Origin of the sequence: Croceibacterium segetis, from assembly GCF_011320115.1 — a bacterium.
GTDB lineage: Bacteria > Pseudomonadota > Alphaproteobacteria > Sphingomonadales > Sphingomonadaceae > Croceibacterium_B > Croceibacterium_B segetis.
In genome coordinates, this window is sequence record NZ_JAANOZ010000006.1 from 52,639 (window position 1) to 165,445 (window position 112,807).

Here is a 112,807-nt window from a genome sequence, read left to right on the forward strand (position 1 = left end):
TGTGGGGCGACCAGGCGCTCTACGACGAGGCGAGCCGGCGGTTCTGGAGCGAGGTCGTGCCCGGCAGCGAGGCGCAATTCGTCAGCGAGAAGCTCGAAGAACGCAACCAGCGGCACAAACGGATGGGCGACAGCCGTTACGTCGTCGAGCCCAACGTCAAGGACGGCAAAGGCGGCCTGCGCGACCTGCAGACGCTCTACTGGATCGGCAAGTATATCCACCGGGTGAAGAGCGCCTCCGAGCTGGTCGACGTCGGGCTGTTCACCGCAACCGAGTACCGCACCTTTCGCCGCGCCGAGAATTTCCTGCTCGCGGTTCGCTGCCACCTGCATACGATTACCGGACGGGCCGAGGACCGGCTGACCTTCGACCTCCAGCGCGAAGTCGCCGCGCGGATGGAGTTCGCCGACCGGCCGGGCAAGAGCGCGGTCGAGCGTTTCATGCAGTACTACTTCCTGCAGGCGCGCCACGTCGGCCATCTCACCGGCGTGTTCCTCGCCCACATCGACGAGGAGATGGCCGGCAAGAAGAAGGCGCGCGGCCTGCTCGCGACGTTCCGGCCGCGCGCCCGCGAACTCAAGGGCTACAAGGTATTCGGCGGCAAGATCGCCGCGCCGGCCGACGACTGGTTCGAGAACGACCCGGTGCGGCTGATCGAGGTGTTCCAGCTCGCCGAAGAGCACGGCTACGAGATTCATCCCGAGACGCTGCGAATGATCGCCCGCGACGTGAAATGCATCGACGCCAGGGTGCGGAGCGATCCGCGCGCGAACGCCGCGTTCCTCGCCCTGCTTACCGGGCGGAGAGACCCCGAGACGGTGCTCCGGTGGATGAACGAGTCCGGCGTGTTCGGCCGCTTCGTGCCCGATTTCGGGCGTGTCGGCGCGCAGATGCAGTTCGACATGTATCACCACTATACGGTCGACGAGCACACCATCCGCGCGATCGGCCTGCTGGCAAAGATCGAACGCGGCGAACTCGCGCAGGATCATCCGCTTTCGGCCGAGATCATCCCCAAGCTCGCCAGCCGCCGTTCGCTTTACGTGGCCACGCTGCTGCACGATATCGCCAAGGGCAGAGGCGGAGATCATTCGGTGCTCGGCGCCGAAGTCGCCCTCGAGCTTTGCCCGCGGCTCGGGCTGACGCAGGACGAGACCGAGCTGGTCGCCTGGCTGGTGCGCCATCACCTGCTGATGAGCGCGACCGCCTTCAAGCGCGACGTGGCGGACCCGCAGACGATTCTCGACTTCGTCGCCCAGGTGCAAGGCCTCGAGCGGCTGCGCCAGTTGCTGGTGCTGACGGTTGTCGACATCCGTGCCGTCGGCCCGGGGATCTGGAACAGCTGGAAGCGCCAGCTGCTCACCGATCTCTATGAGCTGGCGGAAGAGCAATTGCGGCTGGGCCACAAGCGCCACGGCCGCGCCGAGCGGGTGGCCGCCAAGAAGGCCCGCGTCGCCGAGCTGCTCGGCGCGGACGCCCACGTGATCGACGATCTCGCCGACCGGTTCGACGATGCCTACTGGATCGCCGAGCCCGAGGACATCATCGCGCTCAACCTGCCGCACTACTGGGCGGCCATGCAGGTCGAGGACCGCCTTTCGATCCACGCGCATTACTACGCGGCGCGCGGCGCGACGCTGGTGACGGTGATCGGCGACGACCACCCGGGGCTGTTCTACCGCATCGCCGGGGCGATTCATCTCGCCGGCGGCAACATCATCGACGCCCGCATCCACACCAACCGCGTGGGCAAGGCGGTCGACAACTTCCTGGTGCAGGACCCGCTCGGCAAGCCGTTCCGCGAGGACGATCAGCTTGCTCGCCTCAAGACCGCGATCGAGGACGCGCTCGGCGGCAAGATCGAGCTCGTGCCGCAGCTCGCCAAGCGTCCGCTGTCGCGCGCCCGCGCGGAGAGCTTCGAGGTCCGCCCGCGAGTCCAGTTCGACAACAAGGCTTCGGGCCGGTTCACGGTAATCGAGGTCGGCGCGCGCGATCGCCCGGCGCTACTCAACCGGCTCGCCCGCGCGCTGTTCGAGAACAAGGTGATGATCAACTCGGCGCACATCACCAATTACGGCGAGCGCGCGGTCGACACCTTCTACGTGACCGACCTGATCGGCCACAAGATCGACAGCCCTGACCGGCTGCGGGCGATCGAGGCGGCGCTGCTCAACGCCGCCAGCGACCAGTTCGCCGCCGCCGCCGCCTGACCCACGACTCAACGCCGCTCTGCCACCCACCGTCGCTAAGCGGTCGCTAGCGGCGCTCGGTTAATCCACCAGAAAGCAATCCACCGCGATCGCAGCCGGGCGCATTCGCGCGGGGACAGGACGGATCAGCTACATGTCATTCATGGGATTTTTCCCTTTTCGGGCCGCGGACCTGGCCATCGATCTCGGCACCGCCAACACGGTGGTCTTCCTCAAGGGGCACGGCATCGTCCTCGCCGAGCCATCGGTGGTGACGATGGAGACGCTGAACGGCATCCGCCGGGTGCGCGCGGTGGGTGACGACGCCAAGCTGATGCTCGGCAAGACGCCCGACAACGTGGTCACCATCCGCCCCTTGCGCCACGGCGTCATCGCCGACCTCGAGATTGCCGAGGAGATGATCAAGCACTTCATTTCCAAGGCCAAGGCCAACGCCGGGGTGCGCTTGCGCGGCAGCCCCGAGATCGTGCTGTGCGTGCCCTCGGGCTCGACCGTGGTCGAACGCCGGGCGATCCGCGACGCGGCGACCAACGCCGGCGCGCGCAAGGTCTGGTTGATCGACGAGCCGATGGCCGCGGCGATCGGCGCCGACCTTCCCGTCACCCGCCCGGTCGGCTCGATGGTGGTCGACATCGGCGGCGGCTCGACCGAGGTCGGGGTGCTGTCGGTCGGCGGCCTTGCCGTGACCCTGTCGCTGCGCGTCGGCGGCGACCAGATGGACGACGCGATCGCCGCGCACGTGCGCCGCACGCACAACCTGGTCATCGGCGAAGCGACCGCCGAGCGGATCAAGTTCGAGATCGGCGCCGCCACGCTCACCGGCGACGAGCCGCGCCAGGCGAAAATCCGCGGGCGCGACGTCGTCCGCGGCGTGCCGACCGAACGGCAGATCGGCGAGGACGAGATCGTCGACGCGCTGGCGGAGACGGTCGGTCAGATTCTCGAGGCGGTGCGCAGCGCGCTCGAGATCACCCCGCCCGAGATCGCCGCCGACATCATCGAGGGCGGCATCGTCATGACCGGTGGCGGCTCGCTGCTCGCCGGCCTCGACGTCGTGCTCAGCGAAGCGACCGGCCTGCCGGTCGTGCGCGCCGACGATCCGCTCAACTGCGTCGCCCGCGGCGCCGGCCGGGCGCTCGAGGACCTCGAGTACCGCGGCGTGCTGCACACCGTCTGAGGCGCGGCGAAACCGCTATTCCTCGACGATGGTGCGCCTGACCACGGGCTCTTCGACCACCGGATCCCTGACCACCGTGGTGGTGTGATCCCCGGCCACGGCCGTCGCCCCTTCGACCTTGCCCTCGGCGCGGGCGGCGCGCAGCTCGGCATCGTGGACCTTGTCGCGCGCGCGCCAGTGGTCGTAGCTCCAGCGCATCTGGCCATAGGCGAAGACCATCAGCATGCCGCCCATGATCGCCAGGTTCTTGAGCGCGTTGACCTGTTGCGCCGGGTCGGCGAGCGCGTTGTGGAAGAACAGGATCGTCAGGCCGACGTAAACGAACAGCACGATCGAGACGAGGCGGGTCATCAATCCGATGGCGAGGAGCAGGCCGGCAACCAGCTCGAAGATCCCGACACCGAGTGCCATGTTGGCCGGCAATCCGACCGAAGCCAACATTCCCGCGGCCGGCGCGGGGTCGATTATCTTGCCGATTCCCGAGACGACGAAGATCACGGCAAGCAGGATGCGCCCGATAAGCGCGGCGATCAAAGACATGGCAACTCTCCCCAAAGCTCGCAGGCCCCAACGCTTGGGGCGCGCTTTGGTGCCGCTCAGAGCTTGGGCAGCGTCACGCCCTTCTGGCCCATGTACTTGCCCGCGCGCATCGCATAGCTCGTCTCGCACGGTTCGTTGCCTTGCAGGAAGAGGAACTGGCAGGCGCCCTCGTTGGCGTAGATCTTCGCCGGCAGCGGGGTGGTGTTGGAGAACTCGAGCGTCACGTGGCCTTCCCACTCGGGCTCGAGCGGGGTGACGTTGACGATGATTCCGCAGCGCGCATAAGTGCTCTTGCCGAGGCAGATCACCAGCACGTCGCGCGGGATGCGGAAGTATTCGACCGTCCGCGCCAGCGCGAAGCTGTTTGGCGGAATCACGCAGACGTCGGTCTTGCGGTCGACGAAGCTGTTCGAAGCGAAGTTCTTCGGATCGACGATCGCGCTGTCGACATTGGTGAAGATCTTGAACTCGTCGGCCACCCGCGCGTCGTAGCCGTAAGACGACAGGCCGTAGGAGATGCACCCCTCACGCCGCTGCGCCTCGACGAACGGCTCGATCATGCCGGTCGCCTGGGCCTTTTCGCGAATCCAGCGGTCGGAGAGAATCGTCATGCGAAAGGGATTCCGGAGCGGCGAGCTGCGAGCAAGGGACGACGGAACTTATCCCCCGGCGAGCAAGCTGGCGTTGCCTCCGGCCGCGGTGGTGTCCACCGTCACGACCCGCTCGATGGCGAAGCGCGGCAGGTAGTGCGGGCCACCGGCCTTGGGGCCGGTGCCGGACAGGCCCTCGCCGCCGAACGGCTGGCTGCCGACAACCGCGCCGATCTGGTTGCGGTTGACGTAGAGGTTGCCGACCTTCGCGTGCGCCTCGACGAAATGGCGGACCGAATCGATCCGGCTGTGCAGCCCGAGCGTGAGGCCGAAGCCGGTCGAGTTGATCTCGTCGATCACCCCCGCCAGGTTGCCCGCCTGCCAGCGGACGACGTGGAGCACGGGGCCGAAATTCTCCTGGGTAAGCTCGTGGATCGAGCCGATCTCGATGATCGTCGGGGCAACGAAAGTGCCGCCCCTGGCGCCCTTCGGCAGGTCGCGCCGCCACAGCGGGCAGCCGGCCTTCTTCATCGCCGCGACATGCCTGTCGAGCGCAGCCTTGGCTTCGGCGTCGATCACCGGGCCGACGTCGGTTTCGACCCGCTCGGGATCGCCGATCACCAGCGCCTCGAAGGCGCCGCGGATCATTTCCAGCGTGGCGTCGGCGATGTCTTCCTGCAGGTAGGCCAGGCGCAGGGCGGAGCAGCGCTGGCCGGCGCTCTGGAAGGCGCTCGCCATCACGTCGCGAGTGACCTGCTCGGGCAGGGCCGAACTATCGACGATCAGCGCGTTCTGTCCACCGGTCTCGGCGATCAGCGTGGCGAGCGGCCCGTTGCGGCCGGCGAGCGCGCGGTTGATCGCGTGCGCGGTCTCGGTCGATCCGGTGAAGGCGACTCCGGCGAGGCGCGGGTCGGAGGTCAGCGCGGCGCCGACCTTGCCGTCGCCCGGAACCAGCTGGAGCACGTCGTCGGGAATGCCGGCCTCGTGGCACAGCCGCACGGCCAAGGCCGCGATCAGCGGCGTTTGCTCGGCCGGCTTGGCAAGCACCGAATTGCCGGCGGCGAGCGCGGCGGCGGTCATGCCGGTGAAGATCGCCAGCGGGAAGTTCCATGGGCTGATCGTGGCGAAGACGCCGCGGCCGTGCAGGTGCAGCGTGTTGTCCTCGCCGGTCGGGCCCGGCATCGGGTGCGGCCCGGCGAACAGCCGCCGCGCCTCGGCGGCGTAGTAACGCAGGAAGTCGACCGCTTCGCGCACCTCCAGCACGGCATCGAGCAGGGTCTTGCCCGCCTCGCGCTGGCACAGCGAGATGAACTCGGCGGTATGCGCCTCGTAAAGTTCGGCCGCGCGGTCGAGAACCGCTGCGCGCGCCATGCCGCCGAGCGCGTCCCAGCCGAATTGCGCTTCGACGGCGCGCGAAAAGGCGAGGTCGATGTCCCTAGCGCTCGCGTAGAGCACCTGGCCGACGACTTGGCCGTTGTCCTGCGGCGAGCGAACCTCGTGCGTTTCGCCGCCCTTGCCCGCCAGCACCGTCGGAGCGGCGGCCCATTCGCGCCCGTCCAGCGCGCGCAGCTCCGCCAGCAGCGGCTCGCGCACGAGCGGATCGGCGAGGTCGACGCCTTTGCTGTTCCTGCGGTCGGGAAAAATGTCCGCCGGCAGCGGGATCGCCGGGTTGCGGCGCGGTTCGAGCGCCGCGAGATCGCGCACCGGATCGGTGGTCAGCTCGCCAACCGGCACCTCTGCGTCCGCCATGCGGTTGACGAAGCTCGAGTTGGCGCCGTTCTCGAGCAGGCGGCGTACGAGATAGGCGAGCAGGTCCTTGTGCCCCCCGACTGGTGCGTAGATGCGCACCGGCGTCTGGCGGTCGCCCTCCTCCTCGGCGAGCACTTCGTAGACATCCTCGCCCATCCCGTGGAGGCGCTGGAACTCGAATTCACGCCCAGCCGCGAGCGCCTTCACGGCACCGATCGTATAGGCGTTGTGAGTGGCGAACGCGGGATAGATCGCGTCCTCAGCCGTGAGCAGCCTGGCGGCGCAGGCGAGGTATGAGGCGTCGGTCGCGACCTTGCGGGTGAACACCGGGTAGTCGCGATAACCGCCGACCTGGCCGAGCTTGATCTCGCTGTCCCAGTAGGCGCCCTTGACCAGCCGCACCATCAACCGCCTGTTGTGCCGCCGGGCCAGCGCGACGACCCAGTCGACCAGCGGCACGGCGCGCTTCTGGTAGGCTTGCAGCGCCATGCCGAAGCCCTGCCAGCCGTTCGCGAACAGCGAGTCGTCGGCAACCAGCGCCTCGATGATATCGAGGCTCAATTCGAGCCGCTCGGCTTCCTCGGCGTCGATGGTGAAATGGATATCCGCCTTGCTGGCCGCCAGCGCCAGCTCGCGCACCATCGGCACCAGCGCCGCCTTGGCCGCCTCGGCGTGGTAGAAGTCGTATTTCGGATACAGCGCCGAGAGCTTGACCGAGATGCCCGGGCTGGCTTTGACACCGCCCTTCGCCTCCTTCGCCAGCCGCTTGATCGCCGCGGCGTAGCTGGCGCGGTAGCGCTCGGCGTCGGCATAAGTCATCGCCGCTTCACCGAGCATGTCGAAGCTGTGCGACAGGCCACGTTTGCGCTCGGGCGCGGCGCGCTTCAGGGCTTCGTCGATCGTCCTCCCAAAGACGAACTGCCCGCCGAGAATGCGCATCGCCTGCAGCGTCGCCTGGCGGATCACCGGCTCGCCGAGCCGCGCGGTCGCCCGGCGCAAGCTGCTCGCCATCCCGGCCTCGGCCTCGCGCCCGCGCAGCACCTGGCCGGTGAGCATCAGCGAGAAGGTCGCCGCGTTGACGAATGTCGAGCTGCTTTCGCCGAGGTGCTCGCCCCAGTCGATCCCGGCGAGCTTGTCGTGGATCAGCGCGTCGGCGGTCTCGGTGTCCGGCACCCGCAACAGCGCCTCGGCTAGGCACATCAGCGCGATGCCTTCCTCGGTCGCGAGGCCGTAGCTCTGCAGGAACGCGTCGAGGCCGGCCGCCTTGCGCCCGCGCGCACCCTCGATCAGCCTGGCGGCGAGCCTTGCCGCGCCGGCATGCACCGCCGAGGCAGGGGCCGCCTGCCGCAGCCGCTCGGCAACGCATGCCTCCTCATCCATTCGGAAAGTCTGGCGGAGCGCGCTGCGGTCGATCATCCGCGGCCCCCTGCACCCGGTTTCAGTTGCAATCAAGTAGGCCTCAGCCCTCGATCCACTCGTACCGGAAGGCATCCCCGTCGCGTTTGACGTGGCCCGCGCTGGTGCGGCGAAAGTGCGCGGGAAAGCACAGGAGCTCCTCGTCGGCGGCGCGCTGCATCGTCCGCACCCGGGTGGCGCTGGCCATCGCCCCGTCCATGTCGAAGGCAAACTTCAGGTCGTGGCGGATCAGCTGCACCGGGTGGTGGATCACGTCGCCCCAGAATAGCGCCGGCGGGCCATCGGCTTCGGCGGTGATCGTGCAGCAGCCGGGCGAATGGCCGAACGCGGGTTCGAGCCAGACGCCGTCGTGGATCTCGCGGTGGGCGACGTGGTTCTCGTCGACCAGCTCGGCCTGACCCGCTTCCATCACCGGCACGATGGAATCGAGGAGCGCCTCGTGGTGCAGCTCCTCGCCCTCGGGGTTGGCCTGGAAGTAGTCGAAGTCGCGCTTGCCGAAGAGATACTTCGCGTTGGCGAACGTCGGCAGCCATTTGCCGTTGTCGAGCCGGGTGTTCCAGCCGACATGGTCGAAGTGCAGGTGGGTGCACATCACCAGGTCGATGTCCTCCGGCGCGAAGCCCGCGCGCCGCAGGTTGCCGAGGTAATCGGTGTCGAGCTGGCTCACCTCGGGCAGCGAGCGGTTCTTGTGATTGCCGCAGCACGTGTCGATCAGGATCCGCCGCCCGTCGAGCTCGATCACCCAGCTGTGGACCGAGAAGGTCATGAAGCTGGTCTCGGGATCGGGATTGACCTCGTCGGGCTGGTCGTACCATTCGAGCAGGCGGCGCATGTCGGCCTCGGTGGTGCCCGGCAGCTGGCTCAGCAGCGGTACGGGCGAATCCATCTCGTGCACCTTGTGAATGCGCATGCGCCCGAGCTCGATCGGCTTCATTGCTCTCTCCCGCCGGCTCGGCTAGCCGGTCGCGCGCATCTTGGGAGAAACGATGAGACAGGGCAACGGCATCGTGGACCAGCAGGTCCATGCGAGCGGAACGGTGGCCGACGCGATCGCGGCCGTGCTCAAGCGCGAAGGCGTGACGATGGTCTTCGGTTATCCGCGCAACCAGATCCTCGAAGCCGCCGCGCGGATCGACATCCGCACGGTGATCGTGCGGCAGGAACGCACCGGCGTGCACATGGCCGATGCCGTCAGCCGGATGAGCAAGGGCGGCGACATGGGCGTGTTCGTGATGCAGCACGGCCCCGGCGCGGAAAACGCCATGGGCGGCGTGGCGCAGGCCTTCGCAGAGAGCGTGCCGGTGCTGGTCATGCCGCAAGGCTACGCGCTCAGCCAGATGTACGTGCCCTACAACTTCAACTCGGTGCGCTCGATGGCCACTTACGCCAAGCACGCCGAGCCGCTGACCAGCGGCGACCAGGTGGTGCCGGTGCTGCGCCGCGCTTTCGCGATGCTGCGCAACGGCCGCCCGCAGCCGGTGGTGCTCGAGCTGCCTTACGACGTGCTCGGCCAGCCCTACGAAGGCGCCTTCGACTATATCCCCGGCAAGGTCGTCCGCTCGCAGCCGGCGCAGGACGAGATCGAGGCGGCGGCCGAGCTGCTGATCGCCGCCGAAGACCCGGCGATCTACGCCGGACAGGGCATCCACTGGTCCGAAGCCTACGACGAGCTGCGCGCGCTCGCCGAGCACCTGGCGATCCCGGTGATGACCAGCCTTCCGGGCAAGAGCGCGTTCGACGAGACCCACCCGCTGGCGCTCGGTTCGGGCGGCAACGGGATCAACGCCTGCGTGCGCAAGTGGCTCGACGAGTGCGACCTGCTGTTCGGCGTCGGCTGCAGCTTCACCGCAACCTCGTTCGGGCTCGCCATCCCGCCGGGCAAGCGGGTGATCCACGCGACGCTCGACCCGCTCGACATCGACAAGTCGGTGCCGAGCGAGCTGGCGCTGGCCGGCGATGCCAAGCTGACGCTGGCGGCGCTGCTGGATGCGGTGAAGCGGCGGGTGCCGCAGGCGCGCGATTCCTCGAAAGTGGCGCAGGCGATCAAGGACACCGAGCGCGAATGGCTGGCGAAGTGGGAAGCCAAGCGCTCGTCCGACGCCGCGCCGCTCTCGCCCTACCGGGTGCTGCGCGACCTCTACGACACCCTCGATGTGCCGAACACCATCGTCACCCACGACGCCGGATCCCCGCGCGACCAGCTGGTCCCGTTCTGGAAGTGCGTCAGCCCGCACAGCTACATCGGCTGGGGCAAGTCGACCCAGCTCGGCTACGGCCTCGGCCTGGCGATGGGCGCGAAGCTCGCCTGCCCGGACAAGCTGTGCATCAACGTCTGGGGCGACGCGGCGATCGGCTTTACCGGCACCGACCTCGAGACCGCGGCGCGCGACCGGATCCCGATCCTCTCGATCCTGCTCAACAACGAGGCGATGGCGATCGAGCTGCCGATCATGCCGGTGGCGACCGAGAAATACCGCGCGACCGACATCACCGGCGACTACGCCGCGTTCGCGCGCTCGCTCGGCTGCCACGGCGAACGGGTGACCGAGGCGAGCGAGATCGTGCCGGCCATCAAGCGCGCGCTGGCGGCGATCGAAGCGGGCCAGCCGGCGCTGGTCGAGTTCATCACCGAGAAGGAAACCGAGATCTCGCGCGGCTGATGGGCCTCAGCCGAGGCACCAGTTGCCGCGGTAGCCTTTCCACGCCTCGGCCAGCCCTTCGCGCACCAGCGCCGCGCTCGCGCAGCCGGGATGGCTCACCTCGGGCGCGTTGATGTCGGCGATGCGGATCTTCTGGCCCCGGTACCAGAAGGTGTCGCCGTCGACGACGCAAGTCACCCGCCCGGGGCCCGAGCAGAGCCCGAAGCGTGCTGTTTCGCGGTCGGCGGACGCAGCGGAGACGGCTGAAGGCGGAGCCAGGCAGAGCAGCGCTGCCAGCCCCGCGACTGCAATTGAGAAGGATCGCCGAGCCACTGCGCCATCGTGCGCCGCTCGGGCCCGGCGAACGATTCAGGACCAGCCCCTAAGGGTCATTGCGCACACGAAGAGGGCGGCGGTTTCCCGCCGCCCTCCAGCGTGACCCGGCTGAGCTTAGTCGCTGTGCTTCTTGTGCTTCTTGTGCTTGGTGTCGGTGGTCGTCTGGGCATCGGCATCGGCCGTGCCGGCTCCGGTCGCGGCGCCCGCATCCGTGGTGGTGTCGGTCTTGGTCTGGCCGGGGGCGTTGCCGAGCGCGTCGACCGCCTTGGCCGTGGCATCCGGAACTGTGGTCTGGGCCTGGTCGCTGGCCTGCGGCGAGGTCGACTGCACGCGATCGGTCACGTCCGGCAAGTTGTTGCCGACGCCGTTCGCGCTGCCGTGCGCGGTCACGTCAGCGCCTGCTCCCGCCGCTGAGGGGACATTCGCTCCGGCGTTGGCGTTGGCATGCGCGTCTTGCGCCTGGGCGGCGCTTCCGGCGCCGAGCGCCAGCGCAAAGGGCAGTGCGAGAGTGGTGAAAGTCTTCATGTCGTTGTCTCCAAGGTTGACCCCCCGTTGGAACGACAGAGACTAATCGCCCGGCAAATGGCTCCCGCGGATGCGACCGAACGCGCCGTCCTTCGGGCGACCGGAGCCTTGCGGCCGGAACACCGTGCGGGGCGCGGGTCTCACCACCTCGGGGGAGCCGGTCGCCGACCTCGCGCGTTGTCTGGATATGCCTTCGACCGTCATCCGGCGTTTCGATTACGATCCGCGAGCGCAAGCGCTCGACGTCGAATTCGTCAGCGGGCGGCGTTATCGCTACGTCGGCGTGCCCGAAGACGTGGCGGCGGCGTTCCGCGAGGCATTTTCCAAAGGCCGGTTCTTCAACGCCCGCATCCGCGATCTCTTTCAATGCGAGGAATTGGCGCTTGAGGCGGCCGAGGACGCGTGGGACCTCTAAGGATACGGGACCTTAACCCGTAGGGGCCTACGGAAGATTCCATGTTCAGGAAGTATCAGGCCGTCTTCACCAGCCGCTGGAAGGCCGCGATATGGGCGGCCGGGGTGTGCCTGACCGCCTATTGCACGGTGCCGAGCCAGGACCAGAGCGAGGCGCGACAGGCCAAGCTGCAGCCCAAGCACGCCAGCCCGTGGGCTATTCAGAAGCAGTAAGAGCGACGCTCAGCCGCGCCGGTCGCTGCCGGCGCGCCGATCGGCGACACGGCGGTCGCTGCCGGTGATCGGCAGATCGGTCTTGCGTCGTTCGCCGGTACGGCGACTCTCGAGACGCCGCTCGGGGCTCTTCGTGATGCTGTTCATGGCTGTGTCTCCCTCCCGGCCGCGCAGTCTAGCCGCTGTCCCTTCCCAGACGGTTAATTCCGGAGCGGGCTTTTCTTAACCATAAACGAAGGGGCGGCAGTCGCCTGCCGCCCCTTGCGATCCTGAATGCCGGCCTGAGGGGGGAGGGATCGGAGGTCCGGCCGGCACGCAGGGTTATTGCAGCGTCGCCTCGCACGACCCGCGGCGGCGCCGTTGGCTCCCCGGTTTGCGACGGACGGCGCAGCGGCCGCGACAAGCCGAGCCGGCACGGCGCAGGCTAGGAATCGCGGGGTCGAGCGGCTACAGCGCGCGCGATCCAGTGACGGGAGCGCGGCGGTGAGCCTGAGTGAGGACAAGCAGATGCTCGCCAAGGCGGAGACGCTGATCGAGGCGCTCCCCTATTTCCAGCGCTACGCCGGTTGCACGTTCGTGGTGAAATACGGCGGCCACGCGATGGGCGATCCCGAGGCGGCAAAGGACTTCGCGCAGGACATCGTGCTGCTCAAGGCGGTCGGCATCAACCCGGTGGTGGTCCACGGCGGCGGCCCGCAGATCGGCGCGATGCTCAAGAAGCTCGGCGTCGAGAGCACCTTCGTCGACGGCCTGAGGGTCACCGACAAGGCGACCGCCGAGATCGCCGAGATGGTCCTTTCGGGGGCGATCAACAAGGAACTGGTCGGCTGGATCGCCGCTGCCGGCGGCAAGGCGCTCGGCATTTCGGGCAAGGACGGCGGCCTCGTCACCGCGCGCAAGGTCACCCGCACCACGAAGGATCCCGACAGCAATATCGAACAGGCGATCGACCTCGGCTTCGTCGGCGAACCGGCGCGGATCGACACCACGATCCTCGAAACCGCCAACAAGGCCGGTATCATCCCCATCGTCGCGCCCATTGCCGCGGGCGAGGACGGCCACACCTACAACATCAACGCCGATACGATGGCGGGGGCGATTGCCGCGGCCATCGGCGCGGCGCGGCTGTTCCTGCTGACCGACGTCACCGGCGTGCTCGACAAGCAGGGCAAGCTGCTGACCGACCTCACTCCGGCCGATATCGCGAAACTGAAAGCCGACGGAACCGTTGCCGGGGGTATGATCCCCAAACTCGATACGTGCGTCCAGGCCGTCGAAGCCGGCTGCGAAGCGGCGGTGGTGCTCGATGGCCGCGTCGGCCATGCGATGCTGCTCGAATTCTTCACCAGCCGCGGCGCAGGCACGCTGATCCGCAAGGGCGAGTGATGCGCGGAGGCGCGCTGTTCGCGCTGCTGGCGCTGGCGGGGTGCGGCTCGCCCGAACAACCCACCGCGCCGCAAGCGAGCGAGACGGCGACGCCGGAAGCGTCGGCCGCACCCATCGCTCCGCCAACGCTCACGCCAATCCCGCAACCGACGGAGGACCTCTCGGTGCTCGAGAGCCGCGATTGCCGAACCGTCGCGCAGGCCTATGTCGATGCCGTGGCACGCGCAGACTTCGCATTCGCCGCGCGGGTATGGAGCGATCCGGTGATCGACGACGCGCGGCTGGGGGCGCTCTTTGCCGGCTACAAGCAGCCGGCGATCGCGATTTCCGGCATCGGAGAGGAAGGCGCCGCGGGCTCGCTCTACTGCACCGTGAGCGGCACGCTGTCGGATGCCGGCGACAAGGCGAAGCCGGCTACCAAGGGCGAGATGGTCCTGAAACGCGTCAACGACGTGCCCGGCGCCACCCCCGAGCAGCTGCGCTGGACCCTCCGCTCGAGCACCTTCGTCGAAAACATGCAGCGCACAGGATAACACGCCAGCTTGATAGCCCCGGCCCTCGTCGGCTAGGCAGGGTTGGTACGGGAGGATTTTCGATTGAGCGCACTGATCCAGATCATCGGCCTGATCATGAACGTCATCGTCATGCTGGTGATCGTGCAGTTCGTCATCGGGCTGCTGTTCTCGTTCAACGTTGTCAATTCGAGCAACCAGTTCATGGTCCAGGTCTACCGCTCGATCAACGCGTTGCTCGAGCCGGTGCTGGGGCCGATCCGGCGGATCATGCCCGACACCGGGGCGATCGATTTCTCGCCGCTGGTGCTGATCGTGCTCCTGCAGATCCTGCTGATCATCCTCAGCAGCGTGCCTTATTGATGCGCGGCGAATGACCGCACGGGTCATCGACGGGAAGGCCTTTGCGGCCCGCCTGCGTGACCGAATCGCCGACCATGCCCACGCTTTCGAGGAACGGGCCGGCCGCAAGGCCGGGCTCGCGGTGGTGCTGGTGGGGGAGGACCCGGCGAGCGAGGTCTATGTTCGCTCCAAGGCCAGGGCGACCGTCGAGGCCGGCATGGCGAGCTTCGAGTTCAAGCTGCCCGCCGATGCGGCCGAGGCGGAACTGCTCGATCGCATCGCCAAACTCAACGCCGATCCCGCGGTCGACGGCATCCTCGTCCAGCTGCCGCTGCCGCGGCACATGAACGAGGACAAGGTGATCGCGGCGATCGACCCCAACAAGGATGTCGACGGCTTCCACGTGGTCAATGCCGGGCGCCTGGCGGTCGGGCAGCACGGCTTCGTGCCGTGCACGCCGCTCGGTTGCCTGATGCTGCTCAAGGACCAGCTCGGCAGCCTCGAGGGGCTCGACGCGGTGGTGATCGGCCGTTCGAACATCGTCGGCAAGCCGATGGCCGCGCTGCTCACCCGTGAGAACGCCACGGTGACGCTGGCCCACAGCCGGACGAAAGACCTGCCCGACGTCGTCCGCCGAGCCGATATCGTCGTCGCCGCCGTCGGCAGGCCCGGCATGGTCAGGGGCAGCTGGATAAAGCCCGGCGCCATCGTGCTCGATGTCGGCATCAACCGGGTCGAAGGCGAAGGCGGCAAGACCCGGCTGGTCGGCGACGTGGCCTACGATGAAGCCAAGGAAGTCGCCGGCGCGATCACCCCGGTGCCGGGCGGAGTCGGGCCGATGACGATCGCGGTGCTCCTTCGCAACACCGTGGTTTCGGCTTACCGCCGCGAGGGCCTGGACCTGCCGAAGGACGCGATATGAAGTTCATCCACGCCTTGACGCTGATCGCCGCGCTGGCAGCTTGCGCGGGCCCGATCGAGGCGCGCCGGGATCGCTTGGGGCCGACGGCCAATCCCAGCGCCGTCGTCGCGGCCGAGCTCGCGTTCGCCCGCGCGGCGCAGGAGAAGGGCCAATGGGCGGCGTTCCGCCAGTTCGCCGCCGACGGCGCGGTGATGTTCACGCCGCAGCCCACCCAGGCGAAAACCTGGCTCAAGGGCCGCGCCGAACCGTCGGTGGCGGTCAAGTGGCAACCCTATGAGGTGTGGATGAGCTGCGACGGCTCGCTGGCGGTGACCAAGGGCGCCTGGCAGCGGCCTAACGGCGTCGGCTATTTTACCACCGTATGGCAGAGGCAGAAGAACGGCGATTACAAGTGGGTGCTCGACCAGGGGGACGCCCTCGCCCAGCCGCTGCCCGAGCCGGAAATGATCGCCGGACAGGTCGCCGATTGCTCGAGGGCCTCGCCACCGGACATTCCCCCTGCGGCGGGGCGTACGGTCGGCTGGTCGAACGACAAGACGTTGCAGTGGATCGTCGAGGTCAAGCCGGACAACTCGCGCAGCTTCAAGGTCCATCGCTGGACCGGCAGCGGCTACGAGGAAGTGCTTCGCAGCGAAGTCGCCGCCGAGTAGCGATGCTCCACCAGTTCATCTCCGCCTTCATCACCCTGTTCGTCGTGCTCGATCCGCCGGGCTGCGCGCCGATCTACGCCGGCCTGACCGCCGGGGCGAGCGCGGCGCAGCGACGGGCGATGGCGGTCCGCGCCTGTTTTATCGCCGGCGTGATCCTGCTGGTGTTCGCGCTGTTCGGCGAGGACCTGCTCGGCGCGCTGCACATCGAACTCGACAGCTTTCGCATCGCCGGGGGACTCATGCTGTTCCTGATCGCGCTCGACATGGTGTTCGAGAAGCGCACCCAGCGCCGCGAGCAGCGCGCCGAGAAGGTCATGGCGACGCCCGAGGTCGAGGACGTCTCGGTGTTCCCGATGGCGATGCCGATGCTCGCCGGCCCGGGCGCGATCGCGTCGGTGATGCTGCTCGAGGGCGGTGCGAACGGGCTGCAAGGCTCGCTGGTGGTGCTCGCCGCACTGCTGGTGGTCCTGGTGCTGACGCTGCTCGCCCTGCTCGCCGCGGGGCCGCTCATGAAGCTCGTCGGCGCGCGGGTCGAGGCGGTGGTCACGCGGCTGCTCGGCGTGCTGCTGGCGGCCCTCGCGGCGCAGTACGTCATCGACGGGTTGCGCGGCAGCTTCAACGTCTGACTACTGCAGCGTCACCCGCCCTTCGTCGGGGTCGCTATGCCCGAAGAATTGCATGAGCTGAACGAGCAGCTCGCAGCGCGCAGCGATGTTCGGGGCCTCGAGCAGCGCCTGCTTGGCGGCGGCATCGAACGGGGCGATCTGACACACGCCGTTGATCAGCGACTGGTCGTCGAGATGCGACACCGCGTCCCAGTCGACGGCATAGCCGTGGCGATCGGCAAACTCGCGCGCTTCTTGCTCGAAGCCGGCGCGTTCGACCGCGCTGAGGGATTCGACCTCGGGATCGGCGATCAATTCACCCTCGACCTGGCGGAACGGCGTCGTCACCTCGAGCTCGCGCAGCACACGGAAGCGCGATTCGCCTTCGAGGACGATGTTGTAGCGCCCGTCATCGAGCGCCTCCACTTCGCCGATCCGGCCGACGCAGCCGATCTCGAACAGCGGCGCGTCCTCGTTCGCCGCCTGCGGCTGGATCATGGCGATCCTGCGGTCCTTGGCGAGCGCGCTGCCGACGAGCGCACGGTAGCGCGGCTCAAAAATGTGCAGCGGCAGTTGCAGCCCCGGGAACAGGATCGCTCCGCCGAGCGGAAAGATCGACAGGCGGACGGGCTCGGCCACGCCCTCAGCCGAACAGCAGCAGCGAGAGCCGCCGCCGCTGCGCCGCGACCCATGGGTCCTCGAGCCCGACTGCCTCGAAGATCTGCAGCAGCTTGGCCTTGGCCGCGCCGTCGTTCCACTCGGGCGCGGTTTCGACCAGCTTGAGCAGCGTGTCCGCGGCCTCGTCGCGCGCCCCGGCGGCGAACGCGGCCTGGGCGAAATCGAACTGCGCCTGCTCGTCGGTCGGGCGTTCGGCGGCGGCCTTGCGCAAGTCCGCCAGCTCGCCTTCGTCGACGCCGCTTTCGGCGAGCTCGAGCAATGTACCGGCCTGCGCGACCACCGGATCGTTCCTGAGCTCCTCGGGCAGGGCCTCGAACGCCGTCCGCGCCTCGTCGGAGCGGCCGGCCGCGATCAGCGCGCGCACGAGACCCGATTGCACCCTCACATCCTCGGGCGCGATCTCGGCGATTTGCTGGAAGATCGACGCCGCGCGCTCGCCGTCGCCCTCGGCCAGCACTTGCTCGCCCATTGCGACAAGGGCCCCGATGTCTTCCTGCGGATCACCGGCCGCGCCGCCCTGGACCGGCAGCTGCGCGAGCAACTTGTCGAGCACTTCCTTCAATTGCGATTCGGTCCGCGCGTTGGTCAGGTCGGCGATCGGCTGGCCCTGGAAGATCGCATAGACGGTCGGAATCGAGCGCACCTGGAACTGCGCGGCGATGAACGGTTCCTCGTCGACGTTGAGCTTGGCCAGCAGCACGCCCTTGTCGGCGTATTCGGCGGCGACTTTCTCCAGCGTCGGCCCGAGCGCCTTGCACGGGCCGCACCATTCGGCCCAGAAGTCGAGGATCACCAGCTTGTCGCGCGACGGGGCGACGACGGCCTGCTGGAAGCGTTCGACCGCCTTCTGTTCGTCGAGATTGAGGCCTAGGGTCGCCAAGAGATGCTCCTGTTGCTGGAAGGCGCCTATGTGGGCCTTCGCCGCCCAATGTGAAGCCCGCAGCGGCTGCCTGCAAGCGCTTGGGCAAACCCCGGGAAAATCCTCTTGCCGGGCCGCGGGGCGGCTGCTAACCGCCCGCCTCTCCACCGGCGCCAGCACGCGCCGGAACGCCGTGAGCGGGCGTAGCTCAGGGGTAGAGCACAACCTTGCCAAGGTTGGGGTCGAGGGTTCGAATCCCTTCGCCCGCTCCATCGTTTCCACTTAACATCGTTATCTCGACTTCGCCCTCTCGGCGCGATAGCTCTCGCGCCGAAAGGGAGCACGCATGGGGATTCTCGAAGGCCAGGTGGCGGTCGTCACCGGCGCGGGCCGCGGGTTCGGCCGCGCGATCGCCGAGCGGCTCGCGGCGGAGGGCGCCAACGTCGCGCTGCTGTCGCGTTCGCTGGTCCAGCTCGACGATGTCGCCGACGCGATCCGCGCGACCGGCGGCAAGGCGATCGGGGTGCGCTGCGACGTCACCGACCCCCATTCGATCGCGCACGCGATCGACAAGGTCGAGGAGCTGCTCGGACCGGTCGACCTCCTGGTCAACAACGCCGGCGTTCCGGGACCGTTCGGGCCGATCTGGGAAGTCGACCCCGACGAATGGTGGAAGGCCCAGGCGGTGCACATCCGCGCGCCGATGCTGTTCCTTGCCCGTGTGCTGCCGGGAATGATCGAGCGCGGGCGCGGCCATGTCATCTGCGTCTCGGCCATCGCCAGCCGGATGGTCGCGCCGAACCTTTCCGCCTATTGCACCGGCAAGATCGCCCAGAACCGCATCGTCGCCGAAGCCGCGGCGGAGGCCGCCGGCACCGGCGTGGCGGTGTTCGCGATCGATCCCGGCTTCGTGTTCACCGAGCTCGCCCGGCAGACGATGGAAAGCGCCGACGCGCAGAAATATCTCGGCGGCATGGTCGAACGGTTGCGCAAGGCCGAGAGCGATCCGGCGGCGCAAGACGACCTCGCCCGCTGCGCCCAGCGCGTGCTCGACCTCGCCTCGGGCAAGTACGACGCGCTCTCCGGCGGCTACTACGAGCTGCCGGACGATCTCGATGCGGAGCTGGCAAAAGCCGGCTGACCCTCAGGTTCGCGCCCCAAACAGCGCCGTGCCCACGCGCACGTGCGTCGCACCGAGCATGATCGCGGTCTCGAAATCGCCGCTCATGCCCATGCTGCGGCCGGCGAGGCCGTGGTCGCCGGCGAGCTTGTCGAGCAGGGCGAAGAACGGCGCCGGCTCGATGCCGAGCGGGGGGACGCACATCAGGCCGACGAGGGGAATTTGCGCGTCGCGCGCCTGGGCGAGCAACGCGGCCAGATCGCCGATCGCGCAACCGCCCTTCTGCGGCTCCTCGCCGATATCGACCTGGACGAAGCACGGCACGCGGCGCCCGGTCTTGTCCATCGCCCTGGCGAGCGCGGCGACCAGGCTCGGCCGGTCGAGCGAGTGGATGCAGTCGAACAGCGCTACCGCGTCCTCGGCCTTGTTCGATTGCAGTGTTCCGACGAGATGCAGCCCGACTTCCGGCCAGCGCTCGCGCAGCGTGGGCCATTTGCCTTGCGCTTCCTGCACCCGGTTCTCGCCGAACACGCGCTGGCCAGCCTGGAGCAGGGGTTCGATCGCTTCGGCGGGATGGGTCTTGCTGACCGCCACCAGCGTGACTTCGTCGACCTCGCGGCCCGCGACCGTGCAGGCATGAGCGATACGCTCGCGAACCTCATCGAGCCGGGTGGCTGCGCTTTCCATGGGCCGGCGCTATAGCGCAGCAATGCCGGCGCGCCAGACCTTCCCCCACCTGTGGCTGCTGTCCGACGAGCGCAACGATGCGGCGCTCGAAGGCGCGCTGCGGCGGCTGCCGCGCGGCTCGGGCTTCATCTACCGGCATTACCACTTGCCGGATGGCGAGCGGGCCGGGCGCTGGTTCGACCTTGCGCGCATCGCCCGCGCCCGCGGCCATGTCATGATCCTCGCCGACAGCTCGCTCACCGCGCGCGAATGGGGCGCCGACGGGATCTACGGCGCCCCGCGCGCGCTCTACCCGACGGCCAGCAACCTTCTGACCCTCGCCACCGCCCACAACCTCACGGACATCGGCCTTGCCAACCGCCTGCGCGCCGACGCGGTGCTGCTTTCGCCCGCATTTCCGACCCGCTCGCACCCGAACGCCCCCGCGCTCGGCCCACTGCGCTTCCGATTGCTCGCCGCCCATGCGCAAATGCCGGTCATCGCCCTCGGCGGTATGAACCCGCAAACCGCCCGCCGTCTCGACTGGCCGCGGTGGGCGGCGATCGACGGGCTGTCCGGATAATCCGACCGAAACAAAAGGTGATTCTTGACGCCGAGTCCGCCGGGGGCGACAATGGCGCGCGAAGGGATCACCGATGGCGACACGGGCACCGAGGGCAGAGCCGGCCGACTGGCGCGCGGCGTTTCGCCGTTCGGCGGCGCGCGCGTTGCAGCTCACCGGCGCGGTCATGCTCTATTTCGCCTGCGGATTCCTGTTCCTCGCGCTGGTTTCCTATCACCAGACCGACCCTTCGTTCTCGACCGCCGCGAGCGGGCCGCCGCTCAACTGGATGGGCTACCCGGGCGCGTGGGCGGCCGACATGGCGCTGCTCGGCTTCGGCGTCGGCGCGCTGCTGCTGCTGCCGCTGCTCTATGCCTTCGCGCGCAAGCTGTGGCGCGACGCCGAGGACGAGGAGACGCCGCACGGGCGCCGCTGGTGGCGCACGGTGGCGATGTTGCTGCTCGGCACGGCGCTGCTGTGCACGGTGCTAGGTCTCCTGTTCGACGCGCAAGGGGGCAGCTTGCCGGCGAGCTTCGGCGGCCTCGCCGGGCTGCTCGGTGCCAAGGCGATCACCGCGTTCGCGCACCGTTTGCCTGAAGCCGCCCAAGCGTGGACGATCGGCGGCCTCGGCCTGGTTTGCCTGGCGGGCGGCGCGGCACTGGTCGGGCGGGTGTTCGCGTTCGACTGGGCACAGCTCCTGACCCTGCCGCAAGCCCTTCGCCGCCTGCCTGCGCTGCCGCGGCAGGAAAACCCGTTCAAGCCCGCCCGCGAAAAGCGCGTGCGTGAGCCGCGGCCGGAGCCCGAGGTCGAGCTGGCCAACCGCAAGCCGCCCGAGATCACCGACCCGACGCGTCCACCTGCGCCCGCCAAGCTCACCGGCAAAGCCAAGCAGAAGGACCTGTTCGAGACCTATCAGTTGCCGAGCCTCGACCTGCTGGCCGACGTGCCGGTCGACAAGGGGCCCAAGCTCGACAAGCTCGCCCTCGAGCGCAACGCTCGCCTGCTCGAGACGGTGCTGGACGATTTTAACGTCAAAGGCGAGATCACCGCGGTGCGCACCGGCCCGGTGGTGACGATGTACGAGCTTGAGCCCGCGCCGGGCATCAAGGCCAGCCGGGTGATCGGCCTCGCCGAAGACATCGCCCGCAACATGAGCGCGATCAGCGCGCGCGTCTCTTCGATTCCGGGCAAGACGGTGATGGGCATCGAATTGCCCAACGCCCACCGCGTCACCGTCAGCTTCAAGGAGCTTGCCGCCAGCGAAGCGTTCCAGGACAGCAAGAGCACGCTGCCGATCATCCTCGGCAAGGATATCGCCGGCGAGCCGATCGTCGCCGACCTCGCGGCGATGCCGCACTTGCTCGTCGCCGGCACCACCGGCTCGGGCAAGTCGGTCGGCCTCAACGCCATCCTGCTCTCGCTGCTTTACCGCTTCACGCCCAACGAATGCCGGTTGATCCTCGTCGATCCCAAGATCCTCGAGCTCAAGAGCTACGACGACATCCCGCACCTGCTCTCGCCGGTGGTCACCGAGCCGCACAAGGCGGTCCGCGCGCTCAAGTGGGCGGTCGAGGAGATGGAGAAGCGCTACCGCATGATGAGCGATATCGGCGCGCGCAACATCGGCGGCTTCAACGAGCGCATCAAGGCGGCGATCGCCAAGGGCAAGCCCTTGGGCCGCCGGGTCCAGGCCGGGTTCGATCCCGAGAGCGGCGACGAGATCTACGAGGAAGAGCAGCTCGATTTCGAGCCGCTGCCGCAGATCGTCCTGATCGTCGACGAGCTGGCCGACCTGATGGTCACCGTCGGCAAGGAGATCGAGGTGCTGATCCAGCGCCTCAGCCAGAAGAGCCGCGCCGCCGGAATCCACCTGATCATGGCCACCCAGCGCCCCTCGGTCGACGTCATCACCGGGGTGATCAAGGCCAACCTGCCGACCCGCATCAGCTTCAACGTCACCAGCCGCATCGACAGCCGCACGATCCTCGGCGAGCAGGGCGCCGAGCAGCTGCTCGGCAAGGGCGACATGCTTTACAAGCCGAGCACCGGCGCGCTGGTCCGCGTCCACGGCCCGTTCGTCAGCGACGAGGAGGTCGAGCGCGTCGCCGAGCACTGGCGCGGCCAGGGCGCGCCCGACTACGTCGATTCGGTCACCGAGGAGCCCGAGGACGGCGGCTTCGGCTTCGACGACGAGTTCACCGCGAGCGACAACCCCGAGGAACGCAAGTACCGCCAGGCGATCCAGATCGTCATCGAGAACCAGAAGGCCAGCGGCTCGTGGCTCCAGCGCCAGATGGGCGTCGGCTACAACACCGCCGCCAAATGGATCGAGCGGATGGAGGAAGACGGGCTGGTCGGCCCGGCCAACCACGTCGGCCGGCGCGAGATCTACCGCGATCGCGACGGCAATCCGCTGTGATGGACACGGCGCCGCAGTTGGCGTTGAGCCTGCCCGTCGCGCTCCTGATGCTGGCTTCGGCAACGACTGCGAGCGCTGGCACGTGGAAAGATATGGGCACGACGGCGAGGCCCAGGACAATCCATCTGTACGAGGACGGCGTCAGCGTTGCCGTTGCCATGCCGAGCAAGTGGGACCTTGCTGACAGCGGGCCCACGAGCGCCGGGAAGGTAACGGTAAAGTTCGCTGGGATGCGTCCCTTCACCTTGCCCAACGGATTGCCCCGCGTTGCTCGAGACGGGCTCGGAGTTGGAATTGGCAAGCTGCGCCCAAGCGATGCGCGACCTACAGTCTTCATCGCAGGCTACACGGACGGCGCCCATTGCTGTCATACGGTGCAGATGGCCAGCGTCGTTCGAGGACGCGTAGTCGTGGACTCGTTGCCGCTGGCAGACGGCATAGCGATGACCGAGTTTCCAAAGGACATCGACGGGGACCGAGTCGCCGATATTCGTTGGATGGACGGGAGCCTGCTGTACGAGTTCGACGGTTATGCCGGCAGTTGGCACGTTCCGCGCTTCTATAACGTGCGCCACGGCCATCCGGTCGATGTTTCGCGTAAGCCTGGCTTTGCGAGAATCTACCGCAATTTTACGGATAAGGCACTCAGGTCCTGCCGCCACCCGCAAGATAACCCGATCCCCAACGGGGCATGCGCCGCCTATGCCTACGGCATGGCCATCCTCGGCAAGCCGGAGCAAGGCATCCGCACCGCCGTCGCCCTGGCGAAGCCGTCGGACTGGCTGCCGGAGGACTGCTCGGTCGAATACGACAAGAACGACAATTGCCCCAAGGGCAAGGAAATCACGTTCGGCAGCTTCGAGCCCTCATTGCGGTACCTGATGCGCAAGAACGGCTATCTCGGTCGCGGGCGGCTCGGCACCCCTCGCGGGCGCGCCGGGAATCCGTTGTGACCTTCCCGCCGGCCGTGCCAGAGATCCCGGTCGCCGAGCTCGGATCGGCGCTGGCTTATTATCGCGACTGCCTCGGCTTCGTCGTCGATTGGGGAGACGATGGGCTGGGCCTTGCGGGCTTGTCGCAAGGGGAGAGCCGAGTCTTCATGAGTTCGGCCGCTTACCGCGCCACCAACGGCCACGCCGATTCCGGGCCGGTCGTGGTGTGGCTCAACCTTTCGAGCCGCGCCGAAGTCGACGGCCTTCACGCGCGCTGGTCCGCCGCCGGCGCGACGATCGACGCACCGCCCGAAGCCAAGCCGTGGAAGCTTCACGAGTTCTCCGCCCGCGACCTCGACGGCAACGTGCTTCGCGTGTTTTACGACTTCGGCTCGGAAGAGCGCGAGGCCGCGAGCAAGACATAGTTGGCGGGACCCAACAGGGCACCCTGCGCATTCTGAGCGGCGATGGGCGGACATTCTGACAAGCAGCACCCGTGGTGGGAGCGCGGGGTCGTCTACCAGATATATCCGCGCTCGTTCCAGGATTCGAGCGGCGACGGCGTCGGCGATCTCGCGGGGATCGAGAGCCGGCTGGACTACATCGCCTCGCTCGGCGTGGACGCGATCTGGCTCTCGCCGATCTTCCCCTCGCCGATGGCCGACTTCGGTTACGACGTGGCCGATTACCGGGGCATCGAGCCTTTGTTCGGCACTCTGGAGGACTTCGACCGGCTGCTGGCAGCGGCACACGAACGGGGACTCAAGCTGCTGCTCGACTTCGTGCCCAACCACTCTTCGGACCGGCACCCGTGGTTCGTCGAAAGCCGCTCCTCTCGCGATAACCCGAAGCGCGACTGGTACATCTGGCGCGACCCTGCGCCAGACGGCGGGCCGCCGAACAACTGGATCAGCGATTTCGGCGGCTCGGCATGGGAGTGGGACGAGGCGACGGGGCAGTATTACCTCCACGCCTTCCTGCCGCAGCAGCCGGACCTCAACTGGCGCAACCCGCAGCTCAAGGCGGCGATGCTCGACGTCTTGCGCTTCTGGCTCGATCGCGGCGTCGACGGCTTTCGGATCGACGTGCTGTGGCACATCGTCAAAGCGGAGGGGCTGCCGGACAATCCGCTCAACCCGGAGTGGCACCCGGGGATGAACGAACGCGACCGCGTGCTGCAGGCCAACTCGACCGACCAGCCCGAAGCCCACGCCATCGCCGCCGAGATGCGCGCGATCGCCGATAGCTACGGCGCCATGTCCGAACGAGAGCGTGTGCTGATCGGTGAAATATTCCTGCCTTTCGACAGGCTCGCGCGGTGGTACGGCACCCCGGAGAGGCCGGAAGTGCATCTGCCGTTCAATTTCTCTCTCATCGAGAACCCGTGGGACGCACGCACGATCGCCGGCCTGATAGCCGACTACGAAGCCTCGCTGCCCGAGTGGGGCTGGCCCAACTGGGTGCTCGGCAGCCACGACGCGGCGCGGATCGCGGCGCGCGTCGGCGAGGCGCAGGCGCGGGTGGCGATGATGATGCTGCTGACCCTGCGCGGCACCCCGACGCTCTACCAGGGCGACGAGCTGGGAATCGGGCAGGTCGAGATTCCCGCCGACAAGGTGCAGGACCCGCGCGAGAAGCGCCAGCCGGGCATCGGCCTCGGCCGCGATCCGAGCCGGACGCCGATGGCGTGGGACTCCTCGCCCAATGCCGGCTTCAGCCGCGCCGAGCCGTGGCTGCCGCTGCACGGCGACTGGCCAGGTCGCAACGTCGCCATGGAGGAACAGGACGCCGGCTCGATGCTGAACCTGACGCGCGCTCTGCTGCGGCTGCGGCGGCAGGAACCGGCGTTGGCGGTCGGCGACTACGCGCCGGTAGCCGGCGACGGCACCCTGCTCGCCTACGAGCGCCGCGCGGGGGATTCGCGGCTGCTGGTCGCGCTCAATCTCGGCGACGCGGCGGTTGCGCTGCCCGAGCTCGCGCACGGCGCCGAGCGGCTTCTCTCGACCCTTCCCGGCGAGGCGAACGAGCTGCGCGGCAACGAGGGCCTGATCGTGAGGCTCGCCTGATGCGGGTCGCGATGCTCAGCTCGATCTCGTGGCGCACGCCGCCGCGCGCCTACGGCCCATGGGAGCTGGTCACCAGCCTGCTGGCCGAGGCGCTGGTCGCGCGCGGCGTCGATGTCACCCTCTTCGCTACCCTCGATTCGCTCACCGCGGGCAAGCTCGATGGCGTCGCCCCGCGCGCGTATTCCGAGGATCCGAGCCTCGACGCCAAAGTGTGGGAGGCGCTCCACGTCGCCCACTTCTTCGAGCGGGCGGGGGAGTTCGACCTCCTGCACAACCAGGCCGACTTCATCCCGCTCGTGTTCTCGCGCCTGGTCGAAACGCCGATGGTCACCACCATTCACGGGTTTTCCAGCCCGCGCATCCTGCCGGCTTTCGAGCGCTACAACGACCGCCAGCACTACGTCGCGATCAGCGACGCCGACCGCGCGCCGTCACTCAGCTATGCGGCGACAATCCATCACGGTATCGAGGTTGAGACGTTTCCGTTCGACGCCGAGGGCAGCGACGACCTGCTGTTCTTCGGCCGCATCCATCCGGACAAGGGCGCGGGCGAAGCCATCCGCGCGGCGCAGGCCACCGGGCATCGGCTCATCATGTGCGGCCTCGTGCAGGACGAGGGCTATCATCAGCGCGAGGTCGCGCCGTTCATCGACGGCAAGGCGGTCGACTACCGCGGCGTTGTCGGCGGCGACGAACGCCTGCGCGCGCTCGGCCATGCCAGGGGCCTGCTCCACCTGATCCACTTCGACGAACCGTTCGGGCTGTCGGTGGTCGAGGCGATGGCCTGCGGGACCCCGGTCATCGCCTACCGCCGGGGCTCGATGCCCGAGCTGATCGACCACGGCGTCACCGGGTTCCTGGTCGACGACTTCGACGAAGCGGTGGCGGCGATCGGGCGGCTGGACGAGATCGACCGCCAGGCATGCCGCCGCGCCGTCGAGCGGCGCTTCACCGTCGAGCGCATGGCCGACGAGTACTTTGCCCTTTACAAGCGGGTCCTCGGCGTTTGACATTGCCCCTACCCGGCCGGTCCTCGGGCGGGAGCACCTAGGAGAATCCCCAAGCGCAAGTGCACGGGCGACCGTGCAACAGGCCCACGCGAACCGCCATGAAGCCCAAGCTCCTCACCACGCTCGAGACCTACGACCGGGGGCAGTTCGTCCACGACGCCATCGCCGGCGCGACGGTGGCGCTGGTCGCGCTGCCGCTCAGCATCGCCATCGCCATCGCTTCGGGCGCGCCGCCGGCGGCGGGGCTGATCACCGCGGTCGTCGGCGGCTTCCTGATCTCGGCGCTCGGCGGCAGCCGGGTGCAGATCGGCGGGCCGACGGGCGCTTTCATCGTCGTGGTCTATGCGATCATCGCCAAGCACGGCATGGCCGGCCTGCAACTGGCGACGCTGATGGCGGGCGCGATCCTCGTCGTCGGCGGGCTGGTGGGCGCCGGAAGGCTGATTCGGCTGATCCCGGAGGCGGTCATCGAGGGCTTCACCATCGGCATCGCGATCGTCATCGCCACGAGCCAGCTGAAGGACCTCGCCGGTCTGACGAGCGGGGCTCTGCCGGCCGATTTCGTGCCCAAGATGGAAGGCCTGTGGGCCGGGCGCGGCACTCTCGACTGGACCTCTTTGCTGCTCGGCCTCGCTACCATTATCGGAATCGCGCTCGTGCGCCGCTTCGCCCCGCAATTCCGCGCGCGAGCGGCCGTCGTGCTGATCGCCAGCGCCTTCGCCCTCGCCCTCCCCTCGGTGGCGACGGTAGCCAGCCGCTTCGGCACGCTTCCGCACGGCCTGCCGTGGCCGCACCTGCCGCCCGTGTCGTGGCCGCTCGTCATCGACATGGCGCCGGCGGCGGTGACCATCGCCCTGCTCGCCGCCATTGAATCGCTGCTTTCCGCGCTGGTCGCCGACCGGATGATCGGCAGCGCCCATCGGACCAGCGCCGAGCTGCTCGCTCAAGGCGCCGCCAATATCGCCTCGCCGTTGTTCGGCGGCCTGCCGGCGACCGGCGCGATCGCTCGTACCGCCACCAACGTCGACGCGGGCGGGCGCACGCCGGTGGCGGGTATCGTCCATGCCCTGCTGATCCTCGCGGCGATCGCGCTGCTCGCCCCGCTGGCGGGAGCATTGGCGCTGCCCGCGCTCGCCGGCCTGCTGGTGATCACCGCCTGGAACATGTCCGAACCGCACCGCTGGCGCGAACGCCTGGCGATGCCCCGCTGGGAACTGGCGCTGCTGTTCCTGACCGCCGCGATGACCGTTCTGGTCGACCTGACCGTGGCCATCGGCACCGGCACCGCGCTCGGGCTGGCCATGCAGGCGTGGGAGCGGCGAAAGGTCGCGGCGGCCTAGCGGCGCGTCCTACTCCTTGTCCGGGTCGGCGACCTTGAACGGATTGCTCTTGCTCGGCTCCGTCGGCAGCGGCGGGCGCGGCAGGACCTTGTCGTCGTTCGCCGCCTGCCACAGCATCGCCGCGAGGATCGTGGCCGCCTGGCGCACGTCGTCGGGCGGGGCGTGGTCGAGCGTGTCGATGCTCGAGTGGTGCACGCGCGTACCGTAGTCGAGCGGGTCCTGGATGAACTCGAAGCCCGGCAGGCCGATCGCCTGCATGTATTCGTGATCGGTGCCGGTGGTGCGGCCCATGACGACCGCGCCGGCGCCCATGCTGTCGAATGGGCTCAGCCATTTCTTCAGCAGCGGCTCGGCGGCCACGTTGTTCTCGGCGTAGATCCCACGGATCTTCCCGGCACCGTTGTCGAGGTTGAAGTAGGCCTTGAGCTGGTCGTACTCGGGGCCCTTGGCGATCGGGAATTGCGTCGCCCATTTGGCCAGCCGGTCGAGGCCGTAGAGCGACTTGTCGGTCGGCCGGGTGCCCAAGTGCTTCTCGACGTAGGCGATCGAGCCGAGGATGCCCTGCTCCTCGCCCGACCACAGCGCGAAACGGATCGTCCGCTTCGGCTTCACGCCCAGGCTCTGGATGATCCGCGCCGCCTCGATCACGATCACGCTCGGCACGCCGTCGTCGGTCGCCCCGTCGGCGGCGATCCAGCTGTCGAAGTGCCCGCCGGCCATGACGTAGCCGGCCTTCGGGTCGGTGCCGGGAATGTCGGCGATCAGGTAGTCGGCGGTGGTGTCGGCATCGTTGGTGTGGGCGGCGATCGCCAGCCGGATAACCGGCGGCCTGCCCGCGGTCTCGAGCCGCGCCAGCCGGCGATAGTCTTCGCTCGACAGCTCCATGTACGGCAGCGCCAGCCGGTTATTCGGGTCGATCTGGTAGCCCTCGCCGGTAACCAGGCCGTTCTCGCGATAGCTCTTGCGGACCATCGCCACCGCGCCTTCCTGCTGGACGAAGCGCGACAGTTCGAGCTCGAACGAGCGGGTCCTGGCGAAATCCTTGTACGGCTCGAGCTCGTCGTCCGGCAGCTCGTATTTGTCGAGGTCGGCGATGTCCTTGTTCTCGTAGCGGCGGAACTGCGGCTTGTCCGACTGGCTCGCCTCGCCCGGCAAGGTGACCATGACGATCTTGCCGGCGAGCTTGCCGCGCCACTTGTCGAAGTGCTCCTTCTTGCTCATCGGCGCGAGGATCACCGGCGCGCTGATCGTCCCGTTCGTCGGCGGCGACCAGGCCACGGGAATCGCGGTCATCAACTTCACCCGCGGCTCGACCATGCGGGCGTCCCAGGAATCGAGGTTCCAGTTGACGCCGAAAGGATAGGATTCGCGGTGCGCGCCAGTCAGGCCGTAGCTCCTGAACTTGGCCAACGCCCAGTCGGCCGCCCGGTCGAAGTTCTCCGAATTGGTCAGGCGCGGGCCGATCCCGTCCATCAGCTCGGAGGCGTTCTTCATCGCCTGACTGTGGCTCAGGCCCTCGTCGACGATCGCGGCAATCTGCGCGTCGGTGGCGTCAGCGCAGGCCGAATACAGCGGCAGCGCCGCCAGCACCAGCGCGCCCGCCGCCGTGGCGAGAACCCTGTGTTGCATTGTAACCCCCTTGGCTAATCTTCTTGCGTCGTGGTGACACGAATCCACGGCTGCGCCAAGGGGGCGGTGTGCCGGTCAGAAACCGGCGCTGAGCTGCAGGTACCAGTTGCGCGGCCGGGCGTAGATCTTCTCGGCGTAGCCCAACGTCCCCAGCGAGGCGTTGCCCTGGATCAGGTAGTGCTTGTCGAACAGGTTGATCACGCCGGCCTGGATCTTCCACCGGTCGTCGATCGCCAGCTCGATCGAGCCGTTGGCGACGAAATAGCCTTTCTGCTCGATCTCCGGGACGCTGCCGGTGATGAAGGTCACGTGCGAAGTGTAGCTGCCTTCGAAGCGCGGCGTCACCGTGTAGCGGCTGCCGACCGGAATTTCGTAACCGATGGCGAAGTTGCCCTGGAACGACGGCGTCAGCGGCAAGTCGTCGCCGGGGGCAACGGTGGCGGTGGCGCCGGGCACCGGGGTGATCGACTTGATCTGGTCGTCGAGAATGCTCATCCCCGCGTCGAGCGAGAGCCCGCCGAGTGGATGATAGCTCGCTTCCGCCTCGAACCCGCGAATACGGGCCTTGCCGGCGTTGAACAGCAGCGGCACCACGCCCTGCCGGAAGACCAGCTGGATATTGTCGTAATTGGCCTGGAACGCGGCGAGGTTCAGGCTGAAGTGGGAAAGGCCGATCTTGGCGCCCGCTTCGTAGCTGTCGACCGTCTCGTCGGAGAACGGCACCGGCACGAACCCGGGCGGAGGGGCGTTGTAGCGCGTGTTGAACCCGCCCGACTTGAAGCTGCGCGCATACGACACATAGGTGTTGAGCCACGAGGTGAACTCGTAGGCGACGCTCGCCGAACCGGTCAGCGCCGAGAAGGTGTGCCGGTTGGGCGTGGGATAGATGTACAGCGGTCCGCCGTCGGGGATGGCCTTGGTCGGCAGCGGATCGGGATCGGGCAAGGTCGCCGGGAACAGGTTGAGCACCGTCCCCTGGTAGGTCTTGCGGTCTTCGGTGTAACGCAAGCCGCCGGTCAGCTCGAGCCCATCGGCAACCTCGACCGAAAGCTCACCGAAGCCGGCAAGCGAGCGGGTTTCCAGGTTCGACAACTGCAAGTCGCGCGTACCCGGGCCACCGGCGAGAATCGAAGTGATTACCGGAGGCGAAGGCGGGAACGACAGCGGCACGGTTGCCCGTTCGAAGGTATCCTCGTCGAAGTAGTAGGCGCCGAGAATACCGCTCACCGGGCCGTGATCGTATTGCAGTTGCAGCTCTTCGCTGAACTGGTCCGAATGGCCGCCGACGTCGGTGGTGATGATCAGGAACGGCGTGTTGTCGGCGTCGCGGATGCCGCGCGACTTGGTCGATCGGTAGGCGGTGATGCTCTTGAGCTTGAGGCTGTCGGTCACCTCCAGCGTGGCGGTGCCGGAGGTACCCCAGACTCTCGAGCGGCTCATCACCGCCGCGGTGCCGCCGTTGACGAACTTGCCCTTGGCCTGGAAGTCGTTGGCGCAGCGCGGATTGTCGATCTGCGGCACGAACGGCGCGCCGAAGCGCGGATCGCCCGGCGCGACCGGGGCGAACGGGATGTGTGCGCCGGGGCAGCCGGCGGCGACGCTGACGATCGCCGGCACCGGCGCGTTCTCGTTGATCCCGGCGAACACGAACGGCGCGCCGTGCTCCTTGCGGTCGGTATAATCGGCGCGCAGCGAAATGGTCAGGCCCGGCGTCGCTTCCCAGCGCAGCGCGCCGTTGAGCGTCTTGCTGTTGTCGTTGCCGAGATCGAGCCCGTCGAACGCCCGCCGGACATAACCGTCGCGCTTGCGGAAGCCGCCCGAGATCCGCATCGCCGCGGTTTCGCCGAGCGGCACGTTGAGCGCGGCGAAGCCTTCGTAGAGATTGTCGTCGCCCACGCGGGCCCGGACCTTGCCGGAAAGCACGCCAAGCTCCGGTTCGCGCGTGCGCACCAGGATCGCGCCGCCGATGGTATTGCGGCCGAACAGCGTTCCCTGCGGCCCGCGCAGGACCTCGACGCCGGCGATGTCGCCGAAGTCGATGGTTCCCCCCACCGCGCGGCCGACGTAGACCTCGTCGATGTAGATGCCGACGCCGGGGTCGACGGCCGCTGTCGGGTCGAGCTGGCCGACGCCGCGGATGAACACCACCGATGAAGCGCTGTTGCCCGAAAGCTGCCCCGCCGGCTTGAACTGCAGGCTCGGGGTGATCCGCTCGAGGTCCTGGGTCTGCACGATCTGCCGGTTCTCGAGCGTCTCGGCGCTGAAGGCGGAAATGGCGACCGGGGTCTTCTGCAGCGTCTCCTCGCGCCGCCGGGCGGTCACGACGATGGCGTTGCCCTGCGCGTCTTCCGCGGCCGGCTGGGCGGCCGCGTCTGGCGAGTTGGCCGCCGCCGTATCGTCGCTCACCTGCGCCGCGGCCGGGCTGGCGGCTGCCAGCAGCGCCGTCGCAAAGCTCGTCGCCGCAGCGCCGGCAAGAAAGCGGTGCCGGGAATCGGCGGTGCGCAAGGTCATTGGAATCCTCCCATCGGACGCCCTCTTCGGAGCCGTGGGGCTTTGTTACTGCCGGTAACTGCTACTTGCAATAACAACTTGCCGTTGCAAACGTCCGCGGCAAGCGGCATTCTAGGTGCGTGGACATTCCCGCGGACATCAGGACTCCCCTCGACGACTTGCGCCACCGGGTGCCCAAGCTGACCGAGGCCGCGATCGACTACGGCCTGCTGGCGCAGCGCACCGGGTTCTCGGTCAAGCTGGTGTGGATCCTCGGCTACGGCCTGCTGATGCGCGCCATCGGCGACGACGGGATCACCCCGCAGCGCTTCTCGATGCTCGAGCTGATCGGCTGCAACCCCGGGCTCCAGCAGATCCAGCTCGGCAACGCGCTCGGCCTGTCGCGCTCGGCCGCGACGCTGAGCATCGATTTCTGGGAAGACCGCGGCTGCGTCCAGCGGCGGGCCGACAAGGCCGACCGGCGCTCGTTCGGCATCTATCTCACCGAGCACGGAGAAGCCGAGCTCGCCCGGCTGCGGGCGCTGGTCCTCGAAGCCGACACCGCGCTGACCGGCGCGCTCACCGAGGCCGAAACCGCCGAGCTTCGCCGCCTGCTCGGCAAGATCCACCTCTGACGGCGCTCGCTCAGGCGGCCCCTAGCCGCCGCTCTTCGCGCATGGCATTGTCGCCGGCGAAGGGAGAGCCGCGCGATGGCCAGCAAGTACGAAGCCGAAGTCTACCACTGCATGGACCCGACGCTCGATCTGCTCGAGCGGACCGAGAACCCGCTCCACCGGGCGATCCTCAAGAACTACTGCCGCCACGTGCACCTCGAAGGCGCCTCGATGTTCGAGGAAATCACCGCGCCCGACATGATGGCCGACGATCCGGTCTATCACATCACCTGGGGCGCCACGCCGTTCCAGGTGAAAGGCCGCCAGGGGGTCTACGACTTCTATTCGAGCATCGGCGAGATCGTGCTGTGGAACTCGGGCGACCTCGTCGCGGTGGCCGACTGGGGCATCGCCGACGAGATGTGGTTCCATCAGATGAGCACCGGGGTCGAGCTGGCCAAGGTCGGTCACGCCGGGCTGAAGGACGACGGGCTCTACCTCGTCCATTCGCTGCAGGCGTTCATCTGGCCGTACGACGAGAACGCCTTGCTCAAGGGCGAGCACCTCTACGAGGACAAGTCGACGCTCAAGATCGAGGAGATCGACCCGGCCGAGTACATGACCGCCGCGCGGGTGCGCGAGATTCACAAGGAATGCCTTGCCGATCTCGAGCAGCGCTGGGGGCCGGAGTATTGGGTGTACAAGCGCTAAGATTTCGCTTTCCTACAGGGCCGCAAACGTGCCAGCCCTGACGGCCGAAGCCGCCGAATCGCGCGGCCTTTGAAAGAAAATCGGAGGGGGACACCGCGTGTATTTCATCATCAAGACCCGCGCCGCCGCAGTGCTGCTGACCGGCGCCGTGCTGGCACTCGCCGCTCCCGCGAATGCGAAGTGGGTAGCCAGCTGGACGGCCGCGCCGCATGCGCCGCTCGGCACCACAGGGCCGTTCGCGGCGGCCGATTACAACAACGTCACCATCGCCCAGATTCTCCGCATCACCGAAGGCGGCGACAAGGTCCGGGTTGTGTTCTCCAACCGTTACGGCCCGCATCCGCTGACCATCGGCGCCGCGCGGGTGGTGCAGATCGACGACGCCAACAACGAAGTGCCCGGCACCAGCCGCATGCTGACTTTCGGCGGCGAAGCGGGCGCGGTGATCCCGCGCGGCGCGCCGTTCAAGAGCGACGCGGTCGCGGTGAAACTGCCCGACCTCGCACGGCTCAAGGTGGAGATGTACCTGCCCGAAGCTACGGGTGCGTGCACCTGCCACCTCACCGGGCAGGACGACCTGCTCGTTTCGCCGCCCGGCAATTTCGTCGGCAAGGCTTTCACCCCGGCCGACAAGAAGCAGTTCCGCGCCTTCCTCTCGGGCGTCGAGGTGGATTCGCCCGACGCGCTCGGGACGATCGTCGCTTACGGGGACTCGATCACCGACGGGGTCGGCTCGACTCCGGGCAAGAACCGCCGCTGGCCCGATATCCTCGCCGACCGGCTGCAGGCTGCCGGCAAGGAATGGGCAGTCGCCAATGAGGCGATCAGCGGCAACCGCGTGCTCAGCCCGGGGATGGGCGAAAGCGCCCTGTCGCGCTTCGACGAGGACGTGCTCAGCCTGCCCAACGTGAAGTACATGCTCGTGTTCGAGGGGGTGAACGACATCGGCAACCGCTTCGGCCCGCAGCGCACGCCGCCCGGCGGCGGCGGCCCGGGCGGGTTGACGCTGGACCAGCCGCCGATCACGGTCGAGCAGATGATCGCCGGCTACAAGCAGCTGATCGCCCGCGCGCACGAAAGGGGCATCAAGGTGATCGGCAGCCCGATCGGGCCGTACAAGGGTGCGGGTTACTGGTCGGAGGAAGGCGAGGCCGCGCGGCAGAAGATCAACGACTGGATCGTCAACGGCGGCGCCTTCGACGGCGTGATCCGTCTCGATACTGCGTTCGCCGATCCCGCCGACCCGCGGCAGTACCGCGAAGGCTATCATATGGGCGACCACCTGCACGGCAGCGACGCCGGCCTGAAGGCAGCGGGGGATTCGATCGACCTGAAGTTGTTCAAATAGAAGAGGCGGCGGCGCGGACGCGGGTCCGCGCCGCCGGCTTGAGGGGTGGCGTGCTTACTTGAGCTCGTCGCCGCTCAGGGGAGTCATGTTGTCGGCGGCCGCCTTGCTCTTGGCGAGCACGTCGTCGGGGGCGGCGACGAGGCCGACCTTGGCCAGCGGGCCGTCCTTGGCCCACATCTTGGTCCACTCGGCGACGAATTCCTTGAGGCCGGGGATGGCGTCGACGTGGGCCTTCTTGACGTAGATGAACAGCGGCCGCGCGCCCGGGTATTTGAACGAGGAGATGTTCTCGTAGGTCGGCACGACCTTGTTGATCGTCAGCCCCTGCAGCCGGTCCTGGTTGGCTTCGAGGTACGAGTAACCGAAGATGCCGATGGCCTTGGGATTGGCCTCGATCTTCTGGACGATGAGGTTGTCCTCCTCGCCCGAATCGACATAGGCGCCGTCGGAGCGGATCTCGGTGCAGGTCTGGTCGTGCCGGTCCTTGTTGCTGTCCTTGAGCGCCTTCATGCCAGCGTCGCTGTCGCAGCCCTTCTCCATGATCAGCTCTTTCAGCGCGTCGCGCGTGCCCGAGGTCGACGGCGGGCCGTAGACCAGGATCGGCGTGGCCGGCAGCGAGGGGTCGACGTCATGCCAGGTCTTGGCGGTCTGGTCCTTGCCGAACGGATGCGCGGCGAGCGCCTTGTAGATCGTCTCCGGCGAGAGGTTCATCGTCAGCCCGCCCTTGGCGGTGGCGAAGGCGATACCGTCGAGCCCGACCTGGATCTCGACGACGTCCTTGACGCCGTTCGCCTGGCAGGTGTCGAATTCGCTCTTCTTCATCCGCCGGCTGGCGTCGGAGATGTCCGGGCTGTCGGCCCCGGCGCCGGCGCAGAACAGCTTGAACCCGCCGCCGGTGCCGGTCGACTCGATCAGCGGCGACTTGAACTGCGGGTTGTCGCGCGCGAACGCCTCGGACACCGCCTTGGCGAACGGATAGACGGTCGACGAGCCGACCGCGCGGATCGAATCGCGGGTGCCGCCCGTGCCGCCGCCGGAATTGCTGCCGCACGCAGCGAGAGCGAGAACCGACAAAGAAGCGAAGGCGAATGACTGAGAGAGTTTCATCGGGTGATCCCTTGTGAGGTGAATTGGGGTTTGGTCACTTGTGGCGGATCAGAAGCGGAACTGGCCGTAGAGGCCGATTTCATCGCGTGTCGCCTGGCCGGTTCCGAGATTGCCGATCTTCAGCCCGCCGTCGGCGTCGTCGCGCTTGTAGACGAGCGCCAGGTCGACGATTTCGACCGGGCTGTACTGCAGGCCGAGAATCCACAGGTCGTCCTGCTTGAGCGGCGCGGTCTTCTCGTTGGGTTTGATCCAGTCGTAACGCCCGAAGGCGCTCCACTTGGCCAGCGGCGCCACCGAAGCGAACAGCGAATAACCCTTGGCCCGATCCTCCGGCGCGGCCGCGAGGACCTTCCAATTCGACGCAGTGAAGTATTCGCCACCGATCGTGACGGGGACGCCGGCGACCTTGTCCTTGTAGGCCAGCATCGCGTTGAAGCGACTGGCGGTGCGGTAGGCAGGTGCCCCCTGCACGTCGTTGCCGAGCTTGCCGGTGTAGCCGCCCACCGCGGCGTTGAAGCCGTGATACTTGAGCGAAACGCGACCTTCGACGTCCACAGCCTGGGTGAACTTCGGATCGCGATAACCGCCGCCGTCGACCGCCGAGACCTGGTAGCTGATCAGTCCGCCGGCAATGTCCCCGAGCGCGTGAACGCCCCAGTCGGCCGACGTGCCGAATCCGTCGAGGTCGGTGATCAGCTTCTCGATATGGCGGTAACCGTAGATGCCTTCGACATAGGGGATCCAAGGCATGTCGGCAGACCCCAGGCGAAATCTCAGTGCTGGGTTGAGCTTGGCTTCGAGGTAGGCCTTCTTGAGATAGAAGCCCATGCCGACGTTCTTGCCGGCGTTGTCGACCCGCGAAACGTCCATCGTGACATTACCTGAGAAGACGTCGCTGAACTTGTGATCGACGCCGAGATACATGCGGGTGACCTGGAAACCGCCGTCGTTCTCGACAGTGTTTCCCGCGGCATCGTCGGCCCTGACCGAGCTGAGATTGAAGTACATCCGACCCGAAACCTTGGTGTCGGCCGCCCATTTTGCCGCGCTGGCAAAGGCGCCGGCCTTGTCGCCGGTGGCCTTGGCGGTATCGGTGGCGGCCTTCGCGGCATCGCTGGCGGCCAGCGCCGCCTGCGTGGCGGTGCCGGCGGCGGCTTGGGCGGAGGCAGCCTTGGCCTGCGCCTGGTCCAGTTCGGCCTGCAAGGTAGCGATCTGGCCCGCCATCTGCGCCATCTGCTGGCGCATGGCGTCGAGCTGCTGTTGAATCGCCGAACCGTTGGAGTCCTGCGCTTGCGCCGGGACTGCCCAGCCGCAGGCGGCCGCCATCGCCAGGACCGAAATACGCGAAGTCATTCTCATACTGTTTCCCCGAGACCCTGTGTCCGTTGCCTTGCCGCGTTATGGCCGCATTGTTACGGCTGCATGACAGCACAAACGGCAGCTCGGGAAACTTGTGGATAGTCCCAGTGGCTGGCGACGCCCGGCGAGGGAGGTCGCTCGGCCATTGCCTGAAACCGGTTGCACTTGTAACGGCCCTCGCAACCAGGAGGCTCACCCATGCGCATCGGCTGTCCCAAGGAAATCAAGAACCGCGAGTACCGTGTCGGCCTGACGCCGGAGAGCGCCAAGGAGCTGGTCAAGCACGGGCATGAGGTGTGGGTCGAGACCGAGGCCGGGCTCGGCATCGGCGCCAGCGACTCCGAATATCGCGCGGCCGGCGCGCAGATCCATCCCGACCCTGAGATCCTCTTCGCCGAGTGCGAGATGATCGTGAAGGTCAAGGAACCGCAACCGAACGAGCGAGCGATGCTGCGCGAAGGGCAGATCCTCTACACTTACCTCCACCTTGCTCCCGATCCCGAGCAGACCGCCGACCTCGTCAAGTCGGGTGTCACCGCGATCGCCTACGAGACGGTCACCGGTGAAGGCGGGACGTTGCCGTTGCTCAAGCCGATGAGCCAGGTCGCCGGGCGGATGAGCATCCAGGCCGGCGCCACCGCGCTGGAGAAGGCGCACGGCGGACGCGGCGTGCTGCTCGGCGGGGTGCCGGGAGTCATGCCCGGCAAGGTGATCGTGATCGGCGGCGGCGTGGTTGGCTTCAACGCCGCGCAGATGGCCGCCGGCCTCGGCGCCGACGTGACCATCATGGACCGCAGCCCGGAGGTTCTCGAGAAAGTCGGCACCCATTTCGAAGCACGCGCCAAGACGCGCTTCTCGAACCACGCGAATCTCGAGGAAGCGGTCTGCGAGGCGGACCTGATCATCGGGGCCGTGCTCATTCCCGGCGCCGCCGCGCCCAAGCTGGTCACCCGCGACATGCTCAAATGTATGAAGCCCGGCGCGGTATTGGTCGACGTGGCGATCGACCAGGGCGGATGCTTCGAAACCAGCCATCCGACGACGCACGACGAGCCCACTTTCGTGGTCGACGGAATCGTCCACTATTGTGTCGCCAACATGCCCGGCGCGGTCAGCCGCACCAGCACATACGCCCTCAACAACGTCACCCTGCCGCACGCGCTGCGAATCGCGGAGCTCGGTTGGAAGGAGGCGATGCGGACCGATCCGCACCTCGCGCAGGGGCTCAATGTCCATGCCGGGCGCGTGACCTATCCGGCGGTTGCCGCAGAGCTCGGCTACGATGTCTTGCCGCTGGATGAGGCGCTTGCGTAGCTTTCGTAAGACGGGATTCCTGCCTAACCTTGGATAGCCGTCGTTTAACGGCGGCTAAACGCTTGCCGATTAAGGGCATTGAGGATGCCCGCGAAATCCGTCTCGACCTGGCTGGCATGGCTGCTTGCCGCGATCGCCCTGCTGTGCGCGCCGGCGACGCAGGCGCGCCCGGCGGGGCCTTCCGGCGGTGAATACGGTGTGCAGTATGTCCGTTGCTTCGCTGACGGCACGCCGGGCGAGGCTCTCGATTCCGTTACCGCTTCGGCGCGTTGGACTTGTGGCGAGGCAACCCACCCGATCGCTCCTGCGCGCGTGTATGTTCGCTTCGACCTGCGCCCCGGCACGGAACAGCCGCGCTATTTCGAGACCCGCCGCGCCGCGGTGAGCGCGATCGACGTGCTGGTGGTCGATACCGTCGGCGGAATGCACCGCGAGCGTTTCGCCCCCAGCGAGTTGCAGGCGTCGCGAAGGGGGGGCTACATGAGGGTTCCCTTGCCGGTTGCGAGCAAGCCCGCGCGCGCGGTGATCGTCGCGTTCGACATGCCGACCCACCGCATGGCCCTCGAGCAGGCGCAACTCGTTCCTAGCCGCGCGCATGACCTCCTGGCGGGACGGCGCCTGCTGCTCATCCTCGCGGGTTTGTGCGGCATGTTGCTGATGCCGCTGATCTTCAATGCGGCGTTCTATCGGATCCTGCGCGAGCCGTTCGTGGTCTGGCACTCGGCGCTCGCGTTGTCGCTCCTGCTGACGATCCTCGTCAGCTCGGGCCTGTCGTTCTATGCGGGCCACCTGCCGGTCATGGCGATGAGCGCAATGAACACCTGGCTCTTCGGCCTGTCGGTCGCCGCCGCCGGGATGTTCGCCCGCAGTTTCATCGAAGAGAGCAAGCTCCACCCGTGGCTGCGCCGTGCGCTCCCCCTCGCCGCCGGCTGGGCAGTCCTGGCCAGCGGCTTGCATGCTACGTTTCCGTTTGTGCTGCGGCCGGTGCAGTCCGAGCTCTACTATTGGGCATACGTTCCAGTTCTGGTTGTTTTCCTGTGGGTGCTTGTCGATGCGCTCAGGCGCGGAAGCCGGGCGGCGCGCTACCAGGCGATCGGGTGGGCGCCGATGATCGGCGTTGGCCTGATTCGCCTCGTCAGCGGCCTGGTTCCAGCATTGGCGTCGGACGATGCGATGATGCTGTTCTATACCGGCTGCGTGATCGAGGTGCTCGCGACCACGCTCGGCGTGGCCGATCGGTTCATGGCGATCAAGGACGAGCGCGACCGCGCGCAGACCGAGGCGCAAGTGCTCGAGCGCTTGTCGGAACGCGATCCGCTCACCGGATTGCTCAACCGCCGCGCGCTGCAGGACCGCTTCGCCATGCTGCGAGCCGAAGGATACACCACTCTGGCGGTGATCGACCTCGATCACTTCAAGCGCGTCAACGACACCCACGGCCATGCCATCGGGGACCGGGTGCTCAAGGCGGTTGCGAAAGTGCTCGCCCAGGATGCCGACACGCTCGCCTTCCGCATGGGCGGAGAGGAATTCCTGCTCCTGCTGCGCGGACGCGACGCCGTCCAGCGCGCCGAGAACCGCCGGCGGGCGCTCAGCGCGCGCATTGCCGAGGAGGTAGATGGGCTCGAAGCGCTGGTCACCGCGAGCATGGGGCTGGTCGAGGTCCCGGCCAGCGCGATGCCGAATGCCGGGCTGCACGAGCTCTACCAACGCGCCGACCAGTTGCTCTACGAAGCCAAGCAGGCCGGCCGCAACCGCACGCTGAGCGAACGGCTCAAGACTTTCGTCCCGCGCCGCGCCGAACGGCGCAAGGCGGCGGCTTAAGCGCCTTCAGCCAGGAACTGGGCGGCCACTTCGCGCGGAACGCGCATGATACGCCCGGTCTGGCGATCGATCATCGCCCAGCTGGTGACCGCGCTGACCAGCACCTTGCCGTCAGGCCCGCGAAAGCTCGTTCGTCGCTCGAACCGTGCGCCGCTGGGGGCCTTGCCGATCTCGGTCGTCGCCTCGCAGCTTTCGCCTTCGCGGATATTGCCGCGGTAATCGATCTCGTGGCGCGTGACGAACCAGGCGTAGGCGTCCCGGTGCTCGGGCGGGGCGATGAGGTTCCAGTGCGCCGTGGCGACGTCCTCCATCCAGCGCACCCACACCGCGTTGTTGACGTGCCCGTAGATGTCGATGTGCTCGGGCAGCGCGGTGAAGGTCATGGTGTAGCTCGAAGAGCTCACGTCTAAACGCCCATTTGCCAGAGAATAAAGGCGAATTCCTCGGCCGTCTCCTTGAGGCTCTCGAACCGCCCCGACTTGCCGCCGTGGCCGGCGCCCATGTTGGTCTTGAGCAGCAGTTCGTTGTCGTCGGTCTTGAGCTCGCGCAGGCGAGCGACCCACTTGGCAGGTTCCCAATAAGTCACGCGGGGGTCGTTGAGCCCGGCGGTGACGAGCAGCGGCGGATAGGGCTGGCGCTTCACGTTGTCGTACGGCGAATAGGAGCGAATCAGTTCGAACGCGGCCTGGTCCTCGATCGGGTTGCCCCATTCGGGCCATTCGCCCGGGGTCAGCGGGAGCGAGGCGTCGAGCATCGTCGCCAGCACGTCGACGAACGGCACGTGCGCGACCACTGCGCCCCACAGCTCCGGGTCCGAGTTGATCACGGCGCCCATCAGCTCGCCGCCGGCCGAGCCGCCGGAGATGCTGATCCGGCCTTCTTCGGTCAGGCCACAGTCGATCAACCCTTTCGCGACGTCGACGAAATCGGTGAACGCGTTGGTGCGGCTTTCGAGCTTGCCGGCCTTGTACCACGCGCGGCCGAGGTCGTCCCCGCCGCGGATGTGGGCAATGGCATAGGCGAAACCGCGGTCGACCAAGCTGAGCCGTGTGGTCGAGAAACCCGGCGGAATGGCGATGCCGTAGGCACCGTAACCATAGAGGTGCAGCGGACCGGGACTCCGGCGATCCTTGCGGTACATCACGCTCACGGGGACCTTTGTCCCGTCGCGCGCCGCAACCTCAAGCCGCTCGGTCGCGTAGAGCGAACGGTCGTAGCCCGAAGGGATCTCCTGCACCTTGAGGAGCGTCAGCTCCCGGTTCGCGACCTCGAAATCGTAGGTGCTGGCCGGACTGACCATGCTCTCGTAACCGACCCTGAGGACGGTCTGCCCGAATTCGGGATTGTTGCCGAGATGCGCGGTGTAACTCGTCTCGGGAAATTCGATCGGCTCAATGCGAGCGGGATCGTCGTAGTAACGGATTTCGATGCGGTCGAGGCCGCGAATCCGGCCGTCGACGACGTAGAAGTCCCTGAACAGCTCGAAGCCGGTCAGGTAGAACTCATCCGAGCCCTCGATCAGGGTCGTCCACTCTTCCGGCTTGTCGAACGAGGCGGTGGCCAGGCGGAAGTTCTCGTGGCTGTCGTTGGTGTGGATGAAGAGAGTGCCACCTTCCCCCGCGGGCCGCAGGTCGACATCGTACTCCACCCCCTTCTGCCGGGCCTTGACCAGCCTGGGTGGCGTGAGCGGCGCCTCGACCGGAACCAGCCAGGCCTCGCTTGTTTCGTGATCGCCGGTGCCGATGATCAGCCAGTCCTCGGCCGCCGAGAGCGACGCGGATACGCGGAAACCGTCGTCGTCCTCGTGGAACAGCTCGACGTCCTGATCGATGGACTGCCCCAGCCAGTGCAGCCGGGCGTTGTCGGTGCGCCATTGCTCGTTGGCCAGTGAGTAGACGAGGCCCTTGTCGCCGGCGACCCACGACAGGCCGGACAGCGTACCGGGAATCTCGTCCGGCAAGTGCTCACCTGTCGCCAGGTCCTTGATCCGCGCGGTGAAGCGTTCCGAGCCGTTGTCGTCGACCGAGTAGGCGAGCAGCTTGCCGTCCCTGCTGGTCGAGATCGCCCCCAGGCGGAAGTATTCCTTGCCCTCGGCCAGCGCCGGCTCGTCGAGGATCAGCTCGTCGGGGCCGCCTGCGACAGGCTTGCGCCACCACTTCTTATACTCGGCTCCTTCCTCGAACTCGATCCAGTAGAGCCAATCGCCGTCCTTCTGCGGCACCGACTTGTCGGCTTCCTTGATCCGCGCGCGCATCTCCTTGAACAGCGCGTCGATCGTGGCCTGATGCGGCTTCATCCGCGCTTCGAACCAGGCGTTCTCGGCGGCAAGGTGGGCGAGGACCTCCTTGTCGTCGACTTTCGGGTACTCGGCATCGCGGAGCCAGGCGTAGTCGTCGCTGACGGTGATGCCGTGGAAAGTGACGCTGGAGGGCTTCTTCGCCGCAATCGGCGGGCTGAGTTGGGGGTTGTCGTTCATCGCGCCCATGTAGCCGCTTCGTCGAGCGATGGAAGGACCCGCACTGGAAGCGCGCGCTCGTTCGGCCTACATCGCGGGTACTTTCAGGCGTAACCGGAGTCGCCACCAATGCTGATGCAGACCCACGAAGCCCGTCTCGATGCCCTGCGCAAGGAGCTTGCCCGGCGCGGACTCGACGGATTCGTGATCCCGATCTCCGACGAGCACATGAGCGAATACGTCGGCGCCTACGCCCAGCGGCTCGCCTGGCTGACCGGTTTCGGTGGTTCGGCGGGGACGGCGGTGGTGCTCAAGGACAAGGCGGCGATCTTCGTCGACGGCCGCTACACCGTGCAGGTGCGCGAGCAGGTCGACGGCAAGCTGTTCGAGTATCAGTCGGTACCGCAGACGAGTCCGGCCGAGTGGCTCGCGGCCAATGTCGAGGCAGGCGCCAAGGTCGGTTACGATCCATGGCTGCATTCGAAGGGCTGGGCTGATGGCGCCGCCCGGGCGCTCAAGGCGAAGCAGGCCGAGTTGCTCGCGCTCGACAGCAATCCGATCGACGCGGTCTGGGCCGACCGGCCCGAGCCTTCGGCGGCGCCGGCGGTGGTCCAGTCGGACGAGTTCGCCGGCCGTTCGAGCGCCGACAAGCGCGCCGAAGTGGCCGATTGGCTCAAGCGCGAGCATTACGATGCGGCAGTGATCAGCGCGCTCGATTCGATCGCCTGGCTGCTCAACATCCGCGGAGCCGACGTCGACCGCACGCCGGTCGCGCTCAGCTACGTCATCGCCCACGACGACGGCACCGCCGAGCTGTTCATCGCGCCGGAGAAGGTAACGCCTGAGCTGGCCCAGCACCTCGGCAACGCGGTGACGATCCGCCCTCGCACCGAGTTCGGAAAGGCGCTTGGCGAGCTGTCTGGCAAAACCGTCGCGGTCGATCCCAATTTCGGCGTCGCGGCGATCTTCCACGCGCTCGACAAGGCCGGAGCGAAACCGGTCGCGGTGCGCGACCCGACGATCCTGCCGAAGGCCACCAAGAACTCGCGCGAGCAGCAGGGCCAGCGCGACGCGCAGGCGCGCGACGGCGCCGCGGAAGTGAAGTTCCTTCGCTGGCTCGAGAACGAGGCGCCCAAGGGCGGTGAGACCGAGCTCAGCGCCGCGGCACAGCTGCAAGGGTTTCGCGAGCAGACCGGCCTGCTCCGCGACCTGTCGTTCGACACCATCTCCGCCGCCGGGCCGCACGCGGCTATCCCGCACTACAAGGTCGACGAGGACAGCAACCTGCCGATCGCACCGGGCAGTATCTACCTTGTCGATTCGGGCGGGCAGTATGCCGACGGCACCACCGACATCACCCGCACGGTGTGGATCGGCCCGGGTGAGCCGTCGCAAGAGCAGAGGGACCGCTTCACCCGCGTGCTCAAGGGCCACATCGCGCTCGCCCTGCAGACTTTCCCGCAGGGGACCAGCGGCGCGCAGCTCGACACGCTGGCGCGGCAATTCCTGTGGCAGGCGGGGGTCGACTACGCCCACGGCACCGGCCACGGCGTCGGCAGCTTCCTCGCCGTTCACGAAGGCCCGCAGCGCATCGCCAAGCCGCGCGGCGGGCAGGCCGGCACCGACCAGGAGCTGATGGCCGGGATGATCCTCTCGAACGAGCCCGGCTATTACAAGCCCGGCGAATTCGGCATCCGCATCGAGAACCTGGTGCTGGTCGAGAAGCGCGAGATTCCCGGCATGGAAGGCGAATGGCTCGGCTTCGAGACGCTGACGCTGGTCCCGATAGACAAGACTCTGGTCGACCGCGACATGCTCAGCGAGGCCGAAATCGACTGGTGGAACGACTACCACGCCCGGGTGCTCGAGGTGCTCGCGCCACAGCTGGAAGGTGACGACCTCGGGTGGCTGGAGCGCGCTTGCGAGTCCTTGTAGCGGGATTTTTGTTCCGCTAATGTTCTCATTGGTCGCGAGTCGTTATCGGGAGTGCGGCAATGATCGGTTACGTCACATTGGGAACCAACGATCTGACGCGCGCCGCGCGGTTCTACGATGCCATCGCCGGCGAACTGGGCGTGCCGCGATTCATGGAAGGCGACAACCACATCGCCTGGGGCGTTGCCGGCGGCGGCGCGGGCGTGGCGGTGACCAAGCCGTTCGACGGTAACGCGGCAAGCGTCGGCAACGGCACGATGGTCGCGCTCGAAGCGAAGGGCCCTGAGCAAGTCGACCGCCTCCATGCCATCGCGCTTGCCAATGGCGGCAGCGACGAGGGCGCGCCTGGGAAGCGCGGCGGAGGGTTCTATGCCGCCTATTTCCGCGATCCCGATGGCAACAAGCTCAACGCCTTCTGCATGCCGGGGCCGGACGGTGAGTAAGGCTCCTGTCGTTGGCGGCGGGCGTTCGCTCGAGAAATTCCCGATCCACCTGGGGAAGGGCGCGACCGCCGTGCCGCAACCCGAGTTTCCCCGCGATGAGCGGGCGATGGATTGGTACATGGACTACGCCAAGCGGACCGCCGAGGACGGCGCCGAAGGGCGCGTCATCTCACTGTTCCGCTTCACCGAGGACTGGAGCGGCTGGGAAATGCACCCGGCCGGCGACGAAGTGGTCGTTTGCCTCACCGGCGAGATGCGTCTGACCCAGGAATTTCCCGACGGGCGGGTCGAAAAAGTCACCCTGAAGCCCGGAGAATACGCCATCAATCCGCCGGGCGTGTGGCACACGGCGGATATCCCGGTCGAAACCTCAGCACTGTTCGTGACCGCCGGCGCGGGAACGCAGAACCGGCCGCGCTGATTTCGCAGCGGTGAACGCGCGGCTCGCCGCGCGACAAAGTGCGACACTTTAGCCGGCTGCCGGCAAACCCCTGCGACATTCCCCAGCTAGAAGGCTGATGAGCGGCGGGGCGCCGCACACGGCCTCCTCCCCCCTTCAGCCGGGCGTCCCGTTGCTCTATCAATTCCCCCGATCGGAGTTCGTATGCGTAAATTGACCCTTTCCCTTGCCGCCGGCGCGGCCGCGCTCATTGCGGGCGCCGCCGCATATGCGCAGGCCCCGGAGGCGCCGCAGCCACAGCTGACCCGCGCCGCCGCCGAGCAACGCAGCGAAAAGGCGTTCGAACGGCTCGATGCCAATCGTGACGGTAAGCTCGACGCGAGCGACCGCGCCGACCGGCAAAAGGCCCGCTTCGACAAGATCGACACCAACCATGACGGCCAGCTGAGCTATGCCGAGTTCGCCGCCGTTCGCTCCCAGCGCGACGGCGCGCGGGCCGAGCGCGGCCCCCGCGGCGAACGCCGCATGGCGCAGCGCGGCTTTGGGCGCGGCTTCGGGCGCGGCGGCCCGGGCGGGATGATCCGAATGACCGATGCCGACAACGACGGCACAATCACCAGGGCCGAGTTCAAGGCGGCGGCGCTCACCCGCTTCGACCGGCTCGACGCCGACAAGGACGGCACCGTGACGCGTGAAGAAGCCAAGGCGGCGCGTGACAGCATGCGCCAGCGGTGGCAGGTTCGCCGAGAGGCCCAGCGGGCCAGCTGAGCGAACAAGGGGGCGCTGACATCATGACCGACGCGGCGCCGACCCGCCTGCTGCTCGTCGACGACGAAGCGAGCTTGCGCGAGCCCCTGGCCGAGTACCTCACTCGCCAGGGCTTCGTCGTGCGCCAGGCGGAAGACGCCGCCAAGGCGCGTGCGGCGCTGCTCGAGGATGTGCCCGACCTCGTCCTGCTGGACATCATGATGCCCGGCGAGGACGGCCTTTCGCTGTGCCGCCACCTTACGGAAACCAGGCACCTGCCGGTGATCCTGCTCACCGCCAAGGGCGAAGCGATGGACCGCATCGTCGGCCTCGAGATCGGCGCCGACGACTACGTTCCCAAGCCTTTCGAGCCGCGCGAGCTGGTCGCCCGCATCCGCTCGGTGCTGCGGCGCGCGAACAAGTCGGCGGTGCCGACCGAAGAGGATGCACTCTACGAATTCGACGGCTGGCGGCTCGACCCGCTCAAGCGCAAGCTCACCGATCCTCACGGCAACGTGGTGCCGATCTCTTCGGCCGAATTCCGCCTGCTCGTCGCTTTCGTCGGCCACCCGCGCCAGGTGCTCGACCGCGACCGGCTGCTCGACATGGTCCAGGGCCGCGAGGCGCACTTGTTCGACCGCGCGGTCGACAATCAGGTCAGCCGCTTGCGCCGCAAGATGGAGGAGGACAGCCGCGATCCCAAGCTGATCCAGACGGTGTGGGGCGGCGGCTATCGCTTCGCCGCCGATGTCCGCCGGATCGCCCCCGAGGCCGGCTGATGGCCAAGGTGATCAGGGGCATCCTGCCCAGGAGCCTGCTCGGGCAGATGCTGCTGGCGGTCGCGGTCGCACTGTTCGTGGCGCAGGGCATATCCGCGGTGCTGCTCTATCGCGCCTCCGAGCAACGCCGCGAGATGGGCTATGCCAACAACCTTGCCTTCCAACTCGTCGCGCAGCCGGAGATCGACATTCGGCAGAACGCCCGCCACGGCCGCGGTCTCGAGTCGCGGCGGCTGCGCGTCGAGCGCACCACCGACAACCCGTTGCGCCCAGGCGAAAGCCGCGACAAGCGCCGCGAGCAGCAGTTGCGCGCGGTGCTCACCGAACAGGGGGTCGTCCCCGCGCAGCTCGTCGTGACCCGCCGCAAGGTGACCGACGATGCCTATGTCATGGGCCGGCTGCGCGACCGGCCGGACCTGAGATCGCGGCCCGAGTGGACGCAGGGCGAATTCATCGTCGCCGGATTGCTGCGTCCGGGAGAGGTCGAATGGACGGTCGCCCGGGTGCCGCTGGTCGATAGCCAGCCGCGCCAGCTCGGCACGCTGATCATGCAGACCCTGCTGCTCTACGTGGTACTGGTCGGGCTCCTGGCGCTCTTGCTGAGGCGGATCACCGAACCGCTCGCCGCGCTCACGCGGCGGCTCGAACGGTTCGCCGAGACGCGCGAGATCGACGGCCAGATCGAGCCGAGCGGCCCGAAAGACACGCGCCGGCTGATCGAGGCGCACAACGCGATGGAAGCGCGCATCGCCGCGTTGCTCGACGAGAAGGATGTCATGCTCGGCGCGATCGGGCACGATCTCAAGACGCCGCTCGCGGCCTTGCGCGTACGCATCGAGACGGTGCCGGACGACGCCGAGCGGGAGAAGATGGCGCGAACCATCGAGGACATTGCGAACACGCTCGACGACATTCTTTCGCTCGCTCGCGTCGGCCGCTCAACCGATCCGCTCGAACCGACCGACCTCGCCGCGCTGGTCGCCTCGGTGGTCGAGGAATTCGAGGACATGGACGAGCCGGTCACGCTCGGCGCCAGCGAGCGGATCGCGCTGCCGCTGCGCGCCACCTGGCTGCGCCGGGCGCTGCGCAACCTGATCGGCAACGCGCTCCGCTATGGCGAGCGCGCGACCGTCTCGTTGCGGCGCGACGGCGGCGACGCGGTCATTCGCATCGAAGACGAAGGACCGGGCATCCCGAGAGGCGATCTCACCCGGATGATGGAACCGTTCACGCGCGGCGAAGGCTCGCGCAACCGGGCGACCGGCGGCGCGGGGCTCGGCCTGGCCATCGCGCGGGCCATCGCCGAGCAGCACGGCGGGCGCCTGGTCCTCGCCAATCGCCCGGCCGGCGGTCTCGAGGTGGAACTGCGTTTGCCGACGAAGCGTTGATTGGGTTCGACAAACGCCTTCGCTAATCGGCAAGCGGGTTGCTAGGCGGTTTCGCTTAAAACCAGTTTCAGGAGTCGCCTCCCCAATGCGTCTAGCTCTTTCCGCCGCCGCAGCCATGCTGCTCGCGGGTTCAGCCGGCATTGCCGTCGCCCAGCCGGCCCGCCCGACGCCGGGCCCGCTGCCGGAATCGGTCACGAGCAATCTGCCCCGGAACGCCCGCCCGTTGCATTACCGCATCGACGTACGGCCGGACGCGCAGAAGATGACCTTCAGCGGCACCGCCGCCATCACGCTGGTGGTCTATCAACCGACCAGCACGTTGACGCTCAACGCCAACGAGCTGGCGATCGTCTCGGCCAGCCTCGTGCCGGCCGACGGCAAGGGCGCGCCGGTCAATCTCGCCGCCAAGATCGATGCGCAAGCGGAGCAGGTGCAATTCACCGCACCGAAGCCGATCCTCCCGGGCACTTACCGCCTCGATGTGGCCTACACCGGCAAGATCAACACCCAGGCGAACGGTCTGTTCGCGCTCGATTACCCGGACAAGCGCACCGGCAAGACGGTGCGCGCCCTGTTCACCCAGTTCGAAGCGCCCGACGGACGCCGCTTCGCCCCCGAGTTCGACGAGCCGGCGTATAAGGCGACGTTTGAGCTTTCGGCGGTCGTGCCGGCGAACCAGATGGCGGTGAGCAACACGCCTGTCGCCAGGGAGATGCCGGAGGGCGCCGGTTTCAAGCACGTCTACTTCCAGCCGACCCCGAGGATGTCGAGCTACCTGCTGTTCTTCGCGACCGGCGACTTTGAGCGGCTCGCCAAGCCGGCCCCGGGCGGCGTTGAGGCCGGAATCGTCTCTCCTGCGGGCAGCGGCGAGCAGGCGCGTTTTGCGCTCGACTCACTGGCGCCGCTGCTCGGCTATTACGGCGATTACTTCCAGCAGAAGTTCCCGTTGCCCAAGCTCGACAACGTCGCAGGACCCGGTCAGTCGCAATTCTTCGGAGCGATGGAAAATTGGGGGGCGATCTTCACTTTCGAACGCGCACTGCTGACCGACCCCGCGATCACCAGCGCCGCTCGCAAGCAGCAAATCTATAACACCCAGGCGCACGAGACCGCGCACCAGTGGTTCGGCGACCTCGTGACGATGGCGTGGTGGGACGACATCTGGCTCAACGAAGGCTTCGCCAGCTGGATGCAGACCAAGGCCACCGACCGCTTCCATCCCGAGTGGTTCCCGCTGCTCGGACGCGTCGGCGGCCGCGAAGATGCAATGGCGCTCGACAGCTTCAAGACGACGCATCCGATCGTGCAGCACATGCGCTCGGTTGAGGAAATCAACCAGGCGTTCGATTCGATTACCTATCGCAAGGGCGAAGCGGTCATCTCGATGCTCGAGGCCTTCGCCGGCGAAGAGGTGTGGCGCAACGGCATCCGCAGCTACATCGCCGCGCACAAGTACGCCAACGCGAAGACCGACGACTTGTGGCAGGCGGTCGAAGCGGCCGGCGCGCCTGGATTGATCGCGATCGCCCACGATTTCACCACCCAGCCCGGCATTCCGCTGGTGCGCGCGGAAGCCACCTGCGCGGGCGGCCAGACCGCGCTCTCGCTGACGCAGGGCGAGTTCAGCCGTGACCGCAAGGATGAGGTCGCCGCCAATCCGCGCCACTGGCGCGTGCCGCTGCTGGTCGAAGCGGACGCCGCGGCGCCGATACGCACGGTGCTTGAGGGCTCGGCCTCGCTGAACGTGCCCGGCTGCGGAGCCGTGATCGTCAATGGCGGCCAGCTCGGCTATTTCCGCACGCTCTACTCGCCGGCGATGCTCGCGAAGCTACAGGCGGCGATGCCGCAGTTGCAGCCGATCGACCAGCTCGGCCTGGTGCGCGACAATCTCGCGCTCGCCTCGGCCGGCTACCAGCCCGGCGCGCCCGCGATCGACCTGCTGGCGGCGATCCCCGCCGACGCAAACCCGGTCGTGGCTCAGTCGACGGTGTCGATGTGGGGCGGGCTCTACGATCAGTTGCAGACCGATGGCGACAGGGCCGCGCTTGCCGCCACGGTGCGCCGGCTCTGGCTGCCGCGGCTGCAAGCGCTCGGCTTCGATCCGCGCCCCGACGAACAGCTGGTCGACGCCACCTTGCGCGCGGAGCTGATCTCCGTGTTCGGCAAGATGGGCGATCCGTCGGTGGTGGAACAGGCGCGCAGCCGCTTCGCCAAGCTCGCCAGCGATTCGCGCGCGCTCGACGGGCCGCTCAAGACCACCTGGCTCAACATCGCCGCCAAGAACGCCTCGCCGGCCGACTGGCAATTGCTCAGCGAACTTGCCGGCACCACCAAGAGTGCAACCGAACGCTCTGCCTATTACGAGTTGCTCGGCGCGGCGAGGGACCGGGCGTTGGCGCAAAAGGCGCTCGATTTCGCGCTCACCGGAAAGGCCGGCACGACCAGCGCGGCGATCATCACCAGCGTCGCCGGGTCGAACCCCGATCTGGCGTACGACTTCACGGTCGCGCACCGCGCCCAGGTCGAGGCGCTGGTCGACGATTCGGGCAAATCGCAGTTCTACCGCCGCCTCGTCGGCACGTCGATGGACCCGGCGATGGTCGGCAAGCTCGAACAGCTTCGCGGCGCTTTGCCGGAAGACCAGCGCAAACCAATCGACCAGGCCATCGCCGCTCTGAAGGAACGCCTCGAGAGCTATCCGAGGATGGGCACAGCGCTGCACGACTGGCTGGCGGCGCATCCGGCCGGCGCGACCGCAGGCGTCGGCGAGCGCGGCTAGCGCATCAGCCCGCCGATAAGGTTGCGCACGAAGCGGCCCGCGAACGGCCCGGCGAGGCTGGTGGCGATCGAGCCGGCGCCCGAAATCGCCGCGTTGCGCGCCGGGTTTGAGCGCGACTTGCGCCCGGTCACCGCCGCTGCGGCGATCGTCGCGGCCGAGCCCACGGCGGCGCTGGTCGCGGCCTTGCCGGCCTTGCCGAACATGGTGCCCCAGATGCTCGGGCTGATCCGCTCGCGCTGGGCGACGGTCTCGGCGCCTTTGTCCGCGACCTCCTGAGCGGTCGCCGCCGCATCGGCGGCCTTTTGCGCCAGCACCTCCTCGGCGCTCTCGCGATCGACCCGGGTGTCGTACTTGCCGGTGAGCGGGCTGACCGACTGGATCACCCCGCGCTCCTGTTCGGTGACAGGGCCGATGCGCGAGCGAGGCGGCTTGATCAGCGTGCGCTGGACGACCCCCGGCGCGCCGTCCTCCTGCAGCGTCGAGACCAGCGCCTCACCCACTTTCAATTCGGTGATGACCCTCTCGACATCGAGGTCGGGATTGATGCGGAAGGTCTCGGCGGCGGCGTGGATCGCCCGCTGATCGCGCGGGGTGTAAGCGCGCAGCGCGTGCTGCACGCGGTTACCGAGCTGGCCGGCAACTTGCTCCGGAATGTCGATCGGGTTCTGGGTGCAGAAGTAGACCCCGACGCCTTTCGAGCGGATCAGCCGGACGACCTGCTCGACCTTTTCCTCAAGTGCCTTGGGCGCGTTGTCGAACAGGAGGTGCGCCTCGTCGAAGAAGAACACCAGCTTGGGCTTGTCGGGATCGCCGACCTCGGGGAGGACCTCGAACAGCTCGGCGAGCAGCCACAGCAGGAACGTCGCGTAGAGCTTGGGGCTCTGCATCAGCTTGTCGGCGGCGAGAATGTTGACGATCCCGCGGCCCTGTTCGTCCGTGCGGATGAAATCGGCGATCTCGAGCGCCGGCTCGCCGAAGAACAGCGCCCCGCCCTGGCTGTCGAGCGTCAGCAGCTGGCGCTGGATCGTGCCGACGGTGGCGCGGGTGACGTTGCCGTACTTGGCGCTCAGTTCCTGCGCGTGCTCGGCCGAATAGGCGAGCATCGCCTGCAGGTCCTCAAGGTCGAGCAGCAGCAGGGCGTGCTCGTCGGCATAGCGGAAGATCGCGTTGAGCACGCCTTCCTGGGTCTCGTTGAGGTCGAGCAGGCGGGCGAGCAGCAGCGGGCCCATCTCCGAGATCGTGGTGCGGATCGGGTGGCCCTGCTGGCCGTAGAGGTCCCAGAACACCGCCGGGTTGTCGGCGTAAGAGTAGTCGGTCATGCCGAGCGTCTTCGCCCGTTCCTGCAAATCGGCGGCGTGGGCGAACATCGGCGAGCCGGCCATGGCGATACCCGACAAGTCGCCCTTTACGTCGGCCAGGAAGACCGGCACGCCGGCGGCGGAAAAGCTCTCCGCCAAGCCCTGCAAGGTCACCGTCTTGCCGGTGCCGGTGGCGCCCGCAATCAGTCCGTGGCGGTTGGCACGGCTGAGCTCGAGCATCTCGCGTTCGCCGTTGCCCGCCAGCCCGATGAAGATTTCGCCCATGTCTGCTCCCATTGGCCCATCCGCGGCAAGGTGTGGCGCAGCGCCGATGCGGCGGTCAAGCGATAGACTTTGCAATCCGAGCGGCTAAGGCGTGCGCATGGCCGGCGAGCCCTTCATCCTCCTCGACGACGCACGCGGCGAAGGCGCGGTCGACGCGCACTTGTTCGAGAACCCGCGCCAGCTGTTCGTCGCCCGCACGCCCGGGGAAGTCGAGCGCGTGCTCGAGGACGCCGAGGCCGCGCGGCGCGCGAGCGGCGGCACTCTGGCCGGATATATCGCCTACGAAGCCGGCCTCGCGCTCGAACCGAAACTGCTGCCGCTCGCCGCCGAGCGTACCGGAGCGGACGGCCCGCTCGTCTGGTTCGGGCTGTTCGACACCGCGACCGCCATCCCCGCGAGCGAGGTACCGCAATGGCTCGCGCAACGCTCGAAAGGCGGGCGCGCCTCGATCGGGCCGCTCGATCCGCAGATCTCGACCGGCGCGTATTTCGAAGCGTTCGAAGCCCTGCAGGAAGCGATCCGCGCCGGCGACATCTACCAGGCCAACCTCACGTTCCGGCTGGCCGGCGCCGCGCGCGGCGATCCGCTCGCGCTCTACGCGGCGATCCGTCCGGCCGCGCAGGCGGGCTACGGCGGACTGGTGTTCGACGGTTCGCACTGGCTGCTGTCTTTCAGCCCGGAGCTGTTCTTCGCGCTCAAGGGCGGCGCGGCGAAGGTCAAGCCGATGAAGGGCACCCGCCCGCGCGGCCGCACGCCCGAGGAAGACGCGGAACTCGCGGCGGAGCTCGCCGGATCGGTCAAGGACAAGGCCGAGAACCTGATGATCGTCGATCTGATGCGGAACGATCTCAGCCGCGTGGCCGAGGCCGGCAGCGTCCGGGTCGAAAAGCCGTTCGCCGTCGAAAGCTATCCGACCGTGCACCAGATGACCTCGACCGTCCGCGCCACTTTGCGCGAAGGGCGGGGCGCGATCGAGATGATCCGGGCGCTGTTTCCCTGCGGTTCGATCACCGGCGCGCCCAAGATCCGCGCGATGGAGCTGATCGACCGGGTCGAGCGCGACGCGCGCGGGCCCTACTGCGGCGCGATCGGCCGCATCGGGCCCGGTGACGATGCCGCGTTCAATGTCGCCATTCGCACCATTCGCCTCACCCCTGGCGAAAACGACAAGCACCACGCCGTGCTCGGCGTCGGCGGAGCGATCGTTGCCGACAGCGACGGCATGGGCGAATGGCGCGAATGCCTGATCAAGGCCGGCTTCGTGCGCGAGGCGGCCGGCGGGCACGACCTGATCGAGACCATGCGCTTCGATCCCGAACTGGGCATCGAATTGCTCGAGCTGCACCTCGAACGGATGAAGGCGAGCGCGGCCGAGCTCGGCTTCTCGTTCGACCGGCACGAGGCGCGCAACCGCATCCAGGCCATGTGCTTCGAGCTCGACGAGCCAGCCAAGCTGCGCCTCCTGCTCGCCCGAAGCGGAGAGATCGCGCTCGAGACGATGCCCTTGCCGCCGGCCGCCGAAGGCACGGTCGATTGCATCGTCCTGCCATTGCCGGTGGTGACGAATGACTGGCGCTTGCGCCACAAGAGCACCGATCGCGGGTTCTACGAAGCCGCGATGGCGGTGGCGAAGGAACGCGGGGCCTATGAAACGCTGTTCGTGCGCGACGACGGCCTGGTCACCGAAGGAAGCTTCACCGACGTCTTCGTCGAACGGAACGGCAAGTTGCTGACCCCCTCGGCTTCGCTCGGCCTTTTGCCGGGCGTCTTGCGCCGCAAGCTGCTCGACGAAGGGCGCGCCGAGGAGGCCCGCTTGACGCTCGACGACCTTGCCGACGGCTTCCTGATCGGCAACGCCACGCGCGGGCTTATTCCGGCAAGACTCGCGTGAGCACTCCCAACCTCTCGCAGGCGCTTCAACGCATCGAGGCCTCGCCCACCACCGCGATGACCGACCGGGCAACCGAGTTGCGCGAACAGGGTCGCGACGTGATCTCGCTCTCGGTCGGCGAGCCCGATTTCGCCACCCCGGCGCATGTGATCGAGGCGGCCAAGGCCGCGCTCGACGCCGGCGACACCAAGTACACCCCCGTGACCGGGACCGCGCGGCTCAAACGCGCTGCGGCGCTGCACTTCGGGCGGGATCTCGGCATCGAGACCGATCCGAAGAACGTGATCGTCAGCGCCGGCGGCAAGCAGTCGATCTTCGAGGCGATCGCCGCGACGGTCAGCGAGGGTGACGAGGTAATCATCCCCGCGCCGTGGTGGGTCAGCTATCCGCAGATGGTCCGCTTCTGCGGCGGAACGGTGGTGCCGCTCGAAACGCGCGCGAGCGAGGGCTTTCGCTTCGATCCGGCCGCCCTCGAAGCGCTGATCACCCCGCGCACCAAATGGGTCATGCTCAACAGCCCCGGCAACCCGACCGGCGCGGTGTTTCCGGCCGAGATGCTGCGCGGCGTCGCAGAAGTCCTGCGCCGCCACCCGCAAGTGCTGGTGCTGAGCGACGATATCTACTCGCCGCTGATCTACACCGGCGCGCCGCACGCCACGCTCGCCGCGCTGTGCCTCGACCTTGCCGACCGCATCTGCACCGTGTCCGGCGTCTCGAAGAGCCACGCGATGACCGGTTTCCGGATCGGCGTCGCTACCGGCCCGGCGTGGTTGATCGAGGCGATGGGGCGGTTGCAGAGCAACTCGAGCGGCAATCCCGCGTCGATCAGCCAGGCCGCCGCGGTGGCCGCATTCGAGGGTCCCCAAGACTTCCTCGTCGGTTGGCGCGAGCGCTTCCGCGCGCGGCGCGACCACGTGGTGGCGGCGGTCGGCGCGATCCCCGGCCTGTCGTGCCCGGTGCCCGAGGGCGCGTTCTACGTGTTTGTCGATGCCGCGCCGCTGATGGCCCGCTTCAGCGACGACTCCGCACTGGCGCTGCACTTGCTCGAGCACGGCGTCGCGGTCGTCGCCGCCAGCGCCTTCGGCGGCAAGGACGGCTTCCGTATCAGCTTCGCCGCCGACGAGGCGGTGCTGGAGGAGGCCATGCGGCGAATCGCGGCGGCCTTGGCCTAAGGTGCAATTCCGCTAAGGGGTGGCGATGGACATCCCAATCCTCTTCGAAGACGGCGAATCTCTGGTGATCGACAAGCCCGGCGGGTTGCCGATCGAACGTCCGCGCGCGGGCGGTGCCTCGCTCGAGGATCGTCTCAACGAGCTCAAGCTCGGCTTCCAGCGGCCGCCGGTTCCGGTCCACCGGATCGATACCGACACGAGCGGTTGCCTGCTGCTGGCGCGCAACCCGAAGGCTTTGAAGCGCTTCGCCAAGGCGTTCGAGGAACGCCAGGTCGGCAAGCGCTACCTCGGGATCCTCGCCGGAGTGCCGCAAGAGAAAGAAGGCACGGTCGAGCTGTCGCTGAGCAAGATCAGCAGCGCCGAAAAGGGCTGGCGGATGATTCCGGCGAGGAAAGGCAAACCGTCGGTCACCCACTGGCGCGTGATCGCCGAGCATGGTGGCCGTGCGCTGGTCGAGTTCCGCCCCGAGACCGGCCGGACGCACCAGATCAGGGTCCACGCGGCAAGCGGGATCGGCCTGCCGCTGCTCGGCGACCCGGTCTACGGCGACGGTAAGCACGCCGCGCGGACGATGCTCCACGCCGCCGGGCTGGAGATCGCGCGGGAAGGCAAGCCGCCGATCGTGGCGGAAGCGCCGATGCCCGCCGATTTCGTCGCGCTCGGCTTTTCCGATGGCTGACGACGACGATCTTGTCGGACGCGCGCTCGAGCAGGTGGAAGAGAGCTTCATCGCCGCCTCGGGGCCCGGCGGGCAGAACGTCAACAAGGTCGCGACCGCGGTACAAGTGCGGCTCGACGTGTTCGCGCTGCGCCTGGAGCCGGCGGTATTCCAGCGGCTCAAGGCGCTCGCCGGCAGCCGGATGACCGCCAGGGGCGAAATCGTCCTCACCGCGCGCAAATACCGTACCCAGGAAGCCAACCGCGAGGATGCCCGCGCGCGCCTCGCCGAGCTGATCGAACAGGCGCTGGTCGAACCGAAGAAGCGCGCCAGGACGCGCCTCAACCGGGTCGGCAAGGAGCAGCGGATCAAGTCGAAGAAGGCGCGCGGGACGGTCAAGGCCAACCGTGGCCGAGTCGACTGGTAGCCCTGTCCTGAGCAAGTCGAAGGGTTGACTTTTCGCGCTTGCAGAAGCTAGGGCGCGCGCGGATGGGCGGCGCCATGCGCGTCGCCTCAATTGTTTCGGGCCGTACGCGCCCTCAGCGAATTTGGGAACAAGACCATGGCGAAGCCCGCAACCATCAAGATCCGCCTCAACTCGACGGCCGACACCGGCTTCTTCTACGTGACCAAGAAGAACCCGCGCAACACGACCGAGAAGATGAGCTTCCGCAAGTACGACCCCGTCGCCCGCAAGCACGTCGAGTTCAAGGAAGGCAAGATCAAGTAAGATCCTGCCGGGATACCTGAACCGCCGGAACCGCCGGGGTTCAGTAGCGGTTCAATGCCCCGTACCTAGCCCGGGAGCATGACCGACTTGACCTTTCTCACCGCCAAACCGATGCGCGTGGCGCTCGCCGCCGCGCTTTCCCTTGCCGTGCCCGCCACGCTGGCGATGCCGGAGACGGCCGCCGCGCAAAGCGCCGATCAGCAGCTCGACCAGGTCGTCGCGGCGCTGCGCGCGATCAGCACGATGACGGCCGACTTCACCCAGACCGATCGCAGCGGCAGGACCGTGAGCGGCAAGCTGACGCTCAAGCGCCCCGGCAAGATTCGCTTCGAATACGAGAAGGGCGTCAACATGCTGCTCGTCTCCGACGGCAAGTCGCTGACCTTCCTCGACTACGACGTGAACCAGAAGCAGCGCTATCCGATCGGCAACTCGCCGCTCGGCGCGCTGCTCGACCCCAGCCGCGACGTGAAGAGGTACGGCCGGGTCGTCCCGACGGGAAACCCGAACGTCTATAGCGTCCAAGTCAAGGATTCGAGGAACGGCATTGCCATCACACTCATCCTGACCAAGAACGCCGGCGCACCGGGTGGGCTCGAGCTGGCCAGCTGGGTGGCGCTGGATGCGCAGAATCAGCGCACCACGGTGCGGCTGTCGAACCAGCGTTATGGCGTGGCGGTGCCCGACAGCGCGTTCAGGTATCGCGAACCGCGCTCTTCATCTCGTCGCTCGGGATGAACGGTTTACCTGCCAATCGCCCCGCTTATGCGGCGAACGGCGGCAGGTCATTCATTGCGCAGCAAGCCAGTTCAACGTAATAATTCACCACAAGTCGGGCGGAGGCGGGTTTCCCCCCTGTTGCCCTTGTCTCGAAATGGTCCCGGCTTGTAACAGCGTGACGAACGCTCAAGATGAACCCCCGTCGCATTGCCCCCGCGACGGGGGTTTTCTCTTTTTGTCGACGCCTCAGGCGACGCGCGGCGGCCGTTCGGCCTTGCGGTCCGCTGGTCTCGGCCCGACATCGAGTTCCCCGCTTCCCTTGCCGCCGCGCCTCCGGAACCCTAATCCCTCGCCATGGTCACGATCGCCAGCTGGAACATCAATTCGGTGCGCCTGCGCCTGCCGCAGGTCGAGCGCTTCCTCGCCGAGGAGGCCCCCGACGTGCTGTGCCTGCAGGAGATCAAGTGCCAGGCGCACCAGTTTCCGGCCAGGGCGCTCGCCGAGCTCGGCTATGTCCACCAGGCGGTGCACGGGCAGAAGGGTTATCACGGCGTCGCCACCGTCAGCCGCATCCCGCTGCGCGAGCTCGATCGCCACGACTGGCAGGACAACGGCGAGGCCCGTCACGTCGGCGTCGAGCTGCTCGGTCCCGGCAAGGGCATGGTGCTCGAGAACGTCTACATCCCCGCCGGCGGCGACGTTCCCGACCGCGCGGCCAACCCCAAGTTCGGCCAGAAGCTCGATTTCATCGGGCGGATGACCCGCTGGGCCGAATCCCTCGACCGGCCGACCCTGATCGTCGGCGACTTCAACGTCGCCCCGCTCGAATGCGACGTCTACGACCACAAGGCGCTGCTCAAGGTCGTCAGCCACACGCCGATCGAGGTCGAGACCCTCGGCCGCTTCCAGCAGGCGCACGGCTGGGTCGACCTCGGCCGGCGGTTCATTCCGGCGCCCGAGCGCAACTATTCGTGGTGGTCCTATCGCAGCTATTGGCGGCAGAAGGACCAGGGGCGGCGGCTCGATCACATGTGGGCCTCGCCGCAGCTTGCCCCGCAGGCGATCGCCCACCGTTTCGTCGAGGCCACACGCACCTGGGAGCAGCCGTCGGACCACGTGCCGCTGGTGACGGAGTTCGCGCTCTGAGCCTCGTGCCATCATCCCGACGGGCTGCGCAGGCGGTCGATGCCCTGCGTCACGGCTGGCCGCTGGATTTTGGATGGCCGCCTAATCTGCTCCCGGTCGAGACGGCGGCGGCGCCGGCTCAGTCTGAGCTTCTGCTGATTTCGGCCGCGCGCGCGGCGACGCTGAAATTGACCAATCAGCGCGAAGCTGCCGACCCGCACGCCCCCGTGCTGATACGGGCTGCCGAGGCGTTTGACCTGATAACCGCGCGAGCCGTGGCGGATCCGGCGCTCGATCTTGCGACGCCCTTGAAAGGTCCTTTCAAGTCCGAGTTGATCGATCACTGGGAGGACCATGCAGTTGCCGCGCTCGAGCTGGCGCGAATAGCGGGCATCCTTCCAGCATTCCTGGTCGCGACCGAATTCGAGGTTGAAAGCGTCCACGTCCTGCCCGCGGACGTCGCCGAACTCCTCGACCCGAGGCATCTCGTCATCGCCACTCGCGCCCAGTTGCCGATCGCCGCCAGCGAGACCGCCGAGATCGTCGCCTTCCGCAGCCCCGACGACATGCGCGAGCACGTGGCGCTGATCCTCGGGCGGCAATCTTCCGACCGCGCCCCGCTCGTCCGCCTGCATTCCGAATGCCTGACCGGCGACATGTTCGGCAGCCTCAAGTGCGATTGCGGCCCGCAGCTCGACGCCGCGCTCGCCGCGATGTCGGACGAAGCGGCACAGGGCGGCTGGGGGGTGCTGCTCTACTTGCGCCAGGAAGGCCGCGGCATCGGCCTGATCAACAAGCTGCGCGCTTACCGCTTGCAGGACCAGGGGTTCGACACCCTCGAGGCCAACCAGCGACTCGGCCTGCCCGCCGAGGCGCGCGACTTCGCCGTCGCCGCGCGGATGCTCGAACTGCTCGGCGTGCGGGCGATCCGCCTGATGACCAACAACCCGGCCAAGGTGGCGGCCTTCGAAGCGGCCGGCGTGAGCGTCGCCGAGCGCGTGCCGCACCAGCTCCCGGCCAACCCGCACAACACCCGCTACCTCGCGACCAAGCGCGACAGAGCGGGGCACCTGCTCTGATTCGGCTCAGCGCCGCTCGAAGCGCTTGAGCCCCGCGCCGAGCTGATTGTCGCCGATGTTCAGCGGATCGCCCGACCAGTCGGCGACGAAGGCGCTGGTGCGGGTCACGCCGGGCGCGAAGCGGGCGTCGTTGTGGAGGATCGCCAGGCCGTTGCTGGGATGCTCCTTGCCCTCGGCGGCGACGGCGATGAAGGCCGAATAGTTGTCCTTGTCGCGCCCCTGCACGAACCAGTTGTTGCTGATCTGGCCGGTGGCGCCTTCGGGCAGGTCGATCATGTAGTTGGTGCCCTTGCCGCGGGCATCGTCGAAGCTCGAGCTGGCGATGTCGACCCGCGCAGCGCGGCTCTTGACGTAATGACCGCCACGCCCTTGCTCGAAGCGGCTGCGGGTGATCCGCACCTGGCCGTACTCGCCGGTGTAGATCGAATGGGCGCAGCCGCCGGCCCCTTCGCAAGTGCCGAGGCGGGTGAACGTCGAGCGGTCGACGACCAGCGTGCCGTTCGGATCGCCATTGGTGAGGATGCCTTGCTGGCTGTCATGGAACCAGCTTTGCGCGACGGTCAGGTCGCCGCGCTCGAGCCGGATCCCGGCGCCGTTGAAATCGGGCACACGGATGTTTTCGAAGACCAGGCCGGAGACTTCGGCCGAGCGGCCGCGCAAGACCAGCGCGCCCTTGCCCTCGCAAGCGACGCCGTCGAAGATCGCCGAACCGGGCTGGACCGCGAGGTAGGCGATGTCGCCGCCGGCCTGCACAGCGCACTGCCTGATCAGTCCGGGCGCGATGGCGATAGTGCCCTTGCCCGAGCCGATCGCGTCGACGGCGGACTGCAGCCTGGCGTACGACTTGCCCGTCTCGATCACCCTGAACGGCGCGGGGTCGCCCTTGGCGAACGCGAGAATCGGCGCGATCGCCGCAAGAACGAACGCGACGACCGCGCCTGCGGTCTTGAAGAACCTCCAGGGAAGGCCTGAACGAGCGACTGTCATGGCCCGGGGCTCTAGCAGGCAGAGGTAAACGAGCCGCTAAGCCTTTGTTTTTGCGGGTGGTCGTCCACGCCTCGGCGGATCGGGTGCGGGGAGCTTCACGCCGCGGCGCTGCAGTGCTTCGCGCAGCAGGACTTCCAGTTCGGCGTTGACCGAACGGAAGTCCTGCGCTGCCAGCCGTTCGACGGCGGCGTGGAGTGCCGGGTCGAGGCGCAGGGCAAAGGCTTTCTTCGCGACCACCTGGAGTTACTGGTAAAGCGTGCCCGCGTTGACCACCGGGTTCACCTCGCGCTCACCGCACAGCACGACCATCAGGTTGGAGACCATGGCGGCGCGGCGCTCGTCGTCGAGGTGGACCACACCTTTGGCCGACAATTGCTCGAGCGCCATCTCGACCATGCCGACCGCGCCTTCGACCAGCGTCTTGCGCGCCGCGACGACCGCCTCTGCCTGCTGCCGGCGAAGCATCGCACTGGCGATCTCCTGGGCATAAGCGAGGTGGGTAAAGCCGCACTCGTCGACGGTGATGCCGGCGAGTTGCAGCCGGGCAATCAGTTCGGCGCGCAATTCTTCGCCGACCTGGTCGTGGTTGCCGCGCAGGGTAACTTCCTTGTGGGTGAAGTCGTCGTAAGGATAGCGCGAGCCGATCGTGCGGACAGCCGCCTCGATCTGGACCACGACGAAGGCCTTGTAGTCGTCCACGTCGTACAGCGCCTGCGCGCTATCGACCACGCGCCAGACAACCTGGGCCGCCATCTCGATGGGGTTGCCGCGCAAGTCGTTGACCTTGATTCGCTCGGAAATGAGGTTGTTGGCGCGAACAGAGATCTTCCTCTTGCCCATCCACGGCCAGATCCAGCGCAGGCCGGTGTTACGGTCGGTCCCGCGATACGAGCCGAACAGGGTGATCGCGACCGCCTGGTTGGGCTGGATCATGTAGAAGCCCTTGGCGATCAGGATCAGCAGGATCACGCCTGCAATGTTGGTGACGACGAAGCGGCCGATCTGGGCCGGGTCCTCCGGCGGAGTGCCGGCGAATCCGAAGAAGCGCCAGACGAGGAAGGCGAGCAGCGCGACGAACACCGCCAGCATCAGGTATCCGCTCGTCGCCCAGGCCGCACGCTCGCGGCTGACGGACATCGCATTGTTGGGTTCGGTCATTGGAAATCCCCCGCGGTCGATATAATTATGATATCGTATTTATTGTCGACCAGCGAAACGGTCAAGCGCAATCGGAAAGCGCCTTCCTACATCCTCATGTTCTGCTTATGTTCTGCCTGTGTCCTTGTACGCCCCTCTGCTTTCGCCCAGCGCCCGGACGGCATCGGACGCGCGAGGTGTCACCCTGTCGCCTTGTCGCCTTTACGCACATAACACGTTGATAAACAGGGTTATTATCAAGGCGACACTTTGGGTGACAGGGTTCGTAAGTGTCACCCGGACCGCGAACCGCTCAATGCTGCCGAATCACTGCCAGGAAGGTGTCGCCGTAGGCCTCGAGCTTGCGCGCACCGACGCCGCCGATTTCGGCCAGCTCGGCGCGGCTCGTCGGCCGAATCGCCGCCATCTCGCGCAACGTGGCGTCGTGGAAGATTACGTACGGGGGCAGCTGCGCCTCGGCGGCAAGTTCGCGGCGCAGCTCGCGCAGCGCCTCGAACAGCGGATCGCCGATGGGGTTCGCCGAGCGGTTGCGTTCCTTGCGCCCGGCGCGCCCGCTCTTCGGCGGCGGCTGGACGATGTCGACCCGCCGTTCGCCCTTGAGGATCGCCTTGGCCTCGCCGCCGAGCCTGAGGCCGCCGTGCTCGGTGGCCACCAGAGTGCCCCGCGCCTGCAGCGCCCGGCTGAGCGGCTGGAGCAGCCGGGCCTCGTCCTCGCCGACGATGCCGAACACGCTCAGCCGGTCGTGCCCACGCTGGCTGACGCGATCGTCGGCGGCGCCGGTGAGCACTTTCTGGATATGCCCGAAGCCGAAGCTCTGCCCGGTGCGGTAGACCGCGCTGAGCAGCTTGCGGGCGAGCTCGGTAGTGTCGATCACCCCGGGCGCCTCGCGGCAGTTGTCGCAGTTGCCGCACGCCTCCGGCGGGTCCTCGCCGAAGTGGCGCAGCAACACCGCGCGGCGGCAGGTCGCGGTCTCGACCAGCATGGCCAGCGCGTCGATTCGCGTGCGCTCGCCGGCGCGGCGTTCTTCCTCCACCTCGCCCAATCGCTGGCGGGCCTGGGCGAAGTCGCCGGCGGACCACAGCATCACCGCCTGCGCCGGATCGCCGTCGCGCCCGGCGCGGCCGGTCTCCTGGTAGTAGGCTTCGATCGATTTGGGGATCCCGGCATGGGCCACGAAGCGCACGTCGGGTTTGTCGATACCCATGCCGAAGGCGATCGTCGCGACGATGACCATGTCCTCGCTGGCGACGAACGCTGCCTGGTTGGCCGCGCGCACCGCCGGGTCGAGCCCGGCGTGGTAGGGCAGCACCGGCCGCCCGGTACGCCGGGCGAGGTCGTCGGCGATCCGCTCGACCTTGGCGCGGGTCGTCGCGTAGACGATACCCGGGCCCGGCTCCTCCCCCATCAGCCGCTCGATCTGTTTTACCGCGTTCTCGCGGTGGCGGACGGTGTAGCGGATATTCGGCCGGTCGAACCCAGCGACGATCAGGCCGTCCTCCGGGATGCCGAGCTGCTCGAGGATATCGGCCTGCGTGCGCGCGTCGGCGGTGGCGGTCAGCGCGAGCCGGGGAACGCCCTCGAAGCTGTCGAGCAACGGGCGCAGCTGGCGGTAGTCGGGGCGAAAGTCGTGGCCCCATTCGGACACACAGTGCGCCTCGTCGACCGCGAACAGCGCGATCTCGGCCGCGGACAGGAACTCGCGGAACTGCGGCTGGCTCGCCCGCTCGGGCGCGACGTAGAGCAGGTCGAGCGCGCCGGCACGGTAGGCATCCATCGTCTCGCGCCAGTCGGTGTCGGCGCTGGTCAGCGCCGCGGCGCGAATGCCGTTCGCGCGCGCACCCCGCAACTGGTCGTGCATCAGCGCGATCAGCGGCGAGATGACCACGCAGGTGCCGGGCAGGATCGTCGCCGGCAGCTGGTAGGTCAGCGACTTGCCGGCGCCGGTGGGCATCACCGCGAGCGTCGAGCGGCCGGCCAGGACCCGTTCGACCACCGCCGGCTGCGCGCCGCGAAAGTCGTCGAAGCCGAACACCCGGCGCAGCGCCTCGCGTGCTCCGTCCATGCGTGCGGCCTGCGATCCCATGTTCATTGCTCTGGCATATCGGGCGCTGGCACGAAACCGCCTGGCGCAGGGTTATTTGCAGGCTTTGCCTCGCGGGTAGCCTCCGCTAGCTAGGGCCGGCCAGTCTTGAGACAGAGGAATCTTGCCATGAAGAAATTCGCCCTCATCGCCTTCGCCGCGCTCGCTGCTTACGGCCTCTCCGCTTGCGGCAAGTCGGACGACGCTTCCGAAGACGCGATGGCAGACAACGTCGAGATGCCGGCCGACGAGGCGATGTCGACCGCCGCTCCGCCGGTCGCCGACGCAGAGGCCACCAGCGACGCGACCGGGCCAACCAGCGAGGCCGCCGCGCAGGCGGGCGAAGCGGCCCAGGATGCCGCTGCCGATGCTGCTGCGGCTGCCGAAGCGGCGACGACCAAAGCCGAAAAGACCATGTGAGGAAGAAACCGTGGGCACGGGTTGGTCGCACGCGCCCACGGTTTCCCACTCAACGCCAAATGAAACATTTGTTTCCTGCCCTGGCGCTTTTCTGTCTCGCGGCATGCGGCGCGAAGGACACCGATGCCGGCCCCGGCGGGGTGAGCATCGGCGAAGCCCGCGCGCTCGATGAAGCTGCCGCGATGCTCGAGCAGCAGCGTCTGCCGCCGGCTGCCGTCGCCAGTGGAACTCCGGCGCCGAAGCCGCCGAGTCCGGCGCCTTCAGCCACTCCGTCGCCGCCGGCCTGACCGCCGTTTGCCGGAAACCCGGCGCCGTGGTAGAAGTTTCGTCTGAAACGATGGCCACTCTCGCCCAACCGCCAGGCGAATTCGCCGCGATTCCGCAAGTTCCCGCGGATGTCTTCACCGCGCCCCTGAAGCGCCCGCCGCAAGTCGGCGAGGATTGGCTCGAGCCCCGCCAGCGCGAATACTCGTCCGACGAGGATGTCGTCTGGAACGAGTTGTTCGCTCGGCAGATGGAAATTCTGCCGGGCCGCGCCTGCGGCGCTTTCATGGCCGGGTTGCAGAAGCTTCACCTCGGCAGCGGCGGGGTGCCCGATTTCGCCCGGCTGTCCGAATCGCTCGCCCGGCTCACCGGGTGGAGCGTGGTGCCGGTGCCGATGCTGATCCCCGACCACGTGTTCTTCTGGCACCTCGCCAACCGGCGGTTTCCGGCCGGGAACTTCATCCGCACCCGCGAGACTTTCGACTACATCCAGGAGCCGGACGTGTTCCACGACGTGTTCGGCCATGTCCCGCTGCTGACCGATCCGGTCTTCGCGGACTACATGCAGGAATACGGCAAGGCCGGCTGGAAGGCGATGCGTTACAACCGCCTGAAGGCGCTCGGCGCGCTCTACTGGTACACCGTCGAATTCGGCCTGATCGAGGAAGCCGGCGAACTGCGGATCTACGGCGCGGGAATCCTCTCGGGGCCGCGCGAAGCGATTTTCGCGCTCGAGGGCCAGTCGCCCAACCGCATCATGCTCAACGTCGACCGGGTCATGCGCACCGACTACGTGATCGACGATCTGCAGCCGACTTACTTCGTGATCGAGAGCTTCGCGGATCTTTATCATCAGACGGTCGAGCGCGATTTCGACCGCCTCTACCGCAGCCTGAACCCCGGCTTCACTTACGCCAACTCAGCGGTGATCGAGGTGGACGACGTGCTTCACCGCGGCACCCAGGAGTATCACTTGCGAGGTGGGCGCGGCTCGGACGCCACGCCGGCCTGAGGGCAACGAAAACCGGCCCGGAATCACATCCGGGCCGGCGTTCGATCTGCTGAAAAGGGATTAGTTGCCCGACGCGTTGTCAGCGGCTTCGCCCTGCTTTTCCATGGCGTCCGCCTTGGCTTCGGCCTGACTCGTCGCCTGGTCGGCCTGCGCGTCGGTGATCTTGCCCGCGTCGGCGGCCGATTCGGCCTGGTCATTGACGACTTCGGCCTGCTGTTCGCCGGCATCTTCGGCGGAATTCTCCTTCGGACCGTCGCAGGCTGCGACACTCAGCCCAAATGCGAGCGTCGAACCGATCATTAGAAGCTTCTTCATTCCATTTCCCCTTCATGTTTGCAGGCGCGGACTTGCGCCTGCCCTCTTTAGATTTGGCTAGTGGGCTGGTCAGCTCAGCTGCCTGCGCCAGAAGACATTGAACGCGGCAATCACCACGATCGAGCCGACGAGTGAGAGCAGCAGCGAACCGACGCGGTAGTACCCGCCAAGCAGGCTGGCGCTGCCGAGCAGCAACGGCCCGATGAACAGGCCGGTGAGCAACGCGCCAGCGACTCCAGCAGCAATGTTTAGGAGGATTCCCCGAGGACTCTCGATTCTCAGGGTGATCGCCGCGAGCCAGCCGAGGATGGCGCCAACCACGATCATGAACAACAAACCCATTCGCTCGCCCCTTCGGAAGGCCGTTGGGCTTGAAAGCGTCAAGCGCTTGTTTGTTCCTGCTTTAGATGGACGAGCGCGGGCCCACGCCGAGGGATCTCGAGCTCAGCGCAGCGCGAGCCAGGCGATGGCGGCGACGCCGGCGACGATGCGGTACCACGCGAATGGTGCGAAGCCGTGACGGCTGACGTAGGCGACAAAGGCCTTGATCACCGCCATCGCCACCACGAAGCTGACCCCGAAACCGATGGCGATCTCGCCCCAGCCGACGGTCATCGCGCCACCCATGATCTCGTCGCGCTTGCCGATAATCTCGAGTGTCGAGGCGCCGAGCATCGTCGGGACCGCCAGAAAGAACGAAAACTCCGCCGCTGTCTTGCGGCCGACGCCCATGCCGAGCGCGCCCATGATCGTCGCGCCCGAGCGACTCACGCCGGGGACCATCGCCAGGCACTGGGCCACGCCGACGCCGAGCACACGGCCGAGCGGGAGCTCGGCAACCGGAACGTCCTCGCCTGGCGCCACCACCCGCTCGATCGCGAGAATCGCGATCCCGCCGAGGACCAGCGTCCAGCCGACCACCTTGGGGCTCTCCAGCAGAACATCGATCTGGTCCTTCAGGAGCAGCCCGAGGACCGCCGCGGGAATGAACGCGACGATGACGTTGCGCGCGAAGCGCAGGCCCTGCGGCTCCAGCTTCAGCACACCGAGCCCGGCGTGCCAGAATGTGCGCCAGTAGAGCACCACCACGGCCAGGATGGCCCCGAGCTGGATCAACACGTTGAACAGCGCCCATTGTTTGGCGTCGTAACCGAACAGTTCGGAGGCCAGCATCAGGTGGCCGGTCGAGGAAACCGGAATGAACTCGGTCAGGCCCTCGACGATTCCGAGCAAGATGGCGGTGAGGGTCAATCCCATGCGCCGGCGGTCATGCCGCGGATGGCTGGCATGTCAAGCGCGGCCAGCCCGGGAGGGTCGATTTCAGGCCGCCTCGACGTCCTCGAACTGCAACGCCGCGAGCCTGGCATAGAGGCCGCCGCCAGCCTGAAGCTCGGCATGCGTGCCTTGCTCGACGATCCGGCCCTGGTCCATGACGACAATCCGGTCGGCGGCGCGCACGGTGGCCAGCCGGTGGGCGATGACCAGCGTCGTACGATCTTTCATCAACCGCTCGAGCGCCTGCTGGACCAGTCGTTCGCTCTCCGCGTCGAGCGCGCTGGTCGCTTCGTCGAGCAGCAGGATCGGGGCGTCGCGCAGCACCGCGCGGGCGATCGCCACCCGCTGCCGCTGGCCACCCGAAAGCCGTGCGCCGCCTTCGCCAAGGAACGTATCGAGCCCCTGCGGCAGGGCCTTGAGGAAGTCCTCGGCGTTGGCCGTCCGCGCCGCGTCCCAGATCGCCTCTTCGCTTGCGTCCCATTCGCCGTAGCGCAAGTTGTCGCGCGCACTGGCGGCGAACAGGGTGCCTTCCTGGGGCACGAGCGCCATGCGGCGGCGGATGTCGGCCGGGTCCGCGCTGGTCAGCGGAACGCCGTCGATGCGGATCGTGCCGAGTTGTGGATCGTAGAACCGCTCGGCGAGCTGAAAGATGGTCGACTTGCCGGCGCCCGAGGGGCCGACGATGGCGACCGTTTCGCCCGGCTCGACCGTCAACGAGAAGTCGGCGATGGCCGAGACCTCGGGCCGGGTCGGATAGCGGAAGGTGACGTGGTCAAAAGACAGGCTGCCGCGCGCCGGCTCGGGCAGCGCCTGCGGCCGTTCGGGCGGGGCGATGTCGGGCTTGGCGTTGAGCAGCTCGTTGAGCCGGCTGGCCGCGCCGGCCGCCTGCAGCAGGCTGCCGTAAACGTCGGACAAGGCACCGAACGCGCCCGAGACGATCACCCCGACGATGACGAGCGCGGCAATGGTACCGCCGGTCATCGAACCCCTGGCCACGCCCAGCGCGCCCTCCCACATCAGTCCGGTGATCGCGCCGAAGACCACCGTGATGAACGTGAAGGTCATGATCGAGCGCAGGCGGATGCGCCTTTTGGCGGTGACGAACGCGGCCTCCACGGTGTCAGCGAAGCGCTTGCGTTCGCGAGTTTCCTGGTTGAAGCCCTGAACGATCTTCATCGCCCCGAGCACCTCTGCGACCATCGCCCCGACATCGGCTATGCGATCCTGGCTGCTGCGCGAGATGTTGCGAATCTTGCGCCCGAACACGCGCAGGGTGAGCGCAATGACCAGCGCGCCGCCAACGAGGAACGACGATTCCCGCGGGGCCAGCACGAACAGCATGATGATGCCGCCGAGCCCGGTGATCACGTTGCGCAGGGCGAGCGAGACCGTGGTTCCGACTACCTGGTCGATGACCGTCGTATCGCTGGTCATCCGGCTGGAGATTTCGTTCGGGCTGTTCTCCTCGAAGAACCCCGGCGACAGCCGCAGCAGGTTGTCCTGCACCCGGCGGCGCAGGTCGGCGACGACCCGTTCGCCGAGCCAGCTGACGAAGTAGAAGCGTATCGCGCTGGCCAGCCCCAGCACGACCACGATCATGAACAGGTAGTAGAACGAGTGATTGATCACGCTCACGTCGGCGTGCGCGCCGAACGCCCGATCGATGATCACCCGGAAGCGATAAGGGATCGCCAGCGTCGCTGCCGAACTGATGAGCAGTGCGACCAGCGCGAAGCTCACCTGCCGCGGATACTTCAGCGCTTCCCGCCAGATCATCCGCAACGGGCCGAGGTCCTTCGCGGGCTTGCCTTCTGCCGGAAGCGATCGAGGGGAACGGGCCATGGCGGGCGCTTACTCGTCGGGTTTGCAACAGGCAATGGGCCGGGAGCGTGCACAGCTCTGCATGCCGCATTGCACAATCGGCCATTTGCCCCCAAATGGAGAGCCGGCCGTATGGGGGATCGTCGGCCCGCAGCGAAGGATTCGGATTGCTCTACGACGCGTATGAAATGCAGCGACAGATGCTGGCCGGCGCCAGCAACTGGGCTACGGTGGGCGCGCGAATGCTCAACAATCCGGCGTTGCCGATCGGCTATTTCGGCATGGGACCGGTGGTGGCCAGCGCGCTCGAGGTCTTCGCCCACTTGTACGAAGAGCGCGGCAAGCCCGCGTTCGGGATCGAGTCGGTCCAAGCGCACGGCAAAAGGCACAAGCTCCACGAGGCGGTCGCGCTGGTGAAACCGTTCGGCGGCTTGCGTCACTTTCGCCGCGCCGGCTTGCCGAAGGACGCCCCCAAGCTTCTCATCGTAGCCCCCATGAGCGGTCACTACGCAACGCTGCTTCGCGGCACCGTCGCGCGGATGGCGGAGAACCATGAGGTGTGGATCACCGACTGGGCAGACGCGAAGATGGTCCCGCTGTCGGAAGGCACTTTCGATCTCGACGATTATATCGACTACCTGATCGAATTCCTCCGCTTCATCGGCGAAGGAACGCACGTTCTTGCCGTCTGCCAGCCGTCGGTTCCGGCCTACGCCGCCGCGGCGATCATGGGCGCGGAGAACGATCCCTGCCGCCCGGCCACCCTGACGCTGATGGGCGGTCCGGTCGACACCCGCGCCAGCCCGACCGGGGTCAACGACATCGCTCTTGCCCGGCCGCTGGCGTGGTTCGAGAGTCACGTCGTGGCGACGGTGCCGCTCAATTATCCCGGCGCCGGGCGCAAGGTCTATCCCGGCTTCCTGCAGCTGGCCGGGTTCATCTCGATGAACCTCGAAACGCACATGCTGAGCCATTACGAGATGTTTAAGCACCTCACGCTCGGCGACACCGAAAGCGCCGCAGCGACCAAGACGTTCTACGACGAATACCTCTCGGTCAGCGACATGACGGCGGAGTTCTATCTCGAGACAATCGAGCAGGTGTTCCAGAAGCACGCGCTGCCGAAGGGCGAGTTCATCCATCGCGGCAAGCCGGTGGATCCGGGGGCGATCCGCGACACCGCGCTGCTGGCGATCGAGGGCGAGCGCGACGACATTTCCGGGATCGGCCAGACGCGTGCAGCACTTAACCTCGCCGGCAAGCTGCCGCGGGCGAAGAAGAAGTACTTCCTCGCCCGCGACGTCGGCCACTACGGCATCTTCAACGGCAGCAAGTGGCGCGCGCAGATCGCTCCGGTCGTCGAAGAGTGGATCGGAGCCCACTCCCCCCGCGCGTGAACTCAGTTATCGCAACGGCAGGTGCTTCATCCCAGGCTTCACCGCGACGATCCGGCAGACACGGGCGTTGACCGGATCGCTCGCATTGCTGCACCAGTATTCCATGTTGAACGTGAGGTCGTTGGCAGTCAGGCTGCCCACGTTGGCGACGCCTTCGAACGAGTTTCCGCCAGCCTTGATGCGATAACCGAGCACGGCGACCGCGCCGTTGTCGGCCAGCACCGTGATCTGCGCATCGAAGCCCATGGCGGCGCCGTTGGTGGTTCTCAGGATGCTGCCGAGTCCAGTCGTAACACCATTGACGGTGACCGACAGCCGGCCTTGCCGGTTGGTGCCTCCGGCCCCACCGGCCGATGCTTCGGTGTAGACGCACACCTGGTCATCGACGGCGAGATCCCCTGCGGCAAAAGTTGCCGATTGATAGACATTGTTGGCCGACGTCTGCGCAATTTGGACCGTGTTACCGACAACGATCTTGGCCGCTTGCCGCAGCCTGCGGTTCGCGTCGCTGTCATTCTCAGCGATATCGTTGGCTGCCATGAGCGCGTCGGTGAGACCCGCGAAGCCATCGGGGAAATAGCAGTCGCGAATCGTCCAGTTGGCCGGCGTACCCCCGAAGGCCAGCGCGCCGCGCTCGCACCAGACTCTTTTCAAGCTCCCCTCGTCGCCCATAATGAGGCCGGCGCTCACGGCTGGACTGCCGTAGAACCGGCAATCGTGGAAGTATGCCCGGGTTATGCCTCCGCCGGTATCGTTGACGACGAAGAATCGCGAGCAGACCGGCGCATAAACGGTTACGTTTCGATAACCGCTGTCGAGAACACCGTGACCCGCCGCCGGATTCGACTGAATCGCCAGCGCTGGTCCGGTGTTCGCAGGGAAGCGCAAGATGCTGTTGCGAATTTCGTTGTGGCGTCCGGCGCCGATCTGGCAGGCATTATACGTAGTGTCGTTGGGGCCGGAATTGACGTTAAGGTCGTCGAGAACGCACTCGGCGCAATTCTCGCCTATCGAGATGAAGAAGGTGGGCACATCCGAGCTGCCGTTGCGCCTCGTGCTGGCGTCGCTGAGCGATCCACGCAAAGTCCGGACGGTCGTGCCGTAGCTGCCCTCGGCGAGCTCGCAGATCTTTCGCCAAGCCTGGAAGTGAATATTCTCGAGCAGGCAGTCTTGCATCGCATTGAGACCGACGGCGTTGCGACCGACGAGCGTGAGATCCCGGAACGTCCCATCGATCACGCCGCCCCACTGCAACGTGCCCCCGATATCCGACGTCAGCACAAGATTCGACACATGTGGGGCGTACAGCAGGTAGAACTGCGGAGGGCCCTCGAAGCCCGCGCTAATTCCCTCGGCAACGTTGCCGATGACCGGGCCGTCTGCCAGCAGCTCAGACGGCAACATCCGGTCGAGAGTTACCGTTGTTGCCGATGCCGAGACAACGCGCGCGCGAAGGGCGTTGCGGTAAATGTTGTACTCGTCTCCGGGGACGAAATAGCGAGTCTCGCCGTGAACGATGACTAGGTCGCCCGCGACAAATTTGCCGCTGCCTTCCGGCGCAATAGTGAGCTCCGTGCCCGCCGTCGCCAGAACCGCATAATAAGTGAGGGAGTCCGTCAGCCAGACATTCGACACGCCGACTGGAAGGGCCGCCTGAGTTGGGTCTCCCACGCCGGTCAACGGGGTCGGATCGATGTTACGCAGCTCAGCTCCGTTGCCCCTGATTACGAGGCGATCGCGAGTCATGTAGGCGGCGGTCTCCACTGTGTGAGTGGTGCCGGCATAACCTGTCAGCGCGCCGAACTGTGCCGACAGAGCCTCCAGTTCCGCGGCGGTCGGTGCGGCTCGGGCGCCGATACTCACGGTGCCCTCGTCGGTCTGGTCGATAACCGCCTGCAACGATGTGCCGTTCGCAGTCCCGATGCTGCCCGCTCCGGTCGGAGACGCCAACGCCGCCTCGGCTTCGCCCGCACGAACGGCGAGAGCGCGGGCGGTGATGTCGACCGCATTCATTGCGACACCCGATAGGCAAGGCTGCCACTCGTCAACGCGATATCGAGGTAGAAACTCGCGCCCTCCTCGGTTTCGAGCCAGGCCTGCTCCGTACCCGGCTCCGAGTATTCGGCCCAGGGCAAGCCGCCGACGCGCAGCGGCTGCTTCGTCAGGCCGCCGTCGGTCGAGCGCAACAGGCGCGCGGTTCCTTGCCATTGGCCGTCGAGGGTAACGACGATCACTCGCGCGGGTGTGGCCTCGAAGGGCCCGGCCACTTCGGACGCCGAGGTCTGGCCCGCCAGCGGCGCGGGCGCGGGCGCCGCGGTCGCCACCGGAAGCCGCGCGGCTTCGCTGACCAGCGCGAGCTGGCCGGTCATGTCGGAGAAGCCGATGGCATAGGCCGGGGCGAATCCGGCTGGGACCGAAATGGAAGTTGATGTTACAGGCATATGCGTCCTCCAGAACAAATCACGAACTTCGTTTTCGCTAGAGGAAGCAAGCGCTTGTAGGAAAGCAGAAATGTCCGCTGCAATGCCGATTGTTGGATTTGTGCCTTCGGGCGGGGCCCGCGATGCGGTCAACCCTGCGCCGGCAACGGTGCCCCGCTTTCCGGGCGCGTGAATCTTGCTCTCGGCGGTTCGCGAGTCGTTCGCTTCACGTAGCTCCACAGGCCGCATTGCAGGCCGATCAGCATGAAGATGTACGGCTGGTAGGCGATGCCGACGAAGGCGGCGCCGAGCAGGTAAGTGAGCTGCGCCTGCTGCAACGCCGTCGCCAGGCCCCATTGCCAGCTGCCGGTACCTTCCGCCGTCCGTTTGAAACGCCAGCGGATTCGCTCCATCTGCCACACCCCGAGGAGCTGCAGCCACAGCCACAGGATCAGGCCCGGCCAACCCTGCTCGCCCAGCATCTCGAAGTACGACGAGTGATAGGCGCGCGCCTTATCGGTCACCGTCGCCATGGTGACCTGCTCGTTGCCTGGGGTGCCGGTCACCTTGGGCATGCGATAAGTGAAGCTGTTGCTGCGATAGGCGTCGAAGCCGCCGCCGAACGGGTGGTCCTTCACGTAGTCAAGCGTCCACATCCACACCGCGACGCGGGTCGAGGCGCTCTCGTCCTCCGAGTGCTCCGTGATCGTGCCCATGCGAGCCAGGAAGCTCTGCGGCAGGAACGGCACCGCCAGCACCAACGCCAGCGCGCCCAGGCTCGCGTAGAGGAGTCGCCGCTTGGCGGAACGCAGCATCAGCAGGGCGAGGAACGCTGCGCACATAAGGCCGGTGCGCGCGGCTTCGCCGATGGGGATCAGCAGGCTGGCGAAGACCAGTGCGGCGGCGAAGGTCTTCACCCGCCAGTCGGGCTTGAAGATCGTCCCGTGCCGCGCCAGCCAGAGCACAAGCGGTATCGTCGAGATCGCCGCCGTCGAGAGAATCGAGCCTTCGTAGAGCCCGGCGTTTTCGCGCACCAGCAGCGCCAGCGTGCCGTACCCGCCACCGCCGAGCGCGGTCTTGATGCCGCCGTTGATCACGATCGTTCCGAGCGCCAGCACCATGATCAGCGCGGTCGCCTCGAAGCGCAGCCTGGTGCGCAGGGTAAGCGGCATGAACATGGCGAACAGCAACGCCTTCCACACCCAGTCCCACTTCGCGGCCGCTTCCACCGGGAAGTCGGCCATCGTCGTGCTCACCGCGCAATAGATGAGCAGCACGCCGATCAGCGCCTGGCGCAGCGTGAAGCGGCCGCCCCGTTTCGGGTCGAGGAAGATCCACCCGCCGAACGCCGCGACGAAGGTGATCAGCGATAACGGCAGCACGTGGATCAGGCTCCAGCCGATCTTCTGGGGCGCCACGGCGTCGACGTAGATGTAGGCGAGCACCCAGATGAACGGGCGTTTGACCCCGAGCGCGAGAAACATCGCGACGAAGGCGAGAAGCGCGAGGTCGAGCATCAGGCGCGCTCGTCCGGGCCGGCCGGCGGCGCGCGCAACCAGGGGCGCCACGGCTCGCGAGCCTCTCCCGGGTCGTGGCCGAGATCGTCGCGCGACAGCAACCGCCACAGCGCGATGGCCATGAGCCCGTGCGTCACCGCGAGGGAGAGAATATCGACCACGCTTGCTTCCCTGGGCGCTTCCGAAAGCGCGACAAGTTGCTGCTACGGCAGGCAGGTTGACGCGCCGTTAAGTTTGTCATGTCAGTGACTTGGCTCGATGTCCCGGGTCCTGCACGTCCTCGATCACTCGCTGCCGATGCACAGCGGCTACACCTTTCGCACGCGCGCGATCATGAAGGCGCAGTCGGCGCAAGGGCTCGAGGTTCGCGGGATCACCGGCTTCCGCCACACGGCCGGCGGGCCGCCCGTCGAAGAAGCCGACGGGCTCAGGTTCCACCGCACGCCCGGCGCGCCGCGCGGCCCCGCCGGGTTGCGCGAATGGCGCGAGGTCAGTGCCCACGCACAGGCCATCGTCCGGCTGGCCGGCGAATGGCGCCCCGACGTGCTTCATGCGCATTCGCCGGCTCTGGCGGGCCTGGCCGGGCTCAGGGCGGCACACGCGCTCGGCCTGCCGCTGGTCTACGAGATCCGAGCCTTCTGGGAGGACGCCGCCGTCGGAAATGGCACCGGCCGCGCCGGTTCGGTGCGGTACCGCCTTACCCGCGAGCTCGAGAATCACGTCATCGCCGGCGCCGATGCGGTGATGACCATCTGCAAGGGCCTGCGCGACGATTTGGTAAGCCGAGGGTTTTCCGCCGACCGCATCGGTGTGATGCCGAACGGCGTCGACCTGGCGTTGTTCGGCGAGCCCACGCCGCGCGACGCCGAACTGGCGCGCGAAATGAACCCCGGTGACGGTCCGGTGATCGGCTTCATCGGCAGTTTCTACGATTACGAGGGGCTCGACGACCTTATCGCGGCGATGCCTATGCTGGTCCGCGAGCAACCGTCAGCGCGGCTGCTCCTGGTCGGCGGGGGACCGATGGAGGCGGCGCTCAAGGCGCAGGCCGAAACTTCGCCCGCGACCTCGGCGATCCGCTTCGTCGGCCGCGTCCCGCACGACCAGGTCGAGCGTTATTACTCGCTTTGCGAGGTGATGGCCTATCCGCGCAAGCGTAGCCGGCTGACCGACCTGGTCACCCCGCTCAAGCCCCTCGAAGCGATGGCGCAAGGGCGGATCGTCGCCGCCTCGAACGTCGGCGGCCACCGCGAGCTGATCGCCGACGGGCTCACCGGCGTGCTGTTCCCACCCGACGACCCGGCGGCCTGCGCCAGCGCGCTCGCTGCCTTGCTGGCGCACGCGGACGAGTGGCCGGCGATGCGCGAGACGGCCCGGGCGCACGTCGCCGCCAATCACGATTGGCAGCAAAATGTCCTTCGTTATCAGGCCGTTTACCACCCCTTGCTAGAGTCCGCGGGCAAGGCTCGCGTGCGGGCGGTCGCCTGATCGGCCGGCGCCGGAGCGTTTGAAGTGGAAGCAAAGTGGCGACGACCGCAGACTCCTATTCGGTGAAGCGCGCGCCTGTGAAGGCGCCGATCAGCACGCATCCGGCGTTCCCGGCGATCGCCGCGCTGTGGTTCGCGGCCTTGCTCGGGATCGGCAGCTTGGTGCTGCCGGTCGCGCTGATCGAGCGTTTCGTCTCCGTCACCGGTCTTGCCGCGGTCCTTTCCGCGGCTGCACCACCGCTCGGCTTCACGGCGCGCGCGGGAATCGCGCTTGCCGGGGCCATCGTCGGCGCGCTCGTCGGACTCGTGCTGGCGCGCAAGGTCGCCGAAGCCCACGCGTCCGTGCCCGGCACGCGGTCGTTCAAATTCGAGGACGCCCGCCAGTGCCGTCCGATCCTGGCCCATGACGAGCTCGGCGAGGAAGGGCTCGGATCCGAAGCCGCTGTTGGCCAGGCGAACAAGCGCCGCACGCTGGCGATCGTCGAGGAGGATCTCCGCAGTACTTACCTCCAGGCGGTGCCGCTGCCCGGCTTGTCGGTGGACGAACCAGCGGCCTTTGCTCCGCCTGCCGAAGCCCCGCCGCCGGCCGAGCAATCCGACGCAGCCGAACCTCTCGAGCTCGCTCCGTTCGCCGATCCCGAGGACGGGGACGAGGACGAGGACGACGGTCCGCCGGAGATGGCCGCCAACGCTGCTCTCGATGCGCTGCGCAGCCGTATCCACGTTCCGGTGGAATCCCTTTCCGATGAGGACCAACCGATGACCGATCGCCCCGACGCCGACAGTCCAGCGCCGTTCGGGCAGGCACCCGATGCGGCCGATCCGCTGCCTTTCGCGCCGCCCTCGTTGCGCCGCGCGGAAGCAGCCGCTTTCGACGGGGGGGAAATCGACGCGGAACTCGCCGAGCCATCGGTTCCCCATCTTGCGATCATCGAGGATGCCGGCGAACCCGAGTCGAGCGACGACCGGCCCCTCGCCGAGCTCGGACTCGTCCAGCTCGCCGCCCGCCTCGGCGCCTCGATCGCCAGGCGCAAGGCGCTGCAGGCGTCGCGCCAGCCCACCTTGACCGCGGCAATCCCGCCTCTCGCCGGAGCCGAAGATTTCGAAGCCGCCGAAGCCGACGAAGCGGCGCGCGCGATTGCGGACTTCTTCGGCCACGGCAAATCGGCCGATGTTTCGCCTGCGCAGGCGGAGCTGGCCGCGCCGGCCGCGCCGGCCATCCCCGTCCCACTGCAGGCCTGGACGCTCGACAGCGACGACGAAACCGAAGACGAGCGCATCGCTGCATCGTTCTCGCTGCCGTTGACTAAAGCCGCGGCGCCCGAACTCGCCGGCGACGAAAGATCGGCGGACATGGACGAGCTCGGCGAGGAGACCGAATACAGCTCGCTTCTGGCGATGAAGAATCCCTTCACCCGGCAGGAGGAATTCGTTCGCGTCGAGGAACCCGTGACGGAAAGCGCCGTCGTGGAACCCACCGTCACGTTCCCTTCGCTCGCACCGGCAGAGGCTTCGGGCCTCGCCCCGCGTCCGTTCGATCCCCCGCGAAATGCCGCGAAAACGGCAGCTTCCGTGGGCGCTCCGCTGCCTTCTCGCGACCCCGGCGACGCCGAACGCAACTTGCGTGCCGCCCTCGCCACGCTACAGCGCATGAGCGGCGCCGCCTGAGGCGGCTGCCGCGCGAATGGCTTGCGAGCAGATCGAAGCGCGCCTCGCGCGCGCCCAGGCGCGCGTTCTCGCACTTGCAAAAACAGCTTCCTGTCGTCATGGGGGGCATTCGCGACATTTTCGTAACCACCCCTGCGGGGTGAGTCGTCCTTCGTTGCGGCCTCAGCCGCTTCGGAGCCCTCTCGCCCCGCCGAACAGGAACCGAGCGAGTTGACCGAGTACCCCGCCCCGCAAGGCCTTTACGATTCGCGCAACGAGCATGACTCCTGCGGTGTGGGCTTCCTCGCCCATATTCGCGGGCAGAAATCGCACGCGATCGTCGCCCAGGCGCTGGAGATTCTCGCCAATCTCGATCACCGCGGCGCGGTCGGCGCCGACCCGCTGCTGGGCGACGGCGCCGGCATCCTGCTGCAGATTCCCGACCCGCTCTATCGCCGCTGGGCGCAAGGCGAAGGCCTGACCCTGCCGCCGCCGGGCGAATACGCCGTGGCGATGTGCTTCATGCCGCAGCACGAGCAGGCGCGCGAGTTCATCACCGGGCAGTTCGAGAAGTTCATCGCCAAGGAAGGCCAGCGCCTGATCGGCTGGCGCGACGTGCCGACGACCGAAGATGGGCTCGGCAAGGCGGTGCTCGCCTCGATGCCGATGATCCGCCAGTGTTTCATCGCTCGCGGCGACAACTGCGCCGACCAGGACGCGTTCGAGCGCAAGCTGATCGTCATCCGCAAGCAGACCCAGAACCCGCTCGCCGCGCTCGCCGAAAAGCACGGCATGCCGCAGATCACCCATCTTTACATGCCGAGCTTCTCGAGCCGGACGGTGGTCTACAAGGGGCTGCTGCTGGCGAACCAGGTCGGCAGCTTCTATGACGACCTGCGCGATCCCGATTGCGTCAGCGCGCTCGGCCTCGTCCACCAGCGCTTCAGCACCAACACCTTCCCCAGCTGGAAGCTCGCGCACCCCTACCGGCTGATCGCCCACAACGGCGAGATCAACACCGTGCGCGGCAACGTCAACTGGATGAACGCCCGCCGGCGGACGATGGAATCGCCCCTGCTCGGCGCCGACCTCGACAAGCTCTGGCCGATCATCCCCCACGGCCAATCCGACACCGCCTGCCTCGACAACGCGCTCGAGCTGCTGCTGCTCGGCGGTTACAGCCTCGCCCACGCGATGATGATGCTGATCCCCGAAGCGTGGGCCGGCAACCCGCTGATGGATCCGGCGCGCCGCGCGTTCTACGAATATCACGCGGCGCTGATGGAGCCGTGGGACGGCCCGGCCGCGGTCGCCTTCACTGACGGGCGCCAGATCGGCGCCACGCTCGACCGCAACGGCCTCAGGCCCGCGCGCTTCACGATCACCCGCGACGACGTGGTCTGCATGGCCTCGGAAAGCGGCGTGCTGCCGTTCGCCGAAGAGGACATCGTCCGCAAGTGGCGCCTTCAGCCCGGGCGCATGCTGCTGATCGACCTCGAGCAGGGCCGCATCGTCGAGGACGAGGAACTCAAGGCCGAACTCGCCAATGCCGAGCCGTACGCCAAGTGGCTCGACAAGGCGCAGTACAACCTCAAGGACCTCGAACGGATCGAGACGTCTCGGGAGGCCGTGCGCGAGACCGAAACCAGCTTGCTCGATAGGCAGCAAGCGTTCGGCTACACGCAAGAGGACATCTCGAAGTTCCTCGAGCCGATGGCGCTCAATGCCGACGATCCGATCGGCTCGATGGGCACCGACACGCCGCTCGCGGTCCTGTCCGACCGCAGCCGGCTGCTCTACGACTACTTCAAGCAGAACTTCGCCCAGGTCACCAATCCGCCGATCGACCCGATCCGCGAAGAGCTGGTGATGAGCCTGACCAGCATGATCGGCCCGCGCCCCAACCTGCTCGGGCACGAAGCCGGCACCCACAAGCGGCTCGAGGTCGACCAGCCGATCCTCAAGAACACCGACGTCGAGAAGATCCGCTCGGTCGAGGAATCGCTCGACGGCGCCTTCCGCACCGAGACGATCGACATGACCTGGGACGCCGCGAGCGGCGCCGACGGGCTGGAAATGGCGCTCAAGGAAATGTGCTGGGCGGCGACCGAGGCGGTGCTCGCGGACCGCAATATCCTGATCCTGTCCGACCGCGCGCAAGGCCCGGATCGCATTCCGATGCCGGCCTTGCTGGCGACGGCGGCCGTGCACCATCACCTCGTCCGCCAGGGCCTGCGCATGCAGACGGGGTTGGTGGTCGAGACCGGCGAGGCGCGCGAAGTGCATCACTTCTGCGTCCTCGCGGGGTACGGCGCCGAGGCAATCAACCCCTACCTCGCGTTCGAGACGCTCGAGGCGCTGCGGCTGGAGAAGTTCCCCGAGGTCGACTCGCAGGAGGTCAAGAAGAACTACATCAAGGCGGTCGGCAAAGGGATCATGAAGGTCATGTCCAAGATGGGCATCTCGACCTACCAGTCCTATTGCGGCGCGCAGATCTTCGACGCGGTCGGCCTGTCGAGCGCGTTCGTCGACAAGTACTTCACCGGCACCGCCACGACGATCGAGGGCGCCGGGCTCAAGGAGATTGCCGAGGAAGCGGTCCGCCGCCACGCCTGCGCCTATGGCGACGATCCGATTTACGAGAAGATGCTCGACGTCGGGGGGATCTACCAGCTGCGCCTGCGCGGCGAGGAGCATGCCTGGACCGCGGCGACGGTTTCCAACCTGCAACACGCCGTGCGCGGCAACAACTGGGCCAACTACGAGGCTTTCGCGCGCGATATCAACGAGCAGTCCCAGCGGCTGCTGACGATCCGCGGGCTGATGGAGCTCAAGAAGGCGGACAAGCCGCTCGACATCAGCGAAGTCGAGCCGGCCGAGGAGATCGTCAAGCGCTTCGCCACCGGGGCGATGAGCTTCGGCTCGATCAGCCGCGAGGCGCACACCACGCTGGCGATCGCCATGAACCGCATCGGCGGACGCTCGAACACCGGCGAAGGCGGCGAGGAAGCCGACCGCTTCGTACCGCTGCCCAACGGCGATTCGATGCGCAGCCGGATCAAGCAGGTCGCCAGCGGCAGGTTCGGAGTGACCACCGAGTACCTGGTCAATTCGGACGATATCCAGATCAAGATGGCCCAGGGCGCGAAGCCGGGCGAAGGTGGACAGCTACCCGGCCACAAGGTGGACAAGACCATCGGCAAGGTGCGCCACTCGACCCCCGGCGTCGGCCTGATCAGCCCGCCGCCGCACCACGACATCTACTCGATCGAAGACCTCGCGCAGCTGATCCACGACCTCAAGAACGTCAATCCGGTCGCGCGCATCTCGGTCAAGCTGGTCAGCGAAGTCGGCGTCGGCACCGTCGCCGCGGGCGTCTCCAAGGCGCGCGCCGACCACGTGACGATCTCGGGCTACGAAGGCGGGACCGGTGCCTCGCCGCTGACCTCGCTCACCCACGCCGGCAGCCCGTGGGAAATCGGCCTTGCCGAGACCCAGCAGACGCTGCTGCTCAATGACCTTCGCACCCGCATCGCGGTGCAGGTCGATGGCGGCATCCGCACCGGGCGCGATGTGGCCATCGGCGCGCTTCTCGGCGCCGACGAGTTCGGATTCGCCACCGCGCCGCTGATCGCCGCCGGGTGCATCATGATGCGCAAGTGCCACCTTAACACCTGTCCGGTCGGCGTGGCGACGCAGAACCCGGTGCTGCGCGCGCGCTTCACCGGCCAGCCCGAGCACGTCATCAACTACTTCTTCTTCGTCGCCGAGGAGCTGCGCCAGATCATGGCCGAGATGGGCTTCCGCACCGTCGAGGAAATGATCGGCCGGGTCGACCGGCTCGACACCCGGCATCTGGTCAAGCAGTGGAAGGCGCGCGGGGTCGACCTCGGCAAGATCCTCCACCAGGTCACCCCGGTGCAGGGCCACGCGCTGCACCAGACCGAGACGCAGGACCACGGCCTCGCCGCCGCGCTCGACAACGAGCTGATCGCGGCAGCGCGTCCAGCGATCGATTCGGGCGAAACGCTGGTGCTCGAACGCACCGTACGCAACGTCAACCGCACCGTCGGGGCGATGCTTTCGGGCGAGATCGCCCGGGCGCACGGCCATGCCGGCCTCAAGCCCGAGCAGCTGCGGATCAACTTCACCGGGGTCGCCGGGCAGAGCTTCGGCGCATGGCTCGCCCACGGCGTCACCCTCGCGCTCACCGGCGATGCCAACGATTATGTCGGCAAGGGCCTCTCGGGCGGGCGGATCATCGTTCGCCAGCCCGAGGGAGTCAGCCGCGAGGCGAGCGAGAACATCATCGTCGGCAACACAGTGCTTTACGGCGCGATCGCCGGCGAGGCATACTTCAACGGCGTCGCCGGCGAACGCTTCGCGGTGAGGAACTCGGGCGCCGTCGCGGTGGTCGAGGGCACCGGGGATCACGGCTGCGAATACATGACCGGCGGCGTGGTCTGCGTGCTCGGCCGCACCGGGCGCAACTTCGCCGCGGGCATGAGCGGCGGCGTGGCCTACGTCTATGACGTCGACGGCACGTTCCGCGACCTGTGCAACACCGCCCAGGTCGATCTCGAAACGATCAGCGCCAAGGCGGATGACGACGAGGGGACCGGTCGCCCGTCGCAGCGCGCGCGCAATGTTGAGGACGCCGGCATGGGCGACATGCTGCGCCACGACGCCGAACGGCTGCGCATCCTGGTCGAGCGCCACAAGCTGCACACCGGGTCCAAGCGCGCCGCTGCGTTGCTCGACGATTGGGACAATGCGCTGACGAAGTTCGTCAAGGTGATGCCGCGCGACTATGCGCGCGCGCTGCGCCAGCTCGAAGCCGAGCGCGACGACGCCGCCTCCGTCGCGGCCGAGTAGGAACAGGGACGATGGGTAAGGAAACCGGCTTTCTCGAGCTCGATCGCGAGGATCGTGGCTATGAAGACCCCAAGAAGCGGCTGAAGAACTACAAGGAGTTTGTCGTCCCGCTGCCCGAAGGCAAGCTGCGGGCGCAGGCGAGCCGCTGCATGAACTGCGGCATCCCGTACTGCCACAACGGCTGCCCGGTGAACAACCAGATCCCCGACTGGAACGACCTGGTCTACCAGGGCGACTGGCAGGACGCGCTCGAGAACCTGCACTCGACCAACAACTTCCCCGAATTCACCGGCCGCATCTGCCCGGCGCCGTGCGAGGCGAGCTGCACGCTCAACATCATCGACCAACCGGTGACCATCAAATCGATCGAGATGGCGATCGCCGATCGCGGCTGGAAGGAAGGCTGGATCAAGCCGCACCCGCCCGAGGCAAAGACCGGCAAGAGCGTCGCCGTGGTCGGCTCGGGCCCGGCCGGCCTCGCCTGCGCCCAGCAACTCGCCCGCGCGGGCCACTCGGTGACGGTGTTCGAGAAGGCCGACCGCATCGGCGGCCTGCTCCGCTACGGCATCCCCGACTTCAAGATGGAAAAGCACCTCATCAACCGGCGCGCGGTGCAAATGGAAGCCGAGGGGGTGGTGTTCAAAACCAGCACCGAGGTCGGCGTCGACGTGTCGATGAAGTCGCTCAAGGAAAACTTCGACGCGATCGTCCTCGCCGGCGGGGCCGAAGAGCCGCGCACGCTCGACATCCCGGGTGCCGAATTGCCCGGAGTGCGGCTGGCGATGGAATTCCTCACCCAGCAGAACAAGCGCGTCGCCGGCGACGACGAGGTCCGCGCCGCGCCGCGCGGCACGCTGACCGCCAAGGACAAGCGCGTCATCGTCATCGGCGGCGGCGATACCGGTTCCGACTGCGTCGGCACCTCGAACCGCCAGGGCGCGGCGAGCGTCACGCAGATCGAAATCATGCCCCAGCCGCCGGAAAAGGAAGACAAGGCGCTGACCTGGCCCGACTGGCCGATGAAGCTGCGCACCTCGTCGAGCCACGAGGAAGGCGTCGAGCGCGACTGGTCGGTGCTGACCAAGGAAGTCGTTGGCGAGGACGGAGTCGTTACCGGCCTCAAGTGCGTCCGCGCCGACTGGTCGAACGGTAAGCTGAGTGAAGTGCCGGGCAGCGAGTTCGTCATCCCGGCCGACCTGATCCTGCTGGCGATGGGCTTCACAGGGCCGCGCAAGGCCGGGATGATCGCCCAGAGCGGCGTCGAACTGACCGAGCGCGGCAACGTCGCGGCGGACACCGAGAATTACCGCACCAGCCAGGAGATGATCTTCGCTTGCGGCGACATGCGCCGCGGCCAGTCGCTGGTGGTGTGGGCGATCCGCGAAGGCCGCCAGGCGGCGCGCGCGGTCGACGAGGCGCTGATGGGCGTGAGCGAGCTGCCGCGCTAAGCGCGCCGGTTCGGCTTAACCGCTGACCATCGCCGTCAACGCTTCGAAGCCTTCGGGGTCGAGCGCGCCGCCGACGTCCGCGCTCATCACCGCCAGGGCCCGATCGACCGGCATCGCCGCGCGATAAGGCCGGTCGGCCGTGAGCGCATCGTAGACATCGCACAGAGTGATGATCCGCGTCTCGCGGCTCAGCGCGCTTGCGTCGAGGCCGAGCGGGTAGCCTTTGCCGTCGAGCCGCTCGTGATGCGCGGCGGCAATCGGCGCGAGGTCGGCGAAGGCGCCGATGCGGCCGAGAATCGCCTGGGTGTAGCTCGCATGGGTGCGCATCGCCGCCCACTCTTGTTCGTCGAGCCTGCCCGGCTTCTCCAGGATCGCACTCGACACCCCGAGTTTGCCGATGTCGTGCAGCGTCGCCGCGCGGCGCAGGCGCCGCTGCCGCGACGGCAGTATGCCGAGGTGGGTGCCGAGCCGCTCCGCGTAGTCGGCCACCCGCGCCGAGTGACCGGCGGTGTACGGGCTCTTCGCGTCGATTACCTTTCCGAACGCGGCAGCGATCGCGTCGAGGTAGTCGTCGTCGGCCTCGTCAGCCTCCTCAGGCGCCAGCGCCGCGACGCGGATGTCGATCGCCGTCGATTCGAGCTGGGCCCAGAAGCGCGGGCTTTCGGAAAGCTTGACGAACGCCCGGACCAGCTCGGGATCGAGCCAGCTGCGCGCGCGGCGCACGACTTCCTCTACCGCCGTCCGCCGGCCGGCGGCCTGGTGGAACACGTCGGCGATCTGCGCCAGCAGCGCCAGGCGAGAGGCGAGCGGGATGGCCGCGCCGCGCAAGCCGCCGGGGCGGCCCGAGCCGTCCCAGTGCTCGTCGAGCCGGTGGATACCTTCGGCGACGCCTTCGCCCAGACGCAGCTCGCGGGCGATGGCGGCGCCGCGCGTGCAGCGCGCCTCGATCATTTCCTGCGCGATCGCGTCCCCGCGCATCAGGATGCGGCCAAGCGCGGCGACCCGCTCCTTGAGCGGCGCCCCGCGCGCGGTGTGGTCGAGGATGAAGCGCAGGGCCGCGCCCCGTCCGGGCGCGATCGTCTTCCACAATTGCTTGAAGGCCAGGTCGTCAGCCCGATAGAGCTCATGGATTCGCGCGGCGTTGCTGCTGCAGCCGAGATCCTTGAGCAGCGCGGTGTAATAGACCCGCCCGGCTTCGGCCGCATCGAGCCCCATTTCGCGCGCCAGCGTCGCGGCGATGAAGCAACTGCGGATCGAATGGCCCGGTGGCTGCCCCTCGGTCAGGTCGAGCGCGTAGGTGAACGCGGCCACCACCTCGGACCGGCGGATTTCGCCTACGCGTTTGAAGACCAGGGAATCATGCCGCATCTATCGTTCGATAAGGGTCTTCCCTTAGCGACTGGCGCACGAGCGCGGTTAGCCGCGTGCGTAACAGATGGGTTAACTCCGCGTTTCGGTCATTCGAGCGCTGCGTTGGCGCGGTCGAGCAACTCGAGCAGACGCCGGTGCTCGTTTGCGCCAAGTGCGTCGCGGACCGCGTCTTCGCCCTTGCGCACGCGTTCGAACATCGCCTTCATCGCCGCCTCGCCCGCGGGCGTGACGGTGAGGTGGTTGCGCCGGCGGTCGCTCGCCGAGCGGTCGCGCGCGGCGAGCCCGCGCTTCTCGAGCTCGTCGACGATGCCGACCAGCGCCGACTTGTTGAGGCCCGCGGCCCTGGCCAGCACGGTCTGGCTCGAGCCGGGGTTGGCGGCGATCAGCGAAAGCACCGTAAGCGAGCCGGTCGGCAGGGCGAACTCCTCGAGCGCGGCGATCGAGCGCGCGGCAAGGGCGTTGCGCAACAGACGAACGCGCGGACCGACGGAATCCGCCAACTGCCCCCACTGGTGTCTCGTCGCGTGATCCGTCGCCATGCCGCCTGCTCGCATCGGCGGATTGGTTTTGCAACCGTTGGTTCGATCAACTATTTTGCCGATGAACCAATCCGAGGATGCGTCCATGCAGGTCAACCCGCTCCACCCGCTGTTTGCCGCCGAGCTGGTCGGCGCCGACCTGACCGTGCGGCCGAACGAGCAACTGGTCCGCACGGTCGAAGACGCGATGGCGCTCTACGGCGTGCTCGCCATCCGCGACGCGGAGATTTCCGATGAGCAGCAGATCATGTTCAGCCGCGCCTTCGGGCCGCTCGAGATCCCTAGCCGCGTGCCGGGCGCCGCTCGCCCGGTCGGCAAGCGCCGGATCACGCCGGAGATCTTCTATGCCGGCAACCTCGACCACGACGGCGAGATCGTCCCCTACGGCTCGGATCCGAAGAGCCTCGCCAAGGGCGCCGAGCGCTTCCACACCGATTCGAGCTTCCACACGATGCCGACCAAGTGGTCGCTGCTGCACGGCGTCGAGACTCCGCCGCCGAGCGTCGGGGGCGACACCTGGTTCGTCGACGCCCGGGCGGCCTACGACGACCTGTCCGACGCGATGAAGGCGCGGATCGAGAATCTCGTCGGCCTCCACGACTTCTGGGAGGGCCGCAAGCTCGCCGGATTCAAGGCCGAGATCACGCCCGAGATGCGGCTGGTCATCCCGTTTCCGACGGTCAAGCACTCGCTCGTGCGGACGATGCCATACGGCCGCAAGACGATCTACGTCGGCGGGCACTGCTTCGGCATCGAGGGCATGGGCGCCGAAGAAGGGCTGGCGCTGGTCGAGGAGCTTTACGCCCACGCGACGCAGGAGAAGTACGTCTACCGCCACCAGTGGCGACAGTGGGACCTCGTCATCTGGGACAACCGCTGCACGATGCACGCAGCGACGCCGCTGCTCTCGGATCGGTACCGCCGCGACATGCGCCGGACGACGATCAACGAGAGCGGGCCGGAGACGAGCGCCTACGAATGGATGGGTCTGGCCGATGCGGCTTGAACCGGAGTAGACTCAGTCACCCGGCCATCCAGCCGCTTACCAGTCGATCGGCCCGCGGCCGGCTTCGCTCAGGAATGCGTTGGTCTTGCTGAACGGTCGTGAGCCGAAGAACCCGGCATGCGCCGACAGCGGGCTCGGGTGCGCGCTGCTCAGCACCAGGTGGCGCTTGCTCTGCGCCAGTTGCGGCACGTTGAGCGCCTTCTTGCGCGCATGGCTGCCCCACAGGATGAACACACTCGGGGCCGCACGCTCGGCGACCGCCGCGACCGCCGCATCGGTGATCGCTTCCCAGCCCTTGCCGGCGTGGCTGCCGGCCTTGGCTGCCTCAACGGTGAGCGAGGTGTTGAGTAGCAACACCCCCTGCCGCGCCCAGTGCTCGAGGTTGCCGGTGCCGCGGCGGGCGACGCCGAGATCGCTCTCGAGTTCCTTGTAGATGTTGACCAGGCTCGGCGGGACCTGAACCCCGTCGGGCACCGAAAAGCACAGTCCGTGCGCCTGGCCGGGCCCATGATACGGGTCCTGCCCGAGAATCACCACTTTCACCTGGTCGAGCGGGGTGAGCTCGAGCGCTCTGAGCCGGGTGCCTTTAGGCGGGTATATAGTCGCTCCGCGCTCTTCCTCGGCGCGGAGCCAGCCGCCGAGACGCCGGCTTTCGGGCAACGCCAATGCCGGTTCGAGCGCCGCGCGCCAGCTGTCGGGAACGGTGTCGGCCATGAACACGGCTTAGCGCGCATGCAAGGCGCCCTCCAAGCAAGGCTTTTCCTCTTTCCCCAATGTCACTAAGGCCACCTGAATGACTGTTCATTTTCACGAAGAAGACCTGCCCGCCGGCGTGCTCGCGCCGGGACCCGTCGCGGTCGATACCGAAACCATGGGGCTGGTCACGCCGCGCGACCGCCTGTGCGTGGTGCAGATTTCCGATGGCCAGGGCGACGAGCACCTCGTCCGCTTCGCCCGCGACAGCCGCTACGACGCGCCCAATCTCAGGGCGGTGCTGGCCGACCCCGCGCGGCTGAAGATCTACCACTTCGCCCGCTTCGACCTCGCCGCGATCGAGCATTACCTCGGCGTGGTCGCCGCGCCGGTGTTCTGCACCAAGATCGCCAGCAAGCTGACGCGAACCTACACCGACCGTCACGGGCTCAAGAACCTGGTCAACGAACTGCTGAACGAAGACATCTCCAAGCAGCAGCAATCGAGCGACTGGGGCGCCCCGGAGCTGAGCGAGGCCCAGCGTGACTATGCCGCGTCGGACGTTCGTTTCCTCCACCGGCTGCACGACGTGTTCGTCGAGCGCCTGCTGCGCGAAGGACGGATGGAACTGGCCCAGGCCTGCTTTGCTTTCCTTCCTGCACGCGCGCGGCTGGATATCGCCGGCTGGGCAGACAGGGACATCTTCAGCCACGACTAAGGTGCGCTGAGGCAAGAAAGCTCGAATGACAGCCAAGGCCGACCAGATCAGGGAGCGCCGCCGCGCCTTCGCCGCGCCGGGGAGCCAGCTCGACCGCACGGTGCGCTGGCTCGCGGTCGGCTTGCCCGCGGCTGTTGGCGTGATCTTCGCACTGATGGTGGTAACCCCGCTCGGCCCGCGCGGCGAAGTCAGCTTCCTGCTCGACCGCAACAAGGTCCAAACCACCGCCAACCGCCTGGTGGTCGACAACGCGGTCTACCGCGGCGAGGATGGCAGGGGCCGTCCGTTCTCGCTGTCCGCCGGTTCGGCGGTGCAGCACTCGGTCAGCGAGCCGGTGGTGCAGATGCGCGACCTCGTCGGCCGCATTCTGCTCGACGAAGGGCCGGCGCAGATCACCGCCGAGCTCGGCCGTTACAACTACGATACCCAGCAGGTCGCGGTCGACAGCGAGGTCAGGTTCGTCGCCGCCGACGGTTATCAAATGAACACCCGCGGCGTTTCGGTCGACCTCGACAAGAAGACCATGGTCGGCAGCGGCGGCGTCGCCGGGGAAACTCCCGCGGGCACCTTCTCGGCGGATTCGATCGAGGCCAACCTCGCCACGCGCACGGTTGCCTTGCAGGGGCGCGCGCGGTTGCACATGATCCCGGGCAAGATGCAGGTGCCGCATTGAGCGCTTCCCCCGCTAGCCGCCAATCGCTAGGGATTGCACCGATGAAAAGCCGCTCGCCCCTCTCCCGTCTGGCCTTGCGCGGGCTCGCCGCGGGCGCGCTCGCCGGCGCCGCCGCGGCGCTCGCATTCGGCTCGCAGGCGGGGGCGCAGGCGATCGCCGGATTCAATTCCGACCAGCCGGTCAACTACGCTGCCGACCGCATCGAACTGCAGGACAGACAGAAACGCGTGGTGCTCTCCGGCAATGTCCAGATCGACCAGGGCGACCTCCGGCTGACCGCCGCGCGCACGACCGTCGCCTACACCAACGACGGCGGCCTGAAGATCCAGCGGATCGACGCGACCGGCGGGGTCGTCGTCACCCGCGGCAACGAACGCGCCAGCGGCGCGGCGGGCGTCTACGACTTCAATCGCCGGGTGATCGTCCTGTCGGGCGGCGTCGCGCTGCGCCGCGGCGCCGACACCCTCAATGGCGGGCGCCTGACGATGGACCTCAAGTCCGGCCTCTCGACCGTCGACGGCGGCGGCGGCCGCGGCCCCGGCGCCACGCAGAACGGCAGCGGACGGGTGACCGGGACCTTCACGGTACCCAAAAAGCAGTAACCTTCAACCAGATAGCGAGCCTGTTCCGGGTCGGCGCAGCGCTGTGCGCTACGCGGCTTGTAATGCCCGGCGACCGGGGTAAGTACGTAGCGAATGAGCAAGTCCACACGCTATTTTTCGGCCCCGTGTCGCCGTCGATCTGCGATGGGTCGGGGCCTGCACGCCGGTCAGCCGGCGCGATAGCCTCGCCGCAAGCCAATGCGCATCCTCGTTTCCGACTACTCGGGACATCCGTTCCGCGTGGATAATCAACGACCGAATGCATGGTGATTACAAATAACACGCCCACCGCAAACGAGGTTTGCGGTCGGGAGTTCGGGTGGCGACGCCATGAACGGCACGCCATCGCCAGACAGACCAAGGCTGCCGCTGCCACCATCAAGTATCTCAAGAGGCCCGCCTCGAGTCAGATTTTCCGGAAATCATTATGAGCGCGGTTCGGCGTCCTGAGGCTAAGGACTTCCAGCCGTTCGACGGGTAACATCGCCGGTTCGAATCCGCCCAAGCTAAAACCCGTCGGCCACTGGCGGAGCGCAAACCAACTATCCTGCCAAATGTGCGCGCATCCGTCCTCAACATCTTCGAACCGCTCGAACAACTTCGAACCGCTCGGCGACGCGGCTGAGGGCGGTGTTCTCGGCCGAGGCAAGCGTAACGACGGCGAGGCCCGCCAGAAGGGCCGCCGCTGTTACCAGAACGAACAGCAAGCCGCGCAGGCGCTGCCCCGGCGCGCGCGACACCTCAAGGATCGCCAACACAAAGACGACCGCCACGGAAATCAACGCAGTTCCCGCACGCGAGCCAGTCATCATCGTCGCCGCTAGGAAGAACAGGACATCCCGACCATCAGGCCGAGTACGGCTCGCCAATCAAGCATCATAGGGGCCATTTTTGCAGGGTCCGAGAGGTAAGACGCGGCGAGCGCGGCGAATGGCAGGAAGTCGATCAGGAGCACATCGGCTTGGGCGTTCCGATTGGCCTGGAAGCCGGTGATCCAGCCCACATGGAATTGGCTGTAGACGTTGATCCCGCGATTGCCGGCAAACAACTGAAGACTACCGAACAACGCGCTGACCAGCGTCGTCGCCACGATCGCCGTGATGGCAAGGTGCGACCGCGCTGATCGAGGCGAGCACCGCGTAAGCGCAGCAAATGACCGGGATGATGGTCAGCAAGGAGGCGAGCGTGCGGCTCCAAGAAAGCGAGAACGGCGGCCACCCTCGCTCGTTGCCGGGCGGGGATGACGCGTCAACCGCATCCCGCCGCGCGCGCATGGTCGTCCAGATCGAGGGCGGAAGCGGAACCAATTGCGCGACGGGTATCACCAGCGGAATGGCGATGCACACCGCAAAGGCGATCTCGAGCACGAGTTCGGTCGTCGGATTGGGAGAGCCCCGACCGGCAAGGATTACAGCGAACATCAAGTTTAATGGCGCCCGAAGACTTAATGTTCACGAGTGACCCAGCCATTTTCTTTTGCATCTGCGAAGTTGCCCGGCACACATCCCAAAAATGGGGCATTTCACCGCACCCTTCCGGTTCGCGCCGCCATGTGCCATGGCGCGCGGCATCAAGCGAACGGCAAAAAGTAAACATGAGCGAGCTTCTCAAGATCAGCCTTCCCGACGGTTCGGTGCGCGAAATGCCTGCCGGTTCGACCCCCGCCGATGTCGCCGCGGCGATCGGGCCCGGCCTCGCGAAGGCCGCGATCGCGGCCCGCGTCGACGGGGAGGTGCGCGACATCACGCGCCCGTTCGAGGGCGATTCGCAGCTCGCGCTGATCACCGGCCGTGACGAGGCAGAGGCGCTCGAGCTGGTCCGCCACGATTACGCGCACGTGCTGGCGGAAGCGGTCCAGGCGCTCTGGCCCGACACCCAGATCACCTTCGGCCCTTCGACCGACGATGGCTTCTACTACGATTTCGCCCCCGGCGAGCGCGGGCCGTTCACCGAGGAAGACCTGCCCCTGATCGAAGCGAAGATGCGCGAGATCATCGCCGCCGACAAGCCGCTCCGCCGCGAAGTGTGGACTCGCGAGCAGCTGATCTCGCGCTGGCGCGAGCAGGGCGAGACGTTCAAGGCCGAGTGGGCCGCCGGGCTGCCCGAAGGCGAGGAGCTGACGGTCTACTGGTCGGGTGGCGACTGGCTCGACATGTGTCGCGGACCGCACCTCGCGAGCACCGGCAAGCTCGATCCCGCGGCATTCAAGCTGACGCGCGTCTCGGGCGCCTACTGGCGCGGCGACCAGAACAACGCGATGCTCAGCCGGATCTACGGCACCGGCTGGCTCAACAAGAAGCAACTCGACGCGCACCTCTTCCGACTCGAGGAAGCGGGCAAGCGCGACCACCGGAAGCTCGGCCAGGAGATGGATCTGTTCCACTTCCAGCCCGAGGCGCAAGGTTCGTGCTTCTGGCATCCCAAGGGCTACCTGATCTGGCGCGAACTCGAGCGTTACATGCGCCGTCAGCTCGATGCGGCCGGCTACGAGGAAGTGAAGACCCCGCAGCTGATGGACGTGCGCCAGTGGGAGAAGTCCGGCCACTGGGGCAAGTACTCGGAGAACATGTTCGCGGTGCCCGACGAGGTGCCGCAGGCCGAAGGCGAAGGCCCGGTGATCAGCGGTTCGGGCGAGATGATGGCGCTCAAGCCGATGAACTGCCCGGCGCACATCCTCGTCTTCAAGCAGGGCATCAAGTCCTACCGGGACCTGCCGATCCGCATGGCCGAGTTCGGCTGCTGCCACCGCAACGAGCCGCACGGCGCACTGCACGGCCTGCTGCGCGTGCGCCAGTTCACCCAGGACGATGCGCATATCTTCTGCCGCGAAGACCAGCTGGTCGAGGAAGTGGCTCGCTTCTGCAACCTCCTCGACGCGATCTACCGCCAGCTCGGCTTCGAGGAATACGCGATCAAGCTCGCGCTACGGCCGGAGAAGCGTTTCGGGTCGGAAGAGATGTGGGACTGGGCCGAACAATCGCTGCGCGACGCGGTCGCCAGCACGGGCCGCAACACCGCCGAATGGGGGTGGGAAGAGCTGCCCGGCGAAGGCGCGTTCTACGCCCCCAAGCTCGAGTTCCACCTGACCGACGCGATCGGCCGCACCTGGCAGGTCGGCACGCTGCAGACCGACACCGTGCTGCCCGAGCGGCTCGACGCGTCATACGTCGGCGAGGACGGCGAGCGTCACCGGCCGGTCATGCTTCACCGCGCGATCCTCGGCACGTTCGAACGCTTCATCGGCATTCTCATCGAGCATTACGCCGGCAAGCTGCCGCTGTGGCTGACGCCGGTGCAGGCGGTGGTGGCGACGATCGTGTCCGACGCCGACGACTATGCGAACGAGGTGTTGGCCAAGCTGGCGGCCGCGGGCCTGCGCGCCGAAGCCGACCTGAGGAACGAGAAAATCAACTACAAGGTGCGCGAGCACTCGGTCGCCAAGATCCCGCACATGCTGGTGGTCGGCAAGCGCGAGGCCGAGGAAGGCACCGTGGCGCTGCGCACGCTCGGCGAGCAGCAGCAGCGGGTCCTGAGCGTCGACGAGGCGATTGCCTGGCTCCAGGGCGAGGCGACCCCACCCGACTTGCGCTGAGCTTTCGTTTGATGCTTTGAGTCGTGCAATGCGCAGGTCGGCGCCGCGCCTCAACCCCGCAGCTCCGCGCCCAGCTTGGCCGCGGCGGCGACGATCCGCTCGGAAATGATCTTCAGGTCCGAGTCGGTATAGCTCTTTTCGCCCGGCTGGAGCGTGACCTCGATCGCCAGCGACTTCTTGCCCTCGGGTACACCGGTTCCCCGGAAATCGTCGAAGATTCGCGCCTCGGCGATCTCGGCCTTGTCGGCGCCGCGTACCGCTCGCTGCAGGTCGCCCGCGGGCAAGGCAACATCCACCAGGAAGGCGAAGTCGCGGACGACAGGCTGTAATGCCGGCGGAGCGTAAGGTGCGCGGGCGAAGCTCGGCGTTCCCTTCTTCGGCGGAATCGCGTCCAGATGAATGCCGAGCGCGGCTACCGGGCCATCGATGTCGAATGCCTTGAGCGTGCCCGGGTGGATCATGCCGAAGCTGGCCAGCTGGTTCTTCGGCCCGAGCCGCAGCGTGGCCGATTGGCCGGGGTGATAGACGCGGCCCGCCTCCCCCATGACCTGGAGCCTGTCGACCGGGGCGCCAGCGGTTTCGAGCAGGTAGAGCGTCAGGGCCTTGGCGTCGAAAGCGTCAAACGGCTTGGCCTTGCCGCCTTGCCACGACCGCGCCTCGCGCTCGCCGGCGAGCACGCAGACCAGCGTCGGATGTTCGCCATCGGCGAGGTAGCGGCGACCGATCTCGAACAGCCGCACGCTCGATGCGCCGCGATCGAGGTTGCGGCGCACGGCCGAGAGCAGCCCCGGGAGCAGCGAGGGCCGCATGACCTTCAATTCCTCGCTGATAGGATTTTCGAGCACCCAGGCGGCCCCGTCGACAGCCTCGGCTTCCTTTTCCGAAATGAACGACCAGGTGATCGCCTCGTTGAGCCCTCGCGCGGCGGCGGCGCGGCGCAGCTTGCGCTCGGTCGCCTGTTCGGGCGTGGCGGTCGGCCGAGCGACGCCATCGGTGCGCGGCAGCGGCACTCTGTCGACGCGATCGAGCCCGTGGATGCGGACAACTTCCTCAACGATATCGGCGGGCCCTTCGATGTCGTGGCGGCGCAGCGGCGCGGTGACCCGCCAATCGGGCGAGACGCGGAACTCGAGCGCCTCTAGCGTGCGAAGCTGCTCCTCCTCCGAGATGGCAATGCCGCCAAGCCGTTCCGCGAGACCAGGGTCGTACTCGATCACGGTCGGCGTGCTCGGGGGCGAGCCGGCACGGACCAGTTCCGACGCCTCGCCGCCGCAGATCTTGAGGATCAACGCGGTCAGCAGGTCGAGCCCTTCGTCGAGGAACGCCGGATCGACCCCGCGCTCGAAGCGGGTGCGGGCGTCACTGGCGAGCCCGAGCTTGCGTCCGGTGGCGCCGATCCGCTCGGGGTCGAAGTAGGCGATCTCGAGGAGCACGTCGGTGGTGGCGTCAGACACGCCCGAATGCTCGCCGCCCATGATCCCGGCGATGTCGTGCACGCCGCTGTCGTCGGCGATCACTGTCATGCTCGAATCGAGCGTGTAGGTCTTTTCGTTGAGCGCCAGAACCTGCTCGCCGTCCTTCGCGCGGCGCGCGACCACCGCGCCCTTGAGCTGGGCGAGGTCGTAAGCATGCGCCGGGCGGCCGAACGCCAGCATCAGGTAATTGGTGATGTCGACCAGCGCCGAAATCGGCCGCTGCCCGGCGGAGAGCAGCCGCTGCTGCATCCACTCGGGCGAGGCGCCGTTGCTGACGCCGCGGATCACCCGGCCGTAAAACGCCGGGCAACCCTCGGGATCGTCGGTGCGGATTTCGACCGGGCAGGGGAAGCTGCCCGCCACCGGCTCGACCCGGTACGGCTTGAACCTGCCGAGGCCTGCCGCCGCGAGGTCGCGGGCAATGCCCTCGACGCCCATGCAGTCGGGCCGGTTGGGAGTGATCGCCACGTCGAACACCGGACTTGTGCCGCGGTAGTCGGCGAAACTCGCGCCGACCGGCGCGTCGGCCGGCAGTTCGATGATCCCCTCGTGATCGTCGCCGAGCTGCAATTCCCGCGTCGAGCACATCATGCCGTTGCTCTCGACCCCGCGGATCGCCGTCTTGCGCAGTTCCATGCCGTTCGCCGGCACGATCGCGCCCGACATCCCAAACACGCCTTTCATTCCCGCGCGCGCGTTGGGGGCGCCGCATACCACCTGCAGGGGTTCGCCTTCACCAGTGCTGACCGTCAGCACCTGGAGCTTGTCGGCGTTCGGATGCGGCGCCGCGGTGAGCACTTCGGCTACGCGGAAGCCGGTGAGCCCTTCGGCCGGGTCCTCGAGCCCCTCGACCTCGATGCCGATCTTGTTGAGCGCGGCGGATATCTCCCCGGCCGAGGCATCGGTATCAAGGAACACCTTGAGCCAGTCGAGCGAGAACTTCATGCCCGCGCTCCTACGCCCGCCGAAAGGGTCGGCTGGTCGAACGGCGAGAAGCCGTAGTGCCTGAGCCAGCGCACGTCGCCGTCGAAGAAGGCGCGCAGATCGTCCATCCCATACTTGAGCATGGCGAGGCGATCGACACCGACGCCAAAGGCGAAGCCCTGCCATTCGTCGGGGTCGAGGCCGCTCATCTCGATCACCCGGCGGTTGACCATGCCGCTGCCGAGCAGCTCCATCCAGCCGTGCCCCGGTTCGTCGCCCGAGCCACCGAGCACCCGGCGGCCGTTCTCGAGCGCGAAGCCGACGTCGGCTTCGACCGAAGGCTCGGTGAACGGGAAATAGCTCGGCCGCAGCCGCAGGACGATGTCCTCGCGCTCGAAGAACGCCTTGAGGAAGGTCTCGAGCGTCCACTTAAGATGGCCCAGGTGAATGCCGCGATCGATCACCAGGCCTTCGACTTGGTGAAACATCGGCGTGTGGGTCGCATCGCTGTCCGAGCGGTAGACCCGGCCCGGAGCGATGATCCGCAGCGGCGCGCCCTGGCTGACCATCGTGCGCACCTGCACCGGACTGGTGTGGGTGCGCAGCAGCATTCGATGGTCCACACCCTCTTGCTGAGGGAAATAGAAGGTATCGTGCATCGCCCGCGCCGGGTGGCTTTCAGGCATGTTGAGCGCCGTGAAGTTATGCCAGTCGTCCTCGATCTCGGGACCCGTGGCGACCGCGAAGCCCATATCGGCGAAGATCTCGGCAAGCTCGTCCATTACCTGGCTGACCGGATGCACGGAGCCCTTGGGTACCTCGGACGCGGGCAGTGTGAGGTCGAGCGTTTCGCTCGCGAGGCTCGCCTCGAGCGCCGCGTCGTCGAGCGCGGCCTTCTTCTCGGCGAGCGCATTGGCGATCTTTTCGCGCGCCGCCTGGATCGCCGGCGCGGCTTTCGTGCGCTCCTCCGACGCCATGGCGCCGAGACTCTTCAGCGCCAGGCTGATCCAGCCCTGCTTGCCGAGCGCGGCGATGCGGATCGCCTCCACCGCGTCGACATCGGCAGCCGCGTCGATCGCGGCAAGCGTTTCGGAAATCCTCTGATCGTCCATCGTGCAAGTCCGCTAGATCAATTGCGCACAAAGAAAAAGCGCCACCCTCGCGGATGGCGCTTCAACTCCTCGGCGCGGATGCGCCAAATCAGGCCGAAGGCAGCGCCTGCTTCGCCTGCGCGATGATGGCGGTAAACGAACCGCCCTCGTTCATCGCGAGGTCGGCCATGACCTTGCGGTCGAGCTCGATGCCGGCGAGCTTAACGCCGTGCATGAACTGCGAATACGTCAGGCCTTCGGCGCGAACCGCGGCGTTGATCCGCTGGATCCACAGCGCGCGGAAAGACCGCTTCTTCACCTTGCGGTCGCGGTAGGCATACTGCCCGGCCTTTTCGACCGCCTGGCGGGCGACGCGAATGGTGTTCTTGCGGCGGCCGCGATAGCCCTTGGCTTGCTCGAGGATCCGCTTGTGTTTGGCGCGGGTGGTAACGCCGCGTTTGATACGGGACATGCTCTAGTACTCCTGTCTCTAAACCCGGCTCAGTCGAGGCCGTAGGGGGCCCACTTCTTGATCGTCCGAGCATCGGCATCGGCGATCACGGTGGTGCCGCGGTTCTGGCGGATGTACTTGGCATTGTGGCTGATCAGGCGGTGGCGCTTGCCGGCGACACCATGCTTGACCTTGCCGGTGGCGGTGATCTTGAAGCGCTTCTTCACACCGCTCTTGGTCTTCAGCTTGGGCATTTCAGTCTCCTTTCGGGGACACGTCCTAGCCAGCCCTGGCAGCCCTTTTGGCCAGACCGGCAGATAATCACGTGTCGGTGAAGGACGCGCCCCTAGTCGCTGGGCGCGCGAAAGGCAAGCGTCAGTGCGCGTGCCCGTGGTGGCCGCCCATCGCCTCGAGCACATCGTCGAGCCGCGCCGGATCTCCAAGCGCCAGCACATGACCGTCTGAGGCGGCGTGCAGGGGCTCGCCGTTCCAGTCGCACATCATCCCGCCGGCGCCTTCGACGACCGGGACCAGCGCGGCGAAATCGTGCAGCTTGAGACCGGCCTCGCACACTATATCGAGGTGGCCCGAGGCGAGCATCGCGTAGTTGTAGCAGTCGCCGCCCATGATCATCCGCCGGTGATCGGTCGCCTGGGCGAGCGTCATGAACACGTCGCCCTGGTCCTGGGTGAAATAGTGCGGTCCCGTAGTGGCGAGCGCCGCGTGCGACAGTTCAGGGCAGGCACGGGTGACGACTGGCTGGCCGTTGAGCGTCGTCGGCTCTCCCGCTACGCCGAGCCAGCGCTCGCCGAGGACCGGCTGGTCGATCACCCCGAGCACTGGAAAGCCGTCGACCAGCAGCGCGATCAGGGTGCCGAAAGTGGCCCGCCCGGCGAGAAACGCGGTGGTGCCGTCGATCGGGTCGAGCACCCATTGCCGGCCCGAGCGGCCCTCGGTCGTGCCGAATTCCTCGCCGGCGACACCGTCCTGCGGCACTTCGGCGGTGAGGAGCTTGCGCATCGCTTCCTCGGCGGCGCGGTCCGCCAGAGTCACCGGCGTCGCGTCCGCCTTGCGCTCGTGGTCGAGCCCGCTGCGGAAATGCGGCACGATCGTCGCCCGCGCGGCGTCGGCGAGTCGGTGGGCGAGGGCAATTTCGGCGGCGAGATTCAAGTCAGTCGAACAGCGAGGAGACGCTGCTCTCGTCGGCGATCCGGCGCACCGCCTCGCCGATCAGCGGGGCGATCGGCAGGACCCGGATGCGTTTCGATTCCTTCGCCGCGTCGGTCGGCAGGATGGTGTCGGTGATCACCAGTTCGGTCAGCGCCGAGCCGTCGACCCGCGCCACCGCGCCGCCCGACAGTACGCCGTGGGTGATGTAGGCGGCGACCGAGGTCGCCCCGGCGTCGAGCAGCGCCTGCGCGGCATTGCACAGCGTGCCGCCCGAATCGATGATGTCGTCGATCAGGATGCACGCCCGGCCGCTGACGTCGCCGATGATGTTCATGACTTCGGATTCGCCGGCGCGCTCGCGGCGCTTGTCGACGATGGCCAGCGGGGCGTTGTCCAGCCGCTTGGCCAGCGCGCGGGCGCGGACCACGCCGCCGACGTCGGGCGAGACCACCACCAGGTTACGCCCGGCGTAGCGCGCGAGGATGTCGGCCGACATCACCGGGGCGGCGAACAGATTGTCGGTCGGGATATCGAAGAACCCCTGGATCTGCCCGGCGTGGAGATCGACCGAGAGCACCCGGTTGGCGCCCGCTTCGGTGATCAGGTTGGCGACCAGCTTGGCCGAAATCGGTGTGCGCGAGCCGGACTTGCGATCCTGCCGGGCGTAGCCGAAATAGGGGATGACGGCGGTGATCCGCTTGGCCGACGCGCGCCTGCACGCGTCGATCGAGATCAGCAGCTCCATCAGGTTGTCGTTCGCCGGGTAGCTGGTCGACTGCATGATGAAGAGGTCTTCGCCGCGAACGTTTTCGTGGATTTCGACGAAGATTTCCTCGTCGGCGAAGCGGCGCACGCTGGCGTCGGTCAGCGGAAGCTCGAGATAACTCGCGATCGCCCGGGCAAGCGGCAAGTTGGAATTGCCGGCCATGATCTTCATCGCGCGGGTGCTCCTGTCAGGTCGCCATTAGGAATCGCCTGCGGCCCGCTTAGCCGAGCGTCATGGTATTGCAACACTGGCGGTGAGCTATCCCACGGCCTTCCGCCAGAAGCGGGGAAGGAACATGCCAGTGCGCCGCTTGTAGCGCGCGTATACGGGCGCGAGATCGCTGCCGGCCATGCTCCGCTCGTCGTCGCGCGCGGCGTGGACGAACAGGCTTGCGTTGAGCAGAAAGATCGCCAGCGACCACAACGAGGGCAGCGCCGCGAGCATGGCGGCGAAGGCGATCAGGTAGCTCGCATAGATCGGATGCCTGATGTGGGCGTAAGGGCCGTCCTCGCAGACTGCCTCGGGCACCTCGCCGTTCCAGGCGATGTGAAACCGCCTGTCCGCGATCGTGTGGCGAGCCCATTCGTATAGCGTCAGCGCGGCCGCCATCAGCGCCCCGCCGGCAACCGCATTGCCCATCGGAACGTGGGCGCGATAACCGAGGAACAGGGTCGCGAGGGTGCCGGTCACCAGGAACGAGAACTGGGCGATTCCTGAGCCGAGATCGTCGTCGGGGCTGACCTCGAAGGTCCGCGCGCCGGCGAGGATGAAATAATAGAAGCACAGTCCCAGCGGGAGGATGAACACCGTCGGCCAGAGCGGGACGGATATCACCTCACCCCACCCGGTGGTCGCCCTTGACCCAGCGGATCGTGCCGCTGCTCGCGCGCATGACCACGCTTTCGGTCGTCATCCGGTCCCCCTTGAGATACTTGACCCCTTCGAGCAGCGAGCCATCGGTGACCCCGGTGGCGGCGAAGATGCAGTCGCCCTTGGCGAGGTCCTCGAGCTTGTAGATGCGGTCGAGGTCCTCGATCCCCCATTTGCGCGCGCGCAGCCGTTCGTCGTCGTTGCGGAAGATCAGCTTGCCGTTGAACTGGCCGCCGACGCAGCGCAGCGCGGCTGCCGCGAGCACGCCTTCGGGCGCGCCGCCGCTGCCCATGTAGATGTCGATCGTGGTATTGGGATCGGTGGTCGCGATGACTCCCGCAACGTCACCGTCGCCAATGAGTACCACCCCGCAGCCGAGCGCGCGCAACTCGGCAATCAGTGCCGAATGGCGCGGACGCTCGAGCACGCAGACGATGATCTCGTTCGGCGCGACGCCCTTGGCCGCGGCGACCGCCTTGACGTTGTCGGTCGCGCTCTTCGCCAGGTCGATCACCCCTTCGGGATAGCCGGGGCCGACGGCGAGCTTCTCCATGTAGACGTCGGGCGCGTTGAGCAGGCAGCCTTCTTCGGCCGCGGCCAGCACTGCCAGCGCGTTGGGGCCGGCCTTGGCGGTGATCGTAGTGCCTTCGAGCGGGTCGAGCGCGATGTCGATCTTCGGGCCCTTGCCGGGTGCGCCGCCGACCTTCTCGCCGATAAAAAGCATCGGCGCCTCGTCGCGCTCGCCTTCGCCGATGACCACGGTGCCGTCGATCGCCAGCTCGTCGAACGCCCGGCGCATCGCCGCGACCGCGGCGGCGTCGGCGGCCTTCTCGTCGCCCCGCCCGATCAGCTTCGACGCCGCAATGGCCGCCGCTTCGGTCACGCGGACCATCTCCAACACCAGGACGCGGTCCAAAACGTGGCTGGCGGAAACGGCGCGGTCGTTCATAAGCGATTCAGTCCTGTCGGCGTGTCTCTCTCGCCGCCAATTGGGCGAAAGGGCGGGCGATGTCGAGCATGCTGTTAGCGGCCGCCGCTGCCGCCGTTAACCCGGCCCCGACGGTGACCGCGGAGCAGGCGCTGGAGAACGCCCGGGCGATATTTTCCGCCGCACCGCGCAAGGCCGCTCCGTGCCCCGATGCCACCGGCGACGAGATCGTCGTCTGCGCCGAGCACGAGGACCCGGCGAAGCAGTATGTCCCCTCGAACACCGACAGCGGCGATCCCGACGACGGGGTGCCCCGCGCGCCCGACGTCTCCGGCCTGCCGAGCGGCGGCATGCGCATCGGCAAGACCCCGCGCCACCCGCTGATCATCGACCTGTCGAAGATTCCCGAGGCGCCCGCCGGTTCCGATGCCGACAAGATCGCCAAGGGCGAGATGGCCGCGCCTTAGTCCAGCAAGTGCATCACAAGCGGCGGCTCGGTCAGGCTTTCCGACCCTTCGAGCAGGCGCAGCGCTTCGGCGACGTTCGCCTCGGGGCCTTCGTGAGTGACCATTGCCACCAGCACCTCGCCGCCCTCTTCCGGACGGCCTTGCTGAATCAGGCTTTCGATCGAGACCCCGGCGTCACGCATCGCCGTGGCGATCTCCGCGAGAACTCCGGGGCGATCGGCGACGGTGAAACGCAAGTAGGTGCGGTTGGTCCGGTGGCCGGCGTCGGCCGGGGCGCGGGCTTCGAGGGCGGCGACCGGGACCGAGAACGGCGCACCGACGTCGCCGCGCGCTATATCTATAAGGTCGGCGGCGACCGCGCTGGCGGTCGGCCCGTCGCCGGCACCGGCGCCCTGGAACAGCAGGCGGCCGGAGAAATTGCCCTCCGCGACCACCGCGTTGGTCGCGCCTTCGACCGCGGCGAGCGGGTGATGCCGCGGCACCAGGCACGGCTGAACGCGCTGGAACAATCCGCCCTCCTCGGCGCAGTCGGCAATGCCCAGCAGGCGGATGCGATAGCCGAGCGCCTCGGCCTGGGCGATGTCCGCCGCGCGGACGCGGCCGATGCCGCCAATCTCTACCGCGCCGAAGTCGATCCGCGCGCCGAAGGCGATCGCCGCGAGGATCGCCAGCTTGTGCGCCGCGTCGACGCCTTCGACGTCGAAGGTCGGGTCGGCTTCGGCATAACCGAGCGCCTGCGCCTCGCCGAGCACCTCGCCGAAGTCGCGCCCGGTCGCCTCCATCGTCGAGAGGATATAATTGCACGTGCCGTTGAGGATGCCGTAGATACGCTCGATCCGATTGGCCGCGGCGCCTTCGCGCAGGCCCTTGATCACCGGAATGCCGCCGGCCACCGCGGCCTCGAACTTGAGCGCCGCGCCTCGTCCCTCGTTGGCGCGTTCCGCCAGGTCGGCGAGCTCTAGCCCGTGATGCGCGATCATCGCCTTGTTGGCGGTAACCAGCGCCTTGCCGGCGCCCAGCGCACCGCGCGCGGTGGTCAGCGCCGGGCCGTCCGCGCCGCCGACCAGCTCGACCACCACGTCGACGTCGGCGCGCGCGGCGAGCGCGGTCATGTCGTCTTCCCAATCATAGCGCGACAAGTCGACGCCGCGGTCCTTGGTCCGGTCACGCGCCGAGACCGCGACGATGACTACCTTCCGTCCGGCCCGCCGCTCGATCAGGGCGCCGTTGGCCTCGAGCAGGCGAACAAGCCCGGCGCCGACGGTGCCGAGCCCGGCGAGTGCGATGCGAAGCGGTTCGGCCATTCCCGGTGCCCCAGTTGATACGACGGGGCGCGTTAGAAGCTGGGCGCGGCCTTGGCTAGTGCCGCGTGCGCTCGCACGGGCCGAGCTGGTCGAGGATGAACTGGTAGTCGGCCTCAGCCCGTCGGCGGCCGGCGGTGTCGGATTGCAGAAACGCATCGGCGCCCAGTTTGCGCGGAAGGAAACAGGCGAGCCGGTACCAGGCGATCGTGCCGGGCTCCGGCGGCTTGGCCGCCTGGTCGACGATCTCGCTCCACGAGACGCCCCAGGTCGGGTCCATGTTCGGACGGCGGAGCACCGTCAGCGAGACCGGCGCGCCGCCGGCGGTGCCGACGAACATCTGCGTTTCGGACTCGCCGGCGAGATTGCCGGCGACCGAGATCACGTCGCGCACGCCGGTGATTCGCGGCGGGGCGTCGCGGGCGGCGAGCTGACCGATGATGGCGCGCACCCGCTCTTCGAGCATGGGGTCGAGCGGCAGCTGGGCGTCGGGCGCCACGAGCTGGAGCTCGCCCGGGCGGGCGGGGACCGCATTGGCGAAAACGATGAAGGCCTGCTTCCTGAGCTTGGGCGGCTTGCCCTTCGCGCCCAGCGGGACGTCGGCGAGATAGCTGACCGATTCGCCGAGCGCGCTCGGCCCCTTGAGCACACGCTGGGTCTGCGTCCGGAGATAGAGCCGCGCGCGGCCAACGGCGAGACCCGGGGCGCGCTCCGCCGGGACGGTCGCCTGGTCCTTGACGGCGACCTCGGCGACGACTTCCGCCGCTTCGACGAGGCCCACGAGATCGGCGTATGTCGCAGCAGGAGCGCTCGCGGCGAGCGCACTTTGCGCGTTCGCCGCGCCGGAAAATGCGCAGGCCGCAAGCGTCGCAGATGCGGCGGCCGCCCTCAGCCAGATCGAAGGCGTTCGGCGCCGATGTCGCTTCATTGTCATCTCCCGCGGCAACGCTTTGCACCGCAAATTTGCTCCTGATCGCCGCGAGTGCATGGCCTCCGCCCATGAATCCGCCGTTAACCGATAAAGCGTTTGCCCACGCTGGGCTTCGCCGCTAAGGCTGCGCCGGAATGCACCCTGTGGACAACAGAATCGCAGTGCAGGGTGCGGGCCTTGATGGTGGCGGAAAGGGCGTTCCCCCTCCCTGCTACGGGCCTTCAGACTGGACACGGGCTCGCCGTCCCTGACAGGAAAATCCTGCGGGGCGGGGTCCTTGCCGGGTTCGCCCCGGTAGAATGAAATTGAAACGGAGTGATGCAGCTGGATGGCTTACGCTGACCAACAAATGAGCGGTAACAAGATTATCGCGATTATCCTCGTTGCACTCATCCACGTCGCAGTCGGTTACGCGCTGGTCACGGGCCTGGCCTATTCGGCCGTGAAGAAGGCGATCGAGCGGGTGACGACGGTGGATATCAACGAACCGCCACCGCCGCCGCCGGACACGCCGCCGCCGCCGGAGCCCGACAGGCCGCCGCCGCCGGTCGCGCCGCCGCCGCCGATCAACATCAGCGTCGCGCCGCCGCCGATCCAGGTGCAGCCGAACATCCCGCCGCCCGCTCCGGTCATCCGGATCGTGCCGCCGGCCGCACCACCGGCCCCGCCGCCGCCACGGTTCACGCCGAAGTCTCCGCAGCCGAAGGGCAATCCGGGTTCGTGGCAGTCGCCTGACGACTACCCGAGCCGGGCGTTGCGCGAAGAGCGCGAAGGCGTCACCGGCGTCTCGGTGTCGGTCAACGCCGAAGGAAGGGTCGCCGGCTGCTCGGTGACGCGCTCCAGCGGTTCGCCCGATCTGGACGACGCGGCTTGCCGGCTGATCACCCGTCGCGGCCGGTTCAATCCGGCAACCGATGGCGAAGGCCAGCCCACAAGCGGCACCTGGAACAGTTCGGTCCGCTGGCAGATTCCTAAGTAACGAGACGAAACCGGAGACTCGCGCCCGAGAAGGCCGGTCTCCCGCCTATCGAGATTGAATGAACCAAATTCAGGAAGTTTAGGAAAAGGAATACCCGCATGCTTATTGACATCCTTGCCGCAGCGTCGAACGCGGCGCCTCAGTCGGAGTTCGGCTTCGGCCCTGCGGTCAGGCAGGGCGGAGCCATCACCATCGTCATCCTGTCCGTGCTGGCCATCATGTCGGTCGGTTCGTTCTACATCCTCATCACCAAGTTCATGGAGCAGAACCGCATCTTCCGGCAGTACAAGTCGGTGCGGTCGAACTTCTGGCGCGCCAACACGCTGAGCGAAGGCGCCACCAAGCTCGAAAAGAACAGCGCCTGGCGCCAGCTGGTCGACGACGCCCTCGTGGCCGAATCGCAGCACAGCAAGATGACCGACACGCTCGAGGCGCACGACTGGCTGCACGGCTCACTCGCGCGCTCCGAAGCCTCGATCAACGCCCGTCTCGCGGGCGGCCTGCCGTTCCTCGCCACCACCGGCGCGACCGCGCCGTTCGTCGGACTGCTCGGTACCGTTATCGGCATCTATCGCGCGATGATCGGCATCGCGCTCGCCGGTTCGGGCTCGATCGATAAGGTCGCCGGCCCGGTTGGTGAGGCACTTATCATGACCGCGCTCGGCCTGCTCGTCGCGGTGCCAGCGGTGTTCGCCTACAACTGGCTTCAGAACCGCAACAAGCGTGTCAGCGAGCTGCTCGCTGCCTTCTCGACGGACATCCTCGCCAACCTGACCTCGCGCGGCGCGGTCAAGCCGGCGGTGATGACCAAGACCTCGACCCAGCAGGCGGCCAAGACCACGGCCCCCGCGACGGCTCCGAAGGCCTGAGGGTGATCGGCGGGGCGGGCTCCGGCATGCGGGTCGCCCGCCCCCGTCACCAACGCGAAGTTTTGAGATAGGAACACAAGAACATGGCCATTGCAGTTGGCGGCGTTGAAGAAAGGCCGATGTCGGACATCAACACCACGCCGCTGGTCGACGTGATGCTGGTGCTGCTGATCATCTTCCTGATCACCGTCCCGGTCGCCCTTCAGACCATCGAGAAGCTCCGAATTCCGGTGTTCCAAGCGGCGGAATCGAAGGACAAGGCTGAAAACCTGCTGATCACGGTGAGCACCACCGACGCCGCTGGACGTAGCGCCGGCGAACCAGGTTTCGAGGGCGCGTCGCGCAACGGCGAATGCCGCGTGTACTTCAACAACGTCACTCCGGTCGATTCGCAAGAGCTGTACGACCAGGCGTTCAAGCGTCTCGACGCGATCGTGAAGCGCGCCGGCGGCGCGGCAGCGATCATGGAAGACCCGGAAAAAATTCCGCAGGTCGTCATCCGCGGCGACGTCAACGCGCCGTGGCGCTGCATCGCCGGTACGATCTACAACGTCCAGGCGGCAAGCTATCCGACCGTCGGTTTCATTTCCAACCCGAAAGAAGTCAGCTGATTCGGGCTGGTAGGCAAATTCAGGAGTAAACCACCATGGCAATGTCAGGCGGCAGGGACGATGGCCAGCCGATGATGGAGATGAACACGACGCCGTTGATCGACGTCATGCTCGTGCTCCTCGTCATGCTCATCATGACGCTCCCCCCCGTGACGAACTCGGTCAATATCGACTTGCCGACGCCGAGCAACGTCATCCCCACGAACGTCGATCCTGTGAAGAACAAGATCGTCCTGACGAACAACGACGAAATCCTCTGGAACGGGCAGGCCATCAACGACGGCCAGCTGGTCTCTAATCTGCAGCAGACGCTGACCTTCGCGGTCGAGCCCGAGCTGCAGTTCGAGCCCGAGCCGAACGCGAGCTACAACATCTCATCGCAGGTGCTCAACATCATCAAGGGCTCCGGCGTCACCAAATTCGGCTTTGTCGGCAACGAGAAGTACCGTGTCTTCGGTAAGGGCGGTCCGGCGGACCCGACGCGCTGATCCAGCCGGCCATCGAACACCCGGAAAGGGGCGGAGCGATCCGCCCCTTTTTTAGTTCCTCCCCGAGGCAAGATCGAGAATGACAAGCTTGCGTTAATCGTGGCCGCCTTCCGGTCCTGGCTCAACCCGCATGGCTGCCCCCGCGAGCGTTTCCGCCTCGAGCAGGAGCTCGTCGTCGACCGCGCCTTGCGGCAGGCTCTCCCGGCCGATCATCACCAGCACCGGGACGGCCAACGGGCTTACCCGGTCGAGCTCGACGTGGACCAAGCGCTCGGCGGCGCTGTCGAGCAGATCGCCGAGGCGGCCGACATCGGTCATCCGCGCCCGCGCGTCGGCCCAGGCGGCTTCGATCAGCACGTGGTCGGGCTCGTACTTGCGCAGCACGTCGTAGATCAGGTCCGTCGAGAAGGTGACCTGCTTGCCGCTCTTGCGCTTGCCGGGATGCTGGCGTTCGACCAGCCCGGCAATCACCGCAACCTCGCGAAAGGCGCGGCGCAGGATATGCGATTCCTGCACCCACTCGAGGAACTCGTGGCTCAGGATGTCGGGCGAAAGCAAGGGCCGGGGGTCTGTCACCGGCCGCAATCCCCACACGGCGAGCGAATAGTCGTTGGCCACGAATCCGCCGGGCAGCAGCCCTCGCTCCTCCATCCGCTTGGTAATCAGCATGCCGAGCGACTGGTTCGCGTTCCATCCGGTGAACGTATAGAACACGCTGTAGTGGCGCTTGGCGTGGGGGAAGCTCTCCACCAGCAGCGTGTCGGGGCCCGGCATCCGGCTGCGCCAATCCTGCACCTCGAGCCATTCGCGCACGTCATCGGGGAACCGTGCCCAACCGGCGCGATCGACCAGCATGGCCCGCACGCGATCGGCGAGGTGTGTGGTCAGCGGGAGGCGCAGCCCCAAGTAGCTGGGAATCGTCGCCGACGACTTCGCGGCGCGGACGATCAGCTCGAGGTCCCGCAGCGATTCGACCTCGAGATCCATCCCTGCGAAGCGAAAGGTGTCGCCGTTACGCAGGGAGGCGGCGAACTGTTCTTCCACCTTGCCCAGCGAGCGGCCGTTGCGAAAACGGATCTCGATCATTTCGGCGTCGACGATAATGCCGGCGTTCATCCGATGCCGGTGGGCGTGGTCGGGGTGCGTCAGACGCCACGTGCCGTCGTCGTCGCGGACGATCCGCTTGAACCGGTCGTAAGCCTCGAGCGAGTAGCCCCCAGTCGCGACGAAATGCAGCACGCGCTGCCAGGTATCTTTCTCAAGCCACGCGTAGGCCAAGCTGCCGCGCACTTCGGAGAGGAGCGCATTTTCGTCGAACGGCGCTGCGCAGACGCAAGCCATCACGTGCTGCGCAAGCACATCGAGCCCACCGGGCCGGAAATCCTCGCCGTCGCGCTGGCCTTGGTCGACTGCGTCCTTCGCCGCCTGAGCCTCGAGGAATTCGAAACGGTTGCCGGGTACCAAGATAGCGCGGCTCGGCTGGTCGAGCCGGTGGTTGGCGCGGCCGATCCGCTGCAGCAGACGTGAAGAGCCCTTGGGCGCGCCCATCTGCACGACGCAATCAATGTCGCCCCAGTCGACGCCAAGATCGAGGCTCGCCGTCGCCACCAGCGCCCTCAATTCGCCGCGCGCCATCGCCCCTTCGACCTTGCGCCGCGCCTCCTTGCTGAGCGAGCCGTGGTGAATGCCGATCGGCAGCGTATCGTCGTTCGCGTCCCACAATTGCTCGAAGATCAGCTCGGCGAGGAAGCGGGTGTTGGTGAAAATCAGCGTTGTCTTGTTGCGCCTGACGATGTCGTAGAGTTGCGGGATCGCCCACAGTGCGGCGTGCCCGCCCCACGGCACGCTGGCCTCCTCGGGCAGGAGGATCTCGACCTGGGGCGGTGCGCCCTTTTCACCGGCCACAAGCTCCACCGTATCGATTTCGCCCCACGGCGCGAGCCATTCACGGAAATGCTCTGGATGCGCGACCGTCGCCGAAAGCGCTACGCGTCGCACGTCGGGCGCGATCGCCTGCAGCCGGCTCAGTGCGAGCGCGAGCAAGTCGCCTCGCTTGCCGGTGGCGAAGGCGTGAACCTCGTCGATCACCACGCGCCTGAGGCCACGAAACAACTCGAAGCTCTCGGGATAGCTCAACAGCAGCGAAAGCGATTCGGGCGTGGTCAGAAGAATGTGCGGTGGCCGCGCGCGCTGGCGCTTCTTGCGGTCCGAGGGGGTATCGCCGCTGCGCGTTTCGATGCGGATCGGCAACCCCATCTCTTCGACCGGGGCGACGAGATTGCGCTGCACATCGTGCGCCAGCGCTTTGAGCGGCGAGACATAGAGGGTGTGCAGGCCCTCCGGCGGCTCGGCACCCGCCAGCCGCGAGGGCGCAAAATCGGCCAGTGTTGGCAGGAACCCGGCAAGCGTCTTTCCCGCGCCGGTGCCGGCCACGAGCAGGGCGTGACGACCGGCATCGCTTGCCGCCAGCATCTCCGCCTGATGGGCGCGCACGCGCCAGCCGCGCCCGGCGAACCAGGCGTCGATCTCGGGCGGCAGGGCGGATTCGTCGGCCACGCTTTGGTCTCGCAGGCCGCGTCGGCCCTCGCAAGACGCCAAGGCGGCATCGATATGCGCCGGGCTGCGCAACCGCCGCGCTCCCGGCCCGTTTCTATTCAAGCACCCGCCAACGGGCGGGGCGGCGCCGCGCGCCGGCGCCGCGATTCCAAACCTTTAGAGAGGAGACGACCATGGCCGACCGCAACCGATACCACCGCCGCGGACGCTACCAGGGGGAACGCGACGACCGCAACTGGCGCGACCAGGAGGAGCAGTTCTCGAGCGAGCGCGGGATGCAGCCCGAATACGAGGAAGGCTACGGCTACCAGATGAGCGAGCCCTACGGCGGCTACGGTCAGCGCACGCAGGACTATGAGACCGGCTGGGATCGCGACAACCGCTATGGCCAGCGCGGCACCGGCTATTCAGGCGGCAGCGGCGAATACAACTACGGGCCCGCCCGCTACGACTCCGCGCCGAATTGGCGTGGCAGCAGCTTCACCAGCGAAGACCAGGGCGGACGTGACTTCAACTCGCCGACGGCGCGCAGCTACGGCGCCTATGGCCCGGCCGGCACCCCCGCTTCGTACGGCTACGGCGCGACCGGCGGCTTCTTCAGCTCGGGCGGCCTTTACGAGGGCGCGGCTGGATATCGCCCCTCTCGCCGAGGCTATGCTTCGGAGCGCGGCTACGGGCGTGGACAAGCGCGTGGCCGCGACTGGTGGGACCGGGCCAGCGACGAAGTGATGAGCTGGTTCGGCGACGAGGATGCCGCCCGGCGGCGCCAGCGCGACCATTCGGGCCGCGGACCGACCAACTACACCCGCTCCGACGACCGCATCCGCGAGGACGTCAACGACAACCTGACCGACGACTGGGGCGTCGACGCGAGCAACATCACGGTGGCCGTCAACAACGGCGAGGTGACGCTCGACGGTACCGTCTCCACCCGGCTGCAGAAACGCCGCGCGGAAGATTGCGCCGAGGACGTTTCGGGCGTGAAGCACGTCCAGAACAACCTCCGGGTGCAGGAACAGTCGACCTGGGACCGCAACGAGCGCAGCGAAAAGGATACTACGGCCAGTTGACGCTCGCCTGGCTTCGGAGGGAAGGGGCGCTTCGGCGCCCCTTTTCCTTTTCAGCGGTAAGCGCGGATCAGCGCGCGGCGCAGCGTGCAGTCCTCGATCGAGAAGTAGAGCGCGATCAGGTCGCCTTCGACAATTGCCGAAGCGGCGAACGCGATGTCGTCCTCCGAGCGCTGGACGGCCGGAGGCGGCACCAGCACCGGCTCGACGCCGCGCCCGGTGACGCGGGTGAAATCCTTGTCGAAGCTGATCCAGCCGATCCGCCAGCGCGCATCGATCGTCGCTCCGTTGTAGAACATAACCGGGTCGAACCCCGGCAACTGCACGATCGGCCCGGTCGATAGGTGCCAATTGTCCCAGCTGTGCTCGCGGATGGTGAACGGGGCCGGCAACTGTCGCCAGGGCCCACCGGGCTTGCTCTCGCGCGCAAGGCCGACGCGCGAGGCGTTTTCATGCGCATATTCGTAGAACAGCCGCCAGCCGCCCTTGCTGGTCTGGACAAGGGTGGCTTCCTTGATGTTGCCGTAGCCCTTGCGCGCCTTGATCGCGACCTCGCGCTTGACCAGCTTGTCGAGCGATGGCCCGCTCGCCACCATCAGGCAAGCTTGTTCGTGCGCCGCGTCGACGCCGGTGTAAAACACAGTGTAGCCACCGTTGTCGAGCAACACAGTGGGATCCTCGCAGCCGCCGGCATCGTGTGCCGCCGGATCGGCTTCGGGCACGATCGCCAATTTCGGATCCATCGTGAAATGCAGCCCGTCGCGGCAGCCCGCCGCGGCAATCACTCCGGTCGGCTTGTCCGGCGTGAGCGGCTTGGGGACCCCGCGCAGAAGCATGCGATAGTGCCCGTTCTCGGGCCACACGAACGGGCTCATCAAGTTCATGCCTTCGATCGGCGAATCGCCTTCGATGACCACGTCATCCAACTGCTCGACGACATAAGCGACCATCGCGTCAGGCTCCCGGTGCCACGACCAGCGAGAGACCGCCGTCGATCGTCACTGTGGCGCCGGTGATGTAGTCGGCGGCGGGCGACAGGAGGAAACGTACCAGGCCGGCTACTTCGTCCGGCCGGCCAGCACGGCCGCACGGGATGCTCGCCTCCAGCTTGCGGCGGTAGTTCCCGTCGTCGAGCGCGCGCTGGTTCATCGGCGTGAGTACCATTCCCGGCGCGACGCCGTTCACCGCGATACCCTGCGGCGCCAGCTCGAGCGCGAGCGTGGCGGTCAGTTGCGCGAGCCCGCCCTTGGCGGCGTCGTAGTCGACCGCGCCCGCTCGCGGCGCGCGCTCGTGGATCGATGAGACGTTGACGATCCGCCCGCGTTCGCCGGCGGCGACCAGCGGCCGCGCGAAACGGCGGCAGGTGAGAAAAGGCCCGACAAGATCGGTTCGCAGCACCCGGTCGAACTGGCCGAGCTCCATGTCGACCAGCCGGATCCCGCTCATGTTGAGCCCGGCCGAATTGACCAGCAGGGTGACGCGGCCAAACGCCGCCTCCGCGCCGGCGAACAGCGCCTCGACCGCCGCTTCGTCGCCGACGTCGGCCTGGACCGCCAACGCCCGCTCGCCGCCGCCGCAACGCTCGACCACGGCGGCCGCCGCGGCCTTGTCCGAGTGATACGCCAGGGCGACCTTGGCGCCGGCGGCGGCCAAGGCCTCGGCGCAGGCCGCGCCGATGCCGGAATCGCCGCCGGTCACGACAGCCACCGCGCCGGCGAGAAGATCGTCCTCCATCGTGCCCCTTTGTTGCCTCTGCCGCGAGCTAAACGCGCGGAGGGGCCAAACAGTTCACGGCCGGGGATCAGACCGATGTTCTTCGCGTGCCGCTTCCCAGATCTCGCGGGCGGCATCGAGGTTGACGAGCGCGATGGCGAGGCCGACCGCGAGGTCCGGCCACGGCGTGCGCCAGACGAACGCGGTCATGATCCCGGCGACGATGATGGCGATGTTCGCCAAGACGTCGTTGCGCGCCGACAGGAACGCGGCCCGGCTGAGGCTGCCCGAATGATGCCGGAAGCGCATCAGCATCGCCGCACAACCGAAGTTCACCGCCAGCGCACCGAGCCCGGCGAGCGAGAGGGGCAGCGGCGCCGGCGTGAGCGGCAGGTTGAACTTTTGCCACGCGGTCAACAGCGTCGCCAGCCCCGGCACGAGGAGCAGCGCGGCAAGCCCCATCCCGACTTTCGCCCGCGCCCGCACGCTCCAGCCGAGCGCCAGCAGGATCAGCAGATTGACCGATGCGTCCTCGAGGAAGTCGACCGAATCGGCGAACAGCGAGACCGAGCCGATTCCCAGCGCGACGGCAAACTCGACGCCGAAGTAGGCGAGATTGAGGATCGCCACCCAGCGGACGGCCCGGCGGAAGCCCGTGTCGCTTGCCGCTCCCGC

General features: G+C 67.4%; 107 protein-coding genes and 1 tRNA gene (2 of these 108 running past the window's edge). 59 read left to right on the top strand and 49 right to left on the bottom strand.

Annotated elements, in window-relative coordinates; all coding sequences use genetic code 11:
• Together G7B69_RS08620 and G7B69_RS08625 are read left to right on the top strand one after the other, a co-directional pair.
• Nucleotides 1–2,210 carry the 3' portion of a [protein-PII] uridylyltransferase gene (locus G7B69_RS08620; protein ID WP_166178239.1) on the top strand. Its footprint begins 547 nt before the window's first position, so 2,210 of the gene's 2,757 nt are visible here — the last part of the coding sequence; its start codon lies off the left edge, out of view; the stop codon is at nt 2,208–2,210.
• A 133-nt stretch (nt 2,211–2,343) separates the two neighbouring features.
• Complete coding sequence (locus G7B69_RS08625; protein ID WP_423717894.1) at nt 2,344–3,387, top strand: rod shape-determining protein; 1,044 nt, start codon at nt 2,344–2,346, stop codon at nt 3,385–3,387.
• 15 nt (nt 3,388–3,402) lie between these two features.
• Here G7B69_RS08625 and G7B69_RS08630 read toward each other — a convergent pair whose 3' ends face one another.
• The 4 genes from G7B69_RS08630 to G7B69_RS08645 are packed head-to-tail and all read right to left on the bottom strand — an operon-like array spanning nt 3,403 to nt 8,616.
• Nucleotides 3,403–3,927: a DoxX family protein gene (locus G7B69_RS08630; RefSeq protein ID WP_166178243.1), complete on the bottom strand. Its 525-nt coding sequence runs from the start codon at nt 3,925–3,927 to the stop codon at nt 3,403–3,405.
• 56 nt (nt 3,928–3,983) lie between these two features.
• Nucleotides 3,984–4,538, bottom strand: a complete 555-nt coding sequence (dcd, locus tag G7B69_RS08635; protein ID WP_166178245.1) for a dCTP deaminase — start codon at nt 4,536–4,538, stop codon at nt 3,984–3,986.
• Nucleotides 4,539–4,586: 48 nt separating this feature from the next.
• Nucleotides 4,587–7,682: a bifunctional proline dehydrogenase/L-glutamate gamma-semialdehyde dehydrogenase PutA gene (putA, locus tag G7B69_RS08640; protein ID WP_166178247.1), complete on the bottom strand. Its 3,096-nt coding sequence runs from the start codon at nt 7,680–7,682 to the stop codon at nt 4,587–4,589.
• A 43-nt stretch (nt 7,683–7,725) separates the two neighbouring features.
• Entirely contained in the window at nt 7,726–8,616 is an 891-nt protein-coding gene (locus G7B69_RS08645) for an MBL fold metallo-hydrolase (protein WP_166178249.1), read from the bottom strand.
• A 52-nt stretch (nt 8,617–8,668) separates the two neighbouring features.
• Between G7B69_RS08645 and G7B69_RS08650 the strand changes: the two genes are divergently transcribed.
• On the top strand, nt 8,669–10,342 hold the full coding sequence (locus G7B69_RS08650; protein ID WP_166178251.1) for a thiamine pyrophosphate-requiring protein: 1,674 nt from the start codon (nt 8,669–8,671) through the stop codon (nt 10,340–10,342).
• A 6-nt stretch (nt 10,343–10,348) separates the two neighbouring features.
• Here G7B69_RS08650 and G7B69_RS17045 read toward each other — a convergent pair whose 3' ends face one another.
• Entirely contained in the window at nt 10,349–10,654 is a 306-nt protein-coding gene (locus tag G7B69_RS17045) for a hypothetical protein (RefSeq protein WP_166178253.1), read from the bottom strand.
• Nucleotides 10,655–10,771: 117 nt separating this feature from the next.
• Nucleotides 10,772–11,182, bottom strand: coding sequence for a hypothetical protein (locus G7B69_RS08660; protein WP_166178255.1), 411 nt, complete (start codon nt 11,180–11,182; stop codon nt 10,772–10,774).
• A gap of 187 nt (nt 11,183–11,369) precedes the next feature.
• Here G7B69_RS08660 and G7B69_RS08665 point away from each other — a divergent pair, with 187 nt between their 5' ends.
• Both G7B69_RS08665 and G7B69_RS08670 read left to right on the top strand, forming a co-directional pair.
• The gene (locus G7B69_RS08665) at nt 11,370–11,597 is read left to right on the top strand and encodes a KTSC domain-containing protein (protein WP_166178257.1); all 228 of its coding nucleotides are present in this window, start codon (nt 11,370–11,372) and stop codon (nt 11,595–11,597) included.
• Between the two features lie 41 nt (nt 11,598–11,638).
• On the top strand, nt 11,639–11,809 hold the full coding sequence (locus tag G7B69_RS08670; protein WP_166178259.1) for a hypothetical protein: 171 nt from the start codon (nt 11,639–11,641) through the stop codon (nt 11,807–11,809).
• A 9-nt stretch (nt 11,810–11,818) separates the two neighbouring features.
• On the opposite strand, the gene G7B69_RS08675 is transcribed toward G7B69_RS08670, so the two are convergent.
• Entirely contained in the window at nt 11,819–11,956 is a 138-nt protein-coding gene (locus G7B69_RS08675; RefSeq protein WP_166178261.1) for a hypothetical protein, read from the bottom strand.
• A 360-nt stretch (nt 11,957–12,316) separates the two neighbouring features.
• On the opposite strand from G7B69_RS08675, the gene argB reads away from it, so the two are divergent.
• From argB to G7B69_RS08705, 6 genes are all read left to right on the top strand, one after another.
• The gene (gene argB, locus G7B69_RS08680; RefSeq protein WP_166178555.1) at nt 12,317–13,195 is read left to right on the top strand and encodes an acetylglutamate kinase; all 879 of its coding nucleotides are present in this window, start codon (nt 12,317–12,319) and stop codon (nt 13,193–13,195) included.
• Nucleotides 13,195–13,728: a hypothetical protein gene (locus G7B69_RS08685; protein ID WP_166178263.1), complete on the top strand. Its 534-nt coding sequence runs from the start codon at nt 13,195–13,197 to the stop codon at nt 13,726–13,728. Before argB ends, G7B69_RS08685 begins: the two co-directional genes overlap by 1 nt.
• 96 nt (nt 13,729–13,824) lie before the next feature.
• Nucleotides 13,825–14,070 (top strand): YggT family protein, encoded by a 246-nt coding sequence (locus G7B69_RS08690; RefSeq protein ID WP_166178557.1) that lies wholly within the window; start codon nt 13,825–13,827, stop codon nt 14,068–14,070.
• A gap of 10 nt (nt 14,071–14,080) precedes the next feature.
• Nucleotides 14,081–14,971, top strand: coding sequence for a bifunctional methylenetetrahydrofolate dehydrogenase/methenyltetrahydrofolate cyclohydrolase FolD (gene folD, locus G7B69_RS08695; protein ID WP_166178265.1), 891 nt, complete (start codon nt 14,081–14,083; stop codon nt 14,969–14,971).
• Nucleotides 14,968–15,621: a hypothetical protein gene (locus tag G7B69_RS08700; RefSeq protein ID WP_166178267.1), complete on the top strand. Its 654-nt coding sequence runs from the start codon at nt 14,968–14,970 to the stop codon at nt 15,619–15,621. The genes folD and G7B69_RS08700 overlap by 4 nt, the downstream gene beginning before the upstream one ends.
• 2 nt (nt 15,622–15,623) lie before the next feature.
• A complete protein-coding gene (locus G7B69_RS08705; protein ID WP_166178269.1) occupies nt 15,624–16,247 on the top strand; it encodes a MarC family protein in 624 nt (207 codons plus the stop codon).
• Here the strand turns inward: G7B69_RS08705 and G7B69_RS08710 are convergent, their stop codons facing one another.
• On the bottom strand, nt 16,248–16,865 hold the full coding sequence (locus tag G7B69_RS08710) for an LON peptidase substrate-binding domain-containing protein (RefSeq protein WP_166178271.1): 618 nt from the start codon (nt 16,863–16,865) through the stop codon (nt 16,248–16,250).
• A gap of 4 nt (nt 16,866–16,869) precedes the next feature.
• Entirely contained in the window at nt 16,870–17,784 is a 915-nt protein-coding gene (locus G7B69_RS08715; RefSeq protein WP_166178273.1) for a tetratricopeptide repeat protein, read from the bottom strand.
• A gap of 176 nt (nt 17,785–17,960) precedes the next feature.
• Here G7B69_RS08715 and G7B69_RS08720 point away from each other — a divergent pair.
• A tRNA-Gly gene (locus G7B69_RS08720) sits at nt 17,961–18,035 on the top strand.
• A 74-nt stretch (nt 18,036–18,109) separates the two neighbouring features.
• Nucleotides 18,110–18,904 (top strand): SDR family NAD(P)-dependent oxidoreductase, encoded by a 795-nt coding sequence (locus tag G7B69_RS08725; RefSeq protein ID WP_166178275.1) that lies wholly within the window; start codon nt 18,110–18,112, stop codon nt 18,902–18,904.
• A 3-nt stretch (nt 18,905–18,907) separates the two neighbouring features.
• Here G7B69_RS08725 and G7B69_RS08730 read toward each other — a convergent pair whose 3' ends face one another.
• Nucleotides 18,908–19,570: a YggS family pyridoxal phosphate-dependent enzyme gene (locus G7B69_RS08730; RefSeq protein WP_166178277.1), complete on the bottom strand. Its 663-nt coding sequence runs from the start codon at nt 19,568–19,570 to the stop codon at nt 18,908–18,910.
• Nucleotides 19,571–19,592: 22 nt separating this feature from the next.
• Here G7B69_RS08730 and G7B69_RS08735 point away from each other — a divergent pair, with 22 nt between their 5' ends.
• From G7B69_RS08735 to G7B69_RS08760, 7 genes are all read left to right on the top strand, one after another.
• Nucleotides 19,593–20,132, top strand: coding sequence for a thiamine phosphate synthase (locus tag G7B69_RS08735; RefSeq protein WP_243415089.1), 540 nt, complete (start codon nt 19,593–19,595; stop codon nt 20,130–20,132).
• 73 nt (nt 20,133–20,205) lie between these two features.
• Complete coding sequence (locus G7B69_RS08740) at nt 20,206–22,530, top strand: DNA translocase FtsK (RefSeq protein ID WP_166178281.1); 2,325 nt, start codon at nt 20,206–20,208, stop codon at nt 22,528–22,530.
• A complete protein-coding gene (locus tag G7B69_RS16700) occupies nt 22,530–23,483 on the top strand; it encodes a hypothetical protein (RefSeq protein ID WP_207785982.1) in 954 nt (317 codons plus the stop codon). The genes G7B69_RS08740 and G7B69_RS16700 overlap by 1 nt, the downstream gene beginning before the upstream one ends.
• On the top strand, nt 23,480–23,887 hold the full coding sequence (locus G7B69_RS16705) for a VOC family protein (protein WP_207785983.1): 408 nt from the start codon (nt 23,480–23,482) through the stop codon (nt 23,885–23,887). Before G7B69_RS16700 ends, G7B69_RS16705 begins: the two co-directional genes overlap by 4 nt.
• 42 nt (nt 23,888–23,929) lie before the next feature.
• Nucleotides 23,930–25,528 carry an alpha-amylase family glycosyl hydrolase gene (locus G7B69_RS08750; RefSeq protein WP_166178285.1) on the top strand — a complete coding sequence of 533 codons (1,599 nt, stop codon included), beginning with the start codon at nt 23,930–23,932 and terminating at the stop codon, nt 25,526–25,528.
• Entirely contained in the window at nt 25,528–26,538 is a 1,011-nt protein-coding gene (locus G7B69_RS08755; RefSeq protein ID WP_166178287.1) for a glycosyltransferase family 4 protein, read from the top strand. The genes G7B69_RS08750 and G7B69_RS08755 overlap by 1 nt, the downstream gene beginning before the upstream one ends.
• 98 nt (nt 26,539–26,636) lie before the next feature.
• A complete protein-coding gene (locus tag G7B69_RS08760; RefSeq protein WP_166178289.1) occupies nt 26,637–27,878 on the top strand; it encodes a SulP family inorganic anion transporter in 1,242 nt (413 codons plus the stop codon).
• A 9-nt stretch (nt 27,879–27,887) separates the two neighbouring features.
• On the opposite strand, the gene G7B69_RS08765 is transcribed toward G7B69_RS08760, so the two are convergent.
• Both G7B69_RS08765 and G7B69_RS08770 read right to left on the bottom strand, forming a co-directional pair.
• A complete protein-coding gene (locus G7B69_RS08765; protein WP_166178292.1) occupies nt 27,888–29,507 on the bottom strand; it encodes a M28 family peptidase in 1,620 nt (539 codons plus the stop codon).
• A 75-nt stretch (nt 29,508–29,582) separates the two neighbouring features.
• On the bottom strand, nt 29,583–32,018 hold the full coding sequence (locus G7B69_RS08770; RefSeq protein WP_166178294.1) for a TonB-dependent receptor: 2,436 nt from the start codon (nt 32,016–32,018) through the stop codon (nt 29,583–29,585).
• A gap of 119 nt (nt 32,019–32,137) precedes the next feature.
• Here G7B69_RS08770 and G7B69_RS08775 point away from each other — a divergent pair, with 119 nt between their 5' ends.
• The 3 genes from G7B69_RS08775 (at nt 32,138) to G7B69_RS08785 (ending at nt 34,670) form a co-directional block, all read left to right on the top strand.
• Nucleotides 32,138–32,632, top strand: a complete 495-nt coding sequence (locus G7B69_RS08775) for a MarR family winged helix-turn-helix transcriptional regulator (protein WP_166178296.1) — start codon at nt 32,138–32,140, stop codon at nt 32,630–32,632.
• Nucleotides 32,633–32,707: 75 nt separating this feature from the next.
• Nucleotides 32,708–33,322, top strand: a complete 615-nt coding sequence (locus G7B69_RS08780) for a hypothetical protein (RefSeq protein ID WP_166178298.1) — start codon at nt 32,708–32,710, stop codon at nt 33,320–33,322.
• 97 nt (nt 33,323–33,419) lie between these two features.
• On the top strand, nt 33,420–34,670 hold the full coding sequence (locus tag G7B69_RS08785; protein ID WP_166178300.1) for an SGNH/GDSL hydrolase family protein: 1,251 nt from the start codon (nt 33,420–33,422) through the stop codon (nt 34,668–34,670).
• A 54-nt stretch (nt 34,671–34,724) separates the two neighbouring features.
• On the opposite strand, the gene G7B69_RS08790 is transcribed toward G7B69_RS08785, so the two are convergent.
• Together G7B69_RS08790 and G7B69_RS08795 are read right to left on the bottom strand one after the other, a co-directional pair.
• Nucleotides 34,725–35,777, bottom strand: a complete 1,053-nt coding sequence (locus G7B69_RS08790; protein WP_166178302.1) for a substrate-binding domain-containing protein — start codon at nt 35,775–35,777, stop codon at nt 34,725–34,727.
• A gap of 48 nt (nt 35,778–35,825) precedes the next feature.
• Nucleotides 35,826–37,130: a hypothetical protein gene (locus G7B69_RS08795; protein WP_166178304.1), complete on the bottom strand. Its 1,305-nt coding sequence runs from the start codon at nt 37,128–37,130 to the stop codon at nt 35,826–35,828.
• 204 nt (nt 37,131–37,334) lie between these two features.
• On the opposite strand from G7B69_RS08795, the gene ald reads away from it, so the two are divergent.
• Entirely contained in the window at nt 37,335–38,450 is a 1,116-nt protein-coding gene (gene ald, locus G7B69_RS08800; RefSeq protein WP_166178306.1) for an alanine dehydrogenase, read from the top strand.
• An 84-nt stretch (nt 38,451–38,534) separates the two neighbouring features.
• A complete protein-coding gene (locus G7B69_RS08805; RefSeq protein WP_207785984.1) occupies nt 38,535–40,274 on the top strand; it encodes a sensor domain-containing diguanylate cyclase in 1,740 nt (579 codons plus the stop codon).
• Here the strand turns inward: G7B69_RS08805 and G7B69_RS08810 are convergent.
• On the bottom strand, nt 40,271–40,657 hold the full coding sequence (locus tag G7B69_RS08810) for an acyl-CoA thioesterase (protein ID WP_166178561.1): 387 nt from the start codon (nt 40,655–40,657) through the stop codon (nt 40,271–40,273). The genes G7B69_RS08805 and G7B69_RS08810 overlap by 4 nt on opposite strands.
• Nucleotides 40,658–40,680: 23 nt before the next feature.
• Entirely contained in the window at nt 40,681–42,759 is a 2,079-nt protein-coding gene (locus G7B69_RS08815; protein WP_423717902.1) for a S9 family peptidase, read from the bottom strand.
• Between the two features lie 99 nt (nt 42,760–42,858).
• Here G7B69_RS08815 and G7B69_RS08820 point away from each other — a divergent pair, with 99 nt between their 5' ends.
• The 7 genes from G7B69_RS08820 (at nt 42,859) to G7B69_RS08850 (ending at nt 51,200) form a co-directional block, all read left to right on the top strand.
• The gene (locus tag G7B69_RS08820) at nt 42,859–44,664 is read left to right on the top strand and encodes an aminopeptidase P family protein (RefSeq protein ID WP_166178311.1); all 1,806 of its coding nucleotides are present in this window, start codon (nt 42,859–42,861) and stop codon (nt 44,662–44,664) included.
• 59 nt (nt 44,665–44,723) lie between these two features.
• A complete protein-coding gene (locus tag G7B69_RS08825; RefSeq protein ID WP_166178313.1) occupies nt 44,724–45,107 on the top strand; it encodes a VOC family protein in 384 nt (127 codons plus the stop codon).
• Nucleotides 45,100–45,528, top strand: a complete 429-nt coding sequence (locus G7B69_RS08830) for a cupin domain-containing protein (RefSeq protein WP_243415090.1) — start codon at nt 45,100–45,102, stop codon at nt 45,526–45,528. The genes G7B69_RS08825 and G7B69_RS08830 overlap by 8 nt, the downstream gene beginning before the upstream one ends.
• A gap of 183 nt (nt 45,529–45,711) precedes the next feature.
• Complete coding sequence (locus G7B69_RS08835) at nt 45,712–46,275, top strand: EF-hand domain-containing protein (RefSeq protein WP_166178317.1); 564 nt, start codon at nt 45,712–45,714, stop codon at nt 46,273–46,275.
• A 23-nt stretch (nt 46,276–46,298) separates the two neighbouring features.
• Nucleotides 46,299–47,033: a response regulator gene (locus tag G7B69_RS08840; RefSeq protein WP_166178319.1), complete on the top strand. Its 735-nt coding sequence runs from the start codon at nt 46,299–46,301 to the stop codon at nt 47,031–47,033.
• Nucleotides 47,033–48,421 (top strand): sensor histidine kinase, encoded by a 1,389-nt coding sequence (locus G7B69_RS08845; protein WP_243415091.1) that lies wholly within the window; start codon nt 47,033–47,035, stop codon nt 48,419–48,421. The genes G7B69_RS08840 and G7B69_RS08845 overlap by 1 nt, the downstream gene beginning before the upstream one ends.
• A gap of 85 nt (nt 48,422–48,506) precedes the next feature.
• Nucleotides 48,507–51,200, top strand: coding sequence for a M1 family metallopeptidase (locus G7B69_RS08850; protein WP_166178321.1), 2,694 nt, complete (start codon nt 48,507–48,509; stop codon nt 51,198–51,200).
• On the opposite strand, the gene G7B69_RS08855 is transcribed toward G7B69_RS08850, so the two are convergent.
• The gene (locus G7B69_RS08855) at nt 51,197–52,783 is read right to left on the bottom strand and encodes a helicase HerA-like domain-containing protein (RefSeq protein WP_166178323.1); all 1,587 of its coding nucleotides are present in this window, start codon (nt 52,781–52,783) and stop codon (nt 51,197–51,199) included. The two genes, G7B69_RS08850 and G7B69_RS08855, sit on opposite strands and share 4 nt — an antisense overlap.
• A gap of 97 nt (nt 52,784–52,880) precedes the next feature.
• Between G7B69_RS08855 and pabB the strand changes: the two genes are divergently transcribed.
• The 8 genes from pabB (at nt 52,881) to ribA (ending at nt 60,158) form a co-directional block, all read left to right on the top strand.
• Nucleotides 52,881–54,674 carry an aminodeoxychorismate synthase component I gene (pabB, locus tag G7B69_RS08860; RefSeq protein WP_166178325.1) on the top strand — a complete coding sequence of 598 codons (1,794 nt, stop codon included), beginning with the start codon at nt 52,881–52,883 and terminating at the stop codon, nt 54,672–54,674.
• Between the two features lie 56 nt (nt 54,675–54,730).
• Nucleotides 54,731–55,846, top strand: a complete 1,116-nt coding sequence (locus G7B69_RS08865; RefSeq protein ID WP_166178565.1) for a pyridoxal phosphate-dependent aminotransferase — start codon at nt 54,731–54,733, stop codon at nt 55,844–55,846.
• Nucleotides 55,847–55,871: 25 nt separating this feature from the next.
• Complete coding sequence (locus G7B69_RS08870; RefSeq protein ID WP_166178327.1) at nt 55,872–56,525, top strand: RluA family pseudouridine synthase; 654 nt, start codon at nt 55,872–55,874, stop codon at nt 56,523–56,525.
• Complete coding sequence (gene arfB / locus G7B69_RS08875) at nt 56,518–56,931, top strand: alternative ribosome rescue aminoacyl-tRNA hydrolase ArfB (RefSeq protein WP_166178330.1); 414 nt, start codon at nt 56,518–56,520, stop codon at nt 56,929–56,931. Before G7B69_RS08870 ends, arfB begins: the two co-directional genes overlap by 8 nt.
• 135 nt (nt 56,932–57,066) lie before the next feature.
• Complete coding sequence (gene rpmG / locus G7B69_RS08880; protein ID WP_166178332.1) at nt 57,067–57,234, top strand: 50S ribosomal protein L33; 168 nt, start codon at nt 57,067–57,069, stop codon at nt 57,232–57,234.
• Between the two features lie 78 nt (nt 57,235–57,312).
• Nucleotides 57,313–57,972, top strand: a complete 660-nt coding sequence (locus G7B69_RS08885) for a LolA family protein (RefSeq protein ID WP_207785985.1) — start codon at nt 57,313–57,315, stop codon at nt 57,970–57,972.
• 336 nt (nt 57,973–58,308) lie between these two features.
• Nucleotides 58,309–59,100 (top strand): exodeoxyribonuclease III, encoded by a 792-nt coding sequence (locus tag G7B69_RS16810; RefSeq protein ID WP_243415092.1) that lies wholly within the window; start codon nt 58,309–58,311, stop codon nt 59,098–59,100.
• Nucleotides 59,097–60,158, top strand: coding sequence for a GTP cyclohydrolase II (gene ribA, locus G7B69_RS08890; protein ID WP_423717913.1), 1,062 nt, complete (start codon nt 59,097–59,099; stop codon nt 60,156–60,158). Before G7B69_RS16810 ends, ribA begins: the two co-directional genes overlap by 4 nt.
• 6 nt (nt 60,159–60,164) lie before the next feature.
• Here ribA and G7B69_RS08895 read toward each other — a convergent pair whose 3' ends face one another.
• From G7B69_RS08895 to recQ, 4 genes are all read right to left on the bottom strand, one after another.
• A complete protein-coding gene (locus tag G7B69_RS08895) occupies nt 60,165–61,145 on the bottom strand; it encodes a right-handed parallel beta-helix repeat-containing protein (protein ID WP_166178336.1) in 981 nt (326 codons plus the stop codon).
• Between the two features lie 36 nt (nt 61,146–61,181).
• A complete protein-coding gene (locus G7B69_RS08900; protein WP_166178338.1) occupies nt 61,182–61,382 on the bottom strand; it encodes a type II toxin-antitoxin system antitoxin in 201 nt (66 codons plus the stop codon).
• Between the two features lie 6 nt (nt 61,383–61,388).
• Nucleotides 61,389–62,303 (bottom strand): SPFH domain-containing protein, encoded by a 915-nt coding sequence (locus G7B69_RS08905; RefSeq protein ID WP_166178340.1) that lies wholly within the window; start codon nt 62,301–62,303, stop codon nt 61,389–61,391.
• A 292-nt stretch (nt 62,304–62,595) separates the two neighbouring features.
• Nucleotides 62,596–64,365: a DNA helicase RecQ gene (gene recQ / locus G7B69_RS08910; RefSeq protein WP_243415094.1), complete on the bottom strand. Its 1,770-nt coding sequence runs from the start codon at nt 64,363–64,365 to the stop codon at nt 62,596–62,598.
• Nucleotides 64,366–64,512: 147 nt separating this feature from the next.
• Between recQ and G7B69_RS08915 the strand changes: the two genes are divergently transcribed.
• From G7B69_RS08915 to phhA, 3 genes are read left to right on the top strand one after another with little or no spacing between them, the layout of a single operon-like run.
• Nucleotides 64,513–64,803 (top strand): hypothetical protein, encoded by a 291-nt coding sequence (locus G7B69_RS08915; RefSeq protein ID WP_166178344.1) that lies wholly within the window; start codon nt 64,513–64,515, stop codon nt 64,801–64,803.
• Between the two features lie 59 nt (nt 64,804–64,862).
• On the top strand, nt 64,863–65,090 hold the full coding sequence (locus tag G7B69_RS08920; protein ID WP_166178124.1) for a hypothetical protein: 228 nt from the start codon (nt 64,863–64,865) through the stop codon (nt 65,088–65,090).
• 50 nt (nt 65,091–65,140) lie between these two features.
• A complete protein-coding gene (gene phhA, locus G7B69_RS08925) occupies nt 65,141–66,079 on the top strand; it encodes a phenylalanine 4-monooxygenase (RefSeq protein ID WP_166178346.1) in 939 nt (312 codons plus the stop codon).
• A gap of 60 nt (nt 66,080–66,139) precedes the next feature.
• Here phhA and G7B69_RS08930 read toward each other — a convergent pair whose 3' ends face one another.
• The 4 genes from G7B69_RS08930 to G7B69_RS08945 all read right to left on the bottom strand — a co-directional run bounded on the left by G7B69_RS08930 (nt 66,140) and on the right by G7B69_RS08945 (nt 69,511).
• Nucleotides 66,140–66,379 carry a hypothetical protein gene (locus G7B69_RS08930; RefSeq protein ID WP_166178348.1) on the bottom strand — a complete coding sequence of 80 codons (240 nt, stop codon included), beginning with the start codon at nt 66,377–66,379 and terminating at the stop codon, nt 66,140–66,142.
• An 84-nt stretch (nt 66,380–66,463) separates the two neighbouring features.
• Nucleotides 66,464–66,736: a GlsB/YeaQ/YmgE family stress response membrane protein gene (locus G7B69_RS08935; RefSeq protein WP_166178350.1), complete on the bottom strand. Its 273-nt coding sequence runs from the start codon at nt 66,734–66,736 to the stop codon at nt 66,464–66,466.
• A gap of 102 nt (nt 66,737–66,838) precedes the next feature.
• Nucleotides 66,839–67,651 (bottom strand): undecaprenyl-diphosphate phosphatase, encoded by an 813-nt coding sequence (locus G7B69_RS08940; protein WP_166178352.1) that lies wholly within the window; start codon nt 67,649–67,651, stop codon nt 66,839–66,841.
• Nucleotides 67,652–67,714: 63 nt separating this feature from the next.
• Entirely contained in the window at nt 67,715–69,511 is a 1,797-nt protein-coding gene (locus G7B69_RS08945) for an ABC transporter transmembrane domain-containing protein (RefSeq protein ID WP_166178354.1), read from the bottom strand.
• A gap of 146 nt (nt 69,512–69,657) precedes the next feature.
• Here G7B69_RS08945 and G7B69_RS08950 point away from each other — a divergent pair, with 146 nt between their 5' ends.
• Nucleotides 69,658–70,887, top strand: coding sequence for a polyhydroxyalkanoate depolymerase (locus G7B69_RS08950; RefSeq protein WP_166178569.1), 1,230 nt, complete (start codon nt 69,658–69,660; stop codon nt 70,885–70,887).
• A gap of 6 nt (nt 70,888–70,893) precedes the next feature.
• Here G7B69_RS08950 and G7B69_RS08955 read toward each other — a convergent pair whose 3' ends face one another.
• The 4 genes from G7B69_RS08955 to G7B69_RS08970 all read right to left on the bottom strand — a co-directional run bounded on the left by G7B69_RS08955 (nt 70,894) and on the right by G7B69_RS08970 (nt 74,985).
• Nucleotides 70,894–72,900 carry a hypothetical protein gene (locus tag G7B69_RS08955; protein WP_166178356.1) on the bottom strand — a complete coding sequence of 669 codons (2,007 nt, stop codon included), beginning with the start codon at nt 72,898–72,900 and terminating at the stop codon, nt 70,894–70,896.
• A complete protein-coding gene (locus G7B69_RS08960; protein ID WP_166178358.1) occupies nt 72,897–73,328 on the bottom strand; it encodes a hypothetical protein in 432 nt (143 codons plus the stop codon). The genes G7B69_RS08955 and G7B69_RS08960 overlap by 4 nt, the downstream gene beginning before the upstream one ends.
• Nucleotides 73,329–73,456: 128 nt before the next feature.
• A complete protein-coding gene (locus G7B69_RS08965; RefSeq protein WP_166178360.1) occupies nt 73,457–74,824 on the bottom strand; it encodes a DUF5935 domain-containing protein in 1,368 nt (455 codons plus the stop codon).
• Nucleotides 74,824–74,985: a hypothetical protein gene (locus G7B69_RS08970; RefSeq protein ID WP_166178362.1), complete on the bottom strand. Its 162-nt coding sequence runs from the start codon at nt 74,983–74,985 to the stop codon at nt 74,824–74,826. Before G7B69_RS08970 ends, G7B69_RS08965 begins: the two co-directional genes overlap by 1 nt.
• A 97-nt stretch (nt 74,986–75,082) precedes the next feature.
• Between G7B69_RS08970 and G7B69_RS08975 the strand changes: the two genes are divergently transcribed.
• The 4 genes from G7B69_RS08975 to G7B69_RS08990 all read left to right on the top strand — a co-directional run bounded on the left by G7B69_RS08975 (nt 75,083) and on the right by G7B69_RS08990 (nt 84,281).
• Nucleotides 75,083–76,312 (top strand): TIGR04063 family PEP-CTERM/XrtA system glycosyltransferase, encoded by a 1,230-nt coding sequence (locus G7B69_RS08975; protein ID WP_166178364.1) that lies wholly within the window; start codon nt 75,083–75,085, stop codon nt 76,310–76,312.
• Between the two features lie 35 nt (nt 76,313–76,347).
• Nucleotides 76,348–77,979 (top strand): hypothetical protein, encoded by a 1,632-nt coding sequence (locus G7B69_RS08980; RefSeq protein WP_166178366.1) that lies wholly within the window; start codon nt 76,348–76,350, stop codon nt 77,977–77,979.
• Between the two features lie 210 nt (nt 77,980–78,189).
• A complete protein-coding gene (gltB, locus tag G7B69_RS08985; protein WP_166178368.1) occupies nt 78,190–82,833 on the top strand; it encodes a glutamate synthase large subunit in 4,644 nt (1,547 codons plus the stop codon).
• Nucleotides 82,834–82,844: 11 nt separating this feature from the next.
• On the top strand, nt 82,845–84,281 hold the full coding sequence (locus tag G7B69_RS08990; protein ID WP_166178371.1) for a glutamate synthase subunit beta: 1,437 nt from the start codon (nt 82,845–82,847) through the stop codon (nt 84,279–84,281).
• A 15-nt stretch (nt 84,282–84,296) separates the two neighbouring features.
• On the opposite strand, the gene G7B69_RS08995 is transcribed toward G7B69_RS08990, so the two are convergent.
• Both G7B69_RS08995 and G7B69_RS09000 read right to left on the bottom strand, forming a co-directional pair.
• On the bottom strand, nt 84,297–85,649 hold the full coding sequence (locus G7B69_RS08995; protein WP_166178373.1) for an HD-GYP domain-containing protein: 1,353 nt from the start codon (nt 85,647–85,649) through the stop codon (nt 84,297–84,299).
• A gap of 89 nt (nt 85,650–85,738) precedes the next feature.
• Nucleotides 85,739–86,152 (bottom strand): MarR family winged helix-turn-helix transcriptional regulator, encoded by a 414-nt coding sequence (locus G7B69_RS09000; RefSeq protein WP_243415095.1) that lies wholly within the window; start codon nt 86,150–86,152, stop codon nt 85,739–85,741.
• A gap of 124 nt (nt 86,153–86,276) precedes the next feature.
• Between G7B69_RS09000 and G7B69_RS09005 the strand changes: the two genes are divergently transcribed.
• Complete coding sequence (locus tag G7B69_RS09005) at nt 86,277–87,197, top strand: TauD/TfdA dioxygenase family protein (protein WP_166178377.1); 921 nt, start codon at nt 86,277–86,279, stop codon at nt 87,195–87,197.
• Between the two features lie 36 nt (nt 87,198–87,233).
• Here G7B69_RS09005 and ung read toward each other — a convergent pair whose 3' ends face one another.
• Nucleotides 87,234–87,911, bottom strand: a complete 678-nt coding sequence (gene ung, locus G7B69_RS09010; RefSeq protein ID WP_166178379.1) for a uracil-DNA glycosylase — start codon at nt 87,909–87,911, stop codon at nt 87,234–87,236.
• Between the two features lie 79 nt (nt 87,912–87,990).
• On the opposite strand from ung, the gene G7B69_RS09015 reads away from it, so the two are divergent.
• Genes G7B69_RS09015 through G7B69_RS09025 form a run of 3 tightly spaced genes read left to right on the top strand, consistent with a single transcriptional unit; the run spans nt 87,991 to nt 89,883 of the window.
• Nucleotides 87,991–88,608, top strand: a complete 618-nt coding sequence (locus G7B69_RS09015; RefSeq protein WP_166178381.1) for a ribonuclease D — start codon at nt 87,991–87,993, stop codon at nt 88,606–88,608.
• A gap of 25 nt (nt 88,609–88,633) precedes the next feature.
• On the top strand, nt 88,634–89,281 hold the full coding sequence (lptC, locus tag G7B69_RS09020) for an LPS export ABC transporter periplasmic protein LptC (protein ID WP_166178383.1): 648 nt from the start codon (nt 88,634–88,636) through the stop codon (nt 89,279–89,281).
• A 41-nt stretch (nt 89,282–89,322) separates the two neighbouring features.
• Nucleotides 89,323–89,883 carry an LptA/OstA family protein gene (locus G7B69_RS09025; RefSeq protein ID WP_166178385.1) on the top strand — a complete coding sequence of 187 codons (561 nt, stop codon included), beginning with the start codon at nt 89,323–89,325 and terminating at the stop codon, nt 89,881–89,883.
• Between the two features lie 572 nt (nt 89,884–90,455).
• Here the strand turns inward: G7B69_RS09025 and G7B69_RS09030 are convergent.
• Genes G7B69_RS09030 through G7B69_RS09040 form a run of 3 tightly spaced genes read right to left on the bottom strand, consistent with a single transcriptional unit; the run spans nt 90,456 to nt 91,250 of the window.
• On the bottom strand, nt 90,456–90,695 hold the full coding sequence (locus G7B69_RS09030) for a hypothetical protein (protein ID WP_166178387.1): 240 nt from the start codon (nt 90,693–90,695) through the stop codon (nt 90,456–90,458).
• An 8-nt stretch (nt 90,696–90,703) separates the two neighbouring features.
• Entirely contained in the window at nt 90,704–90,973 is a 270-nt protein-coding gene (locus G7B69_RS09035; protein WP_166178389.1) for a hypothetical protein, read from the bottom strand.
• Entirely contained in the window at nt 90,939–91,250 is a 312-nt protein-coding gene (locus G7B69_RS09040; RefSeq protein WP_166178391.1) for a hypothetical protein, read from the bottom strand. Before G7B69_RS09040 ends, G7B69_RS09035 begins: the two co-directional genes overlap by 35 nt.
• 227 nt (nt 91,251–91,477) lie before the next feature.
• Between G7B69_RS09040 and thrS the strand changes: the two genes are divergently transcribed.
• Nucleotides 91,478–93,475, top strand: a complete 1,998-nt coding sequence (thrS, locus tag G7B69_RS09045) for a threonine--tRNA ligase (protein WP_166178393.1) — start codon at nt 91,478–91,480, stop codon at nt 93,473–93,475.
• 50 nt (nt 93,476–93,525) lie between these two features.
• Here the strand turns inward: thrS and pheT are convergent, their stop codons facing one another.
• The 8 genes from pheT to glpX form a co-directional block, all read right to left on the bottom strand.
• Nucleotides 93,526–95,895, bottom strand: a complete 2,370-nt coding sequence (gene pheT, locus G7B69_RS09050) for a phenylalanine--tRNA ligase subunit beta (protein WP_166178395.1) — start codon at nt 95,893–95,895, stop codon at nt 93,526–93,528.
• Nucleotides 95,892–96,986, bottom strand: coding sequence for a phenylalanine--tRNA ligase subunit alpha (gene pheS, locus G7B69_RS09055; RefSeq protein WP_166178397.1), 1,095 nt, complete (start codon nt 96,984–96,986; stop codon nt 95,892–95,894). Before pheS ends, pheT begins: the two co-directional genes overlap by 4 nt.
• 88 nt (nt 96,987–97,074) lie before the next feature.
• Nucleotides 97,075–97,437 carry a 50S ribosomal protein L20 gene (rplT, locus tag G7B69_RS09060; RefSeq protein WP_166178399.1) on the bottom strand — a complete coding sequence of 121 codons (363 nt, stop codon included), beginning with the start codon at nt 97,435–97,437 and terminating at the stop codon, nt 97,075–97,077.
• 29 nt (nt 97,438–97,466) lie between these two features.
• The gene (gene rpmI / locus G7B69_RS09065; RefSeq protein WP_055923571.1) at nt 97,467–97,670 is read right to left on the bottom strand and encodes a 50S ribosomal protein L35; all 204 of its coding nucleotides are present in this window, start codon (nt 97,668–97,670) and stop codon (nt 97,467–97,469) included.
• 121 nt (nt 97,671–97,791) lie between these two features.
• On the bottom strand, nt 97,792–98,586 hold the full coding sequence (locus G7B69_RS09070; RefSeq protein ID WP_166178401.1) for an inositol monophosphatase family protein: 795 nt from the start codon (nt 98,584–98,586) through the stop codon (nt 97,792–97,794).
• 1 nt (nt 98,587) lies between these two features.
• Complete coding sequence (locus G7B69_RS09075) at nt 98,588–99,523, bottom strand: ribose-phosphate pyrophosphokinase (protein ID WP_166178403.1); 936 nt, start codon at nt 99,521–99,523, stop codon at nt 98,588–98,590.
• An 87-nt stretch (nt 99,524–99,610) separates the two neighbouring features.
• Nucleotides 99,611–100,186 (bottom strand): methyltransferase family protein, encoded by a 576-nt coding sequence (locus G7B69_RS09080; protein WP_166178405.1) that lies wholly within the window; start codon nt 100,184–100,186, stop codon nt 99,611–99,613.
• A 1-nt stretch (nt 100,187) separates the two neighbouring features.
• On the bottom strand, nt 100,188–101,171 hold the full coding sequence (gene glpX, locus G7B69_RS09085) for a class II fructose-bisphosphatase (protein ID WP_166178407.1): 984 nt from the start codon (nt 101,169–101,171) through the stop codon (nt 100,188–100,190).
• Nucleotides 101,172–101,239: 68 nt separating this feature from the next.
• Between glpX and G7B69_RS09090 the strand changes: the two genes are divergently transcribed.
• Nucleotides 101,240–101,617: a hypothetical protein gene (locus G7B69_RS09090; RefSeq protein ID WP_243415096.1), complete on the top strand. Its 378-nt coding sequence runs from the start codon at nt 101,240–101,242 to the stop codon at nt 101,615–101,617.
• On the opposite strand, the gene G7B69_RS09095 is transcribed toward G7B69_RS09090, so the two are convergent.
• Together G7B69_RS09095 and G7B69_RS09100 are read right to left on the bottom strand one after the other, a co-directional pair.
• Complete coding sequence (locus tag G7B69_RS09095) at nt 101,614–102,921, bottom strand: homoserine dehydrogenase (protein WP_166178409.1); 1,308 nt, start codon at nt 102,919–102,921, stop codon at nt 101,614–101,616. The two genes, G7B69_RS09090 and G7B69_RS09095, sit on opposite strands and share 4 nt — an antisense overlap.
• A 55-nt stretch (nt 102,922–102,976) precedes the next feature.
• Nucleotides 102,977–103,846, bottom strand: a complete 870-nt coding sequence (locus tag G7B69_RS09100; protein ID WP_243415097.1) for a hypothetical protein — start codon at nt 103,844–103,846, stop codon at nt 102,977–102,979.
• Between the two features lie 331 nt (nt 103,847–104,177).
• Here G7B69_RS09100 and G7B69_RS09105 point away from each other — a divergent pair, with 331 nt between their 5' ends.
• The 4 genes from G7B69_RS09105 to G7B69_RS09120 all read left to right on the top strand — a co-directional run bounded on the left by G7B69_RS09105 (nt 104,178) and on the right by G7B69_RS09120 (nt 106,796).
• Nucleotides 104,178–104,828: an energy transducer TonB gene (locus tag G7B69_RS09105; protein ID WP_166178412.1), complete on the top strand. Its 651-nt coding sequence runs from the start codon at nt 104,178–104,180 to the stop codon at nt 104,826–104,828.
• Nucleotides 104,829–104,926: 98 nt separating this feature from the next.
• Nucleotides 104,927–105,697: a MotA/TolQ/ExbB proton channel family protein gene (locus G7B69_RS09110; RefSeq protein WP_166178414.1), complete on the top strand. Its 771-nt coding sequence runs from the start codon at nt 104,927–104,929 to the stop codon at nt 105,695–105,697.
• Between the two features lie 83 nt (nt 105,698–105,780).
• Nucleotides 105,781–106,308 (top strand): ExbD/TolR family protein, encoded by a 528-nt coding sequence (locus tag G7B69_RS09115; RefSeq protein ID WP_207785987.1) that lies wholly within the window; start codon nt 105,781–105,783, stop codon nt 106,306–106,308.
• Between the two features lie 35 nt (nt 106,309–106,343).
• Nucleotides 106,344–106,796: an ExbD/TolR family protein gene (locus G7B69_RS09120; protein WP_166178416.1), complete on the top strand. Its 453-nt coding sequence runs from the start codon at nt 106,344–106,346 to the stop codon at nt 106,794–106,796.
• A gap of 93 nt (nt 106,797–106,889) precedes the next feature.
• Here the strand turns inward: G7B69_RS09120 and G7B69_RS09125 are convergent, their stop codons facing one another.
• The gene (locus tag G7B69_RS09125) at nt 106,890–109,352 is read right to left on the bottom strand and encodes a ligase-associated DNA damage response DEXH box helicase (RefSeq protein ID WP_166178418.1); all 2,463 of its coding nucleotides are present in this window, start codon (nt 109,350–109,352) and stop codon (nt 106,890–106,892) included.
• Nucleotides 109,353–109,525: 173 nt separating this feature from the next.
• On the opposite strand from G7B69_RS09125, the gene G7B69_RS09130 reads away from it, so the two are divergent.
• On the top strand, nt 109,526–110,422 hold the full coding sequence (locus tag G7B69_RS09130) for a BON domain-containing protein (RefSeq protein WP_207785988.1): 897 nt from the start codon (nt 109,526–109,528) through the stop codon (nt 110,420–110,422).
• Nucleotides 110,423–110,472: 50 nt separating this feature from the next.
• Here the strand turns inward: G7B69_RS09130 and G7B69_RS09135 are convergent, their stop codons facing one another.
• The 3 genes in view from G7B69_RS09135 to G7B69_RS09145 are tightly spaced (at most 54 nt apart) and all read right to left on the bottom strand, a layout consistent with a single transcriptional unit that may run on beyond the window.
• Nucleotides 110,473–111,369, bottom strand: a complete 897-nt coding sequence (locus G7B69_RS09135; protein ID WP_166178420.1) for a glycoside hydrolase family 130 protein — start codon at nt 111,367–111,369, stop codon at nt 110,473–110,475.
• 4 nt (nt 111,370–111,373) lie between these two features.
• The gene (locus tag G7B69_RS09140) at nt 111,374–112,153 is read right to left on the bottom strand and encodes an SDR family NAD(P)-dependent oxidoreductase (protein ID WP_166178422.1); all 780 of its coding nucleotides are present in this window, start codon (nt 112,151–112,153) and stop codon (nt 111,374–111,376) included.
• Between the two features lie 54 nt (nt 112,154–112,207).
• A protein-coding gene (locus G7B69_RS09145) for a cation efflux transmembrane domain-containing protein (protein ID WP_166178424.1) crosses the window boundary here: on the bottom strand, nt 112,208–112,807 show its 3' portion. 9 nt of this gene lie beyond the right edge of the window; only the last 600 of its 609 coding nucleotides appear in the window; its start codon lies beyond the right edge, outside the window; its stop codon occupies nt 112,208–112,210.

Coding starts and splice junctions, on each gene's coding strand:
- rpmG (WP_166178332.1), top strand. CDS start 57,067: ATGGCGAAGCCCGCAACCATCAAGATCCGCCTCAACTCGACGGCCGAC.
- G7B69_RS09130 (WP_207785988.1), top strand. CDS start 109,526: ATGGCCGACCGCAACCGATACCACCGCCGCGGACGCTACCAGGGGGAA.
- G7B69_RS08905 (WP_166178340.1), bottom strand. CDS start 62,303: ATGACCGAACCCAACAATGCGATGTCCGTCAGCCGCGAGCGTGCGGCC.
- G7B69_RS09030 (WP_166178387.1), bottom strand. CDS start 90,695: ATGATGACTGGCTCGCGTGCGGGAACTGCGTTGATTTCCGTGGCGGTC.
- G7B69_RS08730 (WP_166178277.1), bottom strand. CDS start 19,570: ATGGAAAGCGCAGCCACCCGGCTCGATGAGGTTCGCGAGCGTATCGCT.
- G7B69_RS08965 (WP_166178360.1), bottom strand. CDS start 74,824: ATGCTCGACCTCGCGCTTCTCGCCTTCGTCGCGATGTTTCTCGCGCTC.
- G7B69_RS08780 (WP_166178298.1), top strand. CDS start 32,708: ATGGCCAGCAAGTACGAAGCCGAAGTCTACCACTGCATGGACCCGACG.
- G7B69_RS08920 (WP_166178124.1), top strand. CDS start 64,863: ATGAAACATTTGTTTCCTGCCCTGGCGCTTTTCTGTCTCGCGGCATGC.
- rplT (WP_166178399.1), bottom strand. CDS start 97,437: ATGTCCCGTATCAAACGCGGCGTTACCACCCGCGCCAAACACAAGCGG.
- pheT (WP_166178395.1), bottom strand. CDS start 95,895: ATGAAGTTCTCGCTCGACTGGCTCAAGGTGTTCCTTGATACCGATGCC.
- G7B69_RS08895 (WP_166178336.1), bottom strand. CDS start 61,145: ATGACAGTCGCTCGTTCAGGCCTTCCCTGGAGGTTCTTCAAGACCGCA.
- G7B69_RS08750 (WP_166178285.1), top strand. CDS start 23,930: ATGGGCGGACATTCTGACAAGCAGCACCCGTGGTGGGAGCGCGGGGTC.
- G7B69_RS08645 (WP_166178249.1), bottom strand. CDS start 8,616: ATGAAGCCGATCGAGCTCGGGCGCATGCGCATTCACAAGGTGCACGAG.
- G7B69_RS08665 (WP_166178257.1), top strand. CDS start 11,370: ATGCCTTCGACCGTCATCCGGCGTTTCGATTACGATCCGCGAGCGCAA.
- G7B69_RS08825 (WP_166178313.1), top strand. CDS start 44,724: ATGATCGGTTACGTCACATTGGGAACCAACGATCTGACGCGCGCCGCG.
- G7B69_RS08960 (WP_166178358.1), bottom strand. CDS start 73,328: ATGCCTGTAACATCAACTTCCATTTCGGTCCCAGCCGGATTCGCCCCG.
- recQ (WP_243415094.1), bottom strand. CDS start 64,365: ATGGACGGAGCACGCGAGGCGCTGCGCCGGGTGTTCGGCTTCGACGAC.
- ald (WP_166178306.1), top strand. CDS start 37,335: ATGCGCATCGGCTGTCCCAAGGAAATCAAGAACCGCGAGTACCGTGTC.
- G7B69_RS09135 (WP_166178420.1), bottom strand. CDS start 111,369: ATGGTCGCTTATGTCGTCGAGCAGTTGGATGACGTGGTCATCGAAGGC.
- G7B69_RS08770 (WP_166178294.1), bottom strand. CDS start 32,018: ATGACCTTGCGCACCGCCGATTCCCGGCACCGCTTTCTTGCCGGCGCT.
- G7B69_RS08670 (WP_166178259.1), top strand. CDS start 11,639: ATGTTCAGGAAGTATCAGGCCGTCTTCACCAGCCGCTGGAAGGCCGCG.
- G7B69_RS08820 (WP_166178311.1), top strand. CDS start 42,859: ATGCTGATGCAGACCCACGAAGCCCGTCTCGATGCCCTGCGCAAGGAG.
- G7B69_RS08725 (WP_166178275.1), top strand. CDS start 18,110: ATGGGGATTCTCGAAGGCCAGGTGGCGGTCGTCACCGGCGCGGGCCGC.
- G7B69_RS08790 (WP_166178302.1), bottom strand. CDS start 35,777: ATGAAACTCTCTCAGTCATTCGCCTTCGCTTCTTTGTCGGTTCTCGCT.
- G7B69_RS09105 (WP_166178412.1), top strand. CDS start 104,178: ATGGCTTACGCTGACCAACAAATGAGCGGTAACAAGATTATCGCGATT.
- G7B69_RS08805 (WP_207785984.1), top strand. CDS start 38,535: ATGCCCGCGAAATCCGTCTCGACCTGGCTGGCATGGCTGCTTGCCGCG.
- G7B69_RS08735 (WP_243415089.1), top strand. CDS start 19,593: ATGCCGGCGCGCCAGACCTTCCCCCACCTGTGGCTGCTGTCCGACGAG.
- G7B69_RS08955 (WP_166178356.1), bottom strand. CDS start 72,900: ATGAATGCGGTCGACATCACCGCCCGCGCTCTCGCCGTTCGTGCGGGC.
- putA (WP_166178247.1), bottom strand. CDS start 7,682: ATGATCGACCGCAGCGCGCTCCGCCAGACTTTCCGAATGGATGAGGAG.
- G7B69_RS09090 (WP_243415096.1), top strand. CDS start 101,240: ATGCTGTTAGCGGCCGCCGCTGCCGCCGTTAACCCGGCCCCGACGGTG.
- argB (WP_166178555.1), top strand. CDS start 12,317: ATGCTCGCCAAGGCGGAGACGCTGATCGAGGCGCTCCCCTATTTCCAG.
- G7B69_RS08630 (WP_166178243.1), bottom strand. CDS start 3,927: ATGTCTTTGATCGCCGCGCTTATCGGGCGCATCCTGCTTGCCGTGATC.
- G7B69_RS08930 (WP_166178348.1), bottom strand. CDS start 66,379: ATGATCGGTTCGACGCTCGCATTTGGGCTGAGTGTCGCAGCCTGCGAC.
- dcd (WP_166178245.1), bottom strand. CDS start 4,538: ATGACGATTCTCTCCGACCGCTGGATTCGCGAAAAGGCCCAGGCGACC.
- G7B69_RS09095 (WP_166178409.1), bottom strand. CDS start 102,921: ATGGCCGAACCGCTTCGCATCGCACTCGCCGGGCTCGGCACCGTCGGC.
- G7B69_RS08975 (WP_166178364.1), top strand. CDS start 75,083: ATGTCCCGGGTCCTGCACGTCCTCGATCACTCGCTGCCGATGCACAGC.
- G7B69_RS09120 (WP_166178416.1), top strand. CDS start 106,344: ATGGCAATGTCAGGCGGCAGGGACGATGGCCAGCCGATGATGGAGATG.
- G7B69_RS08845 (WP_243415091.1), top strand. CDS start 47,033: ATGGCCAAGGTGATCAGGGGCATCCTGCCCAGGAGCCTGCTCGGGCAG.
- G7B69_RS08855 (WP_166178323.1), bottom strand. CDS start 52,783: ATGGGCGAAATCTTCATCGGGCTGGCGGGCAACGGCGAACGCGAGATG.
- G7B69_RS08795 (WP_166178304.1), bottom strand. CDS start 37,130: ATGACTTCGCGTATTTCGGTCCTGGCGATGGCGGCCGCCTGCGGCTGG.
- arfB (WP_166178330.1), top strand. CDS start 56,518: ATGGCTGACGACGACGATCTTGTCGGACGCGCGCTCGAGCAGGTGGAA.
- G7B69_RS09115 (WP_207785987.1), top strand. CDS start 105,781: ATGGCCATTGCAGTTGGCGGCGTTGAAGAAAGGCCGATGTCGGACATC.
- G7B69_RS09025 (WP_166178385.1), top strand. CDS start 89,323: ATGAAAAGCCGCTCGCCCCTCTCCCGTCTGGCCTTGCGCGGGCTCGCC.
- G7B69_RS08945 (WP_166178354.1), bottom strand. CDS start 69,511: ATGGCCCGTTCCCCTCGATCGCTTCCGGCAGAAGGCAAGCCCGCGAAG.
- G7B69_RS08885 (WP_207785985.1), top strand. CDS start 57,313: ATGACCGACTTGACCTTTCTCACCGCCAAACCGATGCGCGTGGCGCTC.
- G7B69_RS08810 (WP_166178561.1), bottom strand. CDS start 40,657: ATGACCTTCACCGCGCTGCCCGAGCACATCGACATCTACGGGCACGTC.
- G7B69_RS08685 (WP_166178263.1), top strand. CDS start 13,195: ATGCGCGGAGGCGCGCTGTTCGCGCTGCTGGCGCTGGCGGGGTGCGGC.
- G7B69_RS08835 (WP_166178317.1), top strand. CDS start 45,712: ATGCGTAAATTGACCCTTTCCCTTGCCGCCGGCGCGGCCGCGCTCATT.
- G7B69_RS08815 (WP_423717902.1), bottom strand. CDS start 42,759: ATGGGCGCGATGAACGACAACCCCCAACTCAGCCCGCCGATTGCGGCG.
- glpX (WP_166178407.1), bottom strand. CDS start 101,171: ATGAACGACCGCGCCGTTTCCGCCAGCCACGTTTTGGACCGCGTCCTG.
- G7B69_RS08760 (WP_166178289.1), top strand. CDS start 26,637: ATGAAGCCCAAGCTCCTCACCACGCTCGAGACCTACGACCGGGGGCAG.
- G7B69_RS08705 (WP_166178269.1), top strand. CDS start 15,624: ATGCTCCACCAGTTCATCTCCGCCTTCATCACCCTGTTCGTCGTGCTC.
- G7B69_RS08990 (WP_166178371.1), top strand. CDS start 82,845: ATGGGTAAGGAAACCGGCTTTCTCGAGCTCGATCGCGAGGATCGTGGC.
- G7B69_RS09100 (WP_243415097.1), bottom strand. CDS start 103,846: ATGAAGCGACATCGGCGCCGAACGCCTTCGATCTGGCTGAGGGCGGCC.
- lptC (WP_166178383.1), top strand. CDS start 88,634: ATGACAGCCAAGGCCGACCAGATCAGGGAGCGCCGCCGCGCCTTCGCC.
- G7B69_RS08840 (WP_166178319.1), top strand. CDS start 46,299: ATGACCGACGCGGCGCCGACCCGCCTGCTGCTCGTCGACGACGAAGCG.
- G7B69_RS08755 (WP_166178287.1), top strand. CDS start 25,528: ATGCGGGTCGCGATGCTCAGCTCGATCTCGTGGCGCACGCCGCCGCGC.
- G7B69_RS08850 (WP_166178321.1), top strand. CDS start 48,507: ATGCGTCTAGCTCTTTCCGCCGCCGCAGCCATGCTGCTCGCGGGTTCA.
- G7B69_RS08870 (WP_166178327.1), top strand. CDS start 55,872: ATGGACATCCCAATCCTCTTCGAAGACGGCGAATCTCTGGTGATCGAC.
- G7B69_RS08700 (WP_166178267.1), top strand. CDS start 14,968: ATGAAGTTCATCCACGCCTTGACGCTGATCGCCGCGCTGGCAGCTTGC.
- pabB (WP_166178325.1), top strand. CDS start 52,881: ATGGCCGGCGAGCCCTTCATCCTCCTCGACGACGCACGCGGCGAAGGC.
- G7B69_RS16700 (WP_207785982.1), top strand. CDS start 22,530: ATGGACACGGCGCCGCAGTTGGCGTTGAGCCTGCCCGTCGCGCTCCTG.
- ung (WP_166178379.1), bottom strand. CDS start 87,911: ATGGCCGACACCGTTCCCGACAGCTGGCGCGCGGCGCTCGAACCGGCA.
- G7B69_RS08740 (WP_166178281.1), top strand. CDS start 20,206: ATGGCGACACGGGCACCGAGGGCAGAGCCGGCCGACTGGCGCGCGGCG.
- G7B69_RS08865 (WP_166178565.1), top strand. CDS start 54,731: ATGACCGACCGGGCAACCGAGTTGCGCGAACAGGGTCGCGACGTGATC.
- G7B69_RS08935 (WP_166178350.1), bottom strand. CDS start 66,736: ATGGGTTTGTTGTTCATGATCGTGGTTGGCGCCATCCTCGGCTGGCTC.
- G7B69_RS08650 (WP_166178251.1), top strand. CDS start 8,669: ATGAGACAGGGCAACGGCATCGTGGACCAGCAGGTCCATGCGAGCGGA.
- G7B69_RS08765 (WP_166178292.1), bottom strand. CDS start 29,507: ATGCAACACAGGGTTCTCGCCACGGCGGCGGGCGCGCTGGTGCTGGCG.
- thrS (WP_166178393.1), top strand. CDS start 91,478: ATGAGCGAGCTTCTCAAGATCAGCCTTCCCGACGGTTCGGTGCGCGAA.
- folD (WP_166178265.1), top strand. CDS start 14,081: ATGACCGCACGGGTCATCGACGGGAAGGCCTTTGCGGCCCGCCTGCGT.
- G7B69_RS16810 (WP_243415092.1), top strand. CDS start 58,309: ATGGTCACGATCGCCAGCTGGAACATCAATTCGGTGCGCCTGCGCCTG.
- G7B69_RS08995 (WP_166178373.1), bottom strand. CDS start 85,649: ATGCGGCATGATTCCCTGGTCTTCAAACGCGTAGGCGAAATCCGCCGG.
- G7B69_RS08660 (WP_166178255.1), bottom strand. CDS start 11,182: ATGAAGACTTTCACCACTCTCGCACTGCCCTTTGCGCTGGCGCTCGGC.
- G7B69_RS08940 (WP_166178352.1), bottom strand. CDS start 67,651: ATGGGATTGACCCTCACCGCCATCTTGCTCGGAATCGTCGAGGGCCTG.
- phhA (WP_166178346.1), top strand. CDS start 65,141: ATGGCCACTCTCGCCCAACCGCCAGGCGAATTCGCCGCGATTCCGCAA.
- pheS (WP_166178397.1), bottom strand. CDS start 96,986: ATGGACGATCAGAGGATTTCCGAAACGCTTGCCGCGATCGACGCGGCT.
- G7B69_RS08915 (WP_166178344.1), top strand. CDS start 64,513: ATGAAGAAATTCGCCCTCATCGCCTTCGCCGCGCTCGCTGCTTACGGC.
- rpmI (WP_055923571.1), bottom strand. CDS start 97,670: ATGCCCAAGCTGAAGACCAAGAGCGGTGTGAAGAAGCGCTTCAAGATC.
- G7B69_RS08675 (WP_166178261.1), bottom strand. CDS start 11,956: ATGAACAGCATCACGAAGAGCCCCGAGCGGCGTCTCGAGAGTCGCCGT.
- G7B69_RS09140 (WP_166178422.1), bottom strand. CDS start 112,153: ATGGAGGACGATCTTCTCGCCGGCGCGGTGGCTGTCGTGACCGGCGGC.
- G7B69_RS08690 (WP_166178557.1), top strand. CDS start 13,825: ATGAACGTCATCGTCATGCTGGTGATCGTGCAGTTCGTCATCGGGCTG.
- G7B69_RS09110 (WP_166178414.1), top strand. CDS start 104,927: ATGCTTATTGACATCCTTGCCGCAGCGTCGAACGCGGCGCCTCAGTCG.
- G7B69_RS09075 (WP_166178403.1), bottom strand. CDS start 99,523: ATGAAGATCATGGCCGGCAATTCCAACTTGCCGCTTGCCCGGGCGATC.
- G7B69_RS08625 (WP_423717894.1), top strand. CDS start 2,344: ATGTCATTCATGGGATTTTTCCCTTTTCGGGCCGCGGACCTGGCCATC.
- G7B69_RS09005 (WP_166178377.1), top strand. CDS start 86,277: ATGCAGGTCAACCCGCTCCACCCGCTGTTTGCCGCCGAGCTGGTCGGC.
- G7B69_RS09015 (WP_166178381.1), top strand. CDS start 87,991: ATGACTGTTCATTTTCACGAAGAAGACCTGCCCGCCGGCGTGCTCGCG.